Annotated in this window: 110 protein-coding genes and 1 pseudogene (1 of these 111 only partly in view); 73 read left to right on the top strand and 38 right to left on the bottom strand. The window is 69.0% G+C overall.

Features of this window, described 5'->3' with window-relative positions; genetic code table 11:
• Both hrpB and ABD327_RS24095 read left to right on the top strand, forming a co-directional pair.
• A protein-coding gene (gene hrpB, locus ABD327_RS24100; protein WP_344452955.1) for an ATP-dependent helicase HrpB crosses the window boundary here: on the top strand, positions 1–2,240 show its 3' portion. Its footprint begins 211 nt before the window's first position; 2,240 of the gene's 2,451 nt are visible here — the last part of the coding sequence; its start codon lies off the left edge, out of view; it ends in the stop codon at positions 2,238–2,240.
• Positions 2,241–2,388: 148 nt separating this feature from the next.
• The gene (locus ABD327_RS24095) at positions 2,389–2,742 is read left to right on the top strand and encodes a hypothetical protein (protein ID WP_344452954.1); all 354 of its coding nucleotides are present in this window, start codon (positions 2,389–2,391) and stop codon (positions 2,740–2,742) included.
• On the opposite strand, the gene ABD327_RS24090 is transcribed toward ABD327_RS24095, so the two are convergent.
• On the bottom strand, positions 2,682–3,218 hold the full coding sequence (locus ABD327_RS24090) for a MarR family winged helix-turn-helix transcriptional regulator (RefSeq protein ID WP_344452953.1): 537 nt from the start codon (positions 3,216–3,218) through the stop codon (positions 2,682–2,684). The genes ABD327_RS24095 and ABD327_RS24090 overlap by 61 nt on opposite strands.
• Positions 3,219–3,294: 76 nt before the next feature.
• Here ABD327_RS24090 and ABD327_RS24085 point away from each other — a divergent pair, with 76 nt between their 5' ends.
• Positions 3,295–3,846 carry a YceI family protein gene (locus ABD327_RS24085; protein WP_344452952.1) on the top strand — a complete coding sequence of 184 codons (552 nt, stop codon included), beginning with the start codon at positions 3,295–3,297 and terminating at the stop codon, positions 3,844–3,846.
• Between the two features lie 94 nt (positions 3,847–3,940).
• A complete protein-coding gene (locus ABD327_RS24080; RefSeq protein ID WP_344452951.1) occupies positions 3,941–4,591 on the top strand; it encodes an HAD family hydrolase in 651 nt (216 codons plus the stop codon).
• Here ABD327_RS24080 and ABD327_RS24075 read toward each other — a convergent pair.
• The 3 genes from ABD327_RS24075 to ABD327_RS24065 form a co-directional block, all read right to left on the bottom strand.
• A complete protein-coding gene (locus ABD327_RS24075) occupies positions 4,588–5,151 on the bottom strand; it encodes a hypothetical protein (protein ID WP_344452950.1) in 564 nt (187 codons plus the stop codon). The genes ABD327_RS24080 and ABD327_RS24075 overlap by 4 nt on opposite strands.
• Positions 5,152–5,226: 75 nt before the next feature.
• A complete protein-coding gene (locus ABD327_RS24070) occupies positions 5,227–5,409 on the bottom strand; it encodes a hypothetical protein (RefSeq protein WP_344452949.1) in 183 nt (60 codons plus the stop codon).
• Positions 5,406–5,636, bottom strand: a complete 231-nt coding sequence (locus tag ABD327_RS24065; RefSeq protein ID WP_344452948.1) for an HGxxPAAW family protein — start codon at positions 5,634–5,636, stop codon at positions 5,406–5,408. Before ABD327_RS24065 ends, ABD327_RS24070 begins: the two co-directional genes overlap by 4 nt.
• Before the next feature lie 119 nt (positions 5,637–5,755).
• On the opposite strand from ABD327_RS24065, the gene ABD327_RS24060 reads away from it, so the two are divergent.
• The 8 genes from ABD327_RS24060 to ABD327_RS24025 all read left to right on the top strand — a co-directional run bounded on the left by ABD327_RS24060 (position 5,756) and on the right by ABD327_RS24025 (position 13,236).
• The gene (locus ABD327_RS24060) at positions 5,756–6,592 is read left to right on the top strand and encodes an alpha/beta fold hydrolase (protein ID WP_344452947.1); all 837 of its coding nucleotides are present in this window, start codon (positions 5,756–5,758) and stop codon (positions 6,590–6,592) included.
• 61 nt (positions 6,593–6,653) lie between these two features.
• The gene (locus tag ABD327_RS24055) at positions 6,654–7,280 is read left to right on the top strand and encodes a pyrimidine reductase family protein (protein ID WP_344452946.1); all 627 of its coding nucleotides are present in this window, start codon (positions 6,654–6,656) and stop codon (positions 7,278–7,280) included.
• A gap of 10 nt (positions 7,281–7,290) precedes the next feature.
• Positions 7,291–7,923, top strand: coding sequence for a GntR family transcriptional regulator (locus ABD327_RS24050; protein WP_344452945.1), 633 nt, complete (start codon positions 7,291–7,293; stop codon positions 7,921–7,923).
• Between the two features lie 131 nt (positions 7,924–8,054).
• Complete coding sequence (locus tag ABD327_RS24045; protein WP_344452944.1) at positions 8,055–8,723, top strand: cysteine hydrolase family protein; 669 nt, start codon at positions 8,055–8,057, stop codon at positions 8,721–8,723.
• A complete protein-coding gene (locus ABD327_RS24040) occupies positions 8,720–10,369 on the top strand; it encodes a permease family protein (protein WP_344452943.1) in 1,650 nt (549 codons plus the stop codon). Before ABD327_RS24045 ends, ABD327_RS24040 begins: the two co-directional genes overlap by 4 nt.
• Entirely contained in the window at positions 10,366–11,061 is a 696-nt protein-coding gene (gene biuH, locus ABD327_RS24035; protein ID WP_344452942.1) for a biuret amidohydrolase, read from the top strand. Before ABD327_RS24040 ends, biuH begins: the two co-directional genes overlap by 4 nt.
• On the top strand, positions 11,058–12,791 hold the full coding sequence (gene atzF / locus ABD327_RS24030; protein ID WP_344452941.1) for an allophanate hydrolase: 1,734 nt from the start codon (positions 11,058–11,060) through the stop codon (positions 12,789–12,791). The genes biuH and atzF overlap by 4 nt, the downstream gene beginning before the upstream one ends.
• Entirely contained in the window at positions 12,778–13,236 is a 459-nt protein-coding gene (locus ABD327_RS24025) for a PPC domain-containing DNA-binding protein (RefSeq protein WP_344452940.1), read from the top strand. The genes atzF and ABD327_RS24025 overlap by 14 nt, the downstream gene beginning before the upstream one ends.
• Positions 13,237–13,294: 58 nt before the next feature.
• On the opposite strand, the gene ABD327_RS24020 is transcribed toward ABD327_RS24025, so the two are convergent.
• The 3 genes from ABD327_RS24020 to bluB all read right to left on the bottom strand — a co-directional run bounded on the left by ABD327_RS24020 (position 13,295) and on the right by bluB (position 17,761).
• The gene (locus tag ABD327_RS24020) at positions 13,295–14,896 is read right to left on the bottom strand and encodes a serine/threonine-protein kinase (RefSeq protein ID WP_344452939.1); all 1,602 of its coding nucleotides are present in this window, start codon (positions 14,894–14,896) and stop codon (positions 13,295–13,297) included.
• Between the two features lie 79 nt (positions 14,897–14,975).
• Positions 14,976–15,944: an aldo/keto reductase gene (locus ABD327_RS24015; RefSeq protein ID WP_344452938.1), complete on the bottom strand. Its 969-nt coding sequence runs from the start codon at positions 15,942–15,944 to the stop codon at positions 14,976–14,978.
• A gap of 32 nt (positions 15,945–15,976) precedes the next feature.
• A complete protein-coding gene (bluB, locus tag ABD327_RS24010) occupies positions 15,977–17,761 on the bottom strand; it encodes a 5,6-dimethylbenzimidazole synthase (RefSeq protein WP_344452937.1) in 1,785 nt (594 codons plus the stop codon).
• Between the two features lie 56 nt (positions 17,762–17,817).
• Between bluB and ABD327_RS24005 the strand changes: the two genes are divergently transcribed.
• A complete protein-coding gene (locus ABD327_RS24005) occupies positions 17,818–19,200 on the top strand; it encodes an NAD(P)/FAD-dependent oxidoreductase (protein WP_344452936.1) in 1,383 nt (460 codons plus the stop codon).
• On the opposite strand, the gene pgm is transcribed toward ABD327_RS24005, so the two are convergent.
• Both pgm and ABD327_RS23995 read right to left on the bottom strand, forming a co-directional pair.
• Entirely contained in the window at positions 19,158–20,783 is a 1,626-nt protein-coding gene (gene pgm, locus ABD327_RS24000) for a phosphoglucomutase (alpha-D-glucose-1,6-bisphosphate-dependent) (RefSeq protein WP_344452935.1), read from the bottom strand. The two genes, ABD327_RS24005 and pgm, sit on opposite strands and share 43 nt — an antisense overlap.
• Positions 20,784–20,832: 49 nt before the next feature.
• Positions 20,833–21,639 (bottom strand): Fpg/Nei family DNA glycosylase, encoded by an 807-nt coding sequence (locus tag ABD327_RS23995; protein ID WP_344452934.1) that lies wholly within the window; start codon positions 21,637–21,639, stop codon positions 20,833–20,835.
• A 61-nt stretch (positions 21,640–21,700) separates the two neighbouring features.
• On the opposite strand from ABD327_RS23995, the gene ABD327_RS23990 reads away from it, so the two are divergent.
• Positions 21,701–22,324 (top strand): TetR family transcriptional regulator, encoded by a 624-nt coding sequence (locus ABD327_RS23990; protein WP_344452932.1) that lies wholly within the window; start codon positions 21,701–21,703, stop codon positions 22,322–22,324.
• A 1-nt stretch (position 22,325) separates the two neighbouring features.
• Here ABD327_RS23990 and ABD327_RS23985 read toward each other — a convergent pair whose 3' ends face one another.
• Together ABD327_RS23985 and ABD327_RS23980 are read right to left on the bottom strand one after the other, a co-directional pair.
• Positions 22,326–22,967: a carboxymuconolactone decarboxylase family protein gene (locus ABD327_RS23985; protein WP_344452931.1), complete on the bottom strand. Its 642-nt coding sequence runs from the start codon at positions 22,965–22,967 to the stop codon at positions 22,326–22,328.
• Positions 22,968–22,978: 11 nt separating this feature from the next.
• Entirely contained in the window at positions 22,979–23,545 is a 567-nt protein-coding gene (locus tag ABD327_RS23980) for a VOC family protein (protein ID WP_344452930.1), read from the bottom strand.
• Between the two features lie 270 nt (positions 23,546–23,815).
• Here ABD327_RS23980 and ABD327_RS23975 point away from each other — a divergent pair, with 270 nt between their 5' ends.
• Entirely contained in the window at positions 23,816–25,990 is a 2,175-nt protein-coding gene (locus ABD327_RS23975) for an anthranilate synthase component I (protein ID WP_344452929.1), read from the top strand.
• 73 nt (positions 25,991–26,063) lie between these two features.
• Here the strand turns inward: ABD327_RS23975 and ABD327_RS23970 are convergent, their stop codons facing one another.
• Together ABD327_RS23970 and ABD327_RS23965 are read right to left on the bottom strand one after the other, a co-directional pair.
• Positions 26,064–26,678: a TetR/AcrR family transcriptional regulator gene (locus ABD327_RS23970; RefSeq protein WP_344452928.1), complete on the bottom strand. Its 615-nt coding sequence runs from the start codon at positions 26,676–26,678 to the stop codon at positions 26,064–26,066.
• 5 nt (positions 26,679–26,683) lie between these two features.
• The gene (locus tag ABD327_RS23965) at positions 26,684–27,850 is read right to left on the bottom strand and encodes a globin domain-containing protein (RefSeq protein WP_344452927.1); all 1,167 of its coding nucleotides are present in this window, start codon (positions 27,848–27,850) and stop codon (positions 26,684–26,686) included.
• A gap of 399 nt (positions 27,851–28,249) precedes the next feature.
• Between ABD327_RS23965 and ABD327_RS23960 the strand changes: the two genes are divergently transcribed.
• A complete protein-coding gene (locus ABD327_RS23960) occupies positions 28,250–28,951 on the top strand; it encodes a gamma-glutamyl-gamma-aminobutyrate hydrolase family protein (RefSeq protein WP_344452926.1) in 702 nt (233 codons plus the stop codon).
• 43 nt (positions 28,952–28,994) lie between these two features.
• Here ABD327_RS23960 and ABD327_RS23955 read toward each other — a convergent pair whose 3' ends face one another.
• The 3 genes from ABD327_RS23955 to ABD327_RS23945 form a co-directional block, all read right to left on the bottom strand.
• Positions 28,995–30,176: an acyl-CoA dehydrogenase family protein gene (locus ABD327_RS23955; RefSeq protein WP_344452925.1), complete on the bottom strand. Its 1,182-nt coding sequence runs from the start codon at positions 30,174–30,176 to the stop codon at positions 28,995–28,997.
• Between the two features lie 62 nt (positions 30,177–30,238).
• Positions 30,239–31,033 carry a formate dehydrogenase accessory sulfurtransferase FdhD gene (gene fdhD / locus ABD327_RS23950; protein WP_344452924.1) on the bottom strand — a complete coding sequence of 265 codons (795 nt, stop codon included), beginning with the start codon at positions 31,031–31,033 and terminating at the stop codon, positions 30,239–30,241.
• A 1-nt stretch (position 31,034) separates the two neighbouring features.
• Positions 31,035–33,263, bottom strand: a complete 2,229-nt coding sequence (locus tag ABD327_RS23945) for an FdhF/YdeP family oxidoreductase (RefSeq protein WP_344452922.1) — start codon at positions 33,261–33,263, stop codon at positions 31,035–31,037.
• Positions 33,264–33,602: 339 nt separating this feature from the next.
• Between ABD327_RS23945 and ABD327_RS23940 the strand changes: the two genes are divergently transcribed.
• From ABD327_RS23940 to ABD327_RS23900, 9 genes are read left to right on the top strand one after another with little or no spacing between them, the layout of a single operon-like run.
• Complete coding sequence (locus ABD327_RS23940) at positions 33,603–34,307, top strand: ABC transporter permease (RefSeq protein WP_344452921.1); 705 nt, start codon at positions 33,603–33,605, stop codon at positions 34,305–34,307.
• 6 nt (positions 34,308–34,313) lie between these two features.
• Positions 34,314–35,177, top strand: a complete 864-nt coding sequence (locus ABD327_RS23935; protein WP_344452920.1) for an ABC transporter permease — start codon at positions 34,314–34,316, stop codon at positions 35,175–35,177.
• Complete coding sequence (locus ABD327_RS23930) at positions 35,174–36,214, top strand: MlaD family protein (RefSeq protein ID WP_344452919.1); 1,041 nt, start codon at positions 35,174–35,176, stop codon at positions 36,212–36,214. Before ABD327_RS23935 ends, ABD327_RS23930 begins: the two co-directional genes overlap by 4 nt.
• Positions 36,214–37,269, top strand: a complete 1,056-nt coding sequence (locus tag ABD327_RS23925; protein WP_344452918.1) for an MCE family protein — start codon at positions 36,214–36,216, stop codon at positions 37,267–37,269. The genes ABD327_RS23930 and ABD327_RS23925 overlap by 1 nt, the downstream gene beginning before the upstream one ends.
• Positions 37,269–38,300: an MCE family protein gene (locus ABD327_RS23920; protein WP_344452917.1), complete on the top strand. Its 1,032-nt coding sequence runs from the start codon at positions 37,269–37,271 to the stop codon at positions 38,298–38,300. Before ABD327_RS23925 ends, ABD327_RS23920 begins: the two co-directional genes overlap by 1 nt.
• Positions 38,297–39,373: an MCE family protein gene (locus tag ABD327_RS23915; protein ID WP_344452916.1), complete on the top strand. Its 1,077-nt coding sequence runs from the start codon at positions 38,297–38,299 to the stop codon at positions 39,371–39,373. The genes ABD327_RS23920 and ABD327_RS23915 overlap by 4 nt, the downstream gene beginning before the upstream one ends.
• Positions 39,370–40,419 (top strand): MCE family protein, encoded by a 1,050-nt coding sequence (locus ABD327_RS23910; RefSeq protein WP_344452915.1) that lies wholly within the window; start codon positions 39,370–39,372, stop codon positions 40,417–40,419. Before ABD327_RS23915 ends, ABD327_RS23910 begins: the two co-directional genes overlap by 4 nt.
• Positions 40,419–41,711: an MCE family protein gene (locus ABD327_RS23905; RefSeq protein ID WP_344452914.1), complete on the top strand. Its 1,293-nt coding sequence runs from the start codon at positions 40,419–40,421 to the stop codon at positions 41,709–41,711. Before ABD327_RS23910 ends, ABD327_RS23905 begins: the two co-directional genes overlap by 1 nt.
• Positions 41,712–41,724: 13 nt before the next feature.
• A complete protein-coding gene (locus ABD327_RS23900) occupies positions 41,725–42,645 on the top strand; it encodes an ICP22 family protein (protein WP_344452913.1) in 921 nt (306 codons plus the stop codon).
• Between the two features lie 58 nt (positions 42,646–42,703).
• Here ABD327_RS23900 and ABD327_RS23895 read toward each other — a convergent pair whose 3' ends face one another.
• A complete protein-coding gene (locus tag ABD327_RS23895; protein WP_344452912.1) occupies positions 42,704–43,345 on the bottom strand; it encodes a hypothetical protein in 642 nt (213 codons plus the stop codon).
• Positions 43,346–43,425: 80 nt separating this feature from the next.
• Here ABD327_RS23895 and ABD327_RS23890 point away from each other — a divergent pair, with 80 nt between their 5' ends.
• Positions 43,426–44,760, top strand: a complete 1,335-nt coding sequence (locus ABD327_RS23890; RefSeq protein ID WP_344452911.1) for a coiled-coil domain-containing protein — start codon at positions 43,426–43,428, stop codon at positions 44,758–44,760.
• 56 nt (positions 44,761–44,816) lie between these two features.
• On the top strand, positions 44,817–45,473 hold the full coding sequence (gene leuE, locus ABD327_RS23885; protein ID WP_344452910.1) for a leucine efflux protein LeuE: 657 nt from the start codon (positions 44,817–44,819) through the stop codon (positions 45,471–45,473).
• A gap of 68 nt (positions 45,474–45,541) precedes the next feature.
• Here the strand turns inward: leuE and ABD327_RS23880 are convergent, their stop codons facing one another.
• Complete coding sequence (locus ABD327_RS23880; protein WP_344452908.1) at positions 45,542–46,555, bottom strand: CHAP domain-containing protein; 1,014 nt, start codon at positions 46,553–46,555, stop codon at positions 45,542–45,544.
• Between the two features lie 198 nt (positions 46,556–46,753).
• Between ABD327_RS23880 and ABD327_RS23875 the strand changes: the two genes are divergently transcribed.
• Both ABD327_RS23875 and ABD327_RS23870 read left to right on the top strand, forming a co-directional pair.
• Positions 46,754–47,965, top strand: a complete 1,212-nt coding sequence (locus ABD327_RS23875; RefSeq protein WP_344452906.1) for an MFS transporter — start codon at positions 46,754–46,756, stop codon at positions 47,963–47,965.
• Positions 47,966–48,005: 40 nt separating this feature from the next.
• On the top strand, positions 48,006–48,791 hold the full coding sequence (locus tag ABD327_RS23870) for a hypothetical protein (protein WP_344452904.1): 786 nt from the start codon (positions 48,006–48,008) through the stop codon (positions 48,789–48,791).
• 21 nt (positions 48,792–48,812) lie between these two features.
• Here the strand turns inward: ABD327_RS23870 and ABD327_RS23865 are convergent, their stop codons facing one another.
• Positions 48,813–51,212 (bottom strand): Tex family protein, encoded by a 2,400-nt coding sequence (locus ABD327_RS23865; protein ID WP_344452903.1) that lies wholly within the window; start codon positions 51,210–51,212, stop codon positions 48,813–48,815.
• Complete coding sequence (locus ABD327_RS23860; RefSeq protein ID WP_344452902.1) at positions 51,142–51,372, bottom strand: hypothetical protein; 231 nt, start codon at positions 51,370–51,372, stop codon at positions 51,142–51,144. The genes ABD327_RS23865 and ABD327_RS23860 overlap by 71 nt, the downstream gene beginning before the upstream one ends.
• Before the next feature lie 243 nt (positions 51,373–51,615).
• Between ABD327_RS23860 and yczR the strand changes: the two genes are divergently transcribed.
• From yczR to ABD327_RS23845, 3 genes are all read left to right on the top strand, one after another.
• Entirely contained in the window at positions 51,616–53,064 is a 1,449-nt protein-coding gene (gene yczR / locus ABD327_RS23855; protein WP_344452901.1) for a MocR-like transcription factor YczR, read from the top strand.
• A 68-nt stretch (positions 53,065–53,132) separates the two neighbouring features.
• Positions 53,133–53,498 (top strand): hypothetical protein, encoded by a 366-nt coding sequence (locus tag ABD327_RS23850; RefSeq protein WP_344452900.1) that lies wholly within the window; start codon positions 53,133–53,135, stop codon positions 53,496–53,498.
• A complete protein-coding gene (locus ABD327_RS23845) occupies positions 53,491–53,889 on the top strand; it encodes a hypothetical protein (RefSeq protein ID WP_344452899.1) in 399 nt (132 codons plus the stop codon). The genes ABD327_RS23850 and ABD327_RS23845 overlap by 8 nt, the downstream gene beginning before the upstream one ends.
• A 50-nt stretch (positions 53,890–53,939) precedes the next feature.
• On the opposite strand, the gene ABD327_RS23840 is transcribed toward ABD327_RS23845, so the two are convergent.
• Positions 53,940–54,161, bottom strand: a complete 222-nt coding sequence (locus ABD327_RS23840; RefSeq protein ID WP_344452898.1) for a DUF5302 domain-containing protein — start codon at positions 54,159–54,161, stop codon at positions 53,940–53,942.
• Positions 54,162–54,182: 21 nt separating this feature from the next.
• Positions 54,183–54,575 (bottom strand): ankyrin repeat domain-containing protein, encoded by a 393-nt coding sequence (locus ABD327_RS23835; protein WP_344452897.1) that lies wholly within the window; start codon positions 54,573–54,575, stop codon positions 54,183–54,185.
• A gap of 61 nt (positions 54,576–54,636) precedes the next feature.
• On the opposite strand from ABD327_RS23835, the gene ABD327_RS23830 reads away from it, so the two are divergent.
• Positions 54,637–55,314 (top strand): DUF402 domain-containing protein, encoded by a 678-nt coding sequence (locus ABD327_RS23830; RefSeq protein ID WP_344452896.1) that lies wholly within the window; start codon positions 54,637–54,639, stop codon positions 55,312–55,314.
• Between the two features lie 51 nt (positions 55,315–55,365).
• On the opposite strand, the gene ABD327_RS23825 is transcribed toward ABD327_RS23830, so the two are convergent.
• Positions 55,366–56,571: a beta-ketoacyl-[acyl-carrier-protein] synthase family protein gene (locus ABD327_RS23825; protein ID WP_344452895.1), complete on the bottom strand. Its 1,206-nt coding sequence runs from the start codon at positions 56,569–56,571 to the stop codon at positions 55,366–55,368.
• 196 nt (positions 56,572–56,767) lie between these two features.
• On the opposite strand from ABD327_RS23825, the gene ABD327_RS23820 reads away from it, so the two are divergent.
• From ABD327_RS23820 to ABD327_RS23800, 5 genes are all read left to right on the top strand, one after another.
• The gene (locus tag ABD327_RS23820; RefSeq protein WP_344452894.1) at positions 56,768–57,382 is read left to right on the top strand and encodes a helix-turn-helix transcriptional regulator; all 615 of its coding nucleotides are present in this window, start codon (positions 56,768–56,770) and stop codon (positions 57,380–57,382) included.
• A gap of 12 nt (positions 57,383–57,394) precedes the next feature.
• Positions 57,395–57,835 (top strand): DUF3291 domain-containing protein, encoded by a 441-nt coding sequence (locus ABD327_RS23815; protein WP_344452893.1) that lies wholly within the window; start codon positions 57,395–57,397, stop codon positions 57,833–57,835.
• Between the two features lie 12 nt (positions 57,836–57,847).
• The gene (locus ABD327_RS23810; protein ID WP_344452892.1) at positions 57,848–58,312 is read left to right on the top strand and encodes a fluoride efflux transporter FluC; all 465 of its coding nucleotides are present in this window, start codon (positions 57,848–57,850) and stop codon (positions 58,310–58,312) included.
• 37 nt (positions 58,313–58,349) lie between these two features.
• On the top strand, positions 58,350–58,706 hold the full coding sequence (locus ABD327_RS23805) for a fluoride efflux transporter FluC (protein WP_344452891.1): 357 nt from the start codon (positions 58,350–58,352) through the stop codon (positions 58,704–58,706).
• An 85-nt stretch (positions 58,707–58,791) separates the two neighbouring features.
• Positions 58,792–59,394 (top strand): TetR/AcrR family transcriptional regulator, encoded by a 603-nt coding sequence (locus ABD327_RS23800; RefSeq protein ID WP_344452890.1) that lies wholly within the window; start codon positions 58,792–58,794, stop codon positions 59,392–59,394.
• Here the strand turns inward: ABD327_RS23800 and ABD327_RS23795 are convergent.
• Entirely contained in the window at positions 59,381–60,361 is a 981-nt protein-coding gene (locus ABD327_RS23795) for a DMT family transporter (RefSeq protein ID WP_344452889.1), read from the bottom strand. The genes ABD327_RS23800 and ABD327_RS23795 overlap by 14 nt on opposite strands.
• A 164-nt stretch (positions 60,362–60,525) precedes the next feature.
• Here ABD327_RS23795 and ABD327_RS23790 point away from each other — a divergent pair, with 164 nt between their 5' ends.
• Positions 60,526–61,344, top strand: a complete 819-nt coding sequence (locus ABD327_RS23790) for a hypothetical protein (RefSeq protein ID WP_344452888.1) — start codon at positions 60,526–60,528, stop codon at positions 61,342–61,344.
• A gap of 99 nt (positions 61,345–61,443) precedes the next feature.
• Entirely contained in the window at positions 61,444–62,589 is a 1,146-nt protein-coding gene (locus ABD327_RS23785; protein ID WP_344452887.1) for an acyl-CoA dehydrogenase family protein, read from the top strand.
• Between the two features lie 463 nt (positions 62,590–63,052).
• Here ABD327_RS23785 and ABD327_RS23780 read toward each other — a convergent pair whose 3' ends face one another.
• Both ABD327_RS23780 and ABD327_RS23775 read right to left on the bottom strand, forming a co-directional pair.
• The gene (locus ABD327_RS23780) at positions 63,053–63,508 is read right to left on the bottom strand and encodes a hypothetical protein (RefSeq protein ID WP_344452886.1); all 456 of its coding nucleotides are present in this window, start codon (positions 63,506–63,508) and stop codon (positions 63,053–63,055) included.
• A complete protein-coding gene (locus ABD327_RS23775) occupies positions 63,508–64,443 on the bottom strand; it encodes a S8 family serine peptidase (protein ID WP_344452885.1) in 936 nt (311 codons plus the stop codon). The genes ABD327_RS23780 and ABD327_RS23775 overlap by 1 nt, the downstream gene beginning before the upstream one ends.
• 317 nt (positions 64,444–64,760) lie before the next feature.
• On the opposite strand from ABD327_RS23775, the gene ABD327_RS23770 reads away from it, so the two are divergent.
• The 10 genes and pseudogenes from ABD327_RS23770 to ABD327_RS23725 all read left to right on the top strand — a co-directional run bounded on the left by ABD327_RS23770 (position 64,761) and on the right by ABD327_RS23725 (position 75,036).
• A complete protein-coding gene (locus ABD327_RS23770; protein WP_344452884.1) occupies positions 64,761–65,609 on the top strand; it encodes a hypothetical protein in 849 nt (282 codons plus the stop codon).
• Between the two features lie 868 nt (positions 65,610–66,477).
• On the top strand, positions 66,478–67,008 hold the full coding sequence (locus tag ABD327_RS23765; protein WP_344452883.1) for a hypothetical protein: 531 nt from the start codon (positions 66,478–66,480) through the stop codon (positions 67,006–67,008).
• Between the two features lie 14 nt (positions 67,009–67,022).
• On the top strand, positions 67,023–69,203 hold the full coding sequence (locus tag ABD327_RS23760; RefSeq protein WP_344452882.1) for an ATP-binding protein: 2,181 nt from the start codon (positions 67,023–67,025) through the stop codon (positions 69,201–69,203).
• Between the two features lie 35 nt (positions 69,204–69,238).
• Positions 69,239–71,359, top strand: a complete 2,121-nt coding sequence (locus ABD327_RS23755; RefSeq protein ID WP_344452881.1) for a hypothetical protein — start codon at positions 69,239–69,241, stop codon at positions 71,357–71,359.
• A gap of 663 nt (positions 71,360–72,022) precedes the next feature.
• Positions 72,023–72,259, top strand: coding sequence for a hypothetical protein (locus tag ABD327_RS23750; RefSeq protein WP_344452880.1), 237 nt, complete (start codon positions 72,023–72,025; stop codon positions 72,257–72,259).
• A 58-nt stretch (positions 72,260–72,317) separates the two neighbouring features.
• A complete protein-coding gene (locus ABD327_RS23745) occupies positions 72,318–72,707 on the top strand; it encodes a hypothetical protein (RefSeq protein WP_344452879.1) in 390 nt (129 codons plus the stop codon).
• Between the two features lie 229 nt (positions 72,708–72,936).
• Positions 72,937–73,281, top strand: coding sequence for a hypothetical protein (locus ABD327_RS23740; protein WP_344452877.1), 345 nt, complete (start codon positions 72,937–72,939; stop codon positions 73,279–73,281).
• Between the two features lie 27 nt (positions 73,282–73,308).
• A complete protein-coding gene (locus ABD327_RS23735) occupies positions 73,309–73,848 on the top strand; it encodes a hypothetical protein (protein ID WP_344452875.1) in 540 nt (179 codons plus the stop codon).
• Positions 73,845–74,537: pseudogene (locus ABD327_RS23730) on the top strand (MAB_1171c family putative transporter); the annotation flags it as partial. The gene ABD327_RS23735 and the pseudogene ABD327_RS23730, both read left to right, overlap by 4 nt.
• Entirely contained in the window at positions 74,479–75,036 is a 558-nt protein-coding gene (locus ABD327_RS23725) for an MAB_1171c family putative transporter (RefSeq protein WP_344452873.1), read from the top strand. The pseudogene ABD327_RS23730 and the gene ABD327_RS23725, both read left to right, overlap by 59 nt.
• Positions 75,037–75,111: 75 nt before the next feature.
• On the opposite strand, the gene ABD327_RS23720 is transcribed toward ABD327_RS23725, so the two are convergent.
• Complete coding sequence (locus tag ABD327_RS23720) at positions 75,112–75,615, bottom strand: 2'-5' RNA ligase family protein (RefSeq protein ID WP_344452872.1); 504 nt, start codon at positions 75,613–75,615, stop codon at positions 75,112–75,114.
• Positions 75,616–75,716: 101 nt separating this feature from the next.
• A complete protein-coding gene (locus ABD327_RS23715; protein ID WP_344452871.1) occupies positions 75,717–76,172 on the bottom strand; it encodes an XRE family transcriptional regulator in 456 nt (151 codons plus the stop codon).
• 217 nt (positions 76,173–76,389) lie between these two features.
• Between ABD327_RS23715 and ABD327_RS23710 the strand changes: the two genes are divergently transcribed.
• The 5 genes from ABD327_RS23710 to ABD327_RS23690 are packed head-to-tail and all read left to right on the top strand — an operon-like array spanning position 76,390 to position 81,098.
• On the top strand, positions 76,390–76,962 hold the full coding sequence (locus tag ABD327_RS23710; protein ID WP_344452870.1) for a hypothetical protein: 573 nt from the start codon (positions 76,390–76,392) through the stop codon (positions 76,960–76,962).
• A 50-nt stretch (positions 76,963–77,012) separates the two neighbouring features.
• The gene (locus tag ABD327_RS23705) at positions 77,013–77,375 is read left to right on the top strand and encodes a hypothetical protein (protein WP_344452869.1); all 363 of its coding nucleotides are present in this window, start codon (positions 77,013–77,015) and stop codon (positions 77,373–77,375) included.
• A complete protein-coding gene (locus ABD327_RS23700) occupies positions 77,376–78,845 on the top strand; it encodes a hypothetical protein (protein ID WP_344452868.1) in 1,470 nt (489 codons plus the stop codon).
• Between the two features lie 52 nt (positions 78,846–78,897).
• Positions 78,898–79,371 carry a plasmid mobilization protein gene (locus ABD327_RS23695; protein ID WP_425547196.1) on the top strand — a complete coding sequence of 158 codons (474 nt, stop codon included), beginning with the start codon at positions 78,898–78,900 and terminating at the stop codon, positions 79,369–79,371.
• 23 nt (positions 79,372–79,394) lie between these two features.
• On the top strand, positions 79,395–81,098 hold the full coding sequence (locus ABD327_RS23690) for a relaxase/mobilization nuclease domain-containing protein (RefSeq protein ID WP_344452865.1): 1,704 nt from the start codon (positions 79,395–79,397) through the stop codon (positions 81,096–81,098).
• On the opposite strand, the gene ABD327_RS23685 is transcribed toward ABD327_RS23690, so the two are convergent.
• A complete protein-coding gene (locus tag ABD327_RS23685) occupies positions 81,055–81,492 on the bottom strand; it encodes a hypothetical protein (RefSeq protein WP_344452863.1) in 438 nt (145 codons plus the stop codon). The two genes, ABD327_RS23690 and ABD327_RS23685, sit on opposite strands and share 44 nt — an antisense overlap.
• Before the next feature lie 144 nt (positions 81,493–81,636).
• Between ABD327_RS23685 and ABD327_RS23680 the strand changes: the two genes are divergently transcribed.
• The 5 genes from ABD327_RS23680 to ABD327_RS23660 are packed head-to-tail and all read left to right on the top strand — an operon-like array spanning position 81,637 to position 85,596.
• On the top strand, positions 81,637–81,918 hold the full coding sequence (locus tag ABD327_RS23680) for a hypothetical protein (RefSeq protein WP_344452862.1): 282 nt from the start codon (positions 81,637–81,639) through the stop codon (positions 81,916–81,918).
• Complete coding sequence (locus tag ABD327_RS23675) at positions 81,915–82,745, top strand: DUF2637 domain-containing protein (RefSeq protein ID WP_344452860.1); 831 nt, start codon at positions 81,915–81,917, stop codon at positions 82,743–82,745. Before ABD327_RS23680 ends, ABD327_RS23675 begins: the two co-directional genes overlap by 4 nt.
• Positions 82,742–84,643 (top strand): toprim domain-containing protein, encoded by a 1,902-nt coding sequence (locus ABD327_RS23670; RefSeq protein WP_344452859.1) that lies wholly within the window; start codon positions 82,742–82,744, stop codon positions 84,641–84,643. Before ABD327_RS23675 ends, ABD327_RS23670 begins: the two co-directional genes overlap by 4 nt.
• Entirely contained in the window at positions 84,640–85,275 is a 636-nt protein-coding gene (locus ABD327_RS23665) for a hypothetical protein (protein WP_344452858.1), read from the top strand. Before ABD327_RS23670 ends, ABD327_RS23665 begins: the two co-directional genes overlap by 4 nt.
• Positions 85,276–85,287: 12 nt before the next feature.
• Positions 85,288–85,596: a hypothetical protein gene (locus tag ABD327_RS23660; RefSeq protein ID WP_344452857.1), complete on the top strand. Its 309-nt coding sequence runs from the start codon at positions 85,288–85,290 to the stop codon at positions 85,594–85,596.
• Between the two features lie 154 nt (positions 85,597–85,750).
• On the opposite strand, the gene ABD327_RS23655 is transcribed toward ABD327_RS23660, so the two are convergent.
• Both ABD327_RS23655 and ABD327_RS23650 read right to left on the bottom strand, forming a co-directional pair.
• A complete protein-coding gene (locus ABD327_RS23655) occupies positions 85,751–86,281 on the bottom strand; it encodes a hypothetical protein (protein WP_344452856.1) in 531 nt (176 codons plus the stop codon).
• A gap of 104 nt (positions 86,282–86,385) precedes the next feature.
• Positions 86,386–86,877: an ATP-binding protein gene (locus tag ABD327_RS23650; protein ID WP_344452855.1), complete on the bottom strand. Its 492-nt coding sequence runs from the start codon at positions 86,875–86,877 to the stop codon at positions 86,386–86,388.
• Positions 86,878–87,135: 258 nt separating this feature from the next.
• On the opposite strand from ABD327_RS23650, the gene ABD327_RS23645 reads away from it, so the two are divergent.
• A complete protein-coding gene (locus tag ABD327_RS23645; protein WP_344452853.1) occupies positions 87,136–87,927 on the top strand; it encodes a GntR family transcriptional regulator in 792 nt (263 codons plus the stop codon).
• Between the two features lie 60 nt (positions 87,928–87,987).
• Here the strand turns inward: ABD327_RS23645 and ABD327_RS23640 are convergent, their stop codons facing one another.
• Entirely contained in the window at positions 87,988–88,236 is a 249-nt protein-coding gene (locus ABD327_RS23640) for a creatininase family protein (protein WP_344452851.1), read from the bottom strand.
• Between ABD327_RS23640 and ABD327_RS23635 the strand changes: the two genes are divergently transcribed.
• Positions 88,231–88,503, top strand: a complete 273-nt coding sequence (locus ABD327_RS23635) for a hypothetical protein (RefSeq protein WP_344452850.1) — start codon at positions 88,231–88,233, stop codon at positions 88,501–88,503. The two genes, ABD327_RS23640 and ABD327_RS23635, sit on opposite strands and share 6 nt — an antisense overlap.
• 55 nt (positions 88,504–88,558) lie before the next feature.
• On the opposite strand, the gene ABD327_RS23630 is transcribed toward ABD327_RS23635, so the two are convergent.
• The 3 genes from ABD327_RS23630 to ABD327_RS23620 all read right to left on the bottom strand — a co-directional run bounded on the left by ABD327_RS23630 (position 88,559) and on the right by ABD327_RS23620 (position 94,660).
• The gene (locus ABD327_RS23630; RefSeq protein ID WP_344452848.1) at positions 88,559–92,014 is read right to left on the bottom strand and encodes a protein kinase domain-containing protein; all 3,456 of its coding nucleotides are present in this window, start codon (positions 92,012–92,014) and stop codon (positions 88,559–88,561) included.
• A gap of 361 nt (positions 92,015–92,375) precedes the next feature.
• Positions 92,376–93,260, bottom strand: a complete 885-nt coding sequence (locus tag ABD327_RS23625) for a phosphotransferase (protein ID WP_344452847.1) — start codon at positions 93,258–93,260, stop codon at positions 92,376–92,378.
• The gene (locus ABD327_RS23620; RefSeq protein ID WP_344452846.1) at positions 93,257–94,660 is read right to left on the bottom strand and encodes a helix-turn-helix transcriptional regulator; all 1,404 of its coding nucleotides are present in this window, start codon (positions 94,658–94,660) and stop codon (positions 93,257–93,259) included. Before ABD327_RS23620 ends, ABD327_RS23625 begins: the two co-directional genes overlap by 4 nt.
• 175 nt (positions 94,661–94,835) lie before the next feature.
• Between ABD327_RS23620 and ABD327_RS23615 the strand changes: the two genes are divergently transcribed.
• The 7 genes from ABD327_RS23615 to ABD327_RS23585 all read left to right on the top strand — a co-directional run bounded on the left by ABD327_RS23615 (position 94,836) and on the right by ABD327_RS23585 (position 102,982).
• On the top strand, positions 94,836–95,099 hold the full coding sequence (locus ABD327_RS23615; protein ID WP_344452845.1) for a hypothetical protein: 264 nt from the start codon (positions 94,836–94,838) through the stop codon (positions 95,097–95,099).
• Between the two features lie 44 nt (positions 95,100–95,143).
• The gene (gene fxlM / locus ABD327_RS23610) at positions 95,144–96,370 is read left to right on the top strand and encodes a methyltransferase, FxLD system (protein ID WP_344452843.1); all 1,227 of its coding nucleotides are present in this window, start codon (positions 95,144–95,146) and stop codon (positions 96,368–96,370) included.
• Positions 96,371–96,416: 46 nt separating this feature from the next.
• Positions 96,417–96,593, top strand: coding sequence for an FxLD family lanthipeptide (fxlA, locus tag ABD327_RS23605; RefSeq protein WP_344452842.1), 177 nt, complete (start codon positions 96,417–96,419; stop codon positions 96,591–96,593).
• 141 nt (positions 96,594–96,734) lie between these two features.
• Complete coding sequence (locus tag ABD327_RS23600) at positions 96,735–99,752, top strand: lantibiotic dehydratase (RefSeq protein ID WP_344452841.1); 3,018 nt, start codon at positions 96,735–96,737, stop codon at positions 99,750–99,752.
• Complete coding sequence (locus ABD327_RS23595; protein WP_344452840.1) at positions 99,749–100,885, top strand: lanthionine synthetase C family protein; 1,137 nt, start codon at positions 99,749–99,751, stop codon at positions 100,883–100,885. The genes ABD327_RS23600 and ABD327_RS23595 overlap by 4 nt, the downstream gene beginning before the upstream one ends.
• Positions 100,886–101,025: 140 nt before the next feature.
• Positions 101,026–101,820 (top strand): thiopeptide-type bacteriocin biosynthesis protein, encoded by a 795-nt coding sequence (locus ABD327_RS23590; RefSeq protein WP_344452839.1) that lies wholly within the window; start codon positions 101,026–101,028, stop codon positions 101,818–101,820.
• A 13-nt stretch (positions 101,821–101,833) separates the two neighbouring features.
• Positions 101,834–102,982: a hypothetical protein gene (locus ABD327_RS23585; protein WP_344452838.1), complete on the top strand. Its 1,149-nt coding sequence runs from the start codon at positions 101,834–101,836 to the stop codon at positions 102,980–102,982.
• Positions 102,983–103,083: 101 nt separating this feature from the next.
• Here ABD327_RS23585 and ABD327_RS23580 read toward each other — a convergent pair whose 3' ends face one another.
• Positions 103,084–104,340 (bottom strand): IS256 family transposase, encoded by a 1,257-nt coding sequence (locus ABD327_RS23580; protein ID WP_425547194.1) that lies wholly within the window; start codon positions 104,338–104,340, stop codon positions 103,084–103,086.
• 567 nt (positions 104,341–104,907) lie between these two features.
• Here ABD327_RS23580 and ABD327_RS23575 point away from each other — a divergent pair.
• From ABD327_RS23575 to ABD327_RS23560, 4 genes are all read left to right on the top strand, one after another.
• On the top strand, positions 104,908–107,988 hold the full coding sequence (locus ABD327_RS23575; RefSeq protein ID WP_344452836.1) for a Tn3 family transposase: 3,081 nt from the start codon (positions 104,908–104,910) through the stop codon (positions 107,986–107,988).
• A 133-nt stretch (positions 107,989–108,121) separates the two neighbouring features.
• The gene (locus ABD327_RS23570; RefSeq protein WP_344452835.1) at positions 108,122–108,871 is read left to right on the top strand and encodes an SMI1/KNR4 family protein; all 750 of its coding nucleotides are present in this window, start codon (positions 108,122–108,124) and stop codon (positions 108,869–108,871) included.
• A 291-nt stretch (positions 108,872–109,162) separates the two neighbouring features.
• A complete protein-coding gene (locus tag ABD327_RS23565; RefSeq protein ID WP_344452834.1) occupies positions 109,163–109,942 on the top strand; it encodes a hypothetical protein in 780 nt (259 codons plus the stop codon).
• A 143-nt stretch (positions 109,943–110,085) separates the two neighbouring features.
• Positions 110,086–110,772 carry a hypothetical protein gene (locus ABD327_RS23560; RefSeq protein WP_344452833.1) on the top strand — a complete coding sequence of 229 codons (687 nt, stop codon included), beginning with the start codon at positions 110,086–110,088 and terminating at the stop codon, positions 110,770–110,772.
• A gap of 113 nt (positions 110,773–110,885) precedes the next feature.
• Here ABD327_RS23560 and ABD327_RS23555 read toward each other — a convergent pair whose 3' ends face one another.
• Positions 110,886–111,026, bottom strand: coding sequence for a hypothetical protein (locus tag ABD327_RS23555; protein ID WP_344452831.1), 141 nt, complete (start codon positions 111,024–111,026; stop codon positions 110,886–110,888).
• 34 nt (positions 111,027–111,060) lie between these two features.
• A complete protein-coding gene (locus ABD327_RS23550) occupies positions 111,061–111,321 on the bottom strand; it encodes a hypothetical protein (RefSeq protein ID WP_344452830.1) in 261 nt (86 codons plus the stop codon).
• Positions 111,322–111,624: the final 303 nt, after the last annotated feature.

Below are 111,624 nucleotides of genomic sequence, written 5' to 3'. Positions count from 1 at the left end.
TGGCCTGGATGCTGGAGGAGCCGGTCGGCGCCCGCATCGGCTTCACCGTGCGCGGCGAGCACCGGCCAGGCAGCCGCGTCGAGGCCGTCACCACCGGCGTGCTGCTGCAGCGGCTGCAACGCGACCCGGAGCTGGCCGGGATCGACGTGGTCGTGGTCGACGAGTGCCACGAAAGGCATCTGGACGCCGACACCGCCCTGGCGTTCCTGCTGGAGGTCCGCCAGACGCTCCGCCCCGACCTGAAGGTGGTGGCCGCCAGCGCCACCGCCGACGCGGCCCGCTGGTCGGCCCTGCTGGAGGACGCGCCCGTCGTCGAGGCCGCCTCCGTGCCGCACCCGCTGGCCGTGGTCTGGGCCCCGCCCGCCCGGGCCGGCGCGCCCGCCCACGGCACCCGGGTGGAGCCGGCCTTCCTGGACCACGTGGCGCTCACCGTCCGCCGCGCCTGGGACGAGCGGGAAGGCGACGTCCTGTGCTTCCTGCCCGGGGTGGGCGAACTGCGCAGGGTCGCCGGGGCGCTCTCCGGCCTGCCGGTCCTGCAGCTCCACGGCCAGGCGCCCGCCGAGGTCCAGGACGCCGCGCTGAGCGGGTCGGCCGGACGCCGGGTGATCCTGGCGACCTCGGTGGCGGAGTCGAGCCTCACGCTTCCCGGGATCCGGGTGGTCGTCGACTCCGGACTGGCCCGCGAACCCCGCACCGACCACGCCAGGGGCCTCGGCGCGCTCACCACCGTCCGGGCCTCCCGCGCCACCGCCGAGCAGCGGGCCGGACGCGCCGCCCGGGAGGCGCCGGGCACCGTCTACCGCTGCTGGCACGAGTCCGAGCGGCTCGCCCCGTGGCCGCAGCCCGAGATCGCCCTGGCCGACCTCACGCCCTTCGCCCTGCACCTGGCCTGCTGGGGGACGTCGGACCCGGCGGAGCTCGCGCTGCTCACCCGGCCGCCCGAGGCGGCGCTGAGCGCTGCCCGCACGACCCTGCGCGGCCTGGGCGCCCTGGACGGCGACGGCCGCGTCACCGCGCGGGGCCGGCGGCTGAACGGGCTGGGGCTGCACCCCCGGCTGGCGCGGGCCCTGCTCGACGCCTCACCGCGCACCGGCTCCCGCCGCGCCGCCGAGTTCGTCGCGCTGCTCTCCGAGCCGCCGCCCTCCGGCTCGCCCGAGGACCTGGTCGCCGCCTGGCACAGGCTGCGCGGCCAGCCGCGCTGGAAGGCCGAGGCCCGGAGGCTCCGCGCCGCCCTGCCCCGCCATGACGGCCCCGAGCCCTCGGAGGGCCTGCCGGACGAGGCGGCGGCCGGGCTGGTCGTGGCACTGGCCTTCCCCGAGCGGGTGGCCCGCGTGCGGGCCACCGGCGGGCACCTCATGGCCTCGGGGACGGGAGCTACGGTGCCCGGAGCGCTGGCGAGGGCGTCCTGGCTGGCCGTGGCGGTGGCCGACCGCCCGGTGGGCGCGGCCTCGGCCCGGGTGCGGCAGGCGGTGGAGATCGACGAGGCGACGGCTCGGGAGGCCGCGGCGGCGCTGCTGGCCGTCCGGCGGGAGGCCGTGTGGGAGGGCGGCGCGGTCAAGGCCAGGGAGGTGGAGTGCCTCGGCGCGATCGAACTGTCCTCCAGGCCGGTCGAGCCGGACCCGGAGACGGCGCGGGAGGCGGTGCTCGCCGGGTTGCGCGAGTCCGGAGCGGACTTCCTCTCCTGGAGCGAGGAGGCCCGGAGGCTGCGGGAGCGGCTGGAGTTCCTGCGCCGCGAACTGGGTGAGCCGTGGCCGGCGGTGGACGACGCCGCGCTGACGGAGCGGACCGCGGAACGGCTGGCGGAGGCCTTCGCGAACGGCGGGGCCCGCGCGGGCCGTGCCCGGCTCGCGGCCGGGGACCTGCTGCGCGGGATGCTTCCGTGGCCGGAGGCGGCACGGCTGGAGGAGCTGGCCCCCGAGCGGATCACGGTGCCCAGCGGGTCGCGGATCCGGGTCGACTACTCGGGGGAGAATCCGGTGCTGGCGGCCAAGCTCCAGGAGCTCTTCGGCTGGGCGAGGACCCCGGCACTGGCAGGGGGCAGGGTGCCGCTGGGGGTGCACCTGCTGTCCCCGGCGGGCCGCCCCGCCGCGGTGACCTCGGATCTGGAGTCCTTCTGGCGTGAGGGGTACCGGGCGGTGCGGGCGGACCTGAGAGGGCGCTACCCGCGTCACCCGTGGCCGGAGGATCCCGTCTCCGCCGTGCCGACGGCCAGGACCAACCGGGCGCTGAGAGGGCGCTGAGGCGGGAGGGAAGGGCGGGGCCTGTGTGAACTTCCCCTCTTCCCTGTGACAGTGGTGCTTCGGGGGAACGTCGTGACCTTGTTCTTCGTTCTCGGTTATTCCGTTTTCCCGTTCACCGGACATCAAGATGAAGAACAGGAGGTGGAAGGTGAGGATCCCCAAACGGGTCAACGCCGTATGGGACTGGGCGGAACAGCACGGCCGGGCGTTGTCGGCGGGGACGATCCTCCTCATCGTCGTGGTGGGGGCACTGTGGCTGCCGGCGCTGGGGGCGCTGGTGGCCGGGATGGTCGTCGGGGGGGAGGCGGTGCGCCGGCGGTCGAGGAGGCGGCTGGAGCGACTGCAGTCGGACAACGACCAGCTGCTCCGGCAGAACGGGGCGCTGCGCCACAAGGTCGCGCTCCTGGAGCAGGGGATCAGGGAGCAGGCTTCGCTGACGACTCAGCGCCTGCCCGTCATCCCGGGCACCGTCGAGCTGCCCGGGTCCGCCGAACCGGACTGACCGGCCCCCGGATCCTCGGCCGGCGCCGGGCCGTCGAGCCCGGCCAGTACCGTGGCGCAGACATCGGCCAGCGATTCCAGCTGCCGCGGGGTGAGCACGTCGAAGAGCACCCCGCGGACGGTCTCGACATGTGACGGCGCGGCGCCTTCGATCGCGCTCAGCCCTTCGGGGGTGAGCTCGACGAAGGCGCCACGCGCGTCTTCGGGGCAGTCCCGCCGGGCGATGAGCCCGCGCTTCTCCATCCGGGTCAGCTGATGGGAGAGCCTGCTGCGCTCCCACCGCATGGTCTGCGCCAGTTCGGTGACGCGCAGGCGGTGTCCGGCGCTGTCCGTGAGGTGGACGAGTACCTCGAAGTCCCCGGGGGACAGGCCGGATCGGGTCTGCAGGTCGCGGCCGACCACGGCCCAGAGATCGTTGTGCATGCGCAGGAAGTCGCGCCAGAGGCGCTGCTCCCCGTCGGAGAGCCATTTCGTCATGTTCGCCAGTTTACTTGACATGTCACCAATCCCGGCTAAGGTGAGTGTTGAAAGTTCAACTTCTTTGGAGGCAGACATGAGCACCGCCCTTTCCGCGCTGACCGGCACCTACACCATCGACGCGTCCCACACCCGCATCGGCTTCTCCGCCCGGCACGCCATGATCACCAAGGTGCGCGGCGCGTTCAACGAGTTCTCCGGCACCGCGCAGGTCGACGGCGACGACCCGAGCCGCTCCTCCGTCGAGGTGAAGATCGCCACCGCCAGCATCGACACCCGCAACGAGCAGCGCGACGGCCACCTGCGCACCAATGACTTCCTCGAGGTCGAGAAGTACCCGGAGATCACCTTCGCCTCCACCGCCGTCGAGCAGGTCTCCGCGGAGCTCTTCCGGGTCACCGGCGACCTGACCATCAAGGGCGTCACGAAGCCCGTCACCGTCGACTTCGAGTTCCAGGGCGCGGCCAAGGACCCGTTCGGCAACGAGCGCATCGGCTTCGAGGGCTCCACCGCGATCAACCGCAGCGACTTCGGCGTCACCTTCAACGCCGCGCTGGAGACCGGCGGCGTGCTGGTCAGCGAGAAGATCAACCTCGAGTTCGAGATCTCCGCGATCAAGAACGCCTGAGCACGGGCTTTCGAAGACGGGCGGCGGCTCCCTGGAGCGCCGTCCGTCTCGCCGTCTCCAAAACGATTTTCCGGATGCGGGGGCGATACCTAACATGACCGTTGTGAAGCACATCATCTGGGACTGGAACGGCACGCTCTTCGACGACCGGGACACCGTGCTGCGCGCCAGCGCCGTGGTGTTCGAGGGCACCGAGGCCGAGGGCGTCACCGCGGCGGAGATCGTCGCCGCCTACACCCGCCCGATCTGGGTGACCTACGAGAAGCTGCTCGGACGCGCCCTGCGCGAGGGCGAGTGGGAGCGGATGGACCGCCTGTTCCACCTCGCCTACGAAGAACTCATGGAGACCTGCCTGCTGACGGGCGACTGCCTGCCGGCGCTGAACCGGGTGGCCGAGCGCGGACTCGGCCAGTCGATCCTGTCGATGGCCGGACACGAGCACCTGACGAGCACCGTCGGCAAGTTCGGCATCACCCCGTTCTTCTCCCTGGTGGACGGCCTGCGCGACGCCCCTCCCGGAGGAGGCAAGGCCGAGCACATGGTGCGCCACGCCGCGGCGCTGGGCGTGGCCCCGTCCGACCTGGTGGTGGTCGGCGACGCGGCCGACGACGCCCTGGCCGCCGCCCACATCGGCGCGAGCGCCGTCCTCTACACCGGGGGCATGCAGCGCCGCGAGGAGCTGGAGCTGTCCGGGGCGCCGGTGGTCGACAGCCTCCTGGAAGCGCTGGACCTGGCCGGGATCTAAAGGCGCCGGTAGGTCCAGGAGCCGTTGAAGGAGCCGCCGGAGGTGACGAGCTTCTGGTGGAGGCGCAGCGTGCCGGAACCGCACGTGTAGGTCGCCTGGTAGGGGATCCCGCTGAACTCGCCGCGTGCGAGCAGGGAGGCCACCCGCTGGGGAGCGGGATCGTAGTTCAGCGGGCGGGTCTGCCGGATCTTGAGGGTCGCCGGGCCGGACGCGGAGGAGGCCGGTCCGGACAGCCGCGTGGCGGAGATCTTCGCCTTGAGCCGCAGCGTCTTGCGGTACTTCAGCCAGCCCGAGACGGGGCGTCCGTTGGACGTGCCGGTCTGGGTGAATCTGCTGGAGGAGCCGAAGGAGTGGAGGGCGGTGCGCCCGTCCAACCGGAGGAGGGCGCCGTCGCCTCCGGTGAAGCGCAGGTGGGCGGTCGCGGAGTCGGCGTACAGCGTGGCCCGGGTGAGCTTCCAGGTGCCGACCGCGCACCGGGCTCGGGCGGACGCCCCCGGTGCGACGACCGCCGTGCCCGCCAGCGCGAGCACGGCGACCCCGGCCACCATGCGGATCCTCATCAGCCCTCCCGGAAGCCGTGTCCACCAGCTACAGGACTTTACCGGTAGGAATGATGATTTGTCGTAGTGCCCGGCTCAGCCCGGGGTGAAGGCGAGCAGCGCCAGGGCGATCAGGTGGGACACCACGGTCACGGCGAGCAGCGTGATGAAGATGAACTTCGCCGGGCCGTGCTCGAAGGTCTTCCCCTCCTTGGGAGGGCCCAGGGCCCGCTGACGGGCCTGGATCTCCTCGTCGAGGGACAGCCGGTGCAGTCTCATGACCGGTTCAGGTCGGGGTGGTGGACCGCGACGACGACGTCCGCCATGATCCGGACGTAGAGGGCGACGGCTCCGCCGACGGCGATGACGGCCACACCGGCCCAGAACAGGGGCCAGTTGTTCAGCGGAAGGCCCAGCGCGCCGATCACGAAACCGACGAAGATGATCGCGACCGCGACCCAGGACTTGGCCTTGCCCGCGTGGGATCCGCCTGCGCTGCCAGACATGTGATGAGCCTTTCGCCAATGGTGATGCAACGGGACACAGTGTACCGGCGGGTCCGTCAAGCTCCGAGGCACCCCGGGTAGATATTGACCCCGGACGAGAGGGCCACTGTAATCGGCGGATGCACAGGAAGATCCAGGGCGACGGCGTCGAACTCGCGGTTCGGGTAAGAGGGAATCCGGAGGGTCCGGCGCTGGTCCTCCTGCACGGCTACCCCGACACCCACCGGGTGTGGGACGGGGTCGTGGAGCGGCTCGCGCCGAGGTTCCGCGTCGTCACCTACGACATGAGGGGCGCGGGGGAGTCCGGCCGGCCCCGAGACCGCGCCGCCTACCGGTTCGTCCACCTGATGAACGACCTGCGGGCCGTGCTGGACGAGGTGCTGCCCGGCGGGCCGGTGCACCTGGCCGGCCACGACTGGGGCGCCATCCAGGGCTGGGAGGCGGTGACCACCATGCCGGAGCGGTTCTCCTCCTACACCGCGATCTCCGGCCCCTGCCTGGACCACGTGGGCGGCTGGAGCCGCGGCGGGGCGCGGCCCTCCGCCCGGCTGGCCCAGGCGCTGCGCTCCTGGTACATCGGGTTCTTCCAGCTGCCGCTGCTGCCCGAGCTGGCCTGGCGTTCGGGACTGGCGGCGCGGATCCTGACCGGCGCGGACGGGATGCCGAAGGGCGGGCACTTCGCCCCGACCCTGCGGGCCGACGGAGAGGCGGGCGTAGCCCTCTACCGGGCCAACATCCCTTCCCGGCTGCTGCGGCCTCGGGAACGCTCCACGGACGTCCCCGTGCAGGTGGTCATCCCCGTCGAAGACCCGTTCGTGAGCGCGCGCATGGCCGAGTCCGCCGCGGACCACGTCCCCGATCTGCGGTTCGCCAGGCTGCCCGCCCGGCACTGGGCCCCGGTGACCCACCCCGAGGAGGTGGCCCGGCTCGTGGCGGAGCACGCGGACCGGGTGTGACATTCCCCGCCCGACGCCCGGGAACGTCCCGGAACGCCGGAGATCGTGTATGGCTGGAGGCATGGCTGAACACGATGCATACGCGGAATACGCCTACCCGGAGGGCCCCTGGCTGCGCGCCAACATGATCGCCAGCGCCGACGGAGCCGCCAGCCGCGACGGGCTGAGCGGAGGGCTGGGCAACGAGGCCGACCGCGTGCTGTTCCACCGGCTGCGCGAGCTGGCCGACGTGGTACTGGTCGGCGCCGGGACGGTCAGGGCGGAGGGGTACGGGCCCGCGAAGGTCCCGCTGGCCGTCGTGTCCCGCACCCTGGGCTTCGACTACTCCAGCCCGCTGTTCCAGGGCCGTACGATCCTGGTGACCACCGCGACGGCCCCCGGGCTGGCCGAGGCCCGCGAGCACGCCGAGGTGGTCGTCGCGGGCGAGAACTCGGTCGACCACCGCCTGGCGCTGAAGCTGCTGCGCGAGCGCGGTCTCGCCAAGGTGCTGTGCGAGGGCGGCCCCACCCTCCTCGGCCAGCTGGTGGACGCCGACCTGCTGGACGAGCTGTGCCTGACGTTGAGCCCGGTGCTGCTGGGCGGCGACGCGCAGCGCGTCCTGGACGGCCCGAAGGTCGGCCGGGAACTGGCGCTGGCGGGCGTGAGGCAGGATGGAGACCACCTCTTCTTGAGGTACCGCCGCCGCTGAGAGGAGCCACGTGGACTTCCTGGAGCCCGCCAGCCTGGTCGAGCTGGTGACGCGACGGCTCCGGGAGGAGATCCTCAGCGGCGCCCTGGCCCCGGGCGACCGGCTGATCGAGGAGCAGATCACCGCCCGGTTCGGCATCAGCCGCGCCCCGCTGCGCGAGGCGCTGCGGCTGCTGGGCCAGCAGGGCCTGGTGGAGCACCTGCCGCGCAGGGGCGTGCGGGTCGCCGAACTGTCGGCCCGGGACGTGGACGAGTTGTTCGGCCTGCGGGACGTGCTGGAGTGCCACGCCGTCCGCAGCGCGCTGCACGGGCCGGTCCCGCTGGCCGGGCTGGCCGCCGCCCTGGAGGAGATGGACCGGGCGGCCGCGGAGGGCGACGCGCTCGCCGGGAGCAGGGCGCACCACCGCTTCCACCTGGAGTTGGTCGCGTTGGCGGGGCAGCGCCAGATCCAGCTCGTCTACGAGCCGGTCATCTCCAAGCTGCAGCTGTACATGGCGGCGAACCTCCGTCGCGAGGCCGAACTGCGCGCGCCGGAGGAGGGCGTGGTCCGGCACCGCCGGCTGTACGAGGCGATCGCGTCGGGCGATCCCGAGGTCGCCGTCGCGGCTCTGGCGACGCACGGGGCCCGCACCTACATCGGCTGAGGCTCTTCTCCGGGCGGCGCCGGGACGGCGTGAGGCCGTGTTGACAGTGCCGTAACCGGGACGGGCGGCCCCCGACATAAAACTGTCGACAATCGACGGTTAGTGAGATTCGGGGGAGAGACGGAGTCGCCATGACCAGACCTTCCGTCGAGGCCGAGCCGTATCCGTTCGGTTTCGACCTCGCCGCCACCGCGCTGTTGATCATCGACATGCAACGCGACTTCGTCGAGCCGGGAGGCTTCGGCGAGACGCTCGGCAACGACGTGGGCATGCTGCGCCGGGTCATCCCGCCGCTGCGGGAGGTCCTGGCCGCCGCCCGCGCGGCCGGGATGCCCGTGATCCACACCAGGGAGGGGCACCTGCCCGACCTGTCCGACTGCCCGCCCGCCAAGCTGAACCGGGGCGCGCCCAGCCTCCGGATCGGGGACCCCGGGCCCAAGGGCCGCATCCTCGTCAGGGGCGAGTACGGGCACGACATCATCGACGAACTCCGCCCGGTCGCGGGCGAGACCGTCATCGACAAACCGGGCAAAGGCTCGTTCTACGCCACCGGGCTGCAGGAACTGCTGGCCGGAAAGGGCATCACGAGCCTCGTCGTGACGGGCGTGACGACCGAGGTGTGCGTGCACACCACCGTCCGCGAGGCCAACGACCGGGGCTATGAGTGCCTGGTCCTGTCCGACTGCGTGGGCTCCTACTTCGAGGAGTTCCAGCAGGCGGGACTCGCAATGTTCTCGGCGCAGGGCGGCATCTTCGGGTGGGTCGCCTCCGCGAAACAGTTCTTGGAGGCCCTCCCGTGACCACCGCCACCTCCGGCCCCCCGAAGGACGAGCCGGGCGCGCCCGCGTTCAGGCTTCCGTTCTGGGTGGGCGGCGACACCAACGCGTTCTTCGGCCTCGGCTTCAACGTCATGGTCAACGTGCTCACGCTGGCCGGGCTGTGCCTGGGCGTCCTCAACATCCCGGGAAGCGACGTCTACGGCGTCATCCTCCCGGCACTGGGCATCCAGCTGCTGATCGGCAACGTCTACTACACCTACCTGGCACGTCGGCTGGCGGTGAAGGAAGGCCGCACGGACGTCTGCGCGATGCCCTACGGCCCGTCCGTACCGCACATGTTCATCGTCGTCTTCGTCATCATGCTGCCGACGTACCTGGCGACGAAGGACCCCATCAAGGCGTGGGCGGCCGGCCTGGCCTGGTCGTTCATCATCGGCCTCATCGTCCTGCTGGGCGCGTTCGTCGGCCCCTACATCCGCAAGTACACCCCGCAGGCCGCGATGCTCGGCACGCTGGCGGGCATCTCCATCGCCTTCATCTCCATGCGGCCCGCCGGGCAGATGTGGGAGGCGGCCTGGATCGCCCTGCCGGTGATGGTCATCCTGCTCATCGGCTTCTTCACCGACCTGAAGCTGCCGTTCGGCCTGCCGGTCGGCCTGGTCGCGCTGCTGGTCGGCACGGCGATCGGCTGGGCGGGCGGCTACATGGAACCTGCCGACGTCACCTCCGCGGCCAAGGACATCGGCATCGGGCTGCCGACGCTCCAGATCGACATGCTCGTCGACGGGCTGAAGGAGGTCTCGCCGCTGCTGGCCACGGCCATCCCGCTGGGCATCTACAACTTCACCGAGGGCATGACCAACGTGGAGAGCGCGGCGGTCGCGGGAGACGAGTACAACCTGCGGGCGATCCTGCTCGCCGACGGCACCGGCGCGGTCGTCGGCGCCGCTCTCGGTTCGCCGTTCCCGCCCGCCGTCTACATCGGCCACCCCGGCTGGAAGGCGGCCGGAGGCCGGACCGCCTACTCCATGGCGACCGGCGTCGTCATCGCGCTGTTCTGCTTCCTCGGCTTCTTCTCCCTGCTGAACGCGCTGCTGCCGACCCCGGCGATCGTGCCGATCCTGCTCTACATCGGCCTGCTCATCGGCGCGCAGGCCTTCCAGGAGGTGCCCAGGGCGCACGCCGCCGCGGTGGTCCTGGCCCTGCTGCCGAACATCGCCTCCTGGGCGACCGGCCAGATGGACAACGTGCTGAGCGCCGCGGGGACGAGCGCGGCCGAGGTCGGCGACGAGGCGCTGGCCGGGGCGGGCGTCGTCTACCACGGGCTGAAGGCCTTCGGCGGCGGGGCGATCCTCGCCGGCATGATCCTGGGCGCGATCGCGGCGTTCATCATCGACCGCAGGTTCCTGTGGGCGGCGGGGTACGCGGGGGCCGGCGCGGTCCTGTCCTTCATCGGCCTCGTCCACGGCGAGGAGGTCAGGTGGAACGCTGCGGGCCAGGTCTCGCTCGGCTACCTGTTCGCGGGGCTGGTGCTGCTCGGGTTCGGCCTGCGGGAGTACTTCACGACCCGGAACGCGGAGGCGCCGGACCCCGTGGAACCCGGGGAGGCCGCCCCTGCCGTGACGGAGGAACCGGCTCCTGACACGGAAGTAACGGTGGCGAAATGAGCGACGCTTACGGTCCTGTCGTGGCGCAGCCTTACGACTGGCCCTACGACGGGACGTTCACACCCGAGAAGACCGCGCTGATCTGCATCGACTGGCAGGTGGATTTCTGCGGCAAGGGCGGGTACGTGGACGCCATGGGCTACGACCTGGAGCTGACCCGCGCGGGCCTGGAGCCCACCGCCCGGGTGCTGGAGGCCGTGCGCCCGCTCGGGTTCACCGTCGTGCACACCCGCGAGGGGCACCGCCCCGACCTGTCGGACTGCCCGCCGAACAAGCTCTGGCGCTCCCAGGGGATCGGGGCGGGCATCGGAGACGAAGGCCCCCAGGGCCGGATCCTGGTGCGCGGCGAACCCGGCTGGGAGATCGTCCCGGAGGTTGCCCCGCTGCCCGGCGAACCCGTCATCGACAAGCCGGGCAAGGGCTCGTTCTACGCCACGGACCTGGACCTGCTGCTGCGCACGCGGGGCATCACGCACCTCGTCTTCACCGGCATCACGACGGACGTGTGCGTGCACACGACCATGCGGGACGCCAACGACCGGGGATACGAGTGCCTGCTGCTCACCGACTGCACGGGAGCGACCGACGCGGGCAACCACGAGGCCGCGCTGAAGATGATCACCATGCAGGGCGGCGTGTTCGGGGCGATCGCCCCGTCCCGGGCCCTGCTCGAGAGTCTGGGAGGCACATGACCGGCTCGCTGTCGGTGGGGGAGCTGTCCCGGCGCTACGGCGCCGGGACGGCCCGGCCGGAGAAGGTCGTAGAGGAGATCTACGAACGGATCGAGGCGAGGGGGGAGGACAACGTCTGGATCACGTTGCGGCCGCGGGAAGAGGTGCTCGCGGAGGCGGCGGCGCTGCCGGACGGGCCGCTGTACGGCATCCCGTACGCGGTCAAGGACAACATCGACGTGGCGGGCCTGCCGACCACGGCGGGATGCCCCGAGTTCGCCTACGTGCCGGAACGGAGCGCGCCGCTGGTCGAGCGGCTGCGCGCGGCGGGGGCGCTGCTCGTCGGCAAGACCAACCTCGACCAGTTCGCCACGGGCCTGTCGGGCACCCGCAGCCCGTACGGGGCGTGCGAGTCGCCGCTGGTGCCGGGCCTGATCTCGGGCGGCTCCAGTTCCGGCTCGGCCGTCGCGGTCGCGGCGGGCCTGGTGTCCTTCGCGATCGGCACCGACACCGCGGGCTCGGGCAGGGTCCCCGCGGCGCTCACCGGGACGGTCGGCCTCAAGCCGTCCCGCGGCCTGGTGAGCACCCTGGGCATGGTCCCGGCGTGCGCTTCGCTGGACTGCGCGAGCGTGTTCGCGGGCTCGGTCGGCGACGCCTGGACGGTCCTGTCGGCCATCGCGGGCCCGGTGCCCGAAGATCCGTGGTCGCGGGACCTGCCGGTGCCGCCGCCGGAGAGCACGGGCCCGCTGCGGATCGGCGTGCCCCGAAGGCTGGAGTTCTTCGGCGACGCCGCCGCGGCGGTGGCGTTCCAGGGCGTGCTGGCCCGGCTGGAGGAGCTCGGCCACACCCTCGTCCGCATCGACTTCGAGCCGTTCCTGCAGGCGGGCAGGCTGCTCTACGGGGGCGCGTGGCTGGCCGAACGGCTCACCGCGATCGGAGGCTTCCTCGAGCGGCATCCCGAGGCCCTGCACCCGGTGACCGGCCGGGTGCTGCGGCAGGGCGCCTCGCTCACCGCGGCGGACGCCTTCGCCGACCAGCACCGGCTCCAGGAGCTGCGGTCGCGGACGAAGGAGTCGTGGAGGCTCATGGACGCCTTGGCGGTGCCCACGGTGCCGACCACCTTCACCGTCAAGGAGATGGCCGAGGACCCGATCGGCCGCAACCGCACCCTGGGCCACTACACGACGTTCGCCAACCTGCTGGACCTGGCGGCGGTGGCGGTGCCGGCGGGTACGACCGCGATAGGCCGCCCGCACGGGCTGACCCTGCTGGCGCCGGCGGGCCGCGACTCGTTCCTGGCCTCGGCGGCGTCCGCGTTCCTCACTCCGCACGAGCCCCTGCCGCCCCCCTCGGACGGCGCGGTCCTGGCGGTCGTCGGCGCGCACCGGGCCGGGCAGCCCCTGCACGGCAGGCTGCGCGCCCTGGGCGCGCGGCCCCTGGGGACCGCCGTGACCTCGCCCTGCTACCGGCTGTACGCCCTGCCCGGCGGCCGGACCCCGCGTCCGGGGCTGGTCCGGGTCCCCGAAGGGGGAGTGGAGGTGGAGGTGGAGCTCTACCGCCTGGACACGGCGGGGCTGGGCGAGCTGCTCACCGAGACCGCGCCGCCGCTGGGCCTGGGCACGGTCGAGCTGTCCGGCGGCAGGACCGTCCACGGCTTCCTCTGCGAGGCCCACGCGGTCCGGCACGCCCCGGACATCAGCGGGCACCGAAGCTGGCCCGCCTACCTGGAAGAGGCACATGCGCAGAACTGAACTGACACAGGGCCGGACGTTCGGCGTCGTCTTCGACCTCGGAGAGGACTTCTTCACCGCCCTGGCGGACTTCTGCGCGGCCGAGGGGGTGCGCCAGGGGTACATCCCCATGTTCCTGGCCGCCTTCTCCTCGGCCGAGCTGGTGGGCACCTGCGAACGGGTCGAGGACCCGGCGGCGCCCGTCTGGAGCGGAGTCCACGTCTCCAACGTCGAGGCCGTCGGCTGCGGCACGCTGGCCTACGACCCGGCCGAGGGCCGGGTGCTCCCGCATCTGCACGCCTCGGTCGGCCTGAAGGAGCACTCGGCCCGCGCGCACACCAGCCACCTGCTCGGCGCGACCGTGCAGTTCGTGACCGAACTGCTGGTCGTCGAGATCACCGCCCCGCAGATGCTCCGCCCCCGAAAGGCCGGCATGTACGACGTGCCGCTCCTGGAGTTCGGCTGACCGCGCCAGCGGCCGACCCGGCTCCGGAGAGCGGCCCCCGTGGCGGTGTCCTGACCTTCTACGGAGCGGTCTCGTCCGGGGCGTCCGGGGTCGTCGTGGGGGTCGGCTCGGGCGGGATCGTCTCGGTCGGCTGGGTGACGACCCGGGGCTCCCAGGAGACGGAACGGGTGCAGGAGGAGGCGCCGGAGGCGTCCGTCACCGTGATGGTGGAGGCACCCCCCGCGGCCCGTTCCTCCGCGGACAGCGTCAGACCGACGCGAGTGCGCTGACCGGCGGGGAGCTCGCCGCCGGCGAGGCTGACCGACCCGGAGCCGCTGGAGGCCCGCCACGTGACCGGCCCGCCGATGGCGCTGAAGCTGAGACCGGAGGAGGACTCTTCGGGCCCCAGAGCGTGGGGTTCGGTTTCGAAGCACTTCAGCGTCCCGGCGGTCTGCGCGGGAGGAGGCGAACTGGTGGCCGACGGCTGCCGTGTCGCGGTCTTCTGCGGCTTGGAAGAGTCCGGGGACGGCTTGGGCGCGGTGTTCAGGGGATCCCGGGACTCGGAGTCGTCGAGCACGAGGCCGGGGGAGCGGCGCGCCGGCCCGTCCTCGTCCAGCATCTTCGCGGCCAGCAGAGTCCCGCCGCCGACCAGCAGCGCCGCGACCACCGCGGAGGCGACGGCCACGCCGGGCCGGAATCCGGGCCGGGACCCGCGCCGGGACCGGGCGGAGACCGTGGAGAAAGGCACCCCGGCCGGTGTGTTCCCGGAACGTTCAGAAGACAGGGGGACGGTCGGCGGCACCGGTACCGCCCTGTCCTCGCCGAGCTCCAGCAGCGCGGTGGCCGGCGCCTGGACGACGGCGGCGGACGGCTCGGGGCCGCCCAGCAGCCGCAGCAGCAGCTCCTGCGCGGTCGGCCGCGCGCCCGGCTCCTTGGCGAGGGCGGCCTGCACCAGGTCGCGCAGCGGTCCGCTCATCGAGCCGAGGTTGGGGTCGGCGTGCAGGATGCGCCCGATGACCGTGGTGATGCCGTCCAGCCCGAACGGAGGCACCCCGGTCGCGGCGAACACCAGGGTCGCCGCCCACGCCCACACGTCGGCGGGCCGGCCGACCGCCTCGCCCTTGACCTGCTCGGGCGACATGTAGGCGGGGGTGCCGATGACGGCGCTGGGCTGGGTGGCCATGGCCGCGCCGTCCAGCGCCTTGGCGATGCCGAAGTCGATCACCCGCGGCCCGTCGGGGCCCAAGAGCACGTTGCCGGGCTTGAAGTCGCGGTGCACCACCCCGGCCTGGTGGATGGCGGCCAGCGCGGTGAGGGTGCCGGTGGCCAGGCGCTCCAGTGCCCCGTCGGCCAGCACCCCCTCGGCGGCGACCGCTTCGGACAGCGACGGCCCGTCCACGTACTCGCTGACGATGAACGGCCGGTCGCCGTCGAGGTCGGCGTCGAGCACCTGGGCGGTGCAGAACCGCGCGACCCGCTTGGTGGAAGCCAGCTCCCGGACGAACCGCCCGCGCGCGGTGTCGTCCAGGTGGGCCTGGAGCAGCTTCACCGCGACCCGCCGCCCGTCGGCCCCCTCACCCAGGTAGACGACTCCCTGCCCGCCCTCGCCGAGCCGCCCGACCAGCCGGTAGGCGCCGATGGCGTCGGGATCGCCGGGCTGAAGGGGCTGGGCGTCGGGCATGGGCGGGCTCCTAGAGTGGGTTCTGCCCCTTAGGACGCGGCGGTGCCCTCAGAGGTTTGCCCTGAGACCTTACGGTGACCTAGTACCTGTTCCCCGTCACCCGCGCCGCGAGAGGGTCGAGTCGTTCCAGGTCGGACGGGGTGAGTTCCAGGTCGGCGGCGGCGACGTTCTGCTCGAGGTAGGCGGGGCGCTTGGTGCCGGGGATGGGGACGACGTCCTCGCCGCGGGAGTGGACCCAGGCCAGGGCCACCTGGCCGGGGAGCACGCCCTTCTCGTCGGCGATCCGCCTGACGACGTCGACGATCGCCTGGTTGGCGGCGACGGCCTCGGGGGCGAACCGGGGGTTGGTGCGGCGCATGTCGTCGTCGCCGAACTGCGCGCTGGCGACCGTCCCGGTGAGGAAGCCCCGGCCGAGGGGGGAGAACGGCACGATGCCGACGCCCAGTCTCCGCGCGGTCGGCAGCACCGACTCCTCGATCCCGCGGGTCCACAGCGAGTACTCGCTCTGCAGGGCGCTGATCGGGTGGACGGCGTGCGCCTTCTCCAGCTGCTCGGCGGTGACCTCGGACAGGCCGAGGTGGCGCACCTTGCCCTCCCGGACGAGTTCGGCCATCGCGCCGACGGTGTCCTCGATCGGGGTCTCCGGGTCCACGCGGTGCAGGTAGTACAGGTCGATCCGGTCGGTGCGCAGCCGCTTCAGGGAGTCCTCGCAGGCCTTCTTCACGTAGTCCGGGGAGGCGCCGAGGCGGAAGCTGAGACCGTTGGTGACGATGCCCTTGATGCCGCATTTCGTGGCGAGGGTGATGTCGTCGCGCCGGTCGCGGAACGCGTAGCCGAGCAGCTTCTCGTTGGCGCCGAATCCGTAGATGCCGCCCACGCCGTACACGTCGGCGGTGTCGAAGAACGTCACGCCCAGTTCGAGGGCGCGGTCCAGGGTGGCGATGGACACCGAGTCGTCGGCGGGCCCGTACGACTGGCTCATGCCCATGCAGCCCAGCCCCTGCGCGGAGACCGTCAAACCCTGGGAGCCCAGTTGAACCTGCTGCATCTCATGTCCTTCCGAAGATCTTTACGGCCAGCCTAATCACCGGTCCGCGCCGTACGAGCCGTTTCCCGGCGGATGCGCAGGCCGTCGAGGACGAGCCCGGCGGCGAGGCAGGCCCCGGCCCCCTCGCCGGCCCGCAACCGCAGGTCGAGCAGGGGCTCCAGGCCGAGCGCGCGCAGCACGAGCGCGTGGCCGCGCTCCCTGCTGCGCTGGCCCGCCACCAGGTGTGCGGCGATCCCCGGCGACCGGCGCGCCGCGGCGAGCGCCGCGACCGAGGTGGCCAGCCCGTCGAGCACGACGATCCCGCCCGCCTCCGCGGCGCCCAGCACCACGCCGGTGAGCAGCGCGAACTCCGCCCCGCCCGCGACGGCCAGCACCTCCATCGGATCGCGGCGTCCGTCCAGCCGTTCCAGGGCGCGTTCCACCACCCGCTGTTTGCGCTCGACCATGGCGCTGTCGGCTCCCGCTCCGAGCCCCACCGTGTCCTGTGCGGGGACGCCCAGCAGCGCGGCGGCCATGGCGGCGGCTGGAGTGGTGTTGCCGATCCCCGCCTCGCCCAGCACGACGAGTCCGTGCGGGGCCGCCCACGCGCCCACGGCCCTTCCGGCCTCGACGAGTGCGTGCGCGCCTTCCCCGGTGAGAGCGTCCTGTTCCACGAGGTCCCCGCGCTCGGACGCCGTGGCCACCGCCCGCGCGACGAGTTCCTCCAGCCCGTCCGGCAACGGCGGCCTGGGCACGGACTCGGGCGGCAGCACCCCGGCGTCCACCGCGAGCACGCCCAGCCCCGCGGCCCGCGCGGCGACCGCGCCCTGCGAGGTGCCCGCACCGGTCGCGTCGAGGATCTGGCGGGTGACGGACACCGGGTAGGCCGACACCGCGTGCCGGGTCACCGGGTGGTCGGAGGCGGCCAGCACGAGATGGCCGGAGTCCAGCCCCTCGGGGCGCACCGCCAGGATCCGGTCGAGCACGGTGTCCAGCACGCCCAGGGAGGAGGGGACGGCCAGCAGCTCGTCGGCGTCGTCCCGGGCGGCGACGACCGCCGGGGGAGGCGGCGCCGCCAGGTGGGACGGCGGGGGCGAGGGCTCGTCGCCCGGCCAGCGGTCGGTGAGCACGACCTCGTCCAGGGGCAGCCTGCGGGACCAGCCCCTGCGCTGCAGTCCCGGTTCGGGAGGCCGCTCGTCGGGCCAGCCCAGGCACAGCCAGCCCAGGGTGACGACGCCCTCGGGCAGGCCGAGCAGCGCGGCGAGCTCCTCCGGCGGGAACAGGGTCACCCAGCCCATGCCCAGCCCCTCGGCGCGGGCGGCCAGCCACAGGTTCTGGATGGCGCAGGCGCAGGACCAGACGTCGGCGTCGGGGAAGGTGGCGCGTCCCAGGACTCCTTCGGCGGGAGTCCTGCGGTCGCAGCAGACCACCACGCCCAGCGGCGCGGCGCGGATGCCCTCCAGGGACAGGTCGCGCAGCCTCCGGGCGCGGTCCTCCTCCAGGAGGTCGGCCTGGGCGAGCTTCTCCCGTTCGGCCATGAGCGCGGCGGCGTCGCGCAGCGCGCCGTCCCGGACCACCAGGAACCGCCAGGGCTGGCTGTGCCCGACCGAGGGCGCGGCGTGCGCGGCCTCCAGCACGCGGCGCAGCACCTCCTCGGGCACGGGGTCGGGCCGGAACCGGCGGATGTCGCGCCGCGCCGCCGTGATCTCGTAGAAGGCCGCACGCTCTCCCGGGCCGAAGGCCCAAGCGGCCGGATCGGCCGCCCGCTCCGAGGCGGCGGAGGGGTCGCCGATCAGAGGAATCGGACGGGTCCAACGTGACGGTTCCAAACGTGACATGTCACTGAAGATAGGCTCACAGTTTCCCAACTGGGACAGCGGGCACCGCATGAGATATGACGAAGAGAATCCTGATCGTCGGCGGGGGATATGTCGGTCTCTATACCGCTCTCCGGCTGGAGCGGAAGCTCAAGCGCCAGCTGAGACGAGGCGAGCTGGAGATCACCCTCGTCGATCCAGAGTCCTACATGACCTACCAGCCGTTCCTGCCGGAGGCCGCGGCGGGCAACCTCGAGCCCCGGCACGTGACCATCCCGCTCCGGAGGGCCCTCAGGCACACCCGGCTGATCATCGGGAAGATCGTCTCCATCGACCACGCCGAGCACACCGCGCGGGTCGAGATCGTGGAGGGCGAGGACTGGCCCGTGCGCTACGACCTCCTCGTGATGGCGGTGGGCTCGATCTCCCGCACCCTGCCCATCCCGGGGCTGGCCGAGAACGGCATCGGCTTCAAGACCATCGAGGAGGCCATCCACCTGCGCAACCGGGTGCTCGGCCTGCTCGACCGGGCCTCCTCCACCCGTGACGAGACCGCGCGCCGCCGCGACCTGACGTTCGTGTTCGTCGGCGGGGGCTTCGCGGGCGTGGAGGCGCTCGCCGAACTGGCCGACCTCACCGAGGACGCCCTGCGCCACATCCCCGAGCTGTCCGAGCGGCCCCGCTGGGTCCTGGTCGAGGCCAGCGACCACATCCTGCCCGAGGTGGGCCGCGAGATGGGCCGCTACACCGTGGACGAACTGCGCCGCCACGGCATCGAGGTGCTGCTGAACACCCGGCTGGAGTCGGCCGAAGACTGCAGGATCGTCCTGTCGGACGGCCAGGAGTTCGAGGCCTCGACCCTGGTGTGGACGGCGGGCGTCAAACCCCACCCGATGCTGCACGACACCGACCTCCCGCTCGACGAGAAGGGCCGGATCAAGACCAATCCCACCCTCACCGTCGAGGGCCACCGCGACGCCTTCACCGCCGGCGACAACGCCGCGGTCCCCGACCTCACGAACCCCGGCGCGTTCTGCGCCCCCAACGCCCAGCACGCCGTGCGGCAGGCCAAGGTGCTGGCCGACAACGTCGTCGCGACCCTCACCGGCAAGCCGCTGAAGCCCTACCGGCACGCCTACGTCGGCTCGGTCGCCAGCCTCGGCCTGCACCGCGGCGTCGCCCAGGTCTACGGGATCAAGCTGCGCGGCCTGCCCGCCTGGTTCATGCACCGGACCTACCATCTGACCCGGGTCCCGACCTTCAACCGCAAGGTGCGGGTGATGGCCGACTGGACGCTGGCGCTGTTCTTCCACCGGGAGATGGTGGCGCTCGGCCGCCTCCAGAACCCCTACGAGGAGTTCCGGCTGGCGGCCGGCACGCCGCCGAGGCGGGCGGCGGCCGGAAGCCCGCAGGAGGCTCAGCCCAGCGCCGAGGACACCAGGGCCCGCGCCTCGTCCTGAACCCGGGCCAGGTGCTCGGGCCCCCGGAAGGACTCGGCGTAGATCTTGTAGACGTCCTCGGTCCCCGACGGGCGCGCGGCGAACCAGGCGTTCTCGGTGCCGACCTTGAGGCCGCCGATGGCCGCGCCGTTGCCCGGCGCGGCCGTCAGCACCGAGGTGATCGCCTCCCCTGCCAGTTCCGAGGCGGTGACCTGTTCGGGCGACAGCTTCGCCAGCACGGCCTTCTGCTCGCGGGTCGCCGGGGCGTCCACCCGGGCGTAGCTCGGCGCGCCGTACCGCTCGGTGAGCTCGTCGTACAGCACGCTGGGGGACTTCCCGGTCACCGCGGTGATCTCCGCGGCGAGCAGGGCCAGGATGATCCCGTCCTTGTCGGTGGTCCACACCCCGCCGTCGCGGCGCAGGAAGGACGCGCCCGCGCTCTCCTCGCCGCCGAAGCCCAGCGAGCCGTCCAGCAGACCCGGCACGAACCACTTGAACCCGACCGGCACCTCCACCAGCGGCCGGCCCAGGCCCCCGGCGACCCGGTCGATCATGCCGCTGCTCACCAGGGTCTTGCCGACCCCCGCCCCCGCGGGCCACTGCGGCCGGTTGGCGTACAGGTAGGAGATCGCGACGGCCAGGTAGTGGTTGGGGTTCATCAGCCCCGCGTCGGGGGTGACGATGCCGTGCCGGTCGGAGTCCGCGTCGTTGCCGGTGGAGACGTCGTAGGCGTCGCGGTTCCCGATGAGGGAGGCCATGGCGTACGGGGAGGAGCAGTCCATGCGGATCCTGCCGTCCCAGTCCAGGGTCATGAACCGCCAGGTCGGGTCGGCGACCGGGTTGACCACGGTCAGGTCGAGCCGGTGGGTGTCGGCGATCGCGCCCCAGTACTCCAGGCTGGCCCCGCCCAGCGGGTCGGCGCCGATCCGCACGCCGGACGAGCGGATGGCGTCCAGGTCCAGGACCGAGCCGAGGTCGGCCACGTAGGCGCCGAGGAAGTCGTGCTCCTCGGAGGCCCGCAGCGCCCGCTCGTAGGGGACGCGCTTCACCTCCTTCAGGCCGTTCGCGATGATCGCGTTCGCGCGGTCCTGGATCCAGGAGGTGGCGTCGGTGTCGGCGGGCCCGCCGTGCGGCGGGTTGTACTTGAAGCCGCCGTCCTGCGGCGGGTTGTGCGAAGGGGTGACGACGATGCCGTCGGCGAAGTGGGTGGCGCGGGCCTTGTTCCAGGCCAGGATGGCGTGGGAGACGGCCGGGGTGGGGGTGTAGCCGTCCTGGCGGCGCACGGTCACCCCGTTGGCCGCGCAGACCTCCAGCGCGGTGACCCGCGCGGGCTCCGACAGCGCGTGCGTGTCGGCGCCGAGGAACAGCGGCCCGTCGGTGCCCTGGGCCGCCCGGTACTCGCAGATCGCCTGGGTCGTCGCCAGGATGTGCGCCTCGTTGAAGGAGGAGCGCAGCGCCGAGCCCCGGTGCCCGGAGGTGCCGAAGGCCACTCTCTGCGCGGGGTCCTGCGGATCCGGCTGGAGGGCGTAGTAGGCCGTGACCAGCTTCGCGACGTCGACGAGATCCTCGGGGCGGGCCTGCTGCCCGGCGCGCTCGTTCACCATGTACTGATCTTAGGGGGCCGTTCCGCCGCGCCCGTCCCGGCGCGGCGGCTCAGGGCTCCTGGCAGCGGGGGCACCAGAACAGGTTGCGCGCCTGGAGGGCCTCGGTGCGCACCTCCCGGCCGCAGACCAGGCAGGGCAGCCCGGCCCGCCGGTAGACGTAGACCTCGCCGCCGTGCGCGTCCACCCGTTCCGGGCGCCCCATGGCCTCCGGGGTGTGCTCGGGCCGCACCGTGTCGATCCTGCCCGCCTCGACGCCGTCGGCCATGAGCTCCACGAGGTCGGTCCAGATCGCCTTCCACTCCTCGCGGGTCAGGTCCTTTCCCGCCTTCCGGGGATCGATCCGGTGGCGGAAGAGCACCTCGGCGCGGTAGATGTTGCCGACCCCGGAGATGACCTTCTGGTCCATGAGCAGGGTGGAGACGGGCTGCCTGCTCCTGCTGACCATCGTCCAGGCGCGGTCGGGGTCGGCGTCCGGGCGCAGGGGGTCGGGGCCGAGCCGGGCGTGCAGCGCGTCCTTCTCGCCGGGGGTGAGCAGCTCGCAGGCGGCGGGGCCGCGCAGGTCGAAGTAGGTCTCCTCGTTCGCCAGCCGCAGCCGGATCAGGCCGACCGGGGCGGGCGCGGGCGCCTCTCCCCAGGTCACCTTGCCGTAGAGGCCCAGGTGGACGTGCAGCCAGCCGACCGGGAACCCGACGAGCAGGTGCTTGCCGTGGGCCTCGGCCTCGGTCACCGGCTGTCCGTGCAGCCGGGCCGCGCCCTCTTCGAAACGTCCCTGGGGGCTGGCGGCCGCGACCGGACGGCCCGCGAACGCCTCGGTGAACCTGCGGGCGAGGCGGTGGATGACATGACCTTCGGGCACGTGCCGACGATACCGGCATCCGATTGGCGGGGGAGATCGTCCTGCCCGTAACGTTTGCGCCGTGAGCACAGGGAGTACGGGCACGGGCACGGGAGGGCGGGACCCCGACCGCCGCCGCGCGCTGCTCGAGGCCGCGGACGCGGTGATCCAGCGGGAGGGGCCCGAGGCGTCGATGGCGGCCATCGCGGCCGAGGCCGGCGTCAGCAAACCCATCCTCTACCGGCACTTCGGCGCCAAGAGCGGGCTCTACCGGACCCTGGCCGAGCGGCACAGCCGGGTGCTGATCGAGGCGATCAGGGCGCGGATGCTCAGCGCCGAGGAGACCCCCGACCGGGTGCGCGGCGGCATCGACACCTACCTGTCGATGATCTCCGAGAACCTGAACTTCTACCGCTTCCTCATGCACCGGGCCAGGACCGAGGACTCCGCCACGCACAGCGTGATGTCCACGGTGATGCAGAGCCTGGGCCGGGAGATCGCGGAGCTGATGGCGGGCGAGGGCACGCCGGGCGACCGGATCCGGGCCCAGGTGTGGGGCCACGCGATCGTCGGGATGGTCCAGAACGCGGGCGACTGGTGGCTGGACCATCCCGAGGTGCCGCGGGAGAGCGTGGTGGACGCGCTGACCGACCTGGTGCTCAGGGGCCTGCCCGCCGCCGCCTTCTCGGAGGTCTCCCCGTCCTGACTCAGGCCCCGCCGGTGATGTCGTCGGCGATGTCGCGGTCGCCGTACCCCTCGGGGGCCGCCACCTCGGTGATCGCCTCGTCGCGGTCGTCGAACTCCAGGCGCAGGGCCTTGGTCATCACCGCGTGCATGTCGTACAGGCAGGTGGTGTAGGTCAGCTCGAGGATCTGCTCGTCGGGCAGGTGCTTCTTCAGCACGTCGAACACCTCGTCGCGGACCCGGCCGCCGCCCAGGACGAGGGCGTTGGTGTAGGCCAGAACGGCACGTTCCAGCTCGTCGAAGACGTCGCTGACCTCCCAGGAAGGGATCGCCTGGATCTTCTCCTCGGGCACCCCCATCGCGCGCATCTGCTTGCAGTGCTGGGAGAAGACGAACTGGCTGCCCCGCAGGTAGCCGGCGAGGGTCTGGCCCAGTTCGCGCAGCAGCGGGTCGAGCTTGACGCCGCGGTAGAGCTGGAAGCCCTTCACGCAGTGCTTGAAGATGGTGCTGTCCAGGGCGAAGGTGGTCCACCAGTCGCCGGGGGTGCCGGTGGCGGTGCCGGGCTTCTCGACGGGGTCGACGCCCTCGCCGAACAGCCGGTCGTAGAAGAACAGGACCAGCGAGTCGTCGGTCTCGTCTCGCTTGACCTGGCGCAGTCTCGGCATGTCTGGTCCTCTCAGTCGCTGGTGCGGTTGCGGGTGAGGTCGGCGGCGGTCTTCGGGGTGTGCCGGACGTCCTCGGGGCGGTCCAGGGCGCGGGTCCAGCCCGCGAACTCCACGAGGATGCCGTCGGGGTCCTTGAAGTACAGGGACCTGACGAACACGCCCTCGTCCCAGGCGGGGGCGGCGCCGTACTCGCTGTCGTCGTGGTTGAGGATGTTGCCCACCTCGACGCCCTTGGCGATGAGCTTCTCGCGGTACTCCTCGAGCCTCTCCGCGGGGACGTCGATGGCGATGTGGTTCATCGAGCCGACGGCCGAGAGCAGTTCGCCGGAGTCGGGCACGCCCTTGGGCGCGGAGATCCCGGGGACGGCCTCGGGGGCGTCGGCGAACCAGAAGAAGGCCAGGGCGTCGCCCTTGCCCGCGTCGAAGAAGAAGTGCTGCCCGTAGCCGAAGGGCAGTTCGATGGTCTTGATCAGGGGCATGCCCAGCAGCCCCTGGTAGAAGTCCACCGTCTTCTGCATGTCGCTGCACACCAACGCGAGGTGGTTGAAGCCCCGCATCTCGAATTCGACGTTCGCCACGAACCCCACCCACCAAGTAAGCGATTGCTTTTGGTCCTATCCTGGCAGGAACCGTGCCATGACAAAACCCTGTCGGGGGATGGTTCTGCTTGGCCAACGCGCCGGGGACCCGATAGCCTGCTCTCATCATGCGGACCGAAACGATCATCCAGTGGTGGTGGCGTCGCTGAGGCGGCGCCGGTTGAGCATGTTCTGAACCCAGCGACCGCCCTCAGGGCGGTCGTTTCGTGTTTCCGTCCTGAGCCGGCCCGGCCAAGAGGAGACCAGAGGGTGGACAGTCAGACCAGCACGACCTACCGGACCGCGGGTGGCATCACGGTCACCCGGACCGCGGTCCCGGTGGACGCCGACAACGAGGCCGAGCTCCTAGCCCGGCTCGTCTCCGCCGTCGAGGTGCGGCGCGGCGGTGTGCTCAGCTCCGGGATGGAGTATCCGGGCCGCTACAGCCGCTGGGCGATGGGCTACGTCGACCCGTCGCTGGAACTCGTCGCGCGGGGGCGCACCGTCAGCGCCCGGGCCCTGAACGCCAGGGGAGAGGCGCTGCTGCCCGCCGTCGCCGCCGTCATGCGCGGCACCGGCGAGGTGAGGGCGGACGAGCCCGGGTTCGTCGAGGTCCACGTCCCGCGCGGCGAGGAGGTCTTCGCCGAGGAGGAGCGCAGCCGCCAGCCCACGGTCTTCACCGCGCTGCGCGCCGTCGCCGGGCTGTTCCGGCCCGCCGACCCCGCGGACGCCGACCCCCACCTGGGCCTGTACGGCGCGTTCGGCTACGACCTCTCCTTCCAGTTCGAGCCGATCGAGCAGCGCATCCCGCGCTCGCCCGACCACCGCGACCTGGTCCTGCACCTGGCCGACGAGCTGCTGGTCATCGACCGCAAGCGCGAGTCCTACACCCGCTTCTCCTACGACTTCTCCACCGGGGAGGGGGACACGCGGGGCCTGCCCCGGGGCACCGAGCCGACCCCGGTCCCGGTGCCCAAGGAGGTCCCCGGCCAGCCGGAGGCCGGCCACTACGCCGAGGTGGTCCGCCGCGCCAAGGAGAAGTTCATCCGCGGCGACCTCTTCGAGGTGGTCCCGGGCCAGGTCATGTACGGCCCCTGCGACTCCCCGGCCCGGTTCTTCGAGCGGCTCCGGGAGGTCAACCCGGCCCCGTACGAGTTCTTCTTCAACCTCGGAGAGGGCGAGTACCTCGTCGGCGCGTCCCCCGAGATGTTCGTCCGGGTCACCGGCGACCGGGTCGAGACCTGCCCGATCTCCGGCACCATCCAGCGCGGCGGGGACCCGCTCGAGGACGCCGAGAACATCCGCACCCTGCTCAGCTCCCTCAAGGAGGAGTCCGAGCTGACGATGTGCACCGACGTCGACCGCAACGACAAGTCCCGGGTGTGCGTGCCGGGCAGCGTCAAGGTCATCGGCCGCCGCCAGATCGAGATGTACTCCCGCGTCATCCACACCGTCGACCACATCGAGGGGCGGCTGCGGCCCGGCTTCGACGCCCTGGACGCCTTCCTCACCCACATGTGGGCGGTGACGGTCACCGGCGCGCCCAAGACCTGGGCGATGCAGTTCATCGAGGACAACGAGGAGACCCCGCGCCGCTGGTACGGCGGGGCCGTCGGCTACGTGGGCTTCGACGGCTCCATGAACACCGGCCTGACCCTGCGCACCGCGCAGATCCGCGACGGCGTCGCGGCCGTGCGCGCCGGGGCGACCCTGCTGTACGACTCCGACCCCGACGCAGAGGAGCGCGAGACCCTGCTGAAGGCCAGCGCGCTGCTGGAGGCCCTGGCCACCTCGCAGGGTGGCGCCGCCGCGGCCGGGCCCGCCGCCGAACCGGAGGCCGAGCTCGCCGGGCAGGGCCTGAGGGTGCTGCTCGTCGACCACCAGGACTCCTTCGTCAACACCCTGGCCGACTACTTCCGCCAGCAGGGCGCGGAGGTGACGACGCTGCGCTTCGGCTTCCCCGAGCGCGTGCTGGACGAGCTCGACCCCGACCTCGTGGTGCTCTCCCCGGGCCCGGGCCGCCCGGCGGACTTCGACACCGACGCGCTGCTCAAGGCGATCGACGCCCGCGACAAGCCGGCCTTCGGCGTCTGCCTGGGCCTGCAGGCGATGGTCGAGCACGCGGGAGGGCGGCTGGCGGTGCTGTCCTACCCGCAGCACGGCAAGCCGGGCCGGGTCCGCCGCCTGGGCGGCGAGGTCCTGGAGGGCCTGCCGGAGGAGTTCACCGCGGCCCGCTACCACTCGCTGCACACCACCGAGGAACTGCTGGGCGACACCGGATTCGCCATCACCTCGATGACCGAGGACGGCGTCGTCATGTCCATCGAGGCCCCGGCACGCCGCCGCTGGGCCGTGCAGTTCCACCCGGAGTCGATCCTCACCGCCGCCGGAGGCCACGGCCACCGCATCATCGCCAACGTCCTGCGCCAGGTCCGCGAGGCTTAGCGGGAGGGCCGTGGAGCCCGGTTCCGCCGTGTGAGCGGTGGAACCGGGGCCCGGGCATACCGTGCCGGGGCGCTCAGAGGGCCGTCGAGCCGGCGGGGGGCCTGGTCAGGCGGGTGATCAGGGCGTGCAGGTAGGCGCGGAAACCGATCAGGGACCGGGGGTCGTAGGGGGTGCGGTAGCCGGGGTGCGCCGCGGAGGCCGCCGGCTGGACGCCGCTGGTCAGGAAGCCGAAGATGCACCACACGAGCGTCCAGACCAGGTGGTCGAGGTCGATGTCGGGCTCCACGACGTCCTTGATCGCGTCTGCCAGCCGCTGGGACAGCCCGCGGATGTAGATCTCCGGGCCCGGCATGTCGGCGGCGTCCCCCGCCCAGCGGTGCAGCCACAGGGTCAGGAACTGCGGATGGTCGGCGTAGAAGTCCAGCAGGGCGTCGATCAGGTCGATCACCCCCTGGCGGGTGGGGACGAAGGCGTCGAGCGCCGCCTCCACGGCGTGCTCCTCGGCCTCCTGCGACCGCGCCACCACCGCCTGGTACAGCTGAGCCTTGTTCCCGACGAGCTCGACCAGGCGCCCGGCCGGGATGCCGGCGGCGTCGGCGATCAGCTGCGTCGAGGTCCCGTCGTACCCCAGTTCGGCGAACAGCCGCATCGCCAGGTCCATCAGATGACCCGTGTCCACATCCCCCATGTACCTCACTGTAGGTAATCGAGTGCGGGCGGTGCCGAGGGGGAGGCGGGAAGCGGCCCGCCGGCGACGCCGGGCAGCGGGTCGTGGCGGACGCGCTCGTCCGGGACGTCCAGCCGGCGCAGGCGGGCGACCGTCGCGGAGATCATGCCGGGCGGGCCCGCGACGTAGACGTCGTGCTCCGACCAGTCCCGCAGGCCTCCGACGGCCTCGGCCGCGGTGCCCTGCAGCCCCGGGTGGAAGGGTTCGTCCGAGACCGTCGGGATGACCCTGAGCCCGGGGTGGGCGGCCGCCAGCGCGCGCAGGCCGTCCAGGTCGTAGAGCCGTTTCCCGGTGCGGGCCCCGAACACCAGCAGGACGCGCCGTCCCCGTGCCAGCGCCTCCTCGGCGAGCGCCTTGAGCGGGGCGAGGCCGGTGCCCCCGGCCACGCACAGCAGGTCGCGGTCCGAGCCGGGGTCCAGGGTCATGGAGCCCCGGGCGGGGCCGAGCAGCAGCGCCTGCCCGACCTCGGCGCGCCGCACCAGCGCGCCGCTCACCCAGCCGCCGGGCAGCGCCCTGACGTGGAGGCCGATCAGCCCGTCCTCGCGCGGGGGGTTGGCGATGGAGTAGGGCCGCCACTCCCGCGGCCAGTGCGAGGTCTGGACGGTGAGGTACTGGCCCGCGGCGAACGGCAGCGGCTGGTCCGGCCGGACGGTCAGCACGGCCAGGTCGTCGGCCCGCCGCTCGTGCCCGACGATCTCGCCGATCCACCAGGAGGGGGTGCTCTCGGCGGCGTCGCGGGCCGCCTGCTTCATGGTGTCGGCGATGAGGCCGTAGACGGCCGTCCACTCCTGCTGGAGGGCGGGCGTCCAACGCGGGCCGAGGAACCTGCCGAGGGCGGCCAGCAGCGCCTCGCCCACCGCCGTGTAGTGCTCCTCGTTGGTCCCGTACTTGCGGTGGTCGCGGCCCATCTCCGCCAGCCTGGCCCGCAGTCCCGCCGGTTCGTCGAGCATCTCGACCAGTTCGGCGAGGGACCGGAAGAGCCGTCCCCGCTGCCCGTCCATGGCGGGGGGGAACATCGTCCGCAGATCCGGATTCGCGGCGAAGAGCCTGGCGTAGAAATAGGCGGTCAAGGGCTCGATGCGCGGTGCGAGAAGTGCGAAACTCTCCTTGACCAGCGCGGTGTTCACGGCCATGCCGGATTCAGGCCCTCCTGGCGTACGGTTCTCGCCCGCCCCAGCGCGTCGCGGGCCGGGGCGCCCCCTCCCCGGTGTCCCACTACGCGATCACGTGCTGTCGATCACTCACGCAGAGTGTCGCATCCCAGGTGGCAAAGCTCAACATCTTCCCACCAAAAACCTAAAACTCTCGAAATGGGAGAAGTTATGTGATTTTGCGCAGCCTTCTATAGAAATAGAGCTCAAGAGAGTATTTTCTAGTTTCTCCGTACCCAAGGGTTTTACGGGGGCGGCTCCACGGGAATTCCGGGCCGCCCTCCTCCGATCTCGACCTGATCGCAAGAGGGCGCGGAACGGCGGAGGTGCTGCGCCCGCCGTCGAATTGCGGCAAGCTACCCGTGAGACGGAAGGGGTGGGATGACCAGACCTCTGATCGGGATCACGACCTACCAGGAGGCCGCGCGCTGGGGCGTGTGGGTCAGGGAGGCCGCGCTGCTGGCCACCTCCTACCCGCGCTCGGTCGAGCGCGCGGGGGGAGTGCCGGTGCTGCTGCCGCCCCCCGCGGGACTGGACGGGGTCGAACTGCTGATGTCCAGGCTGGACGGGCTGGTGATCGCGGGAGGCCCCGACGTCGAGCCCGCGCGGTACGGGGAGGCCCCCCACGAGCGCACCGGCGTCCCGGACCTGCCGCGCGACCGCTGGGAGTCGGCGCTGCTGCGCGCCGCGATGGAGGCGGACCGGCCGTTCCTCGCCGTCTGCCGGGGCATGCAGCTGCTCAACGTGGTGCAGGGCGGCACCCTCATCCAGCACCTGCCCGACGAGGTGGGGCACGACAGGCACCTGCCGCAGCAGGGGAGGTTCACCCGGCACCGGGTGCGCGTCGCCCCCGACAGCCTGACCGGACGCGTCCTCGGCGAACTCGTCGACGTGCCGACCTACCACCACCAGGCGGTGCGGCACCTGGGCCGCGGCCTCGTCCCCGTCGCCTGGGCGGGGGACCAGGTGGTGGAGGCCGTGGAGGTGCAGGGCCACCGGTTCGGCGTCGGGGTGCAGTGGCACCCCGAGGAGGGCGACGACCTCCGCCTCTTCGAGGCGCTGACGGAGGCCGCCGCGAAGTGAGCCGGGCCCGGTGGTCCGTGCCCGCTCAGCGGCTCTTGCCCCCTCAGTAGCTCTTGGGCAGGCCGAGGTCGTGCTGGGCGATGTGGGCGAGGACGAGCTCCTCGGCCACCGGGATGTTCTTGCCGATGCGGGCGTCGCGGAACATCCGGGCCACCGGGTACTCCAGCGAGTAGGCCATGCCGCCGTGCGCCTGGAAGGTGCGGTCGGCCGCCTGCCAGGCCGCCTCGGAGGCGGTCAGCTTGGCGATGTTGGCCTCGCTGCCGCACGGCTCGGCGCGGTCCCACAGCCAGGCGGCCTTGTAGGTCATCAGCCGGGCCAGTTCGGTCTGCGCTTTGATCTTGGCCAGCGGGAAGGCCACCGCCTGGTTGGCGCCGATCGGCTTGCCGAAGGGGGCGCGCTCGGTGGCGTAGGACACCGCGACCTTCAGCGCGGCCTCGGCGCCGCCGACGCCGGACGCCGCCGCCAGGATGCGCTCGGGGTTGAGGATGTCCCACAGCACCGCGAACCCGCCGTCGACCTGGCCCAGCACGTCGGCCTCGGTGACCCGCAGGTCGTCGAGGAACACCATGCTGGAGGCGACGGTGTTGGTGCCCATCTTCGGGATGGGCTGGTAGGTGAGGGTGCCGGCCTCGACGCCCGCCTTGACGTCCACCAGGAAGACGGTGAAGCCCGCGGTGCGCGGCTTGGCCTCGGCGGCGGGGATGGTGCGGGTGACCAGGAGCATGTGGTCGGCGCGCTCGACGCCGGAGATCCAGATCTTCTGGCCCTTGACCAGCCAGCCGTCGCCGTCGCGGCGGGCGTGGGTGGCGATGTTGACGGCGTTGCTGCCCGCGTCGGGCTCGGTGAGCGCGAAGCAGGTCTCGAACTCGCCGGTGGCCAGCTTGGGGAGGAACCTCTGCTTCTGCTCCTCGGTGCCGTGCCGGTTGACGGTCAGCGCGCCGAAGCCGGGGGTGAGCAGGTAGATGAAGGACGCCGCGGCGCCCGCCCCGGAGGCCGCGAGGGTCTCCAGCGCCACGGCCAGCTCCAGCAGCCCCTGCCCGCCGCCGCCGTACTCCTCGGGGACGGCCAGGCCCAGCCAGCCGCCCTCGGCGAGGTCCCGGAAGACCTCCTCGGGCCAGCGGTGGTCGGCGTCGCACTTGTCCCAGTAGTCGTAGCCGTACTTGGCGGTGACGGCGGAGATGCCGTCGCGGACGGCCTGTGCGCTCTCCGGCAGGGTGAAGTCCACCGGTCGCCTCCTTGATCTAGGTCTTGGCTTCGGTGCACACCCTAACCGATCGCAGTAAGTGGTTACTGACAGACTCTGTCCCCGCCGGTGTAGACGTTGAAGGTGGGCGGGCGCAGGAAGCCCACGAGGGTGAGCCCGGCCTCCTCGGCCAGGGAGGCGGCCAGCGAGGACGGCGCGGAGACCGCGGCCAGCACCGGGATCCCCGCCGTCCAGGCCTTCTGCGTCAGCTCGAACGAGGCGCGCCCGCTGACCAGCAGCACATGGCCGCGCAGCGGCAGCAGGCCCTCCCTCAGGCAGTGGCCCACCACCTTGTCGACCGCGTTGTGCCGGCCCACGTCCTCCCGCAGGCAGAGCAGCTCGCCCGAGGCGGAGAACAGGCCGGCGGCGTGCAGCCCGCCCGTCCGGGAGAACACCCGCTGGGCCTCGCGCAGCGTCCCCGGGAGCCCGCGCAGCGTCTCGGCCGACACCCGCACCTCGTCTTCCGCCAGGTTCCAGCGCACGCGGCAGGACAGTTCCTCGATGCTGCTCTTGCCGCAGACCCCGCAGGCCGAACTGGTGAGGAAGGCGCGCTCCGGACCCTCGTAGGGGACGGCGAGCCGGACGTCCACGACGTTGTAGTCGTCGTCCCCGCAGTGCTTCATCGCCACCAGGTCCCCGGAGGCGCCGATCACGCCTTCGGACAGCAGGAAGCCCGCCACCAGGTCGAAGTCCGCGCCCGGCGTGCGCATCGTGACCGTGAGCGGGCGCCCGTCGACCCGGATCTCCAGCGGCTCCTCCACCGCCAGGGTGTCCACCCGGGCGTCCCGCAGATCGCCGTTCCAGCGCTCGACCCTGCGGCGTTCGGTGATCCTCCCCACGTCAGGCCCGCTCGAGCCGGACGACGACGGACTTGGAGGTGGGGGTGTTGCTGATCCGCGCGGTGCTCTTCAGCGGCACCAGGACGTTGGTCTCGGGGAAGTAGGCGGCGCAGCAGCCCCGCGCGGTGGGGTAGGAGACCACCCGGAACCCGGGCGCCCGGCGCTCGCCGTCCGTCCACTCGCTGACGAGGTCGACGGTCTCGCCGTCGGCCAGGCCCAGGTCCGCCAGGTCGTCGGGGTTGACGAAGACGACCATCCGGCCGCCCTTGATGCCCCGGTAGCGGTCGTCCAGCCCGTAGATGGTGGTGTTGTACTGGTCGTGGCTGCGCACGGTCTGCAGGATGAGCCGCCCTTCGGGGACCCGCAGCACCTCCAGCTCGTTCACCGTGAACAGGGCCCTGCCGGTGGGGGTGATGAACGTCCGGCTGTCGCGCGGCGGGTGCGGGAGGACGAATCCCTCGGGCCGCCGGGCCCTGGCGTTGAAGTCCTCGAAGCCCGGCACCACCCGGGAGACGTGCTCGCGGATGAGGTCGTAGTCGTCGGCCATCTCCGCCCAGCCGAGGTCGGTGTCCAGGGTGGCGCGGGCCAGGTCGCAGACGATCTCGACCTCCGAGCGCAGCAGGGGGGAGGCGGGGGCGAGGCGGCCCCGGGAGGCGTGGACCATGCCCATGGAGTCCTCGACGGTGACGAACCGACCCAGGTCGTCCTCGGTGCGCCCCAGCGCGGGCAGGATGAGCGCCTGCCGCCCGGTCACCGTGTGCGAGTGGTTGAGCTTGGTGGAGACCTGGACGGTCAGCCTGCACGAGCGCAGGGCCGCCTCTGTGACGCGCGAGTCGGGGGTGGCCCGCACGAAGTTGCCGCCCATGGCGAAGAAGACGTGCACGCGCCCGTCCCGCATCGCCTGGATGGCCCGCACGGTGTCGTACCCGTGGGCGCGGGGCACGGTGAAGGCGAACTCCTTCTCCAGCGCGTCGAGGAAGGCCTCGGGGGGCTTCTCGTTGATGCCCATCGTCCGGTCGCCCTGGACGTTGGAGTGGCCGCGCACCGGGCAGACCCCGGCCCCGGGGCGGCCGATGTTGCCGCGCAGCAGCAGGAAGTTCACCACCTCGCGGATCGTCGCGACGGAGTTGCGGTGCTGGGTCAGGCCCATCGCCCAGCACACGATGACGCGCTGCGAGCCGCGGACCAGCTCGTAGAGCTCCTCGATCCGCCCGCGTTCCAGTCCGGTGGCCTCCAGCACGTCCGCCCAGTCGAGTCCGGCGGCGTGCGCGGCGAACTCCTCGAAGCCGGTGGTGTGCTCCCGCACGAACCCGTGGTCGACCTCGTCGTTCCGGAGCAGCAGGTGGTTGAGCGCCTGGAACAGCGCCAGGTCGCCGTTCACCCGGATCTGCAGGAACAGGTCGGACAGCCGGGTGCCCCGGCCCAGCAGCCCCGACGGGCGCTGCGGGTTGTCGAACCGCATCAGCCCGGCCTCCGGCAGCGGGTTGACCGCCACGATCCGCGCCCCGCCGTGTTTGGCGCGCTCCAGCGCCGAGAGCATGCGGGGGTGGTTGGTGCCGGGGTTCTGGCCCACGACGAGGATGAGGTCGGCCTGGTGCAGGTCCTCCAGCAGCACCGAGCCCTTGCCCAGGCCGATCGTCTCGGTGAGCGCGGCGCCCGAGGACTCGTGGCACATGTTCGAGCAGTCGGGCAGGTTGTTGGTGCCGAAGGCCCGGACGAACAGCTGGTAGACGAACGCCGCCTCGTTGCCGGTGCGTCCCGAGGTGTAGAAGACCGCCTCGTCGGGCGAGTCGAGCCCGCGCAGCTCCCGCGCGACCAGCCCGACCGCCTCCTCCCAGGTGATGGGCTCGTAGTGGTCGGAGCCCTCGCGCCTGACCATCGGGGCGGTCAGCCTGCCCCGCTGCCCGAGCCAGTGGTCGGAGCGCGCGGCGAGGTCGGTGACGGAGTGCTCGGCGAAGAACTCCGGCATGACGCGCCGGGTGGTCGCCTCCTCCGCGACGGCCTTGGCCCCGTTCTCGCAGAACTCGGCGCGGTGCCGCCGCTCCCCTTCGGGCCAGGCGCAGCCGGGGCAGTCGAAGCCGTCCTTCTGGTTGACCCGCAGCAGCGCGAGCGCCGTGCGCCGCACTCCCATCTGCGGCAGGGCCGTGCGCAGCGCGTGCGCCACACCTGCGGCTCCCGCCGCGTGCTCCGGTGGCGGGGACACCCGGGACGGGTGCTGCGGGGAGGTCATGGCGGGGCTCCTGACTGGCGGGAAAAGCGCAGGTCCAGCCTAATCAGGGGACGCGGTCCGCGCGGCCCGGGCTGGCCGGATCGTGCCAAGGGGCCTGCCAGGAGGGAAAGGGAAGTGATAGCTGTGAAAATGCGGGCACTTTCATCTCTTCGCCATCTATTGGATCCGGGGTCTTGTGGACCCAGTGTGACGCGCGTTACCGTACCAAGCGCTTGGTCAGTAAACGATCCATTACGCTCGTGGAGGTGGCCTGTGGCGAGTGTGCCGGTGGTGGTCACCAGTAGGGTTCGGGACCTTCTTACCCAGACCGGTGACCTGTTCACCATCGCCCTGGAAGGTTTGAGACGAACCTGGGACGTACGGAACTGGTTCTGGGAGTTCGTCGAGCAGTGCTGGTTCCTGGCGAGGGTCACCACCCTCCCCGTCATCCTCATCGCGATTCCCCTGGGCGCGACCGTCGCCCTCCAGGTCGGTGACCTGGCCGGCCAGCTGGGCGCGCAGTCGGCCACCGGAGGCGCGGTCGTCGTCGGGCTGGTCCGGGAGGTCGCACCCCTCGCCGCGGCCCTCGTCATCGCGGGAGCCGGAGGCTCCGCGATGACCTCGGACATGGGGGCCCGGCGGATCCGCGACGAGCTCTCGGCCATGGAGGTGATGGCCGTCAACCCGATCCACCGACTGGTGACCCCGCGCATGTGGGCGGCGAGCATGGTCTCCACCATGCTGGCCTCCCTGGTCATCCTGTCCGGAGCGATCGGCGGGTTCTTCTTCAACGTCCTCCTGCAGAACGTGACCCCCGGCGCCTACTTCGACGGCGCGCTGGGCCTGCTGCGGATCTCCGACCTCGTGGTCACGCTCTTCAAGGCCTGGTTGTTCGGCCTCATCGCCGCGATGGTCGCCTGCTACAAGGGCATGACCTGCGCGCAGAGCCCCGTCGGCGTGGGCCGGGCGGTCAACCAGGCGACAGTGGTCGCGCTGATGCTCGTCTTCGGCTTCAACTACGTGATCACCACCATCTACGTCATCGCCTTCCCTCCCAAGATCTGAGCCCGAATGCTGATCAACGCCCCCCGCAAGGTCGCGCTCGGCGCGAGCAGGGGCAGCACGGCCGCGGTCGAGAAGTTCGCCGGTCTGTCCGGTTGGCCGATCTTCCTGGGCCGGGTGCTCCTGTACTCGATCCGCGACATCCTCTTCAGGTTCAAGTACGCCAAGACCGTCGCCCAGCACGTCAGCGACATCGTCATCGGCGTCGGCGGCACGGTCGTCGGCGGCGGAATGGTCTTCGTGACCTTCACGATGTCGCTGTTCGTCGGCACCGAGATCGGCCTGCAGGTCTACACCGGCCTGGAGGTCATCGGCGCGGAGTCCTTCATGGGGCTGGTCGGCAGCTTCATGAACGTCCGCGAGATCACCCCGATCATCGCGGGGATCGCGCTGGCGGCGCAGTGCGGCTCGGCCTTCACCGCCGAGCTCGGCGCGATGCGCATCTCCGAGGAGATCGACGCGCTCGAGGTGATGGGCATCAACTCCTTCGCCTACCTCATCAGCACCCGGGTGGTCGCCGCGCTCATCGCGCTGGTCCCGCTCTACCTGATCGCGCTGTTCGCCAGCTTCTTCGCCACGAGGTTCGTCAGCACCGAGTTCTTCGGGCTCGCCCCCGGCGTCTACGACTACTACTTCCACCTCTACCTGCCGCTGGAGGACCTGATCTTCAGCGCGATCAAGGTGGGTGTCTTCGCCTTCGCGGTCATCACGATCCACTGCTACTACGGCTTCCACGCCACCGGCGGTCCGGCCGGCGTGGGCACCGCCGCGGGCCGGGCGATCCGGTTGTCGATGGTCATGATCGTCGTCCTGAACCTGCTGCTGTCCTACGTGTTCTGGGGCCAGGGCGGAACGGTGAGGTTGTCCGGATGACCGAATTCAGCCTCCGCCGCCGGGTCATCATCGCGGCCTCCACCCTGCTGGCCGTCGCGCTGGCGCTGTACGTGTCGATCGCCAAGCCCTTCGAGTCCGAGGGCACCCTGTTCACCGCCGAGTTCGGCCAGGCCGGACAGGGGGTGGGCACCACCACCCCGGTGAAGATCCGGGGCATGCAGGTCGGCCGGGTCGCCGAGGTCAAGCTGCAGGAGAACGGCAGGGCCCGGATCACCCTGCGGGTGGAAGACGGAGTGCGGGTGCCCGACACGGCGGTGGCGTCGTTGGAGCCCGCCTCGGTGTTCGGGCCGAAGTTCGTCAACCTGCTGCCGGGCGCGCACGAGACGAGCGGCCCCTACCTGCCCGCGGGCTCGAAGATCGCGCAGACCTCTGACCCGCGCGACCTGAACGACCTGCTCGACGACGCCAACTCCGCCCTGGCCGCGCTCGACCCCCGGGACATCGCGATCGTGGTCGACGCGCTGGCCCAGGGCCTCGGCGGCCAGGGCGAGGACCTGCGCGAGACCATCGAGAGCCTCGAGACGATCGTGAAGGTGGCGCACGACAACCGGAAGAACGCCCGGACGTTCCTGCACGACTTGAGCCGTCTGGCGAGCATCCGGGGCGCCGGAGAGGACATCGGCTCCCTCGTCGCCGACACCAACGCGGTCATCGACACCGCGGCCAAGGGCGACGGGCGGCTGCGGAACTTCGCCTTGAGCGTCACGGACCTCTCCGCCGTGACCAAGCGGGGCTTCCAGAAGCACGGCGGAGACCTGCGAGAGGGATTCCGCTCCGGCGAACGCCTGGTCGGCGTCATCCACGCCCAGCTCGGGCTGCTCGGCCCCGGCATCCGCTCCGGCGTCAACCTGCTGCCGGTCTACCGCAAGATCAGCTGGCCCGCCACCGGCAGCGCGGACGGCAACCGCATGTTCGCGGTGAAGATCCTCCTGCCCAGCAACCCCTGCCAGATCCTGCTCGGGGTCTGCGAGCAGTCCGGCGGAATCCAGAAGAAGACCAAGAAGGGAGGCGAGTGATGACGCTCAGCTCCCGCAAACGGCTGCGCAGGTCGACGCTGCTGAAACTGGTCGTGTTCTTCGCGATCACCGGCACGCTGACCTTCCTCATCGGCACCCAGATCGCCCGGGTCTCCTTCGGAGGCGGCGGCTACCAGGTCCTCGCGACCTTCGACGACGTCACCGGGCTGATCAAGGGCGACGTCGTCAAGATCGCCGGGGCCCCGGTCGGCCAGGTCGACTCGATCGAGGTGAAACGCGGCAAGGCCGTGGTCACCCTGACCGTCCAGGAGAAGTTCCGGGTGCCCGCCGACAGCGAGGCCGCCATCCGCTGGCGCACCGCGATCGGCCAGCGGGTGGTCTACCTGATCCCCGGCACCAGCGCGGAGAAGATCAAGGACGGCGCGCACATCACGAAGACCCGGTCGGTGGTGGACATCGGCGAGCTGGTCGACCAGATGGCGCCTCTGGCCAGGAGCCTGAAGCCCGAGCAGCTCAACCAGATCCTCACCTCGATCTACCTGGCGATGGACGGCAACAAGGAGAACGTCAGCCAGCTGATCGCCAACGTCGACCAGCTGACCTCGACCATCTCCGCCCGGCGGACCACGCTGAACCAGATCCTGGAGAACTACACGAAGGTCACCGGTGTGATCGCCCGCAGGGACCGGCAGATCCGCCAGATGACCGACAACCTGGTCGAGCTGAGCGACGCCTTCGTGCGCAACCGCAAGCTGATCGACTCCTCCCTGGTCGAGCTCGGAGAGATGTTCCACACCTCCGACAAGCTCATCGGCCAGAACGGCGACCAGCTGGAGAAGGTCGTCGCCGCACTCGCGATCATCACCGCGGGCGTCGACGACAACGTCGGCAGCGTCAAGGAACTGCTGGACCTGACCGGGCCCAAGCTGAAGCGGCTGTTCAGCATGCTCGACGCGGGCGACTACGCCGAGGGCGGGGTCGCCTGCCTCACCCTGGTCGACGGCCCGTGCCCCTACCCGGTCGTCCTCAAGAACTACCAGGGCGACCCGCAGAGCCCGCAGACCCTGCGGAAGATCCTCGTCGGAGGGAACTGATGGCGCTCAAGTCCTTCCGCGACCGCCCGCCGATCGTCGTCGGCGTCGTCTCCCTGACCACCCTCGTCGTCGCCATCGCCGCGACCTTCCTGACCGGCACGATGGGCCTGCTGAAGAACCGCTACGAGATGAGCGGCGTCTTCAGCGACACCGGAGGGCTCAAGGACGGCAACAACGTCCTGGTCGCCGGGGTCCAGGTCGGCGAGGTCACCTCGGTCGAGCCCGACTTCGACAAGGGCCTGGTCCTGGTGAAGTGGAAGGTCGACCACGGCATCGACCTCGGCCCGCAGACCCGTGCCGAGATCCGGATGTCCAACATCCTGGGCGGGCGCTACCTGCGGCTCACCGGCCCGGTCACCACGCCCTACCTGGAGGACCAGTCGGAGTCGCGGCGGCGCATCCCCCTGGAGCGCACCGAGATCCCGACGACGGTCAACGACACTCTGAAGGAGGGCACCGCCGCGCTGAAGGAACTGGACGCCGAGACCTTCGGCAAGGTCCTCGACCAGATCGGCGGGCTGTCGGAGGGGAGCCGCAAGAGACTCTCCAGGTCGATGTCCAACCTCGTCGACATCGCCGAGGAGCTCAACACCGGCGAGGGCCGGATCACCGAGCTGCTCGACAACGGCGACCGGATCCTGACCCTGGTCAAGGAGAAGGACGCGGCGCTGTCCAGCCTGGTGAACAACGCCATGACGCTGATCGAGGTGCTGCGGCAGCGGCGCACCCAGCTCACCCTGCTGCTCGGCGGAGGCAGCTCCGCGGTCCGGGGCGTCAACGACCTGATCTCCGAGCAGCAGAAGCAGCTCAACGCGATCATCGGCGACCTGCAGGACACCATGAACGCGCTCGATCCCAAGACCGATGAGCTGAACACCGCTCTGGCCTGGGCGGGGCCCACGCTGACGGCCTTCTCCTCCATCGGCCAGCACGGCAACTACACCGACGTCATCTTCAGTCAGCTCGGCCAGGTGTCCCCGGGCGATCTGGCCGAACTCGCGCGGAAGCTGAAGGGGACTGAGAAGAAGTGAGAAGGACGTGCGCGGGCCTGCTCGCGCTGACCGTCATGACCAGCGCCGGCGGCTGCTCCGCCCTCGGCGGCTCGGGTTCCTACGAACTCACCGTGTTCTTCGCCAAGACCCCCTCCCTGTACGAGAAGTCCCGGGTGAAGATCATGGGGGCCAACGTCGGCACGATCGAGAAGATCGACGTCGACCGGGCCGAGGAGCGGGTGAAGGTGCGGCTGCGCGTCGACGGCGACGTGCCCGTCGCCGCGAACGCCCGCGCGGCGATCCTGTCGAGCAACACCATCGGTGAGCGGAACATCATCCTGTACCCGGCGTGGAAGCCCGGCGTGGAGCGGATGAAGCCGGGCACCGTCATCCCGGAGGAGCGCACCGACCTTCCGGTGGAGATCGACGACGCGCTGGAGGCGTTCACCAACCTCGCCGAGTCGATCGACCCCGAGAATCTGCGCTCCACCTTCAAGAGCGGCGCCGACCTGGTGCGCGACAACGGCGAGGACATCAACCACGGGCTGCAGACCGTCGGCGACCTCACCAGCGACCTGGCCGCGCAGGACCAGCGGCTGATCTCGATGCTCACCTCGCTGAACGACCTGGCCGGCTCGCTGAACCGCCGGGACGAGAAGCTGAAGGCGTTGTTCAAGGCGTTCAACGACGCGGGCGGGCTGCTCGCCGACGAGCGCGAGCAGCTGCGCGGCTTCCTGTCCGGTCTCGAGGCGGTCATCCGCCAGGGCGACCTGGTCGTCGAGGTCTACCACGAGAAGCTGCCGTCGACCGTGGCCGACCTCTCCGAGGTCGTCATGACGATGAAGGCCAACAGCGAAGCGCTCGCCGAGGCCATCGCCTCCCTGGCGGACTTCTCCGGCGCGGTGGTCAAGGCATGGGATCCCAAACGGCACATGGTCACCGTCCGGCTGCCTCCGGGCGGGATCGCCCGAGCCTGGCTCCAGCCGATCTTCACGGCGATGGGCTGGGGACAGGTGCCGTGCCTGGACCAGCCGCTCGGCGACTGCAACGATCCCACGATCACCAAGAAGAACAAGGACAGCAAGAAAAAGAAGAAGGCGGGAGCGTCATGAGAAAGCTCCTCGTCGTGGCCGTGCTGGCCGCCACGACCAGCGCGTGCTCGGTGCAGACGATCGGCGCCCCGCAGGGCGGGTTCGAGTTCGAGGCGGAGTTCACCGACGTGCAGAGCCTGGTCGTCGGGCACAGCGTGCAGGTCTCCGACGTCGCGGTCGGCACCGTGACCGGGATCGAACTGCAGGAGAGTTTCCGGGCGCACGTGGTCATGGAACTGGAGCCGGGCCTCCGGCTGCCGCAGGGCGTCACCGCCTCGGTGGCCAAGACGTCCCTGCTGGGCGAGAACTACATCAGGATCACGCTGCCGGACGGGAGCACCATGAACAGCGAGCCCTCCCTGCCGGAGGGCGCGCTCATCACCCAGACCCACGTCCAGCCCGACCTGGAGAGCATCTCCGAGAAGGTCGGCCCGGTCCTGGCCGCCGTCGGCGGCCAGGACATCGAGCAGATCATCACCGCGCTCGCCACCGCGCTCCGCGACAAGGGGCCGGAGCTCAACAAGCTCATCAAGCAGATCAGCGAGGTCTCCGACAGCTACGCCGCCGCCGGGAAGGACCTGGAGAACATCATCGACGGGCTGGACAGGCTCGGAGACTCCCTGGCGAAGAAGAGCGGGGAGTTCGACCGGCTGCCCGGACGGCTGACCCTGGCCACCGAACGGATCCACCGCGACCGCAAGGAGCTCAAGGCAGCCGTCCAGGAGCTGGTGAACCTCGGCGGGGAGTTCAACGAGCGGATCCACTCCGAGCACGGGGCCCGGCTGCAGAACCTGCTGAGCAAGCTCGACAGGATGCTCAAGGCGATGGTCCGGGGCCGCAAGGACCTCAAGGCCCTGGTCGAGGGCCTCAACTACGGGCTGCTCGGGGCGCCGTCGCTGACCTACAAGGGGCAGGGCCTCATGCAGGCCTGGCTCGTCGGGTTCATGGGCTTCGACTCCGACGCCAGCCACGTCACCGCCAACAACGGCCGCGGTGAGAACGTCGACCTGAGCATCTCGGCCCGCAAGGCCCTCTCCCCGGTCGGCCAGAAGAAGAAGGAGGACTGATGCAGCGCAGGATCCTTCTCAACCTGGGTGCCTTCGCGGTGCTGGGCGTCGTGTTGTGCGTCTGGGCGCTGACCAGCATCGTGTCCGTCGACGCGATCCGCAGGCCCTTCACCGTCGAGGCCGAGTTCGCCTCCTCGCCCGGGCTGCGCAGCGACCTGGAGGTCGCCTACCTGGGCGTGCGGATCGGCTCCGTGGACACCGTCAGGCTGACCGGCGGCAAGGTCGTCGTGGCCATGCACATGGACCGGGGCGTGGTCGTGCCCTCCAACGCCAAGGCCGCGGTGCTGCGCAAGTCCGCGGTCGGCGAGCCCTACATCGAACTGGAGCCGGACGCCGCCCCGGCCGCGAGGCCGCTGCGCGAAGGCGACCGCATCCCGATAGAGCGGACGAGCGTCGCGGTCGACTACAAGCGGCTCTTCGAGAGCGTCGGCGGGCTGCTGGAGGCCGTCCGCCCCGAGGACGCCAACACGCTGCTGCACGAGCTGGCCGTCGGCCTCGAGGGCAGGGACGACACCCTGCGCGACATGCTCGGCGACGCCAACCAGCTCACCGGCACCCTCGCGGACAACGCGGAACTGCTGGACGAGCTGTCGGTGCGGCTGACCGAGCTCGGCGGGATCCTCGCGGACGGCGGCCCCCAGCTGGCGAACGGGCTCGACGGCATCGCCGCGTTCAGTGACGAGCTGGCCGCCCGGCGCGGAGACCTCGACAGCATCCTGAACCGGGGGCCGCAGTTCCTGGACAACACCGTGCAGATGATCGAGGCGGCCAAACCGGGTATCGGCTGCCTGCTGTCGGCGCTGGGCACTCCGGCCCCGTCGGTGTTCACCCCGAAGGCCAGCTCGCAGATCTCCCAGGCGCTCGGCCTGCTGCACCAGAAGATGCCGAAGATCGTCGACGACGTGATCGTGAAGGAGCCGAGCGGCAACCACTACGTCAGGGTGACGATGGCGATCACCGCGGGCGGTCCCGTGCCGGTCGCCCGGGAGTTCACCGAGCCGCGGCCCAAGCCCTCCGTCCCGCAGCTCTACTACTGCACCAAGGCCTACCAGAAGACCGCGGACATCGAGCGGGAGGCGGGCCGGACCCGGCCCGAGAACGCGCAGAAGCCCGCCGAGAAGGCCGGGCCGTTCACGAAGGTCGAGGCGCCCGTCACCGACGCCGCACCCGCGTCGGACTCCTCGCCGCTCGGCCGCTGGCTGCCCGTCGTCCCGATCGTGCTGGCCGCCGTGATCCTGGCACTGACCGCCCGCCGTTCCCTGCGACTCGTCCGCCGTCGTGCGGGTCGCTGACCACTGGAGAGACATGAGCAACAGCACCGGAATCGAAGAAGAGCTCCAGAACGCGTCGGCGAAGGAGCCGGAGCGGCCCGAACTGGAGAAGTCGGAGCCGGAGCAGCCGGAGTCGAAGAAGGCCGATCCGAAGGGGGCCGAGGAGGCTCCTGAAGAGAAGCCCGAGAAGAACGGGCCGGAGGACGTGGCCGAGGCGGACGCCGGCTCTGAGACGGACACGGACTCCGAGGCGGGCACGGATACCGAGAAGGACGCCGGCTCCGGGCCGGACGAGGAGGACGAGCCCTCCGGGACCGCGCCCGTCGTGGGGAAGAAGACCCCGGCGGAGCCGGACGAGCCGCGCCGGCGGTTCAGCCTGGACGGCAGGCTCGTCCCGGTCCTCGTGCTCTTCGTCCTGACCGCGTCCCTGGTGGGCTCGGCGTTCCTGTGGCGCGCCTGGTCGTCGGCGGAGGAGGAGCTGCAGACCCAGCAGCAGGTGCGGACCCGTTCCGCGGAGTTCGCCCGGGCCTTCCTGCTGTACGAGGACACCGAGCTCGACGGCTGGGAGCAGCGGCTGACCGCGCTGGCGGCGCCGGATTACAGGAGCGCGATCGGCAACGCGGTGAAGATACAGTTCCCGCTCATCACCCAGCTCCAGGCCGACTCCAAGGTCACCGTCCGCGAGACGTTCGTCAACGACTTCGACGGGACCGTCGCCAAGGCCATGGTCGTCGCCGACACCCAGATCACCAGCAAGGAGTTCGTGCGCAACGTCACCGGGATGCGGCTGCTGGTGGAGCTGACCCTGGTGAAGGGCGAGTGGCTGGCCAGCGGGGTGGGCGTACTGGGCATCGACGAGGAGTCGATGACCGACGACAAGGGCAACGAGGTCGACCCCGAGAAGCTGGAGCTCCCGGACGTCGCCCCGTCCACGGCTCCGTCCGGCACGCCGTGACCGGTTCGCCGGAGCACGGCCGGATGTGAGACCTTACGGCCATGAGCGCGGAGGAACTTCAGCAGCGGATCTCGGTGGAGTACGCCCCCTTGGTGGCGCTGTACCAGTTGCTGGAGGACCGCCGAAGAGAGCCGGGGTCGTCCGGGGCCGCCGGCCCCGACTGGAACGCCAGGCTCGCCGTGCTGCGGACGCTGCGGGAGGGCGCCGTCCCGGGTGACCGGGCGGCGCTGGCCGGCGCGCTGCTGGACCCGGAGCGGCGGGACGTCCGGCAGGTCGCGGTCGTCACCTCGTCCGGCCGGCTCGCCGAGCTGGTGGCCGAGGCGGTCCGGCTGGGGGAGCGGGTGCTGCTGTTCGGCGACCCCGCGCGGGTGCCCGCCGACCTCCTGGCGGTCGACGCCGCCCTGCGGCCGGTGGGGCCGGGCTGGGAGGAGGAGCTCCGGGTCCTGCGCCGGGACCTGGTGAAGCTGGAGCAGTGGCCGGGCGACGTGGCCGCGACGGAGGCCGCCGAGGCCGAGCTGGCGCGGCGGGAGAACGCCGTCGCCGAACAGGAGCGGCGGCTGAAGGCGGAGCTGGAGTCCCTGGAGGCCGAGCGGGAGCAGGTGTCCGCGGCGGTGACGCGGGCGCTCGAGGCCCGTGAGGCGGTGGCCGCGTCCGAACAGGAGGCCGCGGCGGAGGCGGCCCGCTGCCTGGAAGCCTTCACCGAGGCCAAGGGCGCAGCGGACACCGCGGCCCGGCAGGCCGCGNNNNGCCGCGGGCGCCGCGGGCGAGGCGGCCGGCAGGATGGCCGAGGTGGAGCAGCGGCTCGCCCGGCTGCGGGACGAGGCGGCCTCGGCCCGGCAGACCCAGGGCGACCTGGGGGAGCGGCTGGAGCGGGCCGGGGCCCAGCTGCCCTCCGTCGCCGAGGAGGCCGAGCGGGTCGGCGGGCTGGCAGCAGAGGCCGAGGCGCTGCGCCACGCGACCTACTACCGGCTGGCAGGCGCGGAGTCCTCGCTGGCCGCCGAACGCAAGCGGCAGAGTTTCGCCCAGCGGCTGCATCTGGCGCCGGGCCGCCCGCAGCTGGCCGAGCTGCGCGCGGTGGTGGCCTCCCGGAGGCTCGAGGCCGAGCAGGCGCTGGCCCGGGCGAACGAGTTGAACGAGGCGCGGCAGCGTGCCGAGGGCGAGCTGGCCGGGCTGAAGGCCTTCCTGGACCAGGGCGGCCGGGAGCTGGAGGCCGCGCAGGAGGTCCAGCGCCGCCTCACCGAGGAGATGCCCCGCCTGGAGGCCGAGCTGGAGCCGTTGCGCGCCGAGCACGAGCAGCGGTCCGCGCTGGCCGCCGAGGCCGCCGAGGAGGCGGCGCGCACCGCCGGGCCCGCCGACCTGGCGAGGACCGAGGGCCTGGCCGCGGAGGAGCGCCTGTCGGAGGCGAAGGCCGCACTGGCCGAGGCCGACGCGGCGATCGCCGCGTCCCGGGAGCGGGAGACGGCGCTGGACGGGCGCCTCGCCGAGACCCGGGCGGAGCTGGAGCGGCACGAGGCCACGGCGGACCAGACCGTGGAAGAGGCCCGCCGGGAGCTGGAGTCGGCCAGGGAGGTCGTCGAGCGGCACCGCGGGGAGATCGACGCCTTCCTCGGCGGGCTCGACGAGCAGACGTGGCGGGAGCGGACGTCCGCCCGGCACGAACTGCTCACCGCGGCCCCGGGAGAGGCGGCGCGGGTGGTCTGCGCGGGTCCCGACGCGCTTCCGCCGGGCGAGTACGACGTGCTGTTCGTCGACGAGGCCGAGACCGTCACCGACGGCGACTTCCTGCTGGGCGCGGTCCGCACCCGGCGGCAGGTGCTGGTGGGCACTCCCGGCGGGGGCGCGCCCCCGGCCATGACCGCGCTGCGCGACCTCCTGGACGCGTTGCACGCCCTGGCGGGCGCGGGCGGGCCGGACGGGCTCACCGCGGGCGCCGCGGCCGAACTGGACAGGCTGCGGGCCTCGGGACTGTGGGAGGGGCACTACGCCGAACGCCACGCCAAGATAACCCGCAGGCTCTCCGGTCTGGGGCTCGATCCGGTCGGGGCGCTCGAGCGCACGATCGCCGAACGGCTGGAGACGAGCCTCTACCGGCGCTGTCTGGACGCGGTGTCCTGAGGGCCGGAGGCTCCTCGCTTCCCGGCCAAAAGTCAGTGAATGGCACACTTAATGGCATGTTTGGCATCACCGACCTCACCACCTACACGGTGGGGGCCTTCCTGATCATTCTGCTGCCCGGCCCCAACTCCCTCTACACGCTGTCCACCGCCGCCGCGAACGGCGCACGGCACGGTTACCGAGCCATGTGCGGGGTGTTCCTCGGCGACTCGGTGCTGATGCTGCTGACGGCGGTCGGAGCGGCGTCCCTGCTGAGGACGAACGCCCTGCTCTTCTCGGTGGTCAAGTACCTCGGCGGGGCCTACCTCGCCTGGATGGCCTTCGGCCTGCTCCGCGCCGCCTGGAACATGTGGCGCGAGCGTTCCCGCGAGCCGGAGCGCGCCGTCCCCGCGGCGGCCTCGCAGGCCGGGGAGAGCCCGTTCCGCAGAGCGCTGGTGATCAGCCTGCTGAACCCGAAGGCGATCCTCTTCTTCATCTCCTTCTTCGTCCAGTTCGTCGACCCGGCCTACCCGTACCCGGCGGTGTCGTTCCTGGTGCTCGCGCTGATCCTGCAGGTCTTCAGCATGCTCTACCTGACCGCGCTCATCTTCGGCGGCACCTGGCTGGCCGACGCGTTCCGGCGGCGCAAGCGGCTGTCGGCGACCGCGACCTCCGCGGTGGGCCTGGGCTTCCTGGGTTTCGCCGCGAAGCTGGCGACCTCCACGGCGGGCTGAGCGAGCCCGAGAGAAAGCCGAAGGGGGTGCGGGCCGATGGCCCGCACCCCCTTCGACGTCCGGCTCCGTCAGTGGCGGCGGCCGGTGAGCTGGGCGTTGGTCTCGGCGGTCTGGGTGACCGCGGTGTGCAGGTCGGTCCAGAAGCCGAGCTCCTCGTCCTCCTTCAGGTGGGCGATCCGGCCCCAGAACTCGCGGTCCTCGACCTCCTGGGCGACCTGGGCCGAGATGGCGGGCATCATCAGGGTGCCGGACTCGGCGTCGTCCAGGTCGTAGTGGGTCATCTCGACGGGCATCGCGACCGGCGGGGCGCCGGAGGTGCGGTGGTGGCGTCCGCGCTTGCGCACCCGGACCTCGGGGGCGGCGGCCACGGCGGCCGGCACCTTCGCCGCGGTCGCCTTGGCCAGGCCGACGGCGAGCACGCTCAGCACGGCCAGGCCGATCACACCGGTGAGCGCGGCCTCCTTGACGGGCAGCTCGTGCGCGTCGCCGGAGGCGGGCTCCGGACGGACCTGGACGCCCGCCTGGGCGTCGGTGACGGGCGCCTGGGTGAGCTGCTCGACGGAGGGCGCGGGGGCGGAGTGCTTGGGCTGGTAGCCCTGGTAGACCTGCCCGGCGACCTTCACCTTGCCCGGATAGCCGTAGCCGACGATGTCGTCGGAGTCGCGCTCGCGCCTGGCCAGGGTGTTGTGGGTGTTGGCCTCGATGGTGTGGATCGTGCCGTCCTCGCCGACCTTCTCGACGATGCCCACGTGCTGGATGGAGTCGATGCTCTTGTAGCCCGCCCAGTTGAAGAAGACCAGCGCGCCCGGCTCGGGGGCGGTGCCCCAGGCGTCGTTCTGGTCGAACCACTCCGCGTGCTTCTGGGTGGAGGCGAACTGGCCCGCGTACTCGGTGAGGCCCGCCTTGTCCGCGGCCCACGCGAGGAACATGTCGCACCAGGGGGCCGTCGTGAAGTACGAGTCGCCGTCCTCATCGATGTTCTTCGTCCACCAGTCGCCGAACTTGGTGTAACCACCGGACTTCTCGGTGTAGCCCAGTTCGCTCTTCGCGATTTCCAGGAGCTTCTGGCCAACCGGATCCACGTGCGTACTCCTTGTTCCGCGACCTTCTAGGTCGATCACGGCTCGATCTCGGAAGAATGTACTCAAGGTAACTGACATGGGCAAGCGGTAGCGATGGATCCGTCGGGTTCGAGTCAAGCAAACCCCTGCGGAGTCAAGAAAAAATTTCCCCCGGTCAAGGTCCCCTGGCAGACTGTCCGACCGGAGGTAAGGAACCAGATGAAGATTGAGCCTTACCGGCAGGTGCTCGCCCTGCCGGGACTGCGGAGCCTCATGCTCGTGGGGACGCTCGCGCGGATCCCGGTGTCGGCCGCCGGGGTGGGCCTGACCCTGCACGTCGCCCTCACTCTCGACCAGGGCTTCTTCCGGGCGGGCCTGGTCGGGGCGCTGTGCACCCTCGGGGTGGCGGTCAGCGCGCCGGTCGCCGGCCGCTTCGTCGACAGGTACAGGATGCGGCCCGTCCTGCTGGTCACGATGCTCGCGCAGCTGTGCTTCTGGCCGCTGGCCGGACGGCTGCCGTTCTGGCCGCTGCTGGCGGGCGCGCTGCTCTCGGGCCTGCTGGCCCTCCCGGTGTACGGCCTGACCCGGCAGTGCCTGACCGCGATGGTCCCCGAGGAGCGGCGGCGCACCGCGTTCTCGCTCGACTCGATGCTGGTCGAGATCTCCTACATGATCGGCCCGGCCCTCTCCACCGCGGCGGTGGCGCTGGTCGGCAGCCGCTGGACGCTCGCGGCGATCGGCCTGGGCATGGCCGGGTCCGGGATCGCGCTCTTCGTGCTGAACCCGCCCACCCGCAGCGAGGAGGAGGCCGCGGCCCCCGCCGGTCCCCGGGTGCCCCGGCGGACCTGGCTCACCGTCCCGATGATGGCGCTGCTGCTGGTCACCTTCTCCGCCACCTTCATCGTGGCCGCCACCGAACTGGGCATCATCGCGCTGCTCACGGCCGGCGGCGCGGTGAGCTGGACGGGCCTGGCCATCGGGTTGTGGTGCCTGTGGTCGCTGGTCGGGGGCTTCGTCTACGGCGGGCTGCCCCGCGGCCTCCCCGCCCCGGTGCTGATCGGGGCGATGGGGCTGCTGACGCTCCCGCTCGTGCTGGTCGCCGACTGGCGGCTGCTGATGCTGGCGCTCATCCCCTCGGGTCTGCTGTGCGCGCCGTCGCTCTCCACGACGGTGGAGACCATGTCCAGGTGGGTCCCGGCACGGGTGCGGGGCGAGGCGATGGGCCTGCACTCGACCGCGATGACGCTCGGCCTCGCGTGCGCCGCCCCGCTCGCGGGACAGGTGATCGACAAGGCGGGCGCCGGCTGGGCGTTCGTCCTGGCCGGGGGAGTGGGGCTGGCCGTCGCGGTGGTGGCGGGGCTGATGTGGCGGGGAAATGCCGGGGCCGTGCAATCCGTGCCGGATAAAACCGAAAAAATGATCATCGTTTAATTCCTCCGGCATAAGGCACAATGCGCGGGGGAGGCGTTTGATGAAGTCGTGTCGTACCGCAGTCACGGGACTCGTGCTGGGTCTCGCCCTGGTCGCCGGATGCAGCGACGACCCTCCGGAGGCCGGGCCCGCACCGGACACCGACCCGTCGTCCCAGAGCGTCCCGCCGGCCACGCCGACCGGCAGCGGCTCGCCGTCGCCCGGCACCGCCTCCCCGGACGTGCGGGGAGGCACGCTCCCCGCCGGCTACCTGCCGCTGTGGCCCTTCAGCGGCCCGGACGAGGTCCGGTCCGTCCGCCCGAACGGGTACGCGTCCTGGAACCTGGACGCAGGCCGCACCGCGCTCTCCTTCACCCGCTCCTACCTCGGCTTCACCAGCATCGACCGGGTCACGAGCAGGTCCGAGAAAGGGAACGAGGCCAGGATCGGCGTCGGCTACAAGGCCGAGGGCGGCGAGCACACCGCCGCCGTCGTGCACCTGTTCCGGATGGGCGAGGGAGGAAGCGGCCCGTGGGAGGTCGTCGGCACCGACGACACCACCCTCAGCCTCACCACCCCCGCCTACGGTGGCCGGCCGGCCACGCCCGTGACGGTGGGGGGCCGGATCACCGGGGTGGACGAGAGCCTCCAGGCCAAGCTCCTGCACCCGCGGGCGGGCGAGCCGCTCGGCGAACACTGCTGCACGCCCGCCGGAGGGCAGGACACGCGCTGGAAGCTGACCCTGCCCTACGAGGGCGAGGTCGAGGAGGTCGCCACCATCGTGGTGTGGACGGGCGGCCATGTGGCCGACGTGGAGCGGTTCGCGGTGACCGGCATCCGCCCCTGACCGCCCGTCCGAACCCCGGTCTTAGGCCAGTCCGGCGCGGCGCAGCGCGTCGGCGAGGGCGCCCGACGGCTGGGACTCTTCCCGGCGCCTGCCGTCGCCCCTGCCCTTGCCGCCCTTGCCGCTCTGAGCCCCCTGGCCCTTCTGGCCGCCTTGACTCTTCTGGCCGCCCTGCCCGCTCTGGGGACGTCCGCGCCGGTCGTCTCCGCCGTTGCTGCCGTTGCTGCCGTTGCTGCCGCGCGGGCCGCGCTGGCCGCGCGGCGACTCCTCGTCCAGGCGCAGGGTGAGGGAGATGCGCTTGCGCTGCAGGTCCACCTCCAGCACCTTGACGCGCACCACGTCGCCGGGCTTGACGACCTCGCGCGGGTCGCTGACGAAGGAGTTCGACAGCTGGCTGACGTGGGCGAGGCCGTCCTGGTGCACGCCGACGTCGATGAACGCGCCGAACGCCGCCACGTTGGTGACCACGCCCTCCAACAGCATCCCGGGCTCGAGGTCGGTGAGCTTCTCGACGCCGTCCTTGAAGGCGGCGGTCTTGAACGCCGGGCGCGGGTCACGTCCCGGCTTCTCCAGTTCGGCGAGGATGTCGGTGACCGTGGGCAGGCCGAAGGTGTCGTCGACGAAGTCCTGCGGCCTGAGCGTGCCCAGGGTCCGGCTGCCGATCAGCGACCTGAGGTCGGAGCCGGTGGACTCCAGGATGCGGCGCACCACCGGGTAGGCCTCGGGATGCACGGCCGAGGAGTCCAGCGGGTCGTCGCCCTGGGGGATGCGCAGGAAGCCCGCGCACTGCTCGAACGCCTTCGGGCCCAGGCGCGGCACCTCCCGCAGCGCCTTGCGGGTGCGGAAGGGGCCGTTGGCGTCGCGGTGGGCGATGATGCTCTCGGCCAGGCCGTTGCTGATGCCCGAGACCCGGGTCAGCAGCGGCACCGACGCGGTGTTGACGTCCACGCCGACGGCGTTCACGCAGTCCTCGACGACCGCGCCGAGGGAGCGGGAGAGCTTGTTCTCGGCGAGGTCGTGCTGGTACTGGCCGACGCCGATGGACTTGGGGTCGATCTTCACGAGCTCGGCCAGCGGGTCCTGGAGGCGGCGGGCGATGGACACCGCGCCGCGCAGCGAGACGTCCAGGTCGGGCAGCTCCTGGGAGGCGAAGGCGGAGGCGGAGTACACCGAGGCGCCCGCCTCCGAGACCATGATCTTGGTGGTCCCGGGCACCAGCTTGACCACCTCGGCCGCGAGCTTGTCGGTCTCCCGGGAGGCGGTGCCGTTGCCGATCGCGATGAGCTCCACGCCGTGCGCCTTGACCAGCCCGGCCAGGGTGGCCAGGGAGGCGTCCCACTGGCGGCGCGGCTCGTGCGGGTAGATCGTCTCGGTGGCGACGACCTTGCCGGTGGCGTCCACCACCGCGACCTTCACGCCGGTGCGCAGGCCGGGGTCCAGGCCCATGGTGGGGCGGGCCCCGGCGGGCGCGGCCAGCAGCAGGTCCCGCAGGTTGGCGGCGAAGACCCGCACGCCCTCCTCCTCGGCGGCCTGCCACAGCCGGGCCCGCAGGTCGATGCCCAGGTGCACCTGGACGCGGGTGCGCCAGGCCCACCGGACGGCGTCCAGCAGCCAGCGGTCGGCGGGGCGGCCCCGGTCGGAGACGGAGAAGCGCTGGGCGATGCGCCGCTCGAAGGAGCTCGGGCCCTCCACCGGCTCCTCGGGCTCCAGGACGAGTTCGAGGACGTCCTCCTTCTCGCCGCGGAACAGCGCCAGGACGCGGTGGGAGGGCAGGGCGGTGAACGGCTCGGAGAAGTCGAAGTAGTCGGAGAACTTGGCCCCGGCCTCCTCCTTGCCCTCCTTGACGCGGGAGATCAGCCGTCCACCGCTCCACATCCGCTCGCGCAGCTCGCCGATGAGGTCGCCGTCCTCGGAGAACCTCTCGACCAGGATGGCCCGGGCGCCCTCCAGCGCGGCGGCCTCGTCGGGGACCTGCTCGCCCGTGAACTCCGAGGCGAACGCCTTCGGGTCCCGGGACGGGTCCTCCAGCAGGGTGAGGGCGAGCGGCTCGAGCCCCGCCTCGCGCGCGATCTGGGCCTTGGTGCGGCGCTTGGGCTTGTAGGGAAGGTAGAGGTCCTCCAGGCGGGCCTTGGAGTCGGCCGTCAGCAGCTGGGCCTCGAGCTCCTCGGTCAGCTTGCCCTGGGAGCGGACGGACTCCAGCACGGCCGTGCGGCGCTCCTCCAGTTCGCGCAGGTAGCGCAGCCGCTCCTCGAGCGCGCGCAGCTGGACGTCGTCGAGGGCGCCGGTGGCCTCCTTGCGGTAGCGGGCGATGAAGGGGACGGTCGAGCCGCCGTCGAGCAGCTCGACCGTGACCTCAACCTGTCGCTCCCGCACACCCAACTCGTCCGCGATACGCCGGTGAATCGTCGGCAGACTGAAGCTCATGGCTGCATTCTTCCGGCTCGGGGGAGTGCTTGTCGCCTTGAACATGGCGACGCGGTTCGTAATGCAGATCGCCCGCCCAGTCGCGGCCGTCCCGGGAGTCCCGGCCGAAGAGGGGGCCGAGGATCGCGAGCAGGATGAAGAAGATCAGGGCGTAGAGCATGGTCCGTCCTCCAGGGAGTGTGGGTTCTCAGGCCGACCGGCCGTGGGCGCGGGCGCGGGAGGCGCGGCGGGGGCCGTCCCGGGAGTCCCGGCCGAAGAGGGGGCCGAGGACGGCGAGCAGGATGAGGAAGATCAGGAAGTAGAGCACGACAGCCTCCGGGGGGGAGTGGTTCTTTTCGGGCCACTTCCCATACTTCAGGCCAATGGCTTGCCCGTTAAGAGCCAATCCGGCAAAGTGGCCTTTATGAGTGATGCGCGGTATGTCAGTGGCCTGCAGCTCGCCCGGCTCCTGGGCGAGCTCCCGGCGGAACGGCCGTTCTACGCGGCGCTCGCGGCGGGCGTCCGGACCCTGATCCGGGACGGGAGGCTGCCCCTGGGAGTGCGCCTGCCCGCCGAGCGGGACCTGGCCTCCGCACTGTCGGTCAGCCGCACCACCGTGACCTCCGCCTACGACTCGCTGCGCGAGGACGGCTACGTCTCCAGCCGGCAGGGCGCGGGGAGCTGGACGACGCTGCCGCCCGTCACGCTGTCGCCCCTGCCCGCCACCCCGTCGTTCACCGCCGACCCCGGCCCCGCGATGCTCCCGGACGCCATCGACCTGGGCTGCGCCGCGCCGGCCGCGCCCGCGGTCTTCACCGAGGCGGTCGAGGCCGCCGTCAGGGAACTGCCCCGCTACACCTGCGTCGCGGGCTACGAACCCGCCGGGCTGCCCGTGCTGCGCGCCGCGATCGCCGACCGCTACACCCAGCGCGGCCTGCCCACCCGGCCTGAGGAGATCATCGTCACCACCGGCGGGCAGCAGGCCTGCGACCTGCTGATCCGCACCCTGGTGGGCCGGGGCGACTCGGTGATGCTGGAACGGCCGACCTACCCGCACGTGCTCACCGCGCTGCGCAACCGGGGCGCCCGGCTCGTCCCCGTGGGCGTCGCCGACGGCTGGGACCTCGACCTGGTCGCCGCCGGGATGCGGCAGACCGCCATCCGGCTCGGCTACTTCATCCCCGACTTCCAGAACCCCACCGGCCACCTGATGTCCGAGCCCGACCGCATCGCCCTGGTCGAGGCCGCCCGCGCCGCCCAGACCCAGCTCATCTCCGACGAGACCTTCTCCGAGCTGGGCATCGACGAACCCGTCCCCTCTCCCGTCGCCGCCTACGACACCGGCGGCCGGGTGATCTCGGTGGGGTCGGCCTCCAAGCTGTTCTGGGGAGGCCTGCGCATCGGCTGGATCCGCGCCTCCGTCCCGCTCATCCGGAAGCTCGCCTCCGCCCGGGAGCCGCTGGACATCGCCTCCCCGGTCCTGGAGCAGCTGATCACCGCGGAGCTCTTCCAGCGCCTGGAGGAGGTGCGCGCCGAGAGGTCCGCGCGGCTGGCCGCCTCCCGCGACGCGCTGGTGGAGGCGCTGCGCACCCGGCTGCCCGACTGGAGGTTCACCGTGCCCTCCGGCGGCATGTCGCTGTGGGTGCGGCTGCCCTCGCCCGTGGCCACGGCGTTCTGCGAGGTGGCCCTGCGGCGCGGCGTCCGGGTCGTGCCCGGCCCGGTCTTCGGCGCCGACGGGGTGCTGGAGGACGCAGTCCGGGTGCCCTACGTGCTGCGGCCCGACGTCATGCGCGAGGCGGTGGAGCGCATGGCGACGGCCTACGCCGAGGCCGAGAACCTGCCCGCGGCCCGCTCCGTGCCCGCCTGCGTCTGACCCGGGTCGGCCCCGCCTGCCCGCGGTTGTACGGTGGGTCCGCCGGAACGAGGATGTGGAGGAAGCCGATGGTCGGCTGGCTCGCGGGGACCCTGATCGCGCTGTCCCTGGTGGGGGCGGTGTGGTTCCTGGTGCTGGCGGCCCGGGACAAGCCGATCCAGGCGGTGCACCTGCTGTCCATGGCCGTGCTGGAGGCGGGGCTGCTGATCCAGGTGATCGTGGCGGCCGTCCTCCTGGCGGGCGGACACGAGGCGCAGGAGCAGGGCACGTTCATCGGCTACCTGGCGGGTTCGCTGGTGGTGCTCCCGGTCGGCGCGTTCCTCGCCGTCGGCGAGCGCAGCAAGTGGGGGTCGGTGGCGGCGGGCGTGGCCTGCCTGACGGTCCCGGTGGTCATCCTCCGGATGCAGGACCTGTGGAGCGGTACCGGTGTCTGAGCTCTCCCGCGGGCCGGGACGCGTCCTGGTCGCGGTCTACGCGATCTTCACCCTGGCGGCGGGCGCCCGCTCGGGCTACCAGCTGGCCACCGAGTTCGACCGGGCTCCCGTGGCCTACCTGCTCTCCGCGCTCGCCGCGGTGATCTACCTGCTGGCCACCGCCGCGCTGTGGACCTCCCGGCGGGGGATCGCGCTGGCGGCCATCGGCATCGAGCTCGCCGGAGTCCTGGGCGTCGGCCTGTACAGCGTGCTCGACGGCGAGGCCTTCCCCGAGCCGACCGTATGGTCGGATTTCGGGGCCGGATACGGGTACGTCCCGCTGGTCCTGCCCGTCCTGGGGCTGTTGTGGCTGCGCCGGAGCTCCAGGGAGCCGGTCTCCCCGGAGAGGTGAGACGGGCGGGAGCCTGGGCCCCCGCCCGTTCTGGTGTGTCGGGCGGAAGGTCAGCCGCCCGCCTTGCGGCGGAAGGTGCGCTTGCCACCGCTCTGGTTCTGGGTCCCATGGATCTTGGACCCGCCCCGGCCGCCCGCGGCGCCGGCGTGGTGCGCGTTCTGCTTGCGCTCCAGCGCCTCCCGGAACTGGCGCTTGGCGGCCTCCTCCGGCGTCTCCTCGGGGGCCTGCCCCTCGGGAGCGCCGGTCTGCTCGTTCTGTTCTTGGTCAGCCATGCGTCCAGCTTGCCACGCCGGTCAAGCGTCGAACCACGTGAGGAACTCGGTGTGGCCGAACATACGTGCCGCGTCACGGGCCGACGGCTGCCCCGAGTCGGGGGAGGCCCCGGCGTCCAGCAGGGCCCGGACGACCTCCGGCTCCTTCTTGAACACCGCTCCGGCCAGCGGGCGCTGCCCCTTGTCGTTCGGCTGCTCCGGGTCCGCGCCCAGCTCCAGCAGCGTTCGGACGGTCTCGGCGTGCCCGTGGTAGGCGGCGAGCATCAGCAGCGTGTCGCCGGTGCCGTTCATCAGGTTCACGGGCAGCCCCGCCTCCACGTAGGCGCGCAGCCGCTCCGTCTCCCCGGTCCTGGCCAGCTGGAACATCCTGGTCGCGAACTCCTCGAGTTCGGCGTCGCTCTCATCGTTCGTCATGGACACGACCTTTCCCGGCCTCGGAGTCGAGCACTTCCCTGGAACTGATTCAATCAGTGACATGACGACGCAGCACGATCTGGAGACCCTGCGGTTCGCTCCCGGACAGGTCATCCTGCACCGACAGTTCACCGGGGACCGGCTGGTCTTCGTCCGGGCCGTCCGGGTCGTCGAGCACGACGAGCAGGGTCTGCGCCTGTGGATCCCGCGGAACACCGCGATGTCCGCGACGATGACCGCGGACGGGCGGGGGCTGCGGGACATGCCGTTCTCGGAGTGGGTGACGGTGGAGCGGGAGCTCACCGAGATGCGCTGGCGCGGGCCGAACGTCTTCATGTTCATGCCGCCGGGCGCGGCGCACTCCGTGCTCTTCTTCTGGTACCCCGAGGACAGCTTCTACGGCTGGTACGTGAACCTGGAGGAGCCCGGCGTCCTGTGGCGGGACGAGACCGCCGCGGGCATCGACATCTGCGACCAGGACCTCGACATCTGGGTCGACCGGGACCGCACCTGGTCGTGGAAGGACGAGCACGAGCTGGCGGAGCGGCTCGGCTTCCCCGAGCACTACTGGGTCGACGACGAGCAGGCGGTGCGGGCCGAGGGGATGCGGGTGGCCGAGCGGATCGAGAAGGGGGAGTTCCCCTTCGACGGCACCTGGTGCGACTTCCGGCCCGAGCCGGACTGGCCGGTGCCCGAGGAGCTGCCGCCCGGCTGGGACAGGCCGCGCGCCCGCCGCTGAGCCCTGCGGCCCGGGGCGGCTCCGGCCGGGCCGGAACCGCCCCGTCCCCGGTCAGGGGGTGAGGACCAGGGAGACGTTGTGGCCGCCGAAGCCGAAGCTGTTGGCGACCGCCGCGCGCACGGGCAGCCGCCGGGCGGCGCCCCGGGCCACCTCGATCTTGATCTCGGGGTCGATCTCGTCGAGGTTGAGCACGCCGGGGACGATCCCGTCGCGGACCGACAGCAGCGCGCTGATCGCGCCCAGCGCCCCGCTCGCGCCGATGAGGTGGCCGGTCATCGACTTGGTGGCGGTGACCAGCGGGTGCGAGCCGAGCGCCGCGGAGATGGCCTCGGCCTCGGCGACGTCGCCCTGGGGCGTGGAGGTGGCGTGCGCGTGCACGTGGTCGATGTCCAGCGGCGACAGGCCGGCGTCCGCCAGGGCCGCGCTGATCGCGCGGGCCTGCCCCTCGGGGTCGGAGGCGGTGATGTGGTCGGCGCTGGAGGTGATGCCGGAGCCCGCGATGCGGCCGTGGACCGTCGCGCCGCGCGCCGCGGCGAACTCGGCGCTCTCCAGGACCATGATCGCCGCGCCCTCGCCCATGACGAACCCGTCGCGGGTGACGTCGAAGGGCCGCGAGGCGGTCTCCGGCGAGTCGTTGCGGGTGGAGAGGGCGCGCATCTGGGCGAAGGCGGCCATGGTCAGCTGGTGGAGGCAGGCCTCGGCGCCGCCGGTGACGACGACGTCGGCGCGGCCCATCCGGATCAGGTCGGCGGCCATCGCGATGGCCTCGGCGCCCGCCGCGCAGGCGCTGACCGGGGTGCGGGCGCCGCCCTTGGCGCCGATGTCCATGCTCACGTAGGCGGACGGCCCGTTGGGCATGAGCATCGGGATGGTGTTGGGGGACACCCGCCTGGGCCCGCTGTTGGTGATGAGCTCGTACTGGCCCAGCAGGGTGGTGGCGCCGCCGATGCCGGTGCCGATGACCACGGCCAGCCGCAGCGGGTCGACCTCGGGCCGTCCGGCGGACTCCCAGGCCTCGCGGCCGGCGACCAGCGCCATCTGCTCGACCCGGTCGAGGCGGCGGGCCTCCACCCGGCTGAGCACCTCGGAGGGGTCGACCCTGAGCCGTCCCGCTATCCGGGAGGGGAGCTCCCGGGCCCACTCGTCCTCGATCAGGCCGACTCCGGACCGCCCCGCGAGCAGCGCCTCCCAGGTGCCGGGCAGGTCACCGCTCAGAGGGGTGGTCGCGCCCAGGCCGGTGACGACTGCTTCACGCATGGTGTTCTCCCGTCTAGATCAAACAAACCGCTTCCATCTCGAGAGTCGAGAACGGTTCACCGGATCCTCAGTCTGCCAGTGCGGACCGGGATTCTCTGTGGGGATCTTGGACCAAGCTGACCGCCGGGCTGTTGTAGGGAACCTATAACTTGATCTTGTCCCGGCCCGGCTTTCGCGGCGATCCTAGGATGAGGGGGTGAGCATCGAGGCGATCGCGCTGCTGAACGATCCGGTCCGGCGCGGGCTGTACGGGTACGTGGTCTCCCAGGGGCACGACGTGGGGCGGAACGAGGCGGCGGAGGCGGTCGGCGTCCAGCGCACCCTGGCGGCCTTCCACCTGGACAAGCTCGTGGAGGCGGGGCTGCTCGACGCGGTCTTCCGCCGGGCGGAGGGGCGCGGCGGCCCGGGCGCGGGGCGTCCGGCCAAGTACTACCGGCGGGCCTCGGGGGAGTTCGCGGTGAGCGTGCCTCCCCGCGACTACCGGACGGCCGCGTCGCTGCTGGCCGAGGTCGTCGACCGGGCCGGCCTGGACGAGAGGGCGGAGGACGCGGCCCGCGCGTACGGGCGGAAGCATGGCGGGGATCCCGAACGGCTGCTGGGGGAGCGCGGTTACGAGCCATACGAGGAGGACGGCGTGCTGCGCATGCGCAACTGCCCGTTCCACGCGCTCGCCGAGGAGTTCCCCGCGCTGGTGTGCTCGATGAACCTCGCCCTGCTGGAGGGGCTCGCCGAGGAGGCGGGCTGGTGCGCGCGGATGGACCCCGCGCCGGGCCGATGCTGTGTGGCGCTTTCTAAAACTAACGAGATTTGACATATTGGTCCCATGCATCTCGCCCAGTTCAACCTCGCCCGGCTGCGCGCGCCCCTCGACGACCCGGCCACCGAGGGCTTCACCGCCAACCTGGACCGCATCAACCACCTCGCCGACGCCTCGCCCGGGTTCGTCTGGAGGCTGGTAGAGAAGGACGACGCCGTCTTCAACCCCTTCGAAGACGAGATGGTCATCGTCACGATGAGCGTCTGGGAGTCCCACCAGGCCCTCTTCGACTTCACCTACCGCACCACCCACCTGGAGTTCCTCCGCGGCCGCCGCCAGTGGTTCGAGCACACGGAGGAGCAGACGGTCGTGCTGTGGTGGGTTCCCGAAGGCCACCGGCCCACCGTCCAGGAGGGCCGGGAACGGCTCGAGCTGCTGCGGGCCGAGGGCCCCGGTCCCAAGGCGTTCACCTTCCGCGAGCGCTTCGAGCCGGAGCCCGCCCGCTAAACTCCCGGTTCCATGGCCGATGAGCAGCCCCGCGACCCCGACGTCGACCTGCGGATCCCGGCCCAGCGCCGGGAGCTCGAAAGGGCTCCCCGGCGGCTGCTCGGCGCCATCGCGTTGGGCGGAGCGCTGGGCGCCCTGGCCAGGTACGGGCTGACGGTCCTGCTTCCGTCACCGCCGGGGGAGTTCGTCCGCGCGATCTTCCTCGTCAACGTGACGGGGTGCCTGCTCATCGGCGTCCTGATGGCCGCGATCGCGGCCCTGCCCTCCCTCCCCGCTCTGACCCGGCCCTTCCTGGGAGTGGGCTTCCTCGGCGGCTTCACCACGTTCTCCACCTACGCGGTGGACGTCTACGGATCCGGCGACCCCGCCACCGCCCTGCTCGTCCTGCTGGCGACTCCGCTGGCGGCCCTGCCCGCCGTCTGGCTGGGCCTGGCCGCGACCCGCGCCCTGCTGCGCCGCACCGGGGCGGCGCGTTGACCCCCCGGGCGTTCCGCCGTTCCTCCAGGGACGCGTCGTGAACGTTCTGCTCGTCGCGTTGGGAGCGGCGGTGGGAGCGCCGCTTCGGTACCTGGCGGACCGGTGGGTCCAGGAGCGGTGGGGAACGGGGTTCCCGTGGGGGACGCTCGCGGTGAACGTCGCCGGATCCGGACTGCTGGGACTGCTCGCGGGAGCGCCCGTGGAGGGCGGTGCGGCGGCGCTGGCGGGGGTCGGGTTCTGCGGCGCGCTGACGACCTACTCGACGTTCGGGTACGAGACCGTCCGGCTGGCGGAGGAGGGATTCGGGGGACGTGCCCTGGCCAACGTGCTCCTGAGCACCGGGGCCGGGCTCGGGGCGGCGGGTCTGGGGTCGGCCGTGGGACGGCTGTTTTGACGCGGCGGGAGACAAGGCCGGACGATTGCCCCGAAACGGTCTACAAGCCTAGGGTGGCCACCATGATCACGCAAAGAGGCGGCGAGTGAGCTCCGTCCCGGTCGGCCGGGGCCTTCGCCGGCGCGCCGAGGAGGCGGTGCCGAGACTGCTCGACGCGGGCATCGAGGCACTGCTGGAACTGGGGCCGGTCCGCTGCACCCCGCAGGCCGTCGGCATGCGCGCCGGGCTGGCGCCGGCCGCGCTGTTCCACCACTTCGGCACCCTGGAGGACTTCTACATCGCGGTGGCCGAAGAGGTCGCCTGCCGCCAGCTCGTGGCGATGCAGGGCCTCCTGGACGCCGCGCCCCGGGACGAGGATCCCCTGGAAGCGGCCCTGCGCATGCTGGCGGAGCTGAGCTCCAACCGCGTCAGCGAGGTCTTCCTCGACCTGATGGCCGCGGCCCGCACCGATCCGGCCCTCGCGGCCAGGCTCGACCCGCTGCTGGACGCCTACCGGCGCGACATCCAAGAGATCGCGGGGCAGCTGCCAGGCCTGGACGCCCTGCCGCCGGACCTGTTCGCCGACCTCGTCCAACTCGCCCTCGACCTGTTCCGCGGCACCCGCCTGCGCGGAGGGGACCAGCGGAAGCGACTCCCGCTGATCATGTCCATCCTGCGAGGACGGCTCACCGTCCTCACGGACGATTGAGCTGCGGGGAGCGGTCCTCCCGTGCGGGGGCGGGCGCGGGCTCCCGGCGGCGCGGCCCGTAGCGGGGGGCGACGCTGGGCCGGGGCATCTCGTGCCGGGGGAACAGCACGATCGCCAGCAGGGTGAGGACGAAGCCGCCGGTGCGCAGCACGGTGGGGACGAGGCCGTCCGGCCAGGGCTCGTCGAAGAGCACCGGGCTGCACAGGACGAGCATCGTCCGCCCGGTGACGGTGATGAGGGTGGCCACGATGGTGATCCGGCAGCGCTGCAGGGCGATCTGCAGCTGGGCGAGCGCGATGGCGGCCATGCCCAGGGTGAGGTAGGGGAAGGGCGAGGTCACCAGCGCCCAGACGGTGCCCTCGCTCGCCCACACCGCCGCGATGCCGCGGATGCCCGTCTCCGCGACGCCCGAGCAGACGCCCGCCCCGATGCCGTAGGCGACGCCCGCCAGGGGCCGCGCGTGCCGTCCGCCGCGCCTGCGGTCGCCGACCAGCCAGACCAGGCCCGCGATCAGCAGCGGGGGGATGGTCACCAGCATCAGTTCGGGCGCGGTGGGGGAGCGGGAGGCCAGGTCGGTCCCGTCGGTCTCGGCGGCGGACAGCCCCAGCATGACCGTCGCGACGCCGAACATCGCGACGCTGGTCCACTCCCGCGCGCTGAGCCGTTCGCCGAGGAAGAGCGTCGCGTAGGCCAGCAGCAGCACGAGGCTCACCGTGAAGACCGGCTGGGCGACGCCGAGCGGCAGCGAGGAGAAGGCGATGACCTCGTAGGCCAGGCCGATGAACAGCAGGATCCCGCCGGTGAACCAGACCCCGTCGGTGAGCATGTTCCAGGCGGCGTGGAACGGGCGGCTGCCGCGCAGGGGAGGCATGCGGGAGGCCGCCTGGCGGAAGAAGAGGAACGCCACGTAGTACACGCTCGTCCCGAGAAGCGCCGCACCGACCGAACCCAGGTTGACTCCGTCCAAGTCGGTGCTCCTCATCTGAAAGTGTGATCTGGCTCTCTCCGTCGCACACCTTAGAGGACGGCTGTCGGGATTGTTATCTCGGCCAGATATCACCTAATGCGACTTGATCACCCTATGTGGCACAATCCTCACTCTCTACCCGATCTCTCAGGGAGGCGCGCCCCATGAGACTGCTGAACGGTCCGGGAGCGGTGCTCCTGGCCGCGGCGGTGGTCCTCTGCACCCCCGGTGCGGTCCATGCCTCGGCACGTGCGGACAAGACCCTCCGGCTCCGCCAGGACACCCCCCTCAACGCCGCGGCCAGGGCCGGAGGTGCGTGCCCCGTGCCCGCGGACAAGGACGGCTGGCACTTCACGCTCGAAGAGGCGCCGAGGAACGTCACCTTCGAGTCGGTGACCGCCACCTTCGACATCGGCGGCGCCCAGACCGTCGGAGCGGGCGGCCGCGACGCCTACGTGGCGTCCGAACGGGGCGCCAACCTCACCGGCGCCACCGCCGTCGTGGACGGCTCGCTGCTCGTGCTGCCGCTCGTCCGCTACTTCGACCTGGCCAACACCTGCCCGGGCCAGGCCCCCGCCCCCCAGCCCCCGCCGGAGGCCCCTCCCGCGGAGCAGCCGCCTGCGGACCAGCCCGTCCAGGACCAGCCGCAGCAGCCGGACGGCGGGAACAACGGCCAGGGGAGCGGTCCGGGAGACCAGCAGAAGCCGAAGCCCGGCGCCACCCCCTCGTCGGCGAGCCCCTCCGCCACCCCGACGGGCACCGCGACGCCCGCCACGACGAAGCTGCCGAAGGTCCCCGGCGGGATCGACCAGCCGGAACTCCAGGTCAACGCCGAGGACGGCAGCACCCCCGTGCCCGTCGCGGCGGACGAGCCCTCCGACGGCCTGGGCATCCAGGGGTTCGCCCTGATCGCGGCGGGCGTCTTCCTGCTGATCTTCGGCTGCGCCGCCGCCTACATCAACATCCGCCGCCGCAGCGTCTGAACGCCGGCCGGGAGTGCCCCGCCTATCGGGGTACTCCCGGCGTTCCGGTACATTAAGCGCGCGCTTAATGGACGGGCGCCCAGCGGACTGGAGGACGACGTGCGGCGGACGCTGTTCAACGAGGACCATGAGGCTTTCCGGGAGACCGTGCGCGGCTTCGTCGAGCGCCTGCTGATCCCGAACCACGAACGTTTCATGGAGCAGCGCTCCATCGACCGCGAGGTCTGGCTGGAGGCCGGCAAGCTCGGCCTGCTGGGCCTGGAGATCCCCGAGGAGTACGGCGGCTCCGGCGCCCACGACTTCCGCTTCAACGTCGTGGTGAACGAGGAGTTCTCGAAGGTCGCCCTGGCCTTCGCCTCCTGCATGAGCATCCACGCCGACATCTGCGCCCCCTACCTGGTGAAGCTCACCACCGAGGAGCAGAAGAGGCGCTGGCTGCCGAAGTTCTGCACCGGCGAGTTGTGGACCGCCATCGCGATGACCGAGCCCGGCGGCGGCTCCGACCTCGGCGCCCTGAAGACCACGGCGGTCCGCGACGGCGACGAGTGGGTCATCAACGGCAGCAAGACCTTCATCACCAACGGCTACTCCGCCGACCTGGTCATCGTCGCCGCCCGCACCGACCCTTCGAAGGGCTCCAAGGGCATCTCCCTGTTCGCCGTGGAGACGGGCACCCCCGGCTTCGAACGCGGCCGCAAACTCGAGAAGCTGGGCCAGCACGAGTCCGACACCGCCGAACTCTTCTTCAGCGACGTCCGCGTCCCCGCCGACAACATGATCGGCGAAGAGGGCATGGGCTTCGTCAACATGATGAAGCTCCTCCCGCAGGAACGCCTCGGCACCGCCGTGACGAACCTCGCCCACGCCACCCAGATCTTCAACGAGACCCTGGACTATGTGAAGGAGCGCAAGGCCTTCGGCCAGCCCATCGGCTCCTTCCAGCACAACGCCTTCCAGCTGGCCGACCTCGCCACCAGCCTCGACGTGGCCCAGGCCTACGTCGACAAGTGCACCGAGGCCCACGTCCTTGGCGAAGCCACCACCGTAGACGTCTCCAAGGCCAAGCTCTGGTCCTCCGAGATCCAGAACCAGGTCATCGACACCTGCGTGCAACTCCACGGCGGCTACGGCTACATGAACGAATACCGAGCCGCCCGAGCCTGGGCCGACGCCCGCGTCACCAAGATCTGGGCCGGCTCGAACGAGATCATGAAGCTGATCATCTCCAGAGACCTCGGCCTCTAGCCTGACCAGCACCTTCATGAACTCGTTGGAGTCGTACGCTAACACAAAGTTAGAAGAAAAGTTAGACGGGTGAACCCCGTGTGTCCCCGTAGCCACCCCTCGCAGCTTGTGGCACCCCCTGCCATCCCGTCCAGAGTGCTCGTTCTCGGGCGAGGTGGCAGGCGAGGGATGATGAGTCGGATGTGCTCGCCATGCCGGTCGGGCACCGGGTGGTCGACCACCCGGACGATGACCGCTGTCGTCTCCGTGTGGTCTGTCCGCGGTTACTGTCGCCTGCTTCTTTTGATCATGGAGCGATCGCCGTTGAGTCCTCGCGGCTCAACGGCCAGTGATTCAGTTTGGTCCCACAGACGAAACCGCCTGCGAGTGCGGTGCTCTCGATCGTCCTCTCATGCCGATGTCCGGATGTTCCTATGTGAGATGGGAACGTCACCGGATGCCTGCTCAACGTGCTACGTGCAGTTCATCGGTCCGTGCGCCGGGGGCGCGATGCGATCTGGTTGGTGACCATGCTCCGTCCAGGTTTACGGGCATCGAAGGTGACGTCGTCAGGCAGCGATATATTGGACACTGCGCAAGCCGTCTTGATTGCTTGAAAGACGTGAGGAATGTACTGCGCGAGCGTGCGATAGTCTAGCGATTCGGGGCGATTGTTCACTTCGTCCAGAAGCGCTGTCACATAGTCCCAAAGCTCCATGGGGAATGCCTCCGGCGGCAGATTATGGGATTGCCGGATTCTGATGATGTCCGCCAGTGACGTGCCGAGGTGCCGGAGCGTCAGGGGGATCGGTCGCTCGTCGGATGGCTGTTCGCGGAGGTTCTCCCGCAGCGGCCGAAGAAATCGCAGCGCGCTGTAGAAGACTGCTTGCGCCTCCACAATCTGGTTGGCTGACGGGTCCTGTTCGTCGAGACCAGGCATCAGCCTGCAGCCAACGCCCCGGTAACGAGGGCAGCGGCGTAGGAACTCCCCACCATCCGAACTGCGCCATGACCTGGGTCGGCCGTCACACCGATAGGATCGGACTCCTCGCCCCCATAGGCGTCGACTATGTCGACTCTTTGATCACGCGGGAGACGGCAGTTATAAGGGAGAACATTTCCGCTCCACCCGATGGCGCGGGCCGTCACGACGCCCGGCATTATCGCGGGCAGCGCCATGAGTTCGCGCCCTCCAGGCGAGTTCCCTGCCGCGCAGACGACGATCGGCGCAGTTAGTTTATGGGCGACGGCATGCCCCAGGATCCTTTCGAGGACCTCGACGTGCGAAGCGTGCGGCTCGGTGATCACGGCCCGCTGAGCTACACAAACGACGTCTGCTCCGGCGAAGTGATGAAGTGCCCAGGTCAGAGCTGCCAGCAGCGTCGCGCTTGCGCAGTAGCGAGCTTCCGGTTCATAGATCCTCAACGCCGTAACGATGGCCTTGGGCGCGCGGAGCCGGATCACATCACCTAGGGAGGTGCCGTGACCGTGCCAATCAGGCGGCGGGTCGTCGGGACGGTCACTCTGTCCAAGAAGAAAGATCTCCTGCCGGACGGCACGTAGATCACCGGTGTCGAGAAGAAGGACCCGAGTTGGCTGTTTTAGACTCTCTGCGCCGTGTGCACCAGCTACCGAGACGGGGAGCCTTGGCCGTGGAAAACCGCGAACCACGGCTTGCCGCTCTTCGTTCCAAAGCGTTGTCCACTTCGGCACTGGTGGGTTCACGGCAGACCGGGCGACACGCGCTGCCGGTTCGAGCCAGTAGCCAGGATCAACGTCGACCCTCGACGTGGCAATGCGGGCGACATAAGTGCGGAGTGTGCGGGCGAGGGCACCACTGATGCCTGCGGGATGCTCCACGACGGCGACCCTCAAGTCCGTTGGCTCCCCAAGCGGACGGCCCGTCTCGCCAGGATGGGGCAAGACCCGCGGAGGCGGTAGGCCGCCGAAGAGCGCAGTCGCACGATCCCATCCGTCAATGACGGCAGACAGGTCGGAGAGTGTGCCGACGATGCTGGTGAACCCGACCCGGGGCGGACGAGAGCCTGCATCCCCGACACCGCGCCGGGGCACACTGGTGGCCTGTCGCGCACTTACCAGTCCTGGCCGAGTCGCGCTCAACTGCCCTCCAGAAATCCATGCAAGGATAATTCTTAGCGACCGTCCCGACCAGCCGCTCTACGAGGTGACGAATGAACGTTCCCGCGTATCAGGCCGCACAACTTTTTCCCACGAGCACGGACCTCGCCTCATGGCGCGTCGACCAGGCACATGGCGAGTTTCGCCTCGTCGGACGGTGCTTTCATTGCCACGATTCTTGCCTGACCGAAATACAACCGCGCGTCCTGCTGGGCGGCTCTCCTGCCGGAATCGGACACGATGATGGCTTCGTCGAAGGAATCCCCCGGAAGATCCTCTGTAACTGCGAGAATGGCCACCCAGATCGCCCGGAAGACGTGCTGGCCGGATGCGGCCGGTTTTGGATGGTGCTCGTTCGGCAGTTGTCGGATCGGACGTGGTCAATCGAGCCTTGCACTGACCCGACACTCTTTCCAGCCCTACATCGGCTCTCTGTCGACGAGCGTACGGAGGAACATCGGCTTCGAGCTGCGGCGGAGAAATGGATCGGGGCGGTGACCGCGCTCTGCGGGCTGTTCTCCGTGGCTGGACTAGTCGCCGTGAAAGATGCACTCGCGGGCATCGGCACGCTGGGCCGGATCATGGTGGCGCTGCTCTACCTGAGCGCTCTCGGCGTAGCAGCAGCCGCTCTTATCAACGGCTACACCGCCGCATACGGCTGGCCCACCGAAGTGGAGACGACGACCATCGGCAAGGTCCGTGCCTACGACCGCATACGTCGCGAGCAAGCCGGTGGTACCGCCCGACGCCTGCGGAGAGCAGTGCTCCTTTCAAGTATTGCCTTGGGGTTGCTGTCGGTGATGGTCCTTATACTCTGGTTGCTGCCACGCGGCGGACCCACTGTCACACCGCCCTCTTCACCTCCCGCGACGAGCGCCCCCGCGATCCTCCCTAGCCCTTAAGAAGGCGCACTCATCTGCCGCGGACCGTGCGTTGTTCGGCTTCAGGGGCAGAACCTGTTCTGCCGCGATGCGGCTCTTGTCGTGGCGGCGGATCAGTCGGCCGCACCTGGGCTGCTCGCTGTGATTGGAATCGCTGCGGTGCAACTTTGAAGACCGTTGGGATTCAGGCCGTTAGCTGCCAGGAAATGATCGAGTGAAGGCTGGCGAAGACGAGTCGTGGTCTGACTCGGAACAGGAGCGCGACCGTGTTGTCGCGGGCGGCCACGGCGAGCGGATTGCGTACGCAGTGCACGCAGTTGGCCCGGGCGCTGAGGGTGACCACGCGAGAGGTGCGGCGCAGCCGGGCATCGGTGTAGGTGGCGGGGTTCCCGGATCGGCGGCCAGGACGCCGGCGTCCTCGATGGCCTGGCAGCCGCCCTGGCCCGGGTTGGGGGTCATGGGGTGGACCGTGTCGCCGAGCAGTACGACCTGCCACGGCTGACGGATCTGCACCAGCAGCTATCCAGCACCAGTTACGTACGGCAGCAATTACATAGGGCGTCGATAGGTAACGGGTGGTTGCATCGGTCCGATGTATTTGGAGACGTGATTGTGTGCCGTGCGGGGCGCCACGCTGCCGTCCGCGCACACCGACTGCCGTTTTAGTGAAGGTCGCTTGGTCGAGTAGCGGTATCTCTAAGGAGAATGCCAGTTGGACAAGATGGCTACCGCTGCAGAGTCTGCAGGTACAGAGGGTCGCCCTGCCGCGACGCGGACCCAGCACGCCATTCGATTGCTTGCTCTGCTGGATGGATGCGGTGCATCGACAGCGGATGGAGATCCCCCAAGAACGGTCAAGGCTGTTCGAAGCGAGCTGCGGCTCCAGGCGATGGACTTCTGGCTGCGAAACCCGGACTACCTCGCCGACGAGCTGGTGTCGATGGTGGAAGCGGGTACGGCGGACCCCAGCTACTTGATCATGGCGCGGTCGCTATTGGACGATCCGGAGCCTGACCTGCGCTGGTACCCGATGCCGCGGTGGTTCTTCGGCGCGTACGAGCAGCTCGATGACGCGTTTTCCCTCCTTGAGACGTATGGCCTTGCCACGCTGCGCCGTACTGGGCAGCCAGGTAAAAAGAGCAAACGCAACCAGTTCTTCCTGACGCAGCACGGAGCCGCTGCGGTCGCCGAGCTCGCGAAGGATCCAACTCTGGGGTGGTATCACCAGCAGGTGAAGTTGGTCGCGTTGGTCGCCGCCGACGACGGTGGACAGGCGCTGAAGGACCGGCAATACCGGCAGGCCGCGTACGCGGGGACCGAATTGGGGGTGGACATCGCGCCCATCGCGTCGCGGGTGCGCGAACGGCTCGACGCGCTGAGCGCAGCCGCGCCCGAATCTGCTGCTGGATACGTCGAATAGAAGGGGGATTGGACATGAGCGCTCTGAGCGCGGAGGTCGTTAACGTCCTGGCCAAGCGTCGAGCCGGCGGTCCACTCAGCCTCACCGTCGACGAGGTCGACAAGATCCTTAGCGAGCTCGGCGTGCCGCTCCGCGGTACCAAGGCGGTTCCCGTGCCCCTGCGCGCGACCCGGATTCACTTTAGGGGGACGAAGTGGCTTAAACCGGATCACCCTGATGCCGCAGGGCACCGGCTGGTCGATGCGGCAGACCTCCCTGAGTGGGTCCGGCCAGTCGCTGACAAGAATTCCCCCGCGGTTGGCTCGGTCGGGGCTGGTGCGGCACCGGAGGTTGACGAGCAGCCAGGACCGAAAGCGCAGGTCCCCTTTCAGTTCGAGTGGTCGCCGCAGCCCGGTGTTAACGGGATTGGCTCGGGGAGGAACCTGCGTGGCAAGTCGACCATCCTGAACGTTCTCATGTGGTCGCTGACCGGTAGGTGTCCGCAATTCCAGAACGACGTCCGCAGCTGGATTGAGCATGTCGAGGTCGATTGGCAGGTAGGTACCGAGCAGCTTCGGGTTGGCTTTGACGCGGTAGACGGGGTGGCCACCGGGCAGGTGGTCAGCGTCACGGAGGTCGACTCTGACACCAGGTCGACGGTCATCGGGCAGTTCATCGGCGCAGACTTCGAGGGCGTTATGGGTTCGCTGATGATGGCTCGATTGCGGTTGGAGAACATCCCCGTCTGGACAGACGCCACGGCGCGGGTGCACGCGTGGCCCGCGTACTCCAGCTCGTTCGTGGTCCGCGCGAACCAGCTCGATCCGATCGTTGGCAACGAGCAGACTATCGGCGTGCGGATGATGCAGATGTTCATCGGTACGGATTGGGCACCGGTGCAGGCTGCCGCGATGACGGCGCGGCGCGGTATGGATACGGCGCGAGCCACCGCAAAGGACAAGGCGCAGGCGGCGGGTGAAGTGGTGGAGGCGAGCCGGAGTGCGGCGGAGAAGCACCTCCAGGACCTTCGCGCGAAACTTGGGAAGCTGCCCGCCGCGACGCTGGACGTGCAGGGGATGTTCGACGCTGCGGCCCGCGCCTCTGACCTCGCACGACAGATTCACAGGCTTGAGGTGAGGCTGATCGAGCAGGCTTCGTTTGCCGAAACAGCACGTCAGCAGCTCAAGGCGGTGAAGGCCCGCGTGCACACCAAGTACGAGGACGCGCTCGCGGCCAGGTTCTTCCATCACATGCGTCCGTCGGTTTGCCCGCGCTGCGCCGCGCAGGTCACTCCGGAGCGGCAGGCGGCGGAACCGGACAAACATGAGTGTTCGGTATGCGCCAGTGAACTGAATCTTGAAGCGCTCCAGTCCGATGTCATCGTGGCGGCGTCAGTGCCAGACCAGCTCGTGGGCGACTTGGTCACAGGGACGTCCGGGGGTAATGGCGAGGACGGGAATGCCGAAGAAGGCCCCGTGGACGAGGTCGGAGCGGCCCAAACCGCGGTGAGTGCCGCTGAAGCCGCGGTGGCAAAGCTGACTGGCAAGATCGCGGAGTTGACCAGGGAGCGGGGCGAGTTGGCTGCACGCGTCGAGGTAGGGGGTGAACTGCTTACGGCCGCGAGTGAACGACGTACGCTCGAATTGGACTTGGCTCGCGCTGAAGGCGCTCTAGGGGCGCTGACTCGGTCAAGTGACCCGAGGACGGTTGACCCGGTAGACCCGGTACAGCTCGCCGTCGTGGAAGCAGCCGAGCAGGTGCTGAAGAAGTGGGTGAAGAACGATCAGGACCCGATGCTGGTTCAGATCTCCGCCGACATCGAACGCCTGACGCAGAGCTTCGGTGCCGACAACCTCAGTGCCTTCGCGCTCAGTGGCGCTGCCTCCATGGCGCTCCGCGAGAACGGCGTCAAGCAGATCTATTCCGGTCTGACGGCTGGCGAGAAGCTGAGGGTCAAGATCGCGACCGCCATCGCCCTCATCCGGCACGGCTACGTTGAGGGGATCGGGCGTCACCCGGGTTTCCTCGTCCTCGACTCGCCTTCCGCCGAGGAGATGCCGGAGGAAGACCTCGCCACCATGGTCAAGGCATTGAAGGGTGTCGCGGGTGAGGCCGAGATGCAAATCTTCGTCGCTACCCGCAATGCTGCACCGCTCGTCGAACTCCTTCCGGAAGCTAACCGGGTCGTCGCAGAGGGTAATTCCTATGTGTGGTGAGAAGCTGCACGATACGTGCTGACGAGAGGAACACCATGAGGAGCGGTATAGCCGGCGAGTTGGAAGGGGACCTCACGGCACTCCTTCGAGCACGCGCGGGAGAACCGCTGGTTGAGGGCGCTTTCGCCACGCTCGGCGGCTGGGATCGACTAGCTCGGGACGCCGCTGACCTCGCCGACAGCCCGGTGCTTCCCCCGCTGGCGTACCTGGTCGCGCAAGAGGCCGCCAACTCCGGTGGCCGAACAGACAGTTACTCCGAAGCCATGCGCCGCGTGTCGACTGCAGTCACCTCCACCATGAGCCCGGCCATCCTGATCGACAGTTTGGAAGCTCTGCTCACCAGCGGACCCGCGCTGAAGGAAGTCGGCACAGTCCTGGCCAAAGCTCTGGAGAACGCTGTTCAAGAGTTCCTCGACTTGCCGGATCCGGACAGCCGTGCCGCACTGCGAACAGCAGGCGCGCTGGAGGCCCGCACCCGGCTTGCTCTGAGTGGAATTGGATCGCCGTTCGCTTTGCTGGCTCTTCTGGAGCGCTTCGACACGCCGCTTCCCAAGCCGCTCGGCATCGCAGTTGTCCGCGCCGTCGGTGTCGCTGTTGACCACTGGCCGCACGCCGCGAGGCTTGCCACGGTCGTACGCCTTGTCGCTGGGATCGACCCTCCAGCTGGCCAGCCGCGTCCAGATGCCGCCCCCGAGGACATCGCCTCCGATGCCGCGTGGGTGCTGGCGGGAATCGAGCTGGTCAGCGCGCTCCGCGCCGCAAATCTTCCCCTTATGCTCCGCAACCTCGAAGCCTCCGCGGAGTACTTGCAGGTCGCATGGGACACCTACGAACGCGAGGACGCCAGCATCCTCCTGACAGTGGTCGAAGTTCTGTGTGCGCTGCTCGACGAGTCCTCGCTGAGGACGAATGTGGACGCCCTGTCGACCTCTCGGCTCGAACCACACGCACTGGCCGACCTGGCAGAGCGGGTTCGCCGCATCAACGTAACGTCCATGGGCCTGAACCACTGGTACGGAGATCCGAAGCGAGCAACGCTGCTGGCATGGACTCAACTGGCCGACGACCTAGGCCGGCTCCGGGAAGAGTTCAAACGGGACAGCTTCTACAAGGCCGAGGTCGTAGTCGACGACCTGCTCCAGATCTACATGGGCTCACGCTCAACCGCAGTGGTCTCCCACGAGGAGGACATCGACGGCCTACTCAGGCTTGTCCAGCCAGTCATCGAATCGGGGTTCGCCAGGACGGCAGGCCTGCTTAGCAATCTTGAAGATCACACCCACGCCTTGGAGCAGGAACTCGCAACCGCGGTAGGCGACCGTGAACGCGAGGTCACCGAGAAGCTCTCGGTTGCACAAGCGGTCCTTCAAGCGGCGAAAGCGCAAGCATTGGCCGGTGCAGAACCGGGAAAAGGCGGTAGCGGCACGGCTACCGCGTCGCTGCCGCAGCCCCTCAACCAGCTCGTTTCACCAGGATCCGCAGCGGCGATCGAACTCGCCGAGAAAATGTCACCCGAGGCCCTCGCTGAACTTGCCAAAGCAGTCAGCGACGCAACCATCGGCAGGCACAGCCTCAACCTGGTCGAGGCTGGCCTGTACTCCGCGATCCAAAGCTGCTTGGGTGCCAGCCCCGATTACATCGGAGAGCCGAAGAATGCCGTGAATGACGTTCTTCGGTTGATCATCCAGTTCGTCAGCTCACGGACCAATGCTCAATCGGACCTATACCCATACCTGTTCGATCCGAAGGCCGTCGAGGATGACATCCACAAGGATCTCCTTGACTATTTGAAGTCCGGCAGCCACGGCGCGATCACCGAGTACGAGAGTCAGCACGTCGGTGGTGGCCGGATCGACCTGCGACTCAAGTTCGGCGTATTTAGCATCTGCATCGAGATGAAGGTCGACTCGACAAAGAAGTCCTTGAGCGACAAGCAGGCGTACATCAAGCAGGCGGTCACATATCAGACCACGGACATCCGAATCGGATTCCTGGTCGCGCTCCGCCACAAGGCATTTGACCCCACCGGACCGCCGCCACACCTGAGCGCGCTCGTCGGACACACAGTGTTCGACGTGCCCGGCGATCCGGTCCCAAGGCACATCGTCACCGTAAGCGTTCCTGGCAGTCGGACCAAACCGTCGGACATGAAGTAGGTCGCGCCGGATTCGCGACCCCACCCAAGATCCCTCGAACACCCGTCTAGCTTCGAGCACCTGAACGACCACAGCGGAACATCCGCTCATGCCGCAGGCAGAGCGTGGTCGGCCGAGGACCGGTTGGACGTCATCGGGGGGGCAAGTGCTCTACCTGTAGTTTCGCAGGAGAGGTAACTGCTTAAGGTGATTGATGAACATCGGAACTCGACTGGGGGTCAAGGGGTCGCAGGTTCAAATCCTGTCGTCCCGACCATAAAGTAGCAGGTCAGAGGCCTCATCTCCCTTCGGGGAGGTGGGGCCTTTGATCATCCGTCCGCGATTCGTCCGCGGGATTGAACGTGATCACCTGGCCTGGGCCGCTCTCGGTTGGTCCGCGCTGCTACGCCTCGGACACTGCCGCCGGTTCGTTTGAACATGACTGTCCCCGCCGGTAGGGGTGGTTTGTGATCAACGGGGTGTTGCCGGTCTTCGGGCCTGGACGGTTTTGGGTCTCGTCGCTCTGGCGGAGGTCGTCGATCTGAGGCTTGGGTCGACTTGTGAATCTACGGCGTAAAGGCAAACGCTGAGGGTGCCTTCGTTGTTTCCTGGGTGATGGCGGATGCCAGGCAGGTGGAACCTGCTGCGATCAGGGGATGCGGACCGCTTCGCTCAGGCGGCATCATGCCTTCGCTCTTCGGCTCAGGCTCGGCCTATGTGGGTACTGCGCGTATGTCTTCCCAGGCTGGCGGCGCGGATTTGATTCCCGTCATCCGCTCCGCGTGTCCCTTCTGCGCCCAGTTCGGCTTCCACATCTTTGAGGAAGAGACCTCACTTGACTTCGATGGCCACCTGGGCTTGCCCTTCAAGGTCTTCTCCGAAGAGGAAGTCCGGGTCTTCTGCTGCCTCGACAACAGATGAATCCGATGTTCGGGATTGGGCTCACGGGTATTTTCGCGCTGGACGGAAGGATTCTGCCGTGAGCGGGAGGGCGGGAAGGGCGGGGTGGGGCTTCGTCGTGTTGTGTGCGGTGGTGTCGTCAGTCGCCTGCCAGCCGAATGGCCATCGCATCAACGTGTTCAACGACACCGGCGAGGACGTCGTCGTCACGGTGGTGAAGCATGACGGCGAGGCGGTTGATGTGGAGGTGCCTCCGGACCTCATTCGGCTGATCGTTCTGGACAGGGAGTGCGAGCGGGATCTGGTGGCCAGGACTGCGGGTGGGCGGGAGCTCGCGCGGTTGGGCCGTGAGATCTGCCAGGACCACACCTGGGTCTTCGATCCCGATGGTGGTGCGCGGTTGATCAAGGGATATGTGTTCGAGAGACATCAGCCGACTCCGACTCCGACGGTGACCGGGAGGTCTTGAGGGTTGTCGGGGCTGATGGATGCCACCGGGGAACGGGACGCCGGCGAAGAAGGCGGTGGTGACAGCCTCTGCGAAAGGGGAGGCCAGGATCTCGTCGAGAGGTGCCGTCGGCAGAACAGGTCTGCCGGGGCACCTGGCCGGACGGTTCGGGGCCGGCCTCGGGGGGCGGCGAGGCGGTCGGCGGCTGTGCGGATTGCGGGCAAGGGCCGGAGGAAGGAGGCGCAGCCAGGTGGAGGGCAAGGTTCAGCGACAGGCGCAGCAGCGCTTCGAAGAGCTGGCTGAGTCTTTTCAGCGGGCGGCCGTGGGGGTGCTGGTCATGGGCTGGCGGCAGGTGCGCGGTTTGGCTGAGGAGATGGCAAATCCTCACTGGGGCGGACGCTCTTTATTCCTGCGGGGCGAACAGAGGCGCGCGGTATGTCATGGAATGCCCGAAATGCTCTCTTGGTCTCGTGAGCGCGGAGGGGATTGGGTAAAGTCTGCGGGTGGAAGCTGCATCCTGCATTTTCTGCTTGACCTTGACCGTGAAAATAGCGAAGGTGTGGTTTCTGTATCGGATGCCAGGCTCCCTGGGTAGGAGCCGTAGTCGCAGAGGTCGGTTCACTTGCTAGATCTCGCCCGGCGAGAACAATGCCAGGATCTCGTTAGGGATCTTGAAATCCCTAATCCATGGGATTTCGAGGTTTTCTGTGAACTTCTACAGGAACGGCGTGGCCGTCCCCTGGAGATCCTCCCTATTCTGACATTTCATACCGGTTCCCCCAATGGCTTGTTTCTACCGTCCGATACCGTCGACCGTATTTACACGGTGGAGGGAACGAGTCCCTACCATCGTGAGCACATCGCCTTGCACGAGATCGGGCATCTGCTGTTGAAGCACCAGGAGTGCGGGTTGAGCATCGCGGAGTTGGCTCCCGCCCTCTTTCCCGATCTTGATCCGTCCCTCGTGAAGATGGTCCTCGGCCGTAGTGAATACGGCGATCCGCAGGAGCGGCAGGCGGAGTACTTCGCGAGTCTCGTGCTGGCTCGGGTTGATGAGCGCCGGGTGTCTCGGCCGGTCGAGGATCCGGATGTTGTGGAGGTGCTCGGCCGGTTGGAGGCGAGCTGGGGTTCTGCTTCGTGGCAGAGGCGGGGGTCTTCATGATCGATGTCGTCTTCTTCTCGATCGCGGCCGTGGCCTTCTGTGCTGCCGTGCTGAAGGCGCGCGGACTGCGTAGGGGGCCGCGCCGGCCTGGACAGCTCGCCTTGTGTTTTCTGCTGGCGACGCTGGGCTTGGCCTTCGTGCTGTTGTCGGACTCCGCGCAGGAGGTCGAGAGCCGGATCTTCCCCAACCTGGGGCGGTTGCTGTCCAACGTGTGCACGCTGCTGGCCGCGTTGGGAATCGTGTCGCACTTGCTGGGCCTGAGCTATCCACCGGAGCAGGCCAGGTCGATGACCCGCAGAAAGGTGGTCGGGTATGCGGTTGCCATCGCGGTGATGGCGGGGATGTTCCTGAGCAGTCCGATGCCCGCCAGGGTGGGCGACTTCGGGGAGCTTTACGGAGAGAACCCTGCGCTCGTCGTCTACGTCGACATCTATGTCGTTCTCCTCGGCAAGGCGATGGTCGATCTTCTGCTCGTCAGCGTTCGGTACGCGCGTTACGCCCGCAGGCCGACCTTGCGTCTGGGGTTGGGGATCGTCGCTGTCGGCAGCGTGGTCGCGTTGGCCTACCTCTTTGAGAAGGCGGTCTTCGTCCAGTCGCAGGCGTTCGGGTTCGCCTTGCCCTTGAGTGGCCATGGTGCTCCCTGTCCCGCGGTGGTCTCACCTGTGGGCTGTCTGTTCTCGGTGGCGTTCCCCGTGGTGGCCGTGCTGCTCATCGCGGTGGCCGACGTGGGGTCCGGTCCTGGCGGCTCCTGTGCGCTCGTCCAAGGACCGGCGGCTGTACCACAGGCTCGGCCCCTTGTGGCGCATGTTGCACGAGGAGTTTCCCCAGATCGCCATGCCGAGCACTGCAGACCTCGGCTCGCGATGGAAGCTGCAGCGCAGAGTGATCGAAATTCGTGACGGGCTGCTTGCTCTCTCGCCCTACCGGCTTTCGGGTCTGAAGGAAGCCGTGAACGCGGCAGCAGAACGAGAGGGCCTCACCGGTAGGGACCGGGCCGCGGCCGTCGAGGCGGCGTTGATCGCCTTGGCCCTGGACGCTTACCGGAAGAGAGTTCCTGCCGAGATGCGCGAGGAGAGCACCTCGCTGGGTGAAGACGCGGCTGATCTGACGGGGGAGGCTTCCTGGCTCGCCAGGGTCGCAGAAGCGATGCCCTCGGCGCTCAGGCTTCAGGGCTGGGTTCATGCCTGAGAAGAGCTTCTTCGTGGCCGCTACCCGATAGGGGACCTCGACGGGTCCTTGCTCGCGGAGCTTCGATGCCCGGTGCTATCGGCTCAGTTTGAAGGAGTGGCGATGGTGCCATGCACGGTTCTCGAAAGCGACCAGGTCGACGGAGGCGACGGTGGCGGAGAACGGCAGGTGGTTTGTGAGGTTCTTGTCGACCTGGTCAAGGATGGGATCGGGTTGATGGATCGCTACGGTCAGGTGCGGGGAGGTGTCGGCGTACTTGCCGCCATAGGGCGGGCAGTCGGGCCAGCGTGTGACGACGTCGGCGGTCAGGCGGCTGAACGGGTCGGCGGGCTCCGGCGGCAGGTACAGCATCTGGGGCCAGCGTGCGGTGCGGCGGAACTCGGTGACGAATTCCCGATGGGCGGCGAAGATCCGCGTGAGTTCGCCGACGACCGCGGTGTCGATCCGGTCTGTGTCGAGGAACGGGATGAGCACGGTGATGTGAGCGTAGACGCCGGCAGAGGCCGAGCGGTCGTATCGATTCCGCCAGCGCCCCACGACGGGTTCGGCTTCGGGAACGGCCACGATCAACGCGGTCATTCCGGTCCGGTAAGGAGACGGCTCATCTGCCACGTCGGTGCACTCCGTGTCGGTTCAGGGTCTTGTACGGCAACGAACGGTGTATCCAGATGCCTTGGGCGTCAACTTTCGTGAGGTGATGACCTGCGCTGGTAGTTCTCGATGCGGGCAGCCTTGACGATCAAATCGGCCACCATCTCCTGTCCTTCGGGTGAGAGTTCGAAGAAAGTGCGAAGTTGGGCGCCGCGGATGCCGGTGTCGCGCAGGACGGAGAGCAGCTCAATCTGGTGTCTGATTTCTTCAGATACGTTCTCTTGGAAGAAATAAGCCGGACTCACCCCAAAAAACTTAGCCAGCCCCTCTAGTACGCGCTTGGTGGGATTATCGGATTTTCCGGTGCGAAGCTTCCACAGGGTGTTGTGCGAGACCTTCTCTCCGGTGAGCTGCTCTATGCCTTCCGCGGCTTCCTGTAGTGAGTAGGGGCCCCGGTCGGCCGGGTACACGGTTCTGAAGAGGAGATCAATCTTCTCTGACAAATCAGACTTGTCACTTGATTTCATTTCCTTTGCGGGTGGCACGCCACTTGTCCTCTATGTGTTTTCATCTGGAGTGCAAGACACACATGATGGTCTCTCGATCAGGTGATTGACAACCTTGCCCGGCTGTTTCTAGCCTCTCGATCATCGGCATCACTCAAAGGTGATTTCGCTGGATCGATTCTCGCGTCAAGATGATGCGAGTTCAACGGTGGCCAATGGGGGAAATAGGGTGATTCGGGGAAATGGTTCACGGTCGATGGCCTTGGCCGACAGAAGCGATGTGCTTCCGAGGGGCAACGTGTCAGAGAGGAAGGTCGGCGGGTGCGCTGAGACATGGGAGGAGACCTCAGGCGTCAGGAGAGCCCTCCTGACGCGTCTCCTCGTCGACGGTTCAGAGCGGACGCAGGTGGTCGTCGACCGGAGAGAGCTGGGGTTTCTGTTCGGGAGACGTCGAGATGACATCGCCTGGGAGCTCTTCGCACCCCGTCTCAGGGTCTGCGACTTCTTGGAGGACGCGATCGAGTACCTGGAGGGCGAGATGGCGGAAGCCGAAGCCGAGCCGACAGGGAAGAGCGGCAGGAAGTCTTACACCTGCTGGTTCACGACTCCGGGTGTCGATTTCGATGTGGTCTTTCAGACCCTTCAGCGCGCGCGGAACCACCACTTCGTTGGCTTGATGTTCGGGCCCTGGCCGCACGGATCGGCTGTCTATGCCTTCGGGGACGCTATGAGCCTGTGCGGCTTCGAGTCCCCCCGCGAGCTGCTGCGCGAGAGCTCGACGATGACCGAGGAGAAGGCGTTCCGCGCGTTGGCCTCATGCCGCATCTGATCTCTTCCGTCCTCACCAGCGGAGACGGACCCGACCAAGGAGTGTTCGATTTGACGAACAGCACGACGAGAGAGCTCCGCAGCGAGCTCAGCATCGCAGCCGGCCTGCTCAAAAAGTTGCAGGCGATGGCTCGCACGGAGTTGAAGACTCCGGGCAATTCGATGCGGTGGGGGCCGGTGGATCTCGAGGCCACGAATGCGCTCGATTCGTTGAGTACAGCGCCTACGTTCTCGAAGAGCGTGGAGCAGGAGCAGGAGCAGGAGCGGGAGTGCAGAGCCGGAGCCGGGGGACTGGCTGCCGAAGTGGCGGCTTCTGTGGAGAAGGCCGTGGACTTGGCACAGGACCCCGAAGACAAGCTCGCCTGTTTGGACGCGGCTGTACACGTGAGCAGACTGCAGAGGGCGCTGCTGTAGATGGGAGCGACCTTCGGGGATTTGATTGCCGTCGCTGACGTCCACTGGGCGGAGACGATGGAGTGGCTCGAGCCGCTGGAGCTGTCATGGCAGGCAGGAGAACGATCGACGATCAGCGAGCTGGGCCAAACGGCACTGGTGCTGGCGAGGTACGCCGAGCGAGTCGGAACAGGCTTCGGAGCTCAGGAACGAGAGACTGCGGCGGCGCGGAGGGCCCGGCTCTGCGCGGCTTCTTTGCGGGAGACCGCTTCGGTTCTTCAAGGAGATGAAGAGAGCGTCCCGGAGCGCTGCGAGCTGGCTCGAAGCCTGTTCATGGCCCGCCAGGCGCTCGGTTGCGGGCTGGACCTGCTGTCGGCGCATTTCGAAGTGGGCGAGAGAGGCCTGCTCCCGACCACTGCCCAGAGCGAGGTCATCGCCAGCCCGTCGAGTACGGAATGGCTGCTGACAGCAGTGGACGGTTATGCCAGTCAGCTGCTGAGGGTCGTCGAGAAGGCCGGCAGAACCGACGCGGTAGCCAAGCTGAGTGAAGCGATCCTGCACGCGAAGCCCAAGAGAAGCCCGGAGGACCAAGGGCTGCGGGCCACGACCATGCCCGAACCCAGAGCCGCACTCGAGGCAGGCGCTGACGAAATCGAGCTGCTCCCTGAACGAATACCGCTCAGAGGAGGTGAAGGGAGGGAGCGAGCTCTTACCGGGATAAGGGCGAACGTCCAGTGGCTGGAGGCCTCGGGCGTGCCGCAGAGCGCGCGGACGTGGAGGTCGTTGGCGACGTCGACGCTGATGACCAGCGAGATCAGCGGACAGATTCTGCGCCTGCTGATGGCACGCTGTCGTCGGCTCGACCTGCCGGAAGCGACCGATGCCTTGGCCGAGGCGGAGATGGCGGTCGGAGAGCTGGCCGACAAATGGACCGGGGTCACAGCCGTGTGGCGGGAGGTCTCCTGCGACCGAAGATCCCAGCTGGACCAGATGATGAGCGACGCAGGCGAACTGGTGGTCAGACTCGGCCGGCTGGTGTACGCGGATCGAGAATGGAGACCGAGCGCCAATGCTGTGACCAAGCTGGTCAGACCGCAGGTGCTCGCTCCCGAAGCCGTCGACGTGTACATGATCACGAGGGCGGTGGAGGATGCCATCAAGGCTCCCGTAGCGGTGGCGTCGAACGCCTTGGCCGGCTTGAAGTCAGGCCAGCCGACCGGATTGACCCCGCAAGGTGAGAACCAGATGAAGCTACGTCACGAGCGGCTCTACCGAGGCTATCTCCAAGCGAGGAACACCGCCGCTGAAGCTCAGCAGGCTCTCGGACGAGCGACACAGTTCTTGGTCTCGGCCGACGAGCGACGCCCTGGCCGCCTGGCCGCAGAGAGCTTCCCTTTCCAGGCCCGGGAAGCACTCGGTCTCACTGGTCCAGAAGCGACTCGAACGCGGAGCAGAGGTCCTGGAAAGGGCGCCCGCTTGACGCCCGGCTGAGCTTGCCCACAGAGCGCGGCTGCGCCGAGCAAGAGATACACAAGTATGACTTGTGCCTGGACCGGGCGCGGTCCAGCGGGGGAGGGACCGAGCGCGGTCCCAGAAGGAGGTCGTGTTCGCCAGGCCCGGTGCACCACGTCGACGCAGTCCACGCCAGGGCGCAGGTCGGCGGCGGTTGGTTCAGATGCGATTCAACGAGGAGGAGTACGCGGCGTTCTCCTCGGCCGCCGAACGGCAGGGCTTGTCGAAGGGGGCCTATGCGGCGCAGGTGTGCATGACGCACGTGCGAGGCCTGGACTCGGTAGAGCAGGAGACGATGCGTGACCTGCTGAAGGCGCTGATGCTGACGACAGGGCAGGTCCGGAAAATCGGCGTGCTGTTCAACCAAGTGGTGGCCAGGCTGAACGCGACGGGCGAGCAGGCGGAACGATTCGTCGTGTATGCGGCGGCGGCTGACCGGACCTTGCGGAGGGTGGACGAGCTGACCGCTCGGGTAAGGGCTCACCTGTCGTGGTCGGGAAGGTGATCCGAGGGAAGCGGGTTCAGGGCTTGATCCGCTACGTGCTCGGCCCCGACAACCACGGGAAGCACCACGACCCGCATGTCATCGCTGGATTCCGCCCGGTCGAGGACTTGGAGCCCGCGCGTAGGAGTGACGGAAGCCCGGACTTCCGAACACTGGACGAGCTGATGATGCAACCGCTGGCGTTGCTCGGAGAGTTCGGGCTGACCAGGCCGGTCTGGCATTACCCGATCCGCGCTCATCCGGACGATCCGATCCTCACGGATGAACAGTGGGCAGAGATCGCCCGAGAGATCATGCATGCCACCGGCCTGGCCAAAAAAGGAGACGACGACGGCTGCCGCTGGTTCGCGGTCCGTCACGCCGACGACCACATCCATCTGGTGGCGACCCTCGCCAGGCAGGATGGTCAACGGCCCGATATCCGCAATGACGCGATCAAAGGACGGGCGGCGCTGCGCCGGATCGAGCGGAAGAACGGCTTCGTGCAGACGGCCCCAGCGGACAGGACCGCAGCAAAGAGACCGACCAGAGGAGAGACGGAACAGGCAAGACGCCACCACCGTCCAGAGGCTCCACGGGTCTCATTGCGACGGCACGTCATCACCTGCGCCGCAGGAGCACGCAGCGAGAAGGAGTTCTTCTCCCGGCTGCAGGACGAAGGCGTTCTGGTCAAGTTCCGCCACAGCCGCCAGAATCCGGACCAGATCACCGGTTACGCCGTCGCCCTCCCAGCCGACACCGGCCGCGGCAACCAACCGATCTACTTCAGCGGCGGACGGCTCGCCCCGGATCTGACCTTGCCGAAGCTCCGGGCCCGCTGGTCATCCGCGCCATCCGGACACGATCCGAACGGCCCGTCCCGGCATCCGCTCTCAGGCGCCCAACTCTCCGTCGGCACCGCCAAGGCCGTGCTCCGGCAGACCGTTCGAACCTGCGCAGCCGAAGCCACCGGAACCACGGACTTCCTGACCCGCCTCGACCAAGCGGGCCTGCTCCTGCGTGTCCGTCACAGCGACCGGACCCCAGGCCAGGTCACCGGTTACGCCGTGACGCTCCCTGGCCACCGCGACCGCGATGACCAGCCGCGCTGGTACAGCGGAGGACAGCTGGCCGACGACCTGACACTGCCCAGGTTGACTCGCCTTTTCAACCAGACCGAGCAGGAACCCGACTTCACCCACGAGGAGCTCCAAGCGATCTACAACGACGCAGCCCGAGCCGCTGACCACGCCAGCGACCAGATTCGCCGCTGCATCACCCTCAACCCTCAAGCCGCCCGTGACGCCGCCTGGGCCGCTTCCGACGTCCTGCACGTCGCAGCCCAGACCACCGGCAACCCGCACCTGCACCGAGCCGCCCGCGCCTACGACCGTGCGGCCCGAGCCCCGGACGGTCGCACTCCCAAGCCCACCAGAGCAGGGGAGGGCCTGCGCACGGCTGCCCGCGTCATGGCCATGGCCGGCCTCATCCAAGACAAGACGACCGTGGACCTCCTCGTCCTGGTCGCCGGCCTCACCGCTCTCACCGGCACCGTCGCTCAGCTCCGAGCGGCAGAGGGCCGCCGTGCCCAAGCCGAAGCCGCTGCTCGATCGTCCGCCCACCTCCGCTACCCCGACGAAACGAGCCGCGCTAGGGCGACCACGGCCGCCGTCCCGCTCTCCGTGCCCGAGCCCAGGGCGAAGTTCAGTCCTCGGCCCGCCGGTCGGCGGCAGCCGCGGCGAGGATGAGCTCGTCCATCAGCCACCGTGACTTCGGAGACAGGTCGACCAGCGCCCGCAGTACTTCCGGTTTGATCTCCCCGCTGCGCAGCTTCCGCAGCAGCACCTTGAACGTGAGGTCCTCGTCGATGGATGAGGCTTCTTCGGCGAACCCGAAGTAGCCGATCGGCACCCCGAAGAAGGTCGCCAGAGCCGTCAGGGTCTTGAACTGCGGGTTGTCCTGCCGACCCGTGCGCAGCTTCCACACGGTGGTGGAGGACATGTCCTCGCCCGTCCGACCTGAGATCGCTCGGGCGATTTCGATGTTGGTGCCCGCAGGCGGTAGGTCATCCGGCCATGAGTGGTGGATGAGCCACTCGATCTTGTCGGCCAGGCTGGCCGCCGGTGCCACCGTCTCCACCACGCTAACTCCTCAAAGATGACAACACGCCGAGTGGTTGCTTTTGGTTGACGAGATCGCATCTGATCATGCAAAGTTCTCTGCGCCAAGAACCTTAGTTGACGAGCTCTCATCTCGTCAGCTTTCGACACTCAGGGGGAGTCGACGGTGGCGACAGCCGAGAACGATCTGGAGACGAGGCAGCGCCTGCTGCTCGACCTGCACCGGCACCTGGTGGGCAACGGCCTGCACGTGACGATCCGCAGACCGCACAACGGCATTTGGAAACTCAAGATCAGACGCGGCCTGTGGACCGAGACTGTCATGTGCGCCGGAGCCGAAGGCGCCTACGCCTTCGTCACCCCGCACGGACGCCTACTCGGCAGCACCGACGACCTCCACGGTGTCATCGACCTGGTCCAGTTCATGGTCAACCGGAGGCAGCGGTGACCACCGCCAAGACGATCCTGTGGTGCCAGTGCGCGCTCATCCCGATGATCGCGGCCCTCGCCGTCCTTGGCGCGATCGGCTCTTTCACCACCGTCCGGGACGCCTCAGTGCCGTACTTCGGTGAAGAGCTCGCCTGGATCGTCCCCATCGGCTTGGACCTGGGCATTCTCGTCCTGCTCGCCTGGGACCTGCTGCTGGAACTGCAGAACCTCGCTTGGCCGATTCTGCGCTGGATCGCTTGGGCCTACATCGCCGGCACCGTCATCGTGAACGTCACCGCGGCCGCTGGAGACCTCGCAGGCATGATCACCCACGCGGCCATGCCCGTCCTGTTCATCACCGTGACCGAAGGAGTCCGGCACCAGATCCGGCAGCGTGCCGGCCTCGCAGCAGGGACCCGCAGGGAGAAGATTCCCGCCTCCCGGTGGCTGCTCGCCCCAGTCTCCACCCTGCTGCTCTGGCGACGGATGGTGCTGTGGCAGATCACCTCCTACCCCAAAGGCTTGGTCTTGGAGCAGGAACGGCTCGTCGCGGTCTCCAGGCTTCAGCAGACTCACGGCCGGTTCCGCTGGCGCTGGAAGGCGCCGCTCAACGACCGACTGGCCCTCTGCATCCAGCCCACCGACGACGCCCACCAGGACGACGACCTCGACGAACTCGTCACCGCCGCCCAGCAGGTGCTCTCCGTCGAGGAGACCGACGGCATGCGACTGAGCAACGTCAATCTCGGACGTCGTCTGCGAGCCCAGGGCTATGCGGTGGCCAACGACAAGCTCGCCACCATCGGCAAAGCCGCTCGGGCCCGGCTGGACGGAGCGCAACCGTGAGAGACGACCTCGCCGAATTGCTGGAGATCATCGCTCGACAAGAACTCGGACGCCTACACCGAGGAGAACTGCCCTGGTCGACCGTCCTCGAACGAGCGACCTCCTACGGACAGTACGGCTTCACGAACGTCCTGCTGATCGGCGCTCAACGTGAAGCGACACAGGTCAAGTCCTTCGAGGAATGGCAGCAGGCCGGACGACGGATCCGCAAAGGAGAACACGCGATCCGAATCCTGTCCCGACAGGGCAAGCCACGTTCGGTCTTCGACCTCGCCCAGACCACCGGGCCATCGCTGGAACCGGCCCCTCCGCTCAGTCCTGCCCAAGCATGGGAGCAGCTTCGCCGAGTCGCAGTCACCCGTCGGCTCTACGTCGACAGGGGGCATCAGTGGAACTACCTCGGCGACCCACGGCTGCGCATCACCATCGATCCGGATGCCGACGACACCGAAGCGTCCTTCGCTCTCGCCCACCAACTCGCCCATCAGGTCCTTCACCGAAGCGAGTTCGATCAGATGGGACGTGAATGCGTCGGTGTCGGCCGCGTTGAAGCCGATGCGGTGGCCTTCCTCGTCACGCGTTCCCTCGGCCTTGCCCCCAGCCGAACCGGAAATCGCGATGTCTCTTCCTGGGCGGGGAACGACCAGCGAGCCAGGCCCCTTTTGGCCATCAAAGAGGTCGGGTCCCGCATCCTCCGTGCGGCTTCCCTCCTTCAGAGACAGCTCCACGAGCAATCGAAGGCCACAGCGCAGAAGACAGAAACCGCAGAGAGACGACCGGAAGCCTCTCCCAGAGAACAACAGTCGGAAGGCGCCAGCACGGAAGTACACGACGCGCTCGAGGCCGCCCACGCATTCTTCCGCTCGCAGCTTCCATCCTCATGGGCTCCCGAGTACCTGGCCGACAGGGGGTTCCCCGTCAAGGTCCAGGAGCAGTGGCAGGCAGGCTACGCCCCCGCAGGCTGGCGCAACCTGCTCAACACGTTGACCGGCCAAGGCCACACCCCTGACGTGCTCCTTGCTGCGGGTCTCGTCCGCGCCAAGAACGGCCGCCTCTACGACCTCTTCCGAGACCGCATCACCCTTCCCGTCCGAGACCCGCAGGGTCGCGTGGTCGGCTTCATCGGCAGGGCCGCACCGGGCAGTGAGGCCCCCAAATACCTCAACAGCCCGGAGACCGCCCTGTTCAAGAAAGGCCACCTCCTCTACGGGCTGCACGAAGTCCAAGAGAAGCTCACCTCCGGGGCGCGCCCCGTCATCGTCGAAGGCGCCTTCGACGTCTGGGCCGTCAACCTCGCCTCCGACGCGCACGCCGCCATAGCCCCCAGTGGCGTCGCCTTCACCGCCGAACAACTCGACCTCCTGGCCCACGCCGTAGACCTCACCGGAGCAGGACCCCTCATCGCTCTAGATGGCGATCCTGCTGGTCGTAGGGGAGCGGCGCGGGCATGGAAGGTGCTGTCGCAGCTCAAGGGAACTGTCGGTGCCGTGTGTTTTCCTGAACAACAGGACCCCGCAGAGATCCTGATCCGCCAAGGTCATGCAGGCGTACGTGAAGCGTTGAAGGCCGAACGACCCTTGGCCGACCTCGCCATCGACGTTGCGATCGAACACGCCGAGGCCCTGGCCACGTCGATGGAAGCCCGGCTGGCCGCGGCCCGAGTCGCCGCCGAGATCATCGCCCGTCTGCCCCCCGCCCAGGTCTCCCAGCGGGTGGCCAGAGTTTGCGACCGCCTCGGACTCGATCACCGCGACATGACCGGTTACGTGGTGGCAGCGGTCTCTCCAGTGGCCCAGGCCTCAGAGACGTTCCCCTTACCCCCGGACCCGACGACCGCACGACCCGCTACGCCTTTCCGCCCCGTCCGCCAGCCGAGAACACCTAGGAGGTCCCCATGACCGAGCAGAACATCGACCCGTTCCAGGAAGCCCTCGCCCAAGGAGGCCAGCGCCTTGTCCAACTGGTCGCAGTCGGCTCGCTCACCACCCGAGGAATCCTCAACTTCCAGGAAAGGCGAAGAGCCGCCCGTCAAGCCGAAGACGAAGCCTCTCAACGAGAGGCCGAAGCGGAGATCGCGGCGGCCTACTCCCAGGCCTACACCCGCTTTGCCAGGGCGCTGGACCCCACCTGGTTGAAGAAGGCTCCCTTCCTCGAAGTCCTCGAAATGTGGACCGAGGCTGTGCCCTTCGCCAACGACCGCCCGGATGCCACTCGCGCCGTCATCCGCTGCGAAGAACGCCTACGCGGCCTGCACCCTCACGGCATGTCCCATTACGACCGCTTCCGAGAGGCCGGCAACGAACGCCTCGACGCCATGCGTGAGTCCCTGCCCTACCTTGCCCGCGACCCCGGAGTCCGCACAGGCCAGCCCGGCAGGCAACGCCCAGAGTTGACGGCCAACGCCGCAGACCTGGCAGCCGAAAACTTTCCCTACGACATCGCCGAAGCCGTCACCATCAGCTCCCGGCTCGCCGACCCTGGTACATACCGAGGCCCCAGGCTCGAGAGGACTCGACGTCCGACCCGCTGAAAGGAAGGGACCATGCACGACCTGCTCAGCCGAGACGAGGGCATCGCGCTGCTCGTCAGTGCGGTGATCTTCCTCTTCATCGGCCCCACAGTGATCGTGGCACTCCGAAGAGGGGAAGAACTCTCCTACTTCGTACTCCTGAACGCCCTGGCTTTCATCATGCCCGTGGCCCTGCTCGCTCTTTGGCCAGCCGCTTTCCTCTGGCCGAAGCGCGAGGACGAGCTTGAAAAGCCTCTTACGAGAGCACCGAGACCGGCCACGCCGCCGAACCATCTGGGCGGTGGAGTGAAGCTCATCCGGTCCAGGCAGCTGTCTGACTGACCGAGCGGCTACAGCCTGAACTGATGGGTCGGTCACGGTGTAATGCGCTCTTTCGTGATGCGCGTGCGGTTCAAGAGCCGAGGGCAGTGGATCGTCCCAGCACCATTGCGCCGGGACGATCCAGACAACCGAGACCTACACGAGGTGGCACCGTCTACTGGTAGCTCCCTCGGGTCGTGCCGTGTTCGTTGAGGAAGGCGGAGAGGGCAGCCAGGTCGAGTCCGGTGATCCTGGCCAGGGCCTGTTCGATGAGGTCGCACGCGGTGGCGTAGGCCAGGGACATCCCGCGGTTGAGGAGGCACAGGTCCTCGGCGTCGGTGTCCTTCCAGCCGTTGGCCTCGGCGTTGAAGCTCGCGGCCAGCGAGGCGAGGTGATCGCGTTTGGCGTACAGCACCTCAAGGACTTCCTCCGAGACCTCTACATCGGAGGCCGGCAACCTAGGTCGGTACAGCGGGGCGCCGGCGTGTACCGGGTCGCCGGGGAGCGGTTCGCAGGCGTCGAGTTGGTCGTGGAGGTCGAACTGGTCGCAGAGCTCCCTGACCAGGAAGTCCTGGGAGTCGCTGTAGGCGGCGAGGCTGCCCCACCAGTAATCCCGTTCCTTCTCGTCTACCTTTTCGATGGCTTTGACGGAGGCCTCGATGCTCTGACGCAACGCGGTGTGCGTCTGACGGACCGCGCGGGCCATCGCCCTCAGCGTGGCAGCTTCATCCAGACCCGCAGGAAGGGCGAGTAGAAGGAGAGGCGGGATCGGCCGCGGATCGTAGGTTCCGGCCGTAGGCGGCTGCTCGCTCACTGCCTCGCCTCCGTCGGGCGTGCAGCCGTGGGAACGCCGGGCAGGTTCCAGGCCGCGTAGACGACCTTCCCTTCGGGGTCGCCGGGGTACCAGCCCCAGCAGTCAGCCAGCGCCTCGATGAGGATTAGGCCGCGTCCGTTCTCGTCCTGCTCGGCGGCGGTCTGCGGCCTGGGCGGTTCAGAGGAAGCATCGCCGACCTCGATGAACAGGCGGGTAGGGGTGCGGGACAGGTGGACGGTGAACGTCCCGGATGCGCGCCCGTGCGGCTTGGAGGTTCGCTCCGCGTCAGCCGCGGCAACGGAGTTGGCGGCCAATTCGGTGACCACCTGGGTGCAGGGGAGGACGAGGTCGTCCAAGCCCCAAGCGGAGAGACATTTGGCGACCGCGCGTCGGACGAACGGGACCGACACGGCGAGCGCCAGAAGGCACAAGCGTTCGGCCTCGAGCGGTTCCCCGCCTTTGTCGGGGCGGAAGACGTCAGGTGACATAGGTGAAGTCCGTTCTGGAATCGGAACCCAGCCTGGGCGGGCGTTCCGGACGGATGGTCGGGCGGCGCAGAGAGCCCGCCTAGGTGGTTTGCGTCATTCAGTGGCTGAGGCACCCGGTTTCGGTGCGACGAGCCAAGGCTTTGTTGATTGGACCAGGTCCAATGTCACATCTAAGCGAAGCCGCTGTCAATGGACCTGGTCCATACTTGTTTGATATGGGTGAGCGTGAACGAGTCGGAAGATCGAGGAAGGACGTCCATGACAGCCCGCTATCAGGAGATCGCCGCCGACCTGCGCGAACGCATCGAGGTCGGCGAGTACCCGGTGGGCGGTCGTCTGCCCGGCTACCGGGACCTGGCCCAGACCTACCAGGCGAGCAAGGACGTCATCCGCCGGGCGATCGCCGAACTGGAGTCCGAAGGACTCGTCGAGGCCGCCCAGCGCCGGGGCATCGTCGTGCGACCGCGCACCCCTCGACGCCGCATCACGCGGGACACCACCGTCAGACGCTCCCGCTCCGGATACGTCTTCCCCGGAGCCAGCACACCCGAGGAGCAGTGGCTGCCGGTGATCCCGCCCCGCCGCAGCATGCAACCGGCTCCTGCCGACATCGCCGAACTGCTGGGGGTGGCGTCAGGAGAACCGGTGCTGCGTCGCCGTCGGGTGATGGCCCCAGCAGGCGAGCCTCCGTTCGACATCACCGACTCCTGGATCCATCCCCAGGCCCTCGCCGACGCCCCTCAAGCAGGTGAGATCTCCACTGGTCCGGGCGGGTACCTCGACCGGCTGGAGGAAGCCGGCCACGGACCGCTGGCCTGGACCGAACGCGTCCGCGCCCGCATGCCCACCGCCGAGGAGGCCCGGTTGCTGGCCATGCCCCGCTCCGGCATGCCGGTACTGGAATTGACCCGCACCGGTTTCTCAGCCCGCACCGACCACCCTGTGGAGGTCACGGTCGTGCTCGTCCCCGCCGACCGGGGAGAGATCATCACGGCACTGCGACGCGACGACACCGCCTCATGGCCTGTCTCTTCGGCCGATCCGTCCTGATCTCGGGACAATGGCATCGCCCGGAGACTCCGGGCCGATCGGCTTCCGGCCTGAGTGAGGTTAGGAGGCCGACAGCAGGCCTAGGAGCGCGGCGAAGGAATTGGTGAGGGATTCCAAGACGGCTTTGCCTTTGTCGGCCGAGGCAAGGGAGCGCCGATCGACGACGCCGGTGATGGTGTGGTGCGCCAGGCCGGTGGTCAGCATGTGGTAGCGGTCCTCAATGACGGTGTCATCTGCCGAGGTGATGGGATCGACGAGGTCGGGATAGGCGTGGAGGAGCAGGGAGGTCTCCAGTTTGCCCGCGTGCATGTTCTCATAGCTGGAAGAAACCAGATCCGCGGCGTTGCGGGCGTCATGTCAGTCCTCAAGGGCGGGGAAAAGCGCTATGTGGTGGCCGTCGGCATTGGCCTCCTGGACGACTTTCAACAGTGGGTAATTCCCGCCGTGCCCGTTCACCAGGACGAGCTTCGGAACTCCTGCCCTGTCCAAGGAATGGTGGGCGTCCAAATGGCCCGGCTCAACGTCTTGGAGGAGATGCTGACGGTACCAGCCCATGCGTTGTTCTCACGGGAGTAGAAGATGGGCCTGCCGCCGGTTGGATACACAACTTTTACGGGTGGGGTGCGTCCGATCACCGGTCCGCAGGGCAGGTCTGGCGGTAGAGCTCGGTATCGGGGATGTAGCGGGTCCATTCCTCCTTGGTCAGGGACCGTCCGGCCATTTGGCAGACCGCGCCTGGCAGATCCTTCGGGATGTTGGGGATCTGCCAGGAACGCACGACTCCTTGTTCGTCGACGGTGAGGAGGTCGCGGTCGCGTTCAGTGAAGGACAGGGCCCTAACGCCTGGTTCCGGGTGGAAACTAAGACGTCGCCTGCTCGCCATGTCCCATAGTTCGATGCCCTTTTCTCCGGCTACTGAGAATAGGGAACCATCAGCGCTTACCGAGATATCTGACGACAGAAATTTGAGATTGATGGGGGTAAATGTTTCCAGGCCGGTGGCTGTGTCCCAAAATTCCACCCGGGAGGTATTATTGGAGTCTTGGGGTTGGAGGGCCAAGACAGTTCGGCCGTCAGGAGTGAAAGTGAGGCCGCTGCCATCCCCACTTGACTGCGCGCGGTCCTCATTTCCAGTTCGCCAGTGAATTCTGTTTCCGTTTTCTGTGAACCACACGCTGTGTCCTTTGGCTGCGATAGTACGGCCGTCGTGGCTGAACGCAGCGCTCATGGCTATGAGTCCGCCCCAGGCTCGATCGCTTGTCGGCTGCTGAATGGGATTCCCTGAGGTAATGTCATAAAGAGCAATGTTCGTATCAGGGCGATTATTCCTGCGGTTTGTAATGGTCAGGATCTGTGAGCCATCAGGACTGAGTGCCCATCCGAACAGCATTCCCGGCCCCTCCAGGAGCTCGGTAAAAATCGCCTTATTGCCCGCGAGTGCATCGAATTTCTGTAGGCGATATGTTTGCTCGGGTCGGTTGACGTAATAAAATGTTGTTAGGGATCCATCTCGGTTGAGTCGTACTTCACTGAGGCCTTTATCTGACCATCCCTCGGGAACCTTCGATATTTTTTCATTTTTCCATGTATTCGTTTTAATTGTTCGGACAGTTCGGAAACTCATGCCGATGAGGAGCTCCCCATCAGGGCTGAAAGACAGATGGCTTGGCTCTTGGCCAGCTCCGTTCTGAAAAGAAATCCGTTCTGACAGGGATCGGCCGGTAGCCGTGCTCCACATCTGCACCGTTCCGTCTCCGGCAGAAGAAGCCGCCATGGCCCCGTCCAGGCTGAAAGTCAGGATTTGCGTGGCGAAAGGGAAGGTGCCGTGCTTGGTCGTGGAAAGCCTGCGGCCAGTGCGGGTGTTCCAGAAAGAGATCACTCCGTCCGAGCCAGCTGCGGCCAGCAATCGACCATCGGTTGTGACACCGACAGTGTCAGGGTTGCGGCCGTCCTCCCAGCGGATGATAGGTCCCAGTGGGCGCCCTTCTCGCCATGATCGGGCATTGGTGATCCCCCGGATGTTTTGGGAGACCTTCAGGTAGGAGGATCGGTCGCCTCCGATGATCCTGCTGCCCTGCCATGAACTGCCGGGACTAGGCGGCTCCGTTGACAGATTCCAGGAGTGGATCTCGCCATGGCTGACAGCAGTGAGGACTTGCCCGGTCTTGTCGAAGGCCAGACTCGAGACCCTGCTGCGAGTCTTGAGCGGGGAGCCAATGCGGCGCCCCGTCGAGATGTCCCATCTTTGGATGTGGTTTCTGCTGCCCGAGGTGATCGCTCCGGCCAGGGTCGTGCTGTCGGGGCTGTAGGCCAGTGCTTGAATTGGGCCGTCAGCTTCTTCAAATGTCTGTGGTCTCTGTTGGGTGAGGGTCGGGTCCCAGGTCTCGAGGCTGCCGTCGGCTTTTGCTATGACGACCGTCTTACTGTCAGGGCTGAAGGTTGCCGTCGTGAAATTCGGACCTGCAGAGTGCAGTGCTCCTTGCAGCCCTGAGGCCACTGAGACCGCCATCCCGTGGTGGGCTTCTGCTGTCGGTGCGTATCCCCAGGCTTCGGTCGACAGCAGCGCGGCAAGCATGGGGTCGCTCGCGCGCACGTTATCGGCTTGGGTCGACAGCAGCGAAGATATGGCGGATCTGCGCTGGACGTCGGCTGTCCGCTGCGCACTGGCCGCTCGGTGTTCTGCTCGAATCGCGAGTACCGCGGTCACCGTCGCGGCCAAGGACAGAACAACCAGGGCGGCGGTGAAGGCACGGCGGCGGGTCTGGGCGCGGGAGTGCAGACGGGAGCCTTCCGCCAGGTAGCCGCGCTCGAAGGCGTTGAGTGCGGGGTGGGTGTGCTGATGCGGCCAGAGAAGGGCACGCTGCAGGCGGCTGCCAGTGAGCACATCTGTGGGGCGGCGGCCGTGGTCGGCCCAAGTCGCGGCGGCTTCGCGGATCTCCCGGTGAATGCCCAGGCCGTCTTGGTAGTCGGAGATCCATGCGCGCAGCCGCGGCCATGCCCGTAGGATCGCGGGCCGGGTCAGCCGGACCTGGCCGTCGCCACGTGCGAGGACCGTGACGAAAGCAGCCAGGACGCGTTCGGTCGCCTCGGCGTGAACGTCGGGAAGTTCGGCAGCGGACAGAATGCGGGCGATCGGCGGCCCGCCGTCGGGGAGCGCGACCATGCGGAGGAACACGTCCCGGGCGACGTCCCGGTCTTGCGGGTCGAGGGCTTGGTAGGCGTCCTCGGCCACGTCGGCGAGGATCGGATCATCAGCCCGCCAGATGAGGCCCGCAGCATGCAACGATCCGGCGGCGAGCAGTTCCCGAGAAGCGGAGGCAGGATCGCCGGTGAGAGCTGACAAGAGGTCGCGAGCGGTGGGCCGGTCAAGGGGACTCTTGGCCAGGGCCGCAGCGACGAGCGGCTGCAAAGCCTCAGGCAGCACGGTGAGGTCGGGTTCTGCGGTGAGGACCCGGTGCATCACCGCGGGCAGCGCGTCAGCGTGGAACGCGTGTCGGCCCGTGGCGGCGAACAGCAGAACCGCGCCCCAGGCGAAGACGTCGGCCGGCTCCCGGGCGCGGCCATTGCGGAAGACCTCGGGCGCCATGTACAAGGGGGTGCCGGCCCCCATCCGGCTGGTGACCGACAGGTCTTGTGAACGCGCGAGGCCGAAGTCGATCACTCGAGGCCCGTCCGGACCGATTAGGACGTTGTCGGGTTTGAGGTCGCGGTGCACCACCCCAGCGTCATGGATTGCGGCGAGCGCGGTCGTCATACCGACCGCCAGCCGGTGCAGGTCGTCTCCGGTGAACCGCTTCCCGTCTCGAACCACACGACCCAGGCTCGGCCCCTCGACGAGTTCGCTCACCAGGAACGGACGCGGACCGTCCATCTGTGCGTACAGCAGCTTCGCTGTGCAGAACGAAGCGACCCTCCCGGCGGCGGCCACCTCCCTGCGCATCTCCCGCGCGATCCCGTCGGCCTCGGGGAAGACCTTGACCGCGACCCGCACCCCATCCCCGTTGACCGCCTCGTACACCACGCCCTGACCGCCGGCGCCCAGCCGGCCCTCCAATACGTAGTCACCGATCCGCTCAGGATCGCCCATCCGCAAAGGACCCGGCATGCCGCGCCTCCACCAGTCCGCCTACTCCGCCAGAAGCACCAGCGTGTACCACGCAGCGCAAGCACGCCGACACAATCAACAAATGTCCGGGAATGTCGAGAAGCGCATCCGGCGAGGCAGGCCGTGCACCAGCGAGGTACCGGTACGGTGCTCTACCTGAAGCGCCCGAAGGTTCCAGATATTAACTCCACTAGAATGGGGCTGTCCGGAACCTTCGGGGCGCTTCATTGACCTGGGCAAACCTGAAGAGAAGACACGGTTGTCCGGCCGTCGTGGCGTGTTCTGTTCATGCAGGTTAGAGGCAGGATCGTTGGATTCACGGCCGTTGCTATCGCGACCACGTCTACTTCAGGGGAGTCCAGCGCCAGGGCCGGTCGCCGTGTCTACCTCGTAGGCAGTCCACACGCAGCCGGACCTCGTCGTGGAAGCCGGGGTGTTCGGCGGAGTGCTGGGCTAGATAGCAGGTCATGCGCAACTCGCGTAGATCTCGCATGATTGGGAAACCGGGCCAGGCCGTCACATCGCTGCCGACGGCCTGGCTGAACTCTTCGTATTCCTGACGGGTAATCCACTCGAACGAGGTATGTTTGATCGCGGTTGAGGCGAGGTCCCAGTTCGGGGAGCCGATGGAAAAGCGCTCCAAGTCGAGGAAGAACGCGGTCGATTCGCCGAGGACGACGGGCACATTGCCGGCCCATGCGTCGCCGTGGACGACACGAGGTGTCCCCTCATCGAGCAGGCCCGCCCATGCGGTTCGAAGTTCGGCGAGACGAACTACGAGCCAGGCCCGGTCATCGTCGGGCAGAGTGGTCGCTGCTGCGATACGTTCGGGAAGGCGAACGAACGGATCAAGATGGCCCAGACCGAGGTGCGTGGGTACCGGCTGGTGGTGCAGCTTCTTGAGTAGCGCGCCGATCTCGCCGGGTCTGCCCTGGCGGTGTGGGGGCAGGAGCTGCCAGAAGGTGATCGGGCGCTCGTCGATGAGCAGGGGCTGCTCCATGTGCGCCCAGACGCGAACGGCTGGAATGCCGCTGTCGGTGAGCCACCGTGACACGGCGATCTCGCGGGAAGCGGCGCCCCACTGTCCGGGGCGACCGATCCGCAGCACAGTGTCACCGACGCGGAAAAGGACGTTCTCTCCCCGCCTGATCAGCTCGGCTCGGGAGGCGTCGAGGCCGGCCTGATAGCAGGCTTGCCCGAGGACGTGGTCGATGCCGGAGGTGTTCACGCGTCGTGGACCATCTTGTTAATGCGGACTCTCAATTCCGGGACACCGTGCTCGCGGTGATGGGGAGCGGAAGCGGATGAAAGTTCGGCCAAGTCAGTAGCGGCGCGCCGGGAACGGACCTGACCTGCGTCACGTAGCGCTGAACGTGCGACGGCTATGGCTTCGGAGGGATCCCCTGTCATCATGATTAGTGTGGCGAGTTTCGTCCCGGAGATCGCTCGTGATCGTGCGTACTGGTCGGAGTGTCCCTTGACGGCGAAGGCCAGCCTTCGGGCGGCGCGAGGTTCGCGGAGCCCTGCGGCAGCCAGATCGAACAAGGCATGTCCGGTGTCTCCCAGATGCTGGGCCTCGTCGTAGTAGCCCATCCAGGGCGGATCCGCAGTGGGATCGGAATCGGAGAAGGCCGCGTCCGCCAGGCCGACCGCGCGGAGGGCGTCCTCTGCCTTGCTACGATTTCCTAGCCTCACCATCTTGGCCAGCGCCCGTGCCCGTGCGGTGTGCAGCATCGCCTGCTCAGTGGCCGTCAGCCGGTCTGAGCGCACCAGCGCCAGCTCGATGTAGGTGAGTCCAGTATCGGGATCCTGGAGCCAGACCGCTTGTCGGCCGAGGTGGGACAGGGCTTTGGCACGCAGATGCCAGTCGTCGGCTTCTTCGGCGCATTTACGAGCGAGCTCCAGCATGGCGCGGGCGTCTTCGTGCGCGTAGTCGTCGAAGGCCATCCAACCGCAGGTGGCCGCGAGGGCTCCGACCGCTGAGAGCAGACGTGTCCGCAGCTTCTCGGGACATTTGCTGCTCAGCAGCTGTACCGACCAACGCAGTTGAGCGGTGACCGCCTCCCGCACCAGCGCGCCGCCGTAGGCATGGTCGAGTCCACTGAACAGCTGAGCGGCCTGCCTGATCTGACTGATCTCCGCTGCCGTGACCCGCGCCGGTGGGGTAGATGGGACCAGAGCGGAGAGCAGGCCGGAGGAAGGCGCACCGATGGCGGCGGCCCCCGCGAGGATCATGAACTCACGTCGTTCCACTGGTCCCTCATCATGAGCTCGACTCGAATCCATGATGGCTTTCCGGCCGCCGAAGACGGCAGCCTGCTTCTCAGAGCTGTCCCCTTCGGCGTCGTAGCTGTCCCCTTCAGCATCGCGGATGGGGGAGAGCCTTTCGTTCAGAAGCGAGACCAGAGCACCTCCGGTCTCCAAGATCTCGTCCAGCCGCTCGGCCAGCTCCGGCAGGCAACGACGCACGCCCCGTTCGATTTTGCTGATCAATGCGCTGCTGACCTGCACACGAGCGGCGAGGGCGGGCTGCTTGAGCTTCCGCTCCACACGCCACCGGCGGAGTTCAGCGCCGAATCGTTCCTCGGGGGAACGTTCAGGATGCAGCTTCGCGAGCGGATAGGGCATCGATGATCCCGGGAGCGATGGACGCGTACGGAAGAGGACAACTTCGCGGTCCTCTTCACGATGTGGACCACGGTTGCTGACGGCGACTTCAATCGTGGCACGTCACGTGATCGCGGTCTAGCTGTTCGGAGTCACCCGGAAAGCGAAGACCAGCCCGCCGCAGAAAGGAGCCCGGATGCCCCCGACGACCGTGCCCGGCACCGCTGAAACCGAGGACCTTGAAGCGCTCAAGACCGAGTTCGGCAGCACCCACAGTGTGTGGCGCAGCAAGGTGGGAGGACAAGCGGTGGGCAGTTGGTACGCGACCCTTCGCCGTGATCCTCGACCGGAAGAAGCCGGGCTGGTCTTCCCCACGATCAGTGGAGACACCCACCAGGATCTTCGCGAGTTCCTTTCAAAGCAGGTGGAGATCATTCGGCAGCTGGCCGAGCAGGCCTGAAGCATCCGCTCATCACCGATATCCAACGATCAGGGGAGATCTGCATGACGACGGTCGACAGTTTCGCCGGCTCCGATGAGGCGAGCCGTGCCCGCCGGGAGATGGTCGACAAGCTCGTCGCCTCCGGGGCGATCACGTCCGGCGGCGTTAAGCGCGCTTTCCGGTCCGTTCCCCGCGAGGCGTTCATGCCGGAAGGGACCGACCTGGCGACCGCTTACAACCCCAACGACGCGGTCGCCGCCAAGACCGACCAGCACGGCCGGACCGTCTCCTCGCTGAGCGCCCCGTTCATCCAGGCCTACATGATCGAGCAGGCCGAACTCGCCCCGGGCATGTCCGTGCTGGAGATCGGCTCTGGAGGTCTCAACGCGGCGCTGCTCGCCGAAGTGGTCGGGCCCGGCGGCAGGGTCGTCACCGTCGACATCGACCCCGACATCACCACCAACGCCAGCGCGGCCCTGGATGCCGCCGGATACGGAAGCCGAGTCGAGGTACTGCTCGCCGACGCCGAGCACCCCATCCCCGGCCTGGGCGAGGTGGACGCGGTGATCGTCACCGTCGGCTCCTGGGACATTCCTCCGGCCTGGACCGACCACCTCACGCCGGACGGCCGACTGGTGGTCCCCCTGCGGATGAACAACATCACCCGCAGCGTCGCCTTCCGCCGTGTTGGCGGTCATCTGGAGAGCACATCGTTGGTGGTGTGCGGGTTCGTGCCGATGCAGGGCGACGGCGAGCACCACGAGCGCATCTTCGAACTACCCGACCCTCACGACGGGACCGTCAAACTCCAGTTCGACGTCACGCCGAAGGACCTGAGCCCGCTTGACGGCGTGCTGGGCAAGGCCCGCACCGAACTGCGGTCGGGTGTCGACATCCCTCGGGGTGCCTCGTTCGCCGACCTCCACTTGTGGTTCGCGTCCTTCCTGCCGGGCTTCTGCCGCATCGCCGCAGGCGAGGGCACGGAGCTGGCTGAGGAACGCCGCTGGTTCCCTTTCGGCGCGGTGGCCGACGACGGCTCCTTCGCCTACCTGGCGATCGGACCCACCCTCGACGGCACCGGGGACGAGTTCCTCGCACGCGGCTGGGGCGAAGGCGACGCAGGACCGGCCATGGTCACCCAGATCCAGGCCTGGGCCGCCGCCGGACGCCCCCAGCCCGACAGCGTCGCGTTCTGGCCGAACGGCAGCGACCACGACTTCCCCCAGGGCGCCGCGGTCCTGGAGAAACGGCACGGCCTGGTCACGATCTCCTGGCCCACGACGCCGTAGTGCCGCGGGCCAGGGAAACCCCGAATCCGAATCTAAGGAGCAGGAAATGAGTGTCCTGACCCCCGAGAGCTCCACCGCCGTCCTGGAGGACGACGACTTCGTGCTGGACATGCGCGTCGTGGAGACTCTGACCCCGCTGATGGGCAACTGCGCCACCGACGACGGCTGCGGCACTTCCTGCCAGACCAGCGCCTGCAACACCGGGGCCGCCAACCCCGTCTGATCGTTCCGCCGCACCAGACCCCTCCGCCGTCCCGCACCTCGTAGTCGGACGGGACGGCGGAGGGCCCTTCACCTTCCGGGAGTTCGATGTGAAGACGGCTCGCTCGGCCCCGTCCCCCTCGTTCCCTTCGCCCATGACGGCGTGGTCCTGGTCCGTGCGACCACCGACCCGGGCGGGTTCGGCCTTCCCGACCTCGACCCTGCTGACCATGCCGCGCTGGAGACCCACGGGCGTGCCTGGCTGACCAAGACGTGGGAGCACCCGCAGGTCAGATCCGCGGTCAGAGTGGCCAGCCCCGACCTGGCGGCCAGCCTGGACCGATGGGTGATCGCCGGTGGCCCGGCGACCATCCGGGATGTGCGCCGCGCGGTTCTGTCCCTGGCCAGCTACGTGAAGCGGTGGCAGGGCCGCGCCACGCCCTTCGGCTCGTTCGCCGGGGTCACCGCAGCTCGGATCGGCCCGGCCGCCGTCCGGATCGGTACCGGGCACCGCTCGATCGCCCGGGTGGATGCCGAGTGGCTGACCGACGTCGTCGCTTGGCTCGATGCGCACCGGCTGCTGCGGTCGCGGGTGGCGGTCGTCGCTGCCAGTACCGCCCGCGTGCGTGACGGCCGCCTCATCGTGCCGCGCCGCACCGGAACCGGTGAGCATCTGCCGGGCCCGCTGCGCGACGCAACAGTCCGCTACACCCGCCCGGTTCGTACTGCACTGGCTGCCGCCCGCGCACCGATTCCCTTCGCCCAGCTGGAAGCCGACCTGACGCACGCTTACCCGACAGCGTCGCGCGAAGCGATCTGCAACGTGCTGCACGGGCTCATAGACCAAGGCGCGCTCATCACGAGCCTGCGACCGGCGATGACGGCCGTCGATGGGCTCGCACACCTCATCACCGTCCTGCGCTACGCGCTCGACAGCGAGATCCTGCCGGGCCTGGCCGACGTCGCTGATCTCCTCACCCGGCTGGAACGCATCGGCACCGACATCACCGCGCACAACGCCGGAGACACTGCGGCAGCTGACCGCGCGGCCGCGACGATGGCAGAAGTCGTCGGCGTCGCCTCACGACCGTGCATGGCCCACGATGTGCGGCTGGACGCCGACGTGTCGGTTCCCGCTCAAGTGTTGGCCGAGGCCGAACGCGCCGCCGGAGTTCTGCTGCGGATGGTGACCCAGCCGTTCGGGACCGGCGCATGGCTGGACTACCACGCCGAGTTCCGCCGCCGATACGGGCCCGGCGCGATCGTTCCGGTGACCGAGCTGGTCTCGGAGGCCGGGCTTGGCTACCCATCCGGGTTCCTCGGGTCGACGAAAGCCCGCCCCGGCTGGCGGATGATCACCGAACGGGATGTGGCGCTGCTGCGGCTGATCGAGCAGGCCTACATGGACCAGGCCGAAGAGATCGTGCTGACCGATGCCGACGTCAACGCCCTCACGTTCGGCGACGCCGCCGCGATGGTGCCACCCGACCGGATCGAGCTGGGCTTCGCTCTGCACGCCACCGACACCGCGGCGATCGACCGAGGCGATTACCGGCTGTGCGTAACCGGAGCGCCCGCCGTCCCCACCAGCATGGCCGGACGATTCGGCTATCTGCTGGATGACGAGGACCGCGACCGGCTCGCCGCCGGCTATGCCGATGCGTCCGGCGAAGCGCTGGCAGTACAGGTTGCCTTCCCGCCGCGCCGCCCCCGCAACGAGAACGTCACCCGCACCTTGGCCTACCTGCCGCACATCGTGTCGGTCGGCGACCATCCCGACGGCACGGCCGGGCCGGTGATCGGGGTAGAGGACCTGGCGGTCACCGCCGACGCCGAGCAGATGTACCTGGTGCAGGCCTCCACAGGCCGGAGGATCGTGCCGAGGATCTCGCACGCCCTCGAACTCACGGTGCAGACGCCGCCGCTCGCGAGATTCCTGGCCGAGGTAGCCGACGCCCGCACCGCCGCATTCAGTCCCTTCGACGTCGGAGCGGCCCGCAACCTGACGTACATCCCACGCATCCGCTACCGGCGGACGGTCTTGGCACCGGCCCGCTGGGTCCTGGAGGCCGCCGATCTGCCCGAGCTGGGGGAGTGGCTGCGTAGGTGGCGGGTCCCGGCTCGGATCGTGGCGAGTACCGGAGTGCTACGGCTGCCACTCGATCTCGACCAGCCGCTCGACCGGGCCATGCTCACGGTCCAACTGAAGAAGACGCCCCGCATAGAGCTACTGGAGGGCGCGCCAGCCGACGGATTCGGGTGGTCGCAGGGCCGACCGGTCGAGTTCCTCCTCCCGATGCGCGTAGCCGTGTCCCGTCCCTTGCCGGTAACGACGCCGCCAGGCAGGACCCATCCGCCGGGCACCGACCTCGTGCTGGCTGCGCAACTGGCCGGCGACCCGGCCCGATTTGACGACGTCCTGACCGGCCACCTGCCCGGCTTCGTGGACGGCCTGGACGGGTTGGTCGACCGGTGGTGGGTGACCAGGACCCGCGACTTGATCCGGGTCGAGGCCGATCAACACCTGACGGTGATCGTCCGCCTCCATGGCCTGGACGGGTGGGCTCCGGTCGCACGCGCTTTCGGGGAATTCGCCGAGTCCCTGACCCGAGCCGCACTACCCGGCCAGCTCACGTTCACCTCCTACAACGAACACCCCGGCCGATACGGACATGGAGGCGCGCTGGAAGCCGCTGAGAGGGTGTTCGCCGCGGACACAGTCGCGGCCATCGCTCAGCTGCGGGTGGCCGGATCCAGCGGAATCCCCCCGCAGGCGGTGGCCGCAGCATCGATGGCGCACCTGGCCGCCGCGTTCGCCCCCGACCCTGTCACCGGCTACCGCGCGCTGCTCACCCGGCTGCCCCAGGGGAGTGGGCAGGTCGACCGGACGTTGGCCGCTCACGTCCACCGGCTCGCCGACCCCACCGACGGCTACCGGGCCGTCCGGGAACTGCCCGATGGGCAGGCACTCGCGGAAGCGTGGTCGGACCGAGACGCCGCCCTGGCCGGCTACTACCGGGCGGTGTCGGAGCAGCGGGAGGCAGACAGCGTGCTGCGCAGCCTGCTGCACGAGCACCACCGACGAGCCGTCATCATCGACACCGAGGCCGAACGCGACACCGGCAGACTTGCCCGCGCCGCCGCGATGCGTCGTCTCGCACTGGCAGGAGCCGCTCGATGACCTCGCAGTCAGCGGGCCAGTCCCTCGCCGACGGCGCTGCCGGTCGCGCTCTCCTGCACGTCGAACGCGCACTGCAGGACGGTGAGTGGAGCGAAGCCCAGACCGTCATCCGGCAAGCCGTCGCCGACCCGGTCGACAGCGGTCCAAATGCTGGTCTGTACTACGGCGCCCCAGCCGTGGCGTTCGTCCTGACCGCAGCCTCCGCCGACGGACGCCCTCGCTACCTCGACGCCAGCCGCACCCTGGAGAAGCATGTCAAGGCGGTAACCGAACGAAGGCTCACGCAGGCGATCATGACCGTGCGAACCGGGCGGCCGACTGTGTTTGCCGACTACGACCTGTTTAAAGGGCTGACCGGCCTCGGGGCGCTCCTGCTGGTCCGCACCCCGGGCAGCGAAGTGTTCGGCGGCATCCTGACCTACCTCACCCGCTTGACCCGCCCGCGGACGCTCGACGGGCTCCAAGTGCCGGGGTGGTGGGTTGACCACCATCCAGACACCGCCCTGCCGACTCCGGGAGGCCACGCCAACCTGGGAATGGCGCACGGAGCCGCCGGGATTCTGGCGCTGCTCGCACTCGCCGCCCGCGCCGGGCACACCGTCAACGGGCAGCGGGAGGCGATCGAGAGCCTGACGGACTTCTTTGACCGGTGGCGGCAGGACTCCGCTGATGGGCCTTGGTGGCCGCAGTGGCTGACCCGCGACGACCTCCGCACCGGGCTTCTTACCTCCCACACGCGCTCAGGACGGCCGTCCTGGTGCTACGGCGCCATCGGGATCGCTCGCGCCCTCCAACTCGCTGCTGAAGCGACCGGCCAGGAATCCAACCGGAAGACCGCCGAGACCGCGTTGGCCGCGAACCTGGCAGACCGCCACCTCGACCGGCTCGATACACCAGGGCTGTGCCACGGCCTCGCCGGCGTCTACCAGACCGCCTACCGCGCAGCCCGCGATGCCCGGCACCCCTCCATCGCCGAGCGGCTACCCGCGCTCGCTGCCCGTCTGGCCGCTCTACCCGAGGGCGGTTCAGACGGGATGTTGACCGGTGCCGCAGGTATCGCCCTGGTTACTGAGACCGCACGCCATAACGCTCCTCCTGTTTCGGACTGGGACCGATGCCTGCTGATCACCTAACCTCACCTACTCGGCTCACCGACGCGGTCCGAGCCGTCCTCGCCGGCACTGACACCGCTTCAGCTGCCATCCGCTACGGGACCGATGACGCCGATCTTGACGACGCCGTCGCCGCCTACCATGCGGCAGGGACAGCGGCTTTGGAGCAGCACGCCAGCGACGACTGGTTCCAGGTCCGGGCCGAACTCGCCGACTGGACGGCAGCCGAAACGGTCGGCGCCTTCCAACTCGGGCCACGCCTGGACGAGCTGACCGCGGCCGGAGCAATCACCGGATGGTGGTTCCTGCGCAAACACCCTTGCTGGCGGCTTCGACTCCACCACGCCGACCCTCAACCCGTCACCGAAGTCCTGGACGAGCTGACCGAGGCCGGGGCACTCGCCGGATGGCAGCCGAGCTTGTACGAACCGGAAACTGCCGCGTTCGGCGGGCCGACCGCCATGAGCATCGTCCATGACCTGTTCTGCGGTGATACCGCCGGAGTCCTGGACTACTTGCGGCAGTCCGCCCCAGCCGTCGGCCGACGGGAGCTGTCGCTGCTGTTGCTGAACGGTCTGCTTCACGCGGCCGGGCTGGACGGCTTCGAGCGAGGCGACGTATTCGCGCGTACCGCCCGCCTCCGTCCGTCACCCGACCCCGCCGCGCTCGTACCGCTCATCGACAATGTGCGAGCCTTCTTGTCGATCCCCAACTCAGCCGGTAACCCCTTGTTCTCGGCCGAAGGCGACGTTGGCCATGCGGCCGGATGGCTCACCGCCCACACCGATGCAGGCCGTCGACTACGCGATGCCGCTGCCCAAGGCCATCTCGAACGCGGCCTGCGCGCCGTGCTCACCCACATCGTGATCTTCCATTGGAACCGGTTGGGGCTGTCCGCTGACCGGCAAGGCATCCTCGCCTCCGCCGCAGCCGCCGCGCTCCTGCCACCCGACTGACCAGGACCAGCACATGCACCCTGAAGCCGTCTCCCTCGCGCTGCGCCACTTCCCCCTGATCGGATGGGCCAAGCCCGCCTGCCCCACCCTCGCCGAACGCATCGACAAGGTCGCCCAGACCGCTCACGCCGCCCAACGCGCCGACACCGACCCCCTCCACGAAGGCGCTCACGCCCTCAACATGGCTGCCCTGATCGCCTCCGACTGCGGCCTGCCCGACCTCGCCACAGACCTGTGCCACAAGCACATCGACGCTTACCGGAACGCAGGGACTCACTTCACCGTCACCCAGGCTCGCTATCAACTGGAGCCCGTCATTAACCTCGTACGGCTTCGGCTGCGCGCCACCGACGGGCAAGCCGCACTCGATCTACTCAACGCCATGTACGAGGCCGCTGTCTCGCGCGCGGACTTGGACGTCGACGGCCGGACCATCCGGCTGAGCGGCCTGGCTGGCACCCGTGAGGAGTACCGCCGACTGGTGGAATCAGTGTGGCTCCAACTCCTCGGCGATGGTGTCCGCGCACTGGCGCTCGCAGGACGGTGGGACGACGCCGTCGCCCACGCTCGCACGCACAACGGCATCGGCACACGGCTCATGGAAGGACGGCAGGCACTGGTGATCGCCCGGATGCTGGCCGACGACCACGTCCAGGCACAAGCCGCGCTCGACGAATCCGACCCGACTGACCCGTGGGAGAAGATCGCCGCAGGCTGCCTGGCAGTCCTGTGCGCCGAACCCGACGTACGGAACGGTGGCTCGGCTCTCGAACGAATGCTGGAAGCGTTCTGGAACGACCGGCTCAGGACCGAGTACATCGTCTTCCACACCCGCGCGGGCCTGGCTGTCGCAGCTCTGGTGCAGCCGACCGATCTGGAGGCCGCCGCACTTGTTCTGGAACATGTCGTAGATAGGGCTCTGCGGATCGGTGACGGCTATGCCGCCCGCGAGATCCTTCGCCACCACCGGGCCGCGCCTTTCCTGCACCTGGACCGCCAGCCCATGCTGAATGCGCTGATGGAGGGCGCAGGCCTTGGAGCAGGGGAGATCCCGGATCGGCTGCGCCGCGTGCTTCTGGCTTCGGCAGAGACGGCTGCAGCGACTGTGCAGTCTGCGGTCGCCGCCGCGCTCAACAAGCAGACGAATGGAAAGTTCCGCTAACCCGAAATCATCGACTGTCTAGGTTCGGGCCCGCAGTTCACTCGGTCACGTCCAGCGGAGTGGTGTATGAAACGATCTCCGCGTGATCCTGTTTGTGCAGGTTAAGCGGTCAGCGCCGCTGGTTGATGGTCTTCTTGCCCCGACTGGCCGGTGATCATTCTCAGCCGGGATTTGGCGAGGATCTCCGGGCCCATATAGCGGCGGGATTCGGTCCATTCATCGGTCTGCTCCATCAGCACGGCGCCGATGAGGCGGACGATGGAGGGCCGGTCGGGGAAGATGCCGACCACGTCGGTGCGGCAGCGGATCTCCTTGTTCAGCCGCTCTTGGGGGTTGTTCGACCAGATCTGCTTCCAGATCTCGCGCGGGAACGCCGAGAACGCCAGCAGGTCCGCCGCCGCCTCATCGAGATGCTCGGAGGCGGCCGGATACTTGGCCTCCAGCGCGGCGACCGCCCGGGCGTGGGCGGCCGCGACTTCCGAGGCGTCGGGCTGGTCGAAGACGGTGCGCACCAGCGTGGCGACCCACGGCTGGGCGGACTTGGGGACCTTCGTCAGAAGATTGCGCAGGTAGTGGGTGCGGCAGCGCTGCCAGCACGCGCCCGGCAGCGTGGAGCCGATCGCGTCGATGAGCCCGCGGTGGGCGTCGGAGACGACCAGCTGCACTCCGTTCAGGCCGCGGGCGGTCAGGCCGCGGGCGGTCAGGCCGCGCAGGAAGGCGAGCCAGCCGGCGCCGTCCTCGGCGGAGGTGACGTCCAGGCCGAGGATCTTCCGGCGGCCGTCGGCGTTGACCGCGGTCGCCACGAGCACGTGGATGTTGATGATCCGGCCGCCCTCGCGGACCTTCTGGGTCAGGGCGTCGATCCACACGAACGTGTAAGGACCTGAGTCCAGCGGCCTGCTGCGGAACGCCTCGACCTGGGCGTCCAGGGACTTGGAAAGCTCCGAGACCTGGCTTTTGGAGATGCCCTTGATGCCGAGCTGCTCCACCAGCTTGTCGACCCGCCGGGTGCTCACCCCGAGCAGATAGGCGGTCGCCACCACCGAGACCAGGGCCTGCTCGGCCCGCCTGCGGCGGTCCAGCAGCCACTCGGGGAAGTAGGAGCCCGACCGCAGTTTCGGGATCGCCAGCTCCACCGTTCCCGCCCGCGTGTCCCACTCCCTCGCCCGGTAGCCGTTGCGGGAGTTGACCCGCTCGCCGGAGCGCTCCCCGTAGTCGGCCCCGCAGGCGGCGTCGGCCTCGGCCGACATCAAAGCGTTCGCCATGGTCTGCACCATGGCCCGCAACAGATCCGGCTCACACGCCCCGAACTGCTCGGCCAACCACCGGCCGGGGTCCACACTGTTGTTCACGGCCACCGCGTTTCCTCTCTTCGAGATCTTGGTCGATTCGAAGAATCACGCGGTGGCCGTCTCACGTCACGCAGGCACGTCCTCACCTGCGGAAACTCTTACACCACCTCCGTGGACGCAACCCTGTGCACTGATTCCTGAAGTCCTCTGCGCTGGTGATGTGGAACGCCCCCTCCGCGCTTCGCGCGGGGGGTTGGGAGGAGGCTGCGGCGCGGTCGCGGTTCCTGGTTGCCGGCCCCCTCCCCACAGTCCGGTAAGGAGAGCGGGACAAACCGTGGGAAGAGCAGGGACTCCAACTCATAAGAGACCGGTCTGAGTGGGCACGAGGATGCCAGGCCCCTCGGTACTCACCCGCCGAGCAAGCTACTGACCAGGTGTTCCCACGGTTTGTCCCGGTCTCCATGAATCGGGGCTTGAGCAGCAACCCTGCGAGGAGTGGCGTTAGCGAGCCGACGGGGCGTCGCTTATCGCCACCGGTCGGACCGGTACAGGTGGGCGCGGGTCCTGTCGGATCTTGTAACGGTTCGGTAGCTGTGGGTTGGTTACTGGCTGGTCGGTCCTACTTTGCCGCGTATGCCGGTAGTGGATTTTCTGACCGATGATGAGGCGGCTGCGTACGGGCGGTTCGCGGGGCCGCCGTCGCGGGTGGATCTGGAGCGGGTGTTCTTCCTCGATGATGAGGATCGGGCTCTGGTGGGGCAGAAGCGGGGCGTCCACAGCAGGCTCGGGTTCGCCCTTCAGCTGGTGACGGTCCGCTGGCTCGGGACGTTTCTGGAGGATCCCTTGGAGGTGCCGGGGGTGGTGCTGGAGTTCGTGGCCGAGCAGCTCGGTGTCGAGGATCCGTCGCAGGTGAAGCGGTACACCGAGCGGCGAGAGACGCCGTTCGATCATCAGCGGGAGATCCGGCGGACCTATGGATGGAACGACTTCGTCTCGGTCGAGCCGGAGTTCGTCGCGTGGGTCGCGGCCCGTTCCTGGACCTCGGGTGACGGCCCGAAGGCGATCTTCACAGATGGGGTCGGGTGGTTGCGGGAGCGCAAGGTGCTGCTGCCGGGCGTGACGACGCTGGCGCGGCTGGTCGCGAGTGTTCGCGATGACACGACGAAGCGCCTGTGGGGTGTGCTGGAGGGGCTGCTGACGATCGGGCAGCGGTACGTCCTGGACCAGCTGCTGGAGGTGCCGCCGGGGTCGCGGGTGTCGGATCTGGAGCGGTGGCGCAAGGGCGTGCCGCCGCGGGCGTCCGGCCCGACGATCATCAAGGCGCTGGACCAGGTGTCGGAGATCCTCGGCTTGGAGCTCGCGGAGCTGGGCGCCGAGGCGCTGGTGCCGTCGCGCCGACTGGGTGAGCTCGCGAAGTACGGGATGCGGGCGGACGCCTCGGCGCTCAAGCGGCATCCGGACGGTCGCCGGCTGGCGACGCTGCTGGCGACGGTCCGGTTCCTGGAGGGCAAGTCGGTCGACGACACCCTGGAGCTGCTGGACCTGCTGATGGCCACCGAGCTGATCAACAAGGCGCAGAACGCCTCCAACAAGGAGAAGGTCCGCAAGCATCCGAAGCTCGCGAAGTCCGCGGCCCGGCTGGCGATCGCGGTGGAGGCGTTGTTCGAGTCCGAGGGGTGGGGCGGTCCGGATGAGGAACCGCGGGTCGCCGAGGTGTGGGAGGCGATCGAGAACGTCATCTCCCGCGCCGAGCTGCGCGCCGCGCTGGTGCTGGTGAACGAGAACGTGCTGCCGGCGGACGCGACCGACCCCGACGACTGGCGCAAGGAACTCCTCGGCAGATACACGACGGTGTCGGGGTTCGCGAAGCTGCTGTCCGAGGTGATCGAGTTCGGCGCGAACGCCGAGGGCGCGAAGGTGCTGGCCGCGATGAAGGCGCTGCCAGACGTGCTCACCTACCGCGGCCGCTTGGCGGCGCCGCTGATCCCGGGGCGGCTGATCGAGGCGGAGGTGGTGAACAGGGCGTGGAAGCAGTTGGTGTTCGGCCACCCGGCTCATGAGGGCGGCGCGGTGAACCGGCACGCCTATGCCTTCTGCGTGCTGGAGCGGTTCTGGCGCGGTCTTAAGCGCCGCGAGATCTTCGCCGACGCCTCGACCAAGTGGCGCAACCCGCAGGCCGAGCTGCTGGAAGGCGACCAGTGGGAGGAGCTCCGGCCCGACGTGCTGACCGCGCTCAGCCTGCCCGATAGCCCGGACGCGCTGCTGGCCGATCACGCCTGCACCCTGGACGCCGCCTACAAGGAGGTCGGCGGCCGGTTGATCGCCAACCCCGACGTCCGGGTGGATGCGTCGGGGAAGATCCACCTGACCGGGGTGAAGGCCGTCGACGAGCCGCCGTCCCTGGTGGACCTGCGGGCCCGCGCCACCGCGATGCTGCCGCGCGTGGAGCTGCCGGAGATGATCCTGGAGGTCATGTCGTGGGTGCCGGAGATGACCGAGGCGTTCACCGCGGTATCGGGTGGTCGGTCGCGGTTGAAGGACCTGGCGGTCTCGATCGCGGCGTGCCTGACGGCGCACTCGCTGAACGTCGGCTACCGGCCGATCGCCAAGAACGGCGTCGAGGCACTGGAGCGCTCACGGTTGTCGCACGTCTACCAGAACTACTTTCGGCCCGAGACCCTCAGCCTGGCGAACGCGCCGCTGGTCGCGATGCAGGCAGGCGTGCCGCTGGCCCAAGCTTGGGGCGGCGGCCTGGTCGCCGCGGTCGACGGGATGCGGTTCGTCGTCCCGGTCCCGGCCGCGTTCGCCCGCCCCAACCGCAAGTACTTCGGATCGAAACGCGGCATGACCTGGCTGAACGCCATGAACGACCGGGGCATGGGGCGCGGCGCGAAGGTCGTGTCGGGGACGATCCGCGACTCCCTGCACATGGTCGACGTCATCTTCGGCCTGGACGGCGGCGACCTCCCCGAGATCGTCGTCTCCGACACCGGCTCCTACAGCGACGTCGTCTTCGGCCTCCTGGAACTCCTCGGGATCTCCTACCGGCCGGCGTTGGCGGACTTGCCCGACCAGAAGGGCTGGCTAATCAACGCCTCCGCCGACTACGGGCCCTTGAACACCTTCGCCCGCGGCAAGATCGACCTGCGGAAGGTGAAGAAGAACTGGCAGGACATCCTCCGCGTGGTCGCCTCGATCTACACCGGGACGGTGCGGGCCTACGACGTCGTCACCATGCTCCAGCGCGACGGCCACCCCACCGCGCTCGGCGAGGCCATCGCCTCCTACGGCCGGATCTTCAAGTCCCTGCACATCCTCCAGTTCATCGACGTCGACGAGACCTACCGCCGCGACATCAAGGGCATCCGCAACCTCCAAGAGAACCGCCACTCCCTGGCCCGCAAGATCTGCCACGGCAAGAAGGGCGAGCTCTACCACCGCTACGAACGCGGCATCGAGAACCAGCTCGGCGCCCTGGGCCTGGTCTTGAACTGCGTCACGCTGTGGACGACGGTCTACCTCGACGCCGCGATCCGCCAGCTCAAGGCCCAGGGCTACCCCGTCCAGGACGAGGACATGGCCCGGCTGTCGCCGTTCGTTCACTCCCACCTCGGCGTCCACGGCACCTACACCTTCGCCCTGCCCGACCTGGCGCCCGGCGCCATCCGCGACCTACGCGATCCCGACGGCGCCGAGGACGACGACGAGATCTGACCGATCAGGTCGACGCGGGGAGAGTCTCGATCAGCCGGTCGGATTCCTCCTCGCCGGTGTGGGCGATGTAGCCGGTCGCGCCGAGAACGCGGGTGCGTGTCGAAATGTCGTGTGTGGGTGATATTTGTGCGTCGTGACCGAAGAAGAGATCATCACTCGGATCCGCGAGTTCCATTTCGTTGCGGGGACCGACCTTCCTGCGCCCGCCACGGAGGCGGTGGTGGAAGAGCTGGAGGCGGTTGTCGGGTTGGCGATGCCGCCCCTGCTCAAGCGCCTCTATCTGGAGGTCTCTGACGGAGGCTTCAACGACTGGGGGAACGCCTATCCGCTGACGCGGGAGGATGAGCGCTGCTGCTACGGGCACGGGCCGGTGCTGCAGGAGTACCTGTGGTCGGTCAAGGGGAAGGTCGACCCCGACGAGACACTTCCCGTCCCCGGTTTCCTCGTCCCGTTCGCGCACATGGGATGCTCGATCTACCACTTCGTGGACTGGAGCACCCCGGAGGGCCGCGTCTGGGCGATCGACGCCGACGCAGGGCACTACCAGCTCCCGCTGCCATGGCCCACGCTCGGCGAGCAACTGGTCAACGATATGGACAAGGTGGCATCGGGCAGCGGGCAGCGCCGCGGCAGGCTCGTCCATGTCCTCGCCGATCCCAACGGAAATCCGATCGAGATCCAGAGCGCGCACGATGGGAAGTCATGGACGGTGATCGACCTGCGCAGACATCCCACCGCTGGAAGCCCGTGGCCGGCATGGTCGGTGCGCGTCAACGGGCCAGCCCCGCGATCCACCGAATACACCGAACACACCGTGACGATTACCCCGCACAGCCGCGGCCGATGGTGGATGGACCTCGCCTCCCCCGACTCCTGGCTCTGAAGGTGTGGGCCCGCGCCCCCTCGTGATCGTCAGGAAATCCCGACGATCCGGCGTGTCCGGGCAGGGACTTTTCGGATGGGACTTTCTGGACGGCATCGTGCCTGGTCGCTACGGTGTCCAGAAAGGTAGACGTTCTCAGCCGACGTGCTCAACTGCGCGAACGCCGTCCAAAAACCCACGTCCAGGAAGTTGACGGCCCGTCCCAGCCACATTCCGGTGGTATCCCTCCAAGGTCTACGCCTGACATCTGATGGTCTGTCGGGTCCTGGGAGGGTTCGTTATCATCGCCTGATGATCACCAGGGGTCGGTTCGGGCCGGGAGCGTGGAAGGTATTGCGAAGGGCCGGGGTGCCTTTCGCCGTGCTGGCCGTCGTTTTCGTGATGGTCCTCGTGGTGGCGTCGGCGTATCCGGAGATGGAAGGGACGCCCGTCTGGGCCAACGCCCTGTTCGGGGTGCTCCTGCTGGTGGGCGTGGTGGCCGTGCTCTTCGTGCCGGTCCGGCTCTGGCAGTTGCTGCGTTACGCGCTTTATGCGGCGGGACGGCTGCCCCGGGAGGTGCGGAGCGCCGTCGAGAGGGACGAGCCCGACATGGTCGAAGGTGACGCGGCCGGGTGGGCGAACGGGCAGAGGCTGATCCGGCAGATCGAGACCGGGGAGACGCTGCAGGAGAACTTGGTGTGGAACGGGGTCGGCAGGTTCGGCGAGCGGGTCCGGTTCGACTTGTGGGCCGAACGCTTCAGCGTGGGAAAGGCGGGGAGCTGGACCGACCGTCCCGGGGCGCGGATCGCCTTCACCGACGAGAGGCTGCTCTGCAAGGTCGGCCGGCGATGGGAGAGCTATCCCTTCAGGGCGCTCACGGAGATGCGGGCCGACCTGGGCGCGAAGACCGTTGTCCTGCGGTTCTCCCGGAAACGGGAGATCGCCGTAGGCGGGTCGGTCGTGCCCCTGCTCGCGGTGTACGCGACGTGGAGGCGCCATGGCGCGGGTGCTGTCCGGCGGGAGCCCGCGCTGGCCGAGCTGGCCTCGGCGGTTCCGCCGCCGCGCGTCCCACTCCGGCCAGACACTGCATGAAGGCTGCGCCAGCCGCCCATTCCCACGGTTTGTCCCGGTCTCCGTCTCACCTGCCGCGGCATCAACGCTCCGAGGAGAAGATCCGCCCCCGAAATGGCACAACTGACGTCACCGACCCGCAGAACTCACCGGAGGAAAAATCGATGAGCGAACCCGAGCCCCCACCGACGACGAGCCACGCCGCGACCAGCGCGCAGGACTCGACCGACAGCGAGCCCGCTGAAATAGGCACAGGCGAATGCAGTCACTGCGGACATCCACAGAACTCCCGTCAATCCATGTGGAACTCGCCGCTCTTCACCGTGATCGTCGCGGGAATTCTGGCGATCGCGAGCACGCTCGGAGGCGCCCAGTTCACAGCACGCGACAATCAATCAACAACCCGCCTATCAGCCCAGCTCGAAGCCGCTCAGAACAACCGTGACAAGCGGCTCGCGGTCTACATGAACATCGAAAGAATTTCATCTCGCGCCCTCGCCATCCACGGCCTGACGTCCGGCCACGACGTTGACCTCGACAGACGAAGCATCCGCGAACTCAGCTCACTGATCAAGGCCATGGACAAGCTCTGGAGCCAGGCAAGAGCGTACGGCGTCCCCATCGCCGTCTCGGATATTCGCTACTTCCGCAGCCTCTTGTACGCCGCAACAGACTGGAATGACATTCCCATCAACAGCCATCAGCGAGGACTCATCCGCGAAGAACTTGTCTTGGCGTCAATGGACATCAGCGACCTGGTATGTACCGACCCATACTCAAGTTGCCCGGCCGAGCGCGACATCTTCCCTTATACGACGAAGGATGGCATTCAGCAATCTATAAGATCATGACGGCCGCCATGCCGACCGGCAGGAGCACTGAGGCAAAAGTCACAGCGAAGGACCCCTGGACCGGGCGGGATCCCGGGACCTGGCGGCGGGCCGCGGTGAGGCCAGCGGGGTGGCTACTCGTCTTCGCCGTCCGCCAGGAGCGGGACGTCAACGCCCAGGTGGGTGGCGATCGCGGTGAGCAGGACGTCGGCGCGCTCGGCCTTGCGCTCCAGGCGCTTGGCCCGGGTGAGGGTGTCCGAGGCGGTGCCGATCAAGGCGTCCTGGTCTTCTTCGGCACGGGTCTCGGAGTTACCGGACTTCGCCGGTCCCGCCGTACACCGAGGTGTCCGCCAGGCGGGGATGCTCCTCATAGAGGGCGTCCTCCAGCATCCGGCGGGCCTTGCGGATGGTCTCGGACGCCTCGGCCAGCAGCTGCGCCGGTTCCCCCGGCGGCCCCGACCGGGGGTAGGCGTTCGCGAGAACGACCGATCGCTCTAGGAGTTCATAGTCCAGGGACCGGAGGGCCACGCCCATCTCAACGTGCTCTTCGAAGGTCAACCGAGGTTTCATCCGATGATGATCCCGGACTGGGCACCACCCCTGTGGAGGATTCGCCCTTCCTGACCATCCACCACATCATCAACGGACCAGAGATCCCCAGGTAGAAGACGGGCTCAACCACTACTTTGCGGCTCGTCGTAGCTGTAGGAGTTCACGGCCTGCTCGGATGCCTCCACCACTGCCTCCAAACCCGGCAGCCCTATGACGAGAACGCCGCCTTCGGCCCCCGTCTCCAGGCCGCAGCTTGACTCCTTAGACCGTGTCCTACGTGGATTTTCGGGTGATCTACGGCGATGATCCTGAACCGTGCTG

The organism is Actinocorallia aurantiaca, from assembly GCF_039533685.1.
Taxonomy (GTDB): domain Bacteria; phylum Actinomycetota; class Actinomycetes; order Streptosporangiales; family Streptosporangiaceae; genus Actinocorallia; species Actinocorallia aurantiaca.
This window is presented reverse-complemented; position numbering and strand designations above follow the sequence as displayed.

Excerpts from the sequence above, each read along its gene's own strand:
- ABD327_RS23725 (WP_344452873.1), top strand. The coding sequence starts at position 74,479 with ATGGTGCTCCCTGTCCCGCGGTGGTCTCACCTGTGGGCTGTCTGTTCT.
- ABD327_RS24085 (WP_344452952.1), top strand. The coding sequence starts at position 3,295 with ATGAGCACCGCCCTTTCCGCGCTGACCGGCACCTACACCATCGACGCG.
- ABD327_RS23650 (WP_344452855.1), bottom strand. The coding sequence starts at position 86,877 with ATGTCACCTGACGTCTTCCGCCCCGACAAAGGCGGGGAACCGCTCGAG.
- ABD327_RS23930 (WP_344452919.1), top strand. The coding sequence starts at position 35,174 with ATGACCGAATTCAGCCTCCGCCGCCGGGTCATCATCGCGGCCTCCACC.
- ABD327_RS23835 (WP_344452897.1), bottom strand. The coding sequence starts at position 54,575 with ATGACGAACGATGAGAGCGACGCCGAACTCGAGGAGTTCGCGACCAGG.
- ABD327_RS23575 (WP_344452836.1), top strand. The coding sequence starts at position 104,908 with ATGCCGGTAGTGGATTTTCTGACCGATGATGAGGCGGCTGCGTACGGG.
- pgm (WP_344452935.1), bottom strand. The coding sequence starts at position 20,783 with ATGGTGAACGAGCGCGCCGGGCAGCAGGCCCGCCCCGAGGATCTCGTC.
- ABD327_RS24090 (WP_344452953.1), bottom strand. The coding sequence starts at position 3,218 with ATGACGAAATGGCTCTCCGACGGGGAGCAGCGCCTCTGGCGCGACTTC.
- ABD327_RS23770 (WP_344452884.1), top strand. The coding sequence starts at position 64,761 with ATGAACGTTCCCGCGTATCAGGCCGCACAACTTTTTCCCACGAGCACG.
- ABD327_RS23840 (WP_344452898.1), bottom strand. The coding sequence starts at position 54,161 with ATGGCTGACCAAGAACAGAACGAGCAGACCGGCGCTCCCGAGGGGCAG.
- ABD327_RS23870 (WP_344452904.1), top strand. The coding sequence starts at position 48,006 with ATGAAGTCGTGTCGTACCGCAGTCACGGGACTCGTGCTGGGTCTCGCC.
- fxlM (WP_344452843.1), top strand. The coding sequence starts at position 95,144 with ATGACGACGGTCGACAGTTTCGCCGGCTCCGATGAGGCGAGCCGTGCC.
- ABD327_RS23900 (WP_344452913.1), top strand. The coding sequence starts at position 41,725 with ATGAGCAACAGCACCGGAATCGAAGAAGAGCTCCAGAACGCGTCGGCG.
- ABD327_RS23825 (WP_344452895.1), bottom strand. The coding sequence starts at position 56,571 with ATGCGTGAAGCAGTCGTCACCGGCCTGGGCGCGACCACCCCTCTGAGC.
- ABD327_RS24045 (WP_344452944.1), top strand. The coding sequence starts at position 8,055 with ATGACCAGACCTTCCGTCGAGGCCGAGCCGTATCCGTTCGGTTTCGAC.
- ABD327_RS23865 (WP_344452903.1), bottom strand. The coding sequence starts at position 51,212 with ATGAGCTTCAGTCTGCCGACGATTCACCGGCGTATCGCGGACGAGTTG.
- ABD327_RS23910 (WP_344452915.1), top strand. The coding sequence starts at position 39,370 with ATGAGAAAGCTCCTCGTCGTGGCCGTGCTGGCCGCCACGACCAGCGCG.
- ABD327_RS24015 (WP_344452938.1), bottom strand. The coding sequence starts at position 15,944 with ATGCAGCAGGTTCAACTGGGCTCCCAGGGTTTGACGGTCTCCGCGCAG.
- ABD327_RS23585 (WP_344452838.1), top strand. The coding sequence starts at position 101,834 with ATGCACCCTGAAGCCGTCTCCCTCGCGCTGCGCCACTTCCCCCTGATC.
- ABD327_RS23620 (WP_344452846.1), bottom strand. The coding sequence starts at position 94,660 with ATGCCCTATCCGCTCGCGAAGCTGCATCCTGAACGTTCCCCCGAGGAA.
- ABD327_RS23830 (WP_344452896.1), top strand. The coding sequence starts at position 54,637 with ATGACGACGCAGCACGATCTGGAGACCCTGCGGTTCGCTCCCGGACAG.
- ABD327_RS23660 (WP_344452857.1), top strand. The coding sequence starts at position 85,288 with ATGCACGACCTGCTCAGCCGAGACGAGGGCATCGCGCTGCTCGTCAGT.
- fxlA (WP_344452842.1), top strand. The coding sequence starts at position 96,417 with ATGAGTGTCCTGACCCCCGAGAGCTCCACCGCCGTCCTGGAGGACGAC.
- ABD327_RS23560 (WP_344452833.1), top strand. The coding sequence starts at position 110,086 with ATGAGCGAACCCGAGCCCCCACCGACGACGAGCCACGCCGCGACCAGC.
- ABD327_RS23790 (WP_344452888.1), top strand. The coding sequence starts at position 60,526 with ATGAGACTGCTGAACGGTCCGGGAGCGGTGCTCCTGGCCGCGGCGGTG.
- ABD327_RS23810 (WP_344452892.1), top strand. The coding sequence starts at position 57,848 with ATGGCCGATGAGCAGCCCCGCGACCCCGACGTCGACCTGCGGATCCCG.
- yczR (WP_344452901.1), top strand. The coding sequence starts at position 51,616 with ATGAGTGATGCGCGGTATGTCAGTGGCCTGCAGCTCGCCCGGCTCCTG.
- ABD327_RS24025 (WP_344452940.1), top strand. The coding sequence starts at position 12,778 with ATGCGCAGAACTGAACTGACACAGGGCCGGACGTTCGGCGTCGTCTTC.
- ABD327_RS24080 (WP_344452951.1), top strand. The coding sequence starts at position 3,941 with ATGACCGTTGTGAAGCACATCATCTGGGACTGGAACGGCACGCTCTTC.
- ABD327_RS24060 (WP_344452947.1), top strand. The coding sequence starts at position 5,756 with ATGCACAGGAAGATCCAGGGCGACGGCGTCGAACTCGCGGTTCGGGTA.
- ABD327_RS23760 (WP_344452882.1), top strand. The coding sequence starts at position 67,023 with ATGAGCGCTCTGAGCGCGGAGGTCGTTAACGTCCTGGCCAAGCGTCGA.
- ABD327_RS23630 (WP_344452848.1), bottom strand. The coding sequence starts at position 92,014 with ATGGGCGATCCTGAGCGGATCGGTGACTACGTATTGGAGGGCCGGCTG.
- ABD327_RS23815 (WP_344452893.1), top strand. The coding sequence starts at position 57,395 with ATGCATCTCGCCCAGTTCAACCTCGCCCGGCTGCGCGCGCCCCTCGAC.
- ABD327_RS23665 (WP_344452858.1), top strand. The coding sequence starts at position 84,640 with ATGACCGAGCAGAACATCGACCCGTTCCAGGAAGCCCTCGCCCAAGGA.
- ABD327_RS23925 (WP_344452918.1), top strand. The coding sequence starts at position 36,214 with ATGACGCTCAGCTCCCGCAAACGGCTGCGCAGGTCGACGCTGCTGAAA.
- ABD327_RS23860 (WP_344452902.1), bottom strand. The coding sequence starts at position 51,372 with ATGCTCTACGCCCTGATCTTCTTCATCCTGCTCGCGATCCTCGGCCCC.
- ABD327_RS24070 (WP_344452949.1), bottom strand. The coding sequence starts at position 5,409 with ATGAGACTGCACCGGCTGTCCCTCGACGAGGAGATCCAGGCCCGTCAG.
- ABD327_RS23905 (WP_344452914.1), top strand. The coding sequence starts at position 40,419 with ATGCAGCGCAGGATCCTTCTCAACCTGGGTGCCTTCGCGGTGCTGGGC.
- ABD327_RS23720 (WP_344452872.1), bottom strand. The coding sequence starts at position 75,615 with ATGACCGCGTTGATCGTGGCCGTTCCCGAAGCCGAACCCGTCGTGGGG.
- ABD327_RS24005 (WP_344452936.1), top strand. The coding sequence starts at position 17,818 with ATGACGAAGAGAATCCTGATCGTCGGCGGGGGATATGTCGGTCTCTAT.
- biuH (WP_344452942.1), top strand. The coding sequence starts at position 10,366 with ATGAGCGACGCTTACGGTCCTGTCGTGGCGCAGCCTTACGACTGGCCC.
- leuE (WP_344452910.1), top strand. The coding sequence starts at position 44,817 with ATGTTTGGCATCACCGACCTCACCACCTACACGGTGGGGGCCTTCCTG.
- ABD327_RS24075 (WP_344452950.1), bottom strand. The coding sequence starts at position 5,151 with ATGAGGATCCGCATGGTGGCCGGGGTCGCCGTGCTCGCGCTGGCGGGC.
- ABD327_RS23850 (WP_344452900.1), top strand. The coding sequence starts at position 53,133 with ATGGTCGGCTGGCTCGCGGGGACCCTGATCGCGCTGTCCCTGGTGGGG.
- atzF (WP_344452941.1), top strand. The coding sequence starts at position 11,058 with ATGACCGGCTCGCTGTCGGTGGGGGAGCTGTCCCGGCGCTACGGCGCC.
- ABD327_RS23890 (WP_344452911.1), top strand. The coding sequence starts at position 43,426 with ATGGCCGAGGTGGAGCAGCGGCTCGCCCGGCTGCGGGACGAGGCGGCC.
- ABD327_RS24065 (WP_344452948.1), bottom strand. The coding sequence starts at position 5,636 with ATGTCTGGCAGCGCAGGCGGATCCCACGCGGGCAAGGCCAAGTCCTGG.
- ABD327_RS23595 (WP_344452840.1), top strand. The coding sequence starts at position 99,749 with ATGACCTCGCAGTCAGCGGGCCAGTCCCTCGCCGACGGCGCTGCCGGT.
- ABD327_RS23965 (WP_344452927.1), bottom strand. The coding sequence starts at position 27,850 with ATGGCCGTGAACACCGCGCTGGTCAAGGAGAGTTTCGCACTTCTCGCA.
- ABD327_RS23700 (WP_344452868.1), top strand. The coding sequence starts at position 77,376 with ATGGGAGCGACCTTCGGGGATTTGATTGCCGTCGCTGACGTCCACTGG.
- ABD327_RS23750 (WP_344452880.1), top strand. The coding sequence starts at position 72,023 with ATGCCTTCGCTCTTCGGCTCAGGCTCGGCCTATGTGGGTACTGCGCGT.
- ABD327_RS23920 (WP_344452917.1), top strand. The coding sequence starts at position 37,269 with ATGGCGCTCAAGTCCTTCCGCGACCGCCCGCCGATCGTCGTCGGCGTC.
- ABD327_RS23960 (WP_344452926.1), top strand. The coding sequence starts at position 28,250 with ATGACCAGACCTCTGATCGGGATCACGACCTACCAGGAGGCCGCGCGC.
- ABD327_RS23710 (WP_344452870.1), top strand. The coding sequence starts at position 76,390 with ATGGCCTTGGCCGACAGAAGCGATGTGCTTCCGAGGGGCAACGTGTCA.
- ABD327_RS24055 (WP_344452946.1), top strand. The coding sequence starts at position 6,654 with ATGGCTGAACACGATGCATACGCGGAATACGCCTACCCGGAGGGCCCC.
- ABD327_RS23765 (WP_344452883.1), top strand. The coding sequence starts at position 66,478 with ATGGACTTCTGGCTGCGAAACCCGGACTACCTCGCCGACGAGCTGGTG.
- ABD327_RS23985 (WP_344452931.1), bottom strand. The coding sequence starts at position 22,967 with ATGCCGAGACTGCGCCAGGTCAAGCGAGACGAGACCGACGACTCGCTG.
- ABD327_RS23970 (WP_344452928.1), bottom strand. The coding sequence starts at position 26,678 with ATGGGGGATGTGGACACGGGTCATCTGATGGACCTGGCGATGCGGCTG.
- ABD327_RS23945 (WP_344452922.1), bottom strand. The coding sequence starts at position 33,263 with ATGACCTCCCCGCAGCACCCGTCCCGGGTGTCCCCGCCACCGGAGCAC.
- ABD327_RS23875 (WP_344452906.1), top strand. The coding sequence starts at position 46,754 with ATGAAGATTGAGCCTTACCGGCAGGTGCTCGCCCTGCCGGGACTGCGG.
- ABD327_RS23755 (WP_344452881.1), top strand. The coding sequence starts at position 69,239 with ATGAGGAGCGGTATAGCCGGCGAGTTGGAAGGGGACCTCACGGCACTC.
- ABD327_RS23565 (WP_344452834.1), top strand. The coding sequence starts at position 109,163 with ATGATCACCAGGGGTCGGTTCGGGCCGGGAGCGTGGAAGGTATTGCGA.
- ABD327_RS23935 (WP_344452920.1), top strand. The coding sequence starts at position 34,314 with ATGCTGATCAACGCCCCCCGCAAGGTCGCGCTCGGCGCGAGCAGGGGC.
- ABD327_RS23655 (WP_344452856.1), bottom strand. The coding sequence starts at position 86,281 with ATGGCCCGCGCGGTCCGTCAGACGCACACCGCGTTGCGTCAGAGCATC.
- ABD327_RS23550 (WP_344452830.1), bottom strand. The coding sequence starts at position 111,321 with ATGAAACCTCGGTTGACCTTCGAAGAGCACGTTGAGATGGGCGTGGCC.
- ABD327_RS23780 (WP_344452886.1), bottom strand. The coding sequence starts at position 63,508 with ATGCCTGGTCTCGACGAACAGGACCCGTCAGCCAACCAGATTGTGGAG.
- ABD327_RS23615 (WP_344452845.1), top strand. The coding sequence starts at position 94,836 with ATGCCCCCGACGACCGTGCCCGGCACCGCTGAAACCGAGGACCTTGAA.
- ABD327_RS23640 (WP_344452851.1), bottom strand. The coding sequence starts at position 88,236 with ATGCACGCGGGCAAACTGGAGACCTCCCTGCTCCTCCACGCCTATCCC.
- ABD327_RS24020 (WP_344452939.1), bottom strand. The coding sequence starts at position 14,896 with ATGCCCGACGCCCAGCCCCTTCAGCCCGGCGATCCCGACGCCATCGGC.
- bluB (WP_344452937.1), bottom strand. The coding sequence starts at position 17,761 with ATGTCACGTTTGGAACCGTCACGTTGGACCCGTCCGATTCCTCTGATC.
- ABD327_RS23645 (WP_344452853.1), top strand. The coding sequence starts at position 87,136 with ATGACAGCCCGCTATCAGGAGATCGCCGCCGACCTGCGCGAACGCATC.